Below are 115,343 nucleotides of genomic sequence, written 5' to 3'. Positions count from 1 at the left end.
GCATCCCGGTCCCGGCCAGGCTCGGTTACCGCTCCGACGACCCCTACGCGGTCCACATCACGTTCCACATCAACTCCGGGTCTCCCGTCAACTGGACGTTCGCCCGCGAACTCCTGGTCGAAGGGGTGTTCCGGCCGTGCGGGCACGGGGACGTGCGGGTGTGGCCGGCCAAGGCCGACGGCCGCAGTGTCGTGCTGATGGCGCTGAGCTCGCCCGACGGCGACGCCCTGCTGGAGGCTCCGACGCCGCAGGTGTCCGCCTGGCTGGAAGGCACGCTGCGGGCGGTGCCCCCGGGGACCGAGGGCGAGTCGCTGGGGATCGACGACGCCCTCGACCAGTTGCTCGCCCGGTGAGGGCCGTATCGGAGGCCGTCCGGGAGTATTCAGAAGAGTTTGCCCGGGTTGAGGATGCCGAGCGGGTCGAAGACCTGCTTGACCGCCCGCTGCATCTCCACTCCGACCGGGCCGATCTCCCGCGCCAGCCACTCCTTCTTCAGGACGCCCACGCCGTGCTCGCCGGTGATGGTGCCGCCGAGTTCGAGACCGAGGGCCATGATCTCGTCGAAGGACTCGCGGGCCCGCCGGGACTCGTCGGGGTCCTGGGCGTCGAAGCAGACGGTGGGATGCGTGTTCCCGTCGCCGGCGTGGGCGCACACCCCGATGGTCAGCCCGAACTTCTCGGCGATCCGCTCGACCCCGGCCAGCATCTCCCCGAGCCTGGAGCGGGGCACGCAGACGTCGTCGATCATCGTCGTGCCCTTGACCGCCTCCAGCGCGGTCAGCGAGAGCCGCCGGGCCTGCAGCAGGAGTTCGGACTCGGCGGCGTCCTCGGCGGGGACCACCTGGGTGGCTCCGGCGGCCTCGCACAGGGCGCCGACGGCGGCGAGGTCGCGGCTCGGGTCCGGGGTGTCGAAGGCGGCCAGCAGCAGCGCCTCGGTGGTCTCCGGCAGGCCCATGCGGGCGAGATCGTTGACCGCCTTGACGGTCGTACGGTCCATCAGTTCGAGGAGGGAGGGCCCGTGACCGCTCTCCATGATCCGACACACGGCGTCGCAGGCGGCGGCCGCGGAGCCGAACTCGGCGGCGAGCACCAGCTGTTGCGGCGGCTTGGGCTTCAGCGCGAGCACGGCCCGTACGACGATGCCGAGCGAGCCCTCGGAGCCGACGAAGAGACGGGTGAGGTCGTAGCCGGCCACGCCCTTGGCCGTGCGGCGGCCGGTGGACATCAGACGGCCGTCGGCGAGGACGACGTCCAGGCCGAGGACGTACTCGGCGGTCACGCCGTACTTCACACAGCACAGCCCGCCCGAGGCCGTGCCGATGTTGCCGCCGATCGTGCACATCTCCCAGCTGGAGGGGTCCGGCGGGTAGTACAGGCCGTGTTCCTCGACCGCGTGGGAGAGGGTGGCGTTGATGACGCCGGGCTCGACGACGGCGATGCGGTCGACGGGGCTGATCTCCAGGATGCGGTCCATCTTGGTGAGGGACAGCACGATGCACCCGTCGGTGGCGTTGGCGCCGCCGGACAGACCGGTGCGGGCGCCCTGCGGGACGACCGGCACGCGCAGCTCGGAGGCGGTGCGCATGACGTGCTGGACCTGCTCGACCGTGCGCGGCAGCACGACCACGGCTGGGGCGCCGGCCGGGCAGAAGCTCGCCATGTCGTTGGCGTAGGAGGCGGTGACGTCGCGGTCGGTCAGGACCGCCTCGGCCGGCAGGCCGGCCAGGAGCCGGTCGGTGAGGCTATCGGTGTGTGCTGCGCCCTCGTCGCGGGGCGCTTCGATGCGGCTCATGATCACAGCGTCGCACTCGGGGCCATCGGTGTGAACCCCGTCGCGCCACCCTTGGGGCGCCCCGACGTGCTCGTCGCGCTGACGCACAGTGAACAGTATGGAAAACCGACAGTATGGCCACTCCGCCCCCGGTATGTCCCTGGTGGCCGAGTCGCCCGAGCCGCGCCGCCCCCGGCGCTGGCTGCGCTGGACGCTGGTCACGGCAGTGGCGGGCGGCACCGCGGCGGGTGCGGCACTGATTCTGCTGCCGGCGGAACAACGGCACCGGGCCCTGCCTCCGGCTCCCGCTCCGGCACCGGCGGCGGCGCCGCGCACAAAGGCGCTGACGACGGTCACCGCCGGGGTGCCGGCCACGCTGACCGACCTGGCGGGGCTCGTCGGCCGGCAGGAGAAGACGGTGCGGGCGCAGCCGCAGAACGCGCGGGCCTGGGCGGTGCTGGGGACCGCTTATGTGGAGCAGGGGCGGCTGGGCGCCGACGCGGCGGCCTATCCGAAGGCCGAGCGGGCGCTGCGGGCCGCGCTGGAGGTGCGGGGTCTGCGTGACGCGGACAAGGCGGCGGCGCTGGGCGGGATGGCCGCGCTGGCGAACGCGCGGCGGGACTTTCCGCAGGCCAAGGAGTACGGCGAGCAGCTGCTGCGGCTGACGCCGAAGCAGTGGACGGCGTATCCGCCGCTGATCGACGCCTACACGGGGCTCGGCGACTACACGAACGCGCGCTCCACGCTGGACAAGCTGATGGGGCTGAAGACCGACGCGGCCGCCCGGCCCGCGGTGATGGCGCGGGCCTCGGCCGTGTACCGGGACCGGGGCTGGCGCGAGGACGCGGTGGCCCAGCTGACGGACGCGGCGTCGGCCGCCGGCACCCCCGCGGAGCAGGCCGCCTATCTGACCGGTCTTGGGCAGCTGGCCTGGGAGCGGGGTGACCTGTCGGACGCGCTGCGGCACTTCGAGGCCGCCCGGCGACTCGACCCCGGGCAGCGTGCGGCGCTGGCCGGGCAGGGGCGGACGCTGGCCGCGATGGGCCGTACCTCGCAGGCGCTGAGCGCGTACCAGGCGGCGCTCGCCGGGCAGCCGGACCCCCGCTACGCGCTGGAGCTGGGCGAGTTGTACGAGTCGCTGGGGCTGAACAAGGACGCCGAGCGGCAGTACGACCTGCTGCGCGACCGGGCGCGGGTGGCGGTGGCGGGCGGGGTGGACGAGGACCTGCTGCTCGGGCAGTACGAGGCGGACCACGGTGACCCGCAGGAGGCGGTGCTGCAGCTGGAGGAGGAGTGGCGGCGCCAGCCCGGGATCGAGGTGGCCGACGCCCTCGGCTGGGCGCTGCACCGGTCCGGCGACGACCAGGAGGCGCTGACCTACGCCAAGACCGCGACGGACAAGACGAAGGGCGGCGGAGTACGCAGCGCGCTGTACGCGTTCCACCGGGGCATGATCGAGCACGAGCTGGACCAGGACTCGTCGGCGCGGCGGCATCTCAAGGAGGCGCTGCAGATCAATCCGTACTTCTCGCCGTTGCACACCGCGACCGCGCGCACGACGCTGAACGAGTTGGGGGAGCCGCCGGACGAGGACGTGCCCGAGTAGGGCCGAGGGGCCCGTGCGGTGGGTTCGCACCGCACGGGCCCCGTCGTCGAAACGTCATGGGGGGGCCGGGGGCCTTACAGGTTGCCCCGCTTCTCCTGCTCCCGCTCGATCGCCTCGAACAGCGCCTTGAAGTTGCCCTTGCCGAAGCCCATCGAGCCGTGGCGCTCGATGATCTCGAAGAACACGGTCGGGCGGTCCTGGACCGGCTTGGTGAAGATCTGCAGCAGGTAGCCGTCCTCGTCGCGGTCGGCGAGGATCTTCAGCTCGCGCAGGGTGTCGACCGGCACGCGGGTGTCGCCGACCCACTCGCCGAGGGTGTCGTAGTAGGAGTCCGGGGTGTCGAGGAACTGGACGCCGGCCGCGCGCATGGTGCGGACGGTCTGCACGATGTCGTTGGTGTTCAGCGCGATGTGCTGGACGCCGGCGCCGCCGTAGAACTCCAGGTACTCGTCGATCTGGGACTTCTTCTTGGCGATCGCGGGCTCGTTGATCGGGAACTTGACCTTGAGGGTGCCGTCCGCGACGACCTTCGACATCAGCGCGCTGTACTCGGTGGCGATGTCGTCGCCCACGAACTCCTTCATGTTCGTGAAGCCCATGACCTTGTTGTAGAAGCCGACCCACTCGTTCATCCGGCCGAGTTCGACGTTGCCGACGCAGTGGTCGATCGCCTGGAAGGTGCGCTGGGCGGGCGGCTCGACGATCGGGTCGGCGGCGGCGTAGCCGGGCAGGTAGGGGCCGTCGTAGCCGGAACGGTCGACCAGGGTGTGGCGGGTCTCGCCGTAGGTCGCGATCACGGCGAGGACGGCGGTGCCGTGCTCGTCCTTCAGTTCGTACGGCTCCTCGACGGAGCGGGCGCCGTGCTCGACGGCGTAGGCGTGGGCGGCGCGCGCGTCCGGGACCTCGATGGCCAGGTCGATGACGCCGTCGCCGTGCTCGGCCACGTGCCGGGACAGGAACTCGCCCCAGGGGGTGCTCGGCTTGACGACCGAGGTGAACACGAACCGGGCGGAGCCGTTCTCCAGCACGTAACTCGCGGTCTCGCGGCTGCCGTTCTCCGGTCCGGAGTATGCGACCAGCTTCATGCCGAAGGCGGTGGAGTAGTAGTGCGCCGCCTGCTTGGCGTTGCCCACGGCGAAGACGACCGCGTCCATTCCCTTGACCGGGAAGGGGTCGGCCTGCCGGGCGGTCTCGTCGGGAGTGTGGTGTGTGGTCTGCGTCATAGCCGAAGGGTGGCCCCGGTCTGCAAGGTGCGCAATAGTTCGGGTATTCACTGGGCAATCCGTTCAGCCGTACGGCGGTTTCGACGGCCTTTCTGTACAGGATGACCACCCCCGGGAGCGGCCGTGGCGATCGATCGACTGGACGGGCGGATCATCGTGCTGCTCGCACGTGAGCCGCGTATCGGGGTGCTGGAGATGTCCCGGCGGCTGGGGGTCGCGCGGGGGACGGTCCAGGCGCGGCTGGACCGCCTTCAGTCGAACGGCGTCATCCGCGGGTTCGGGCCGCAGGTGGACCCGGCGGCCCTGGGCTACCCGGTCACCGCGTTCGCCACCCTGCAGATCCGGCAGGGGCAGGGCCCCGACGTCCGGGCGCACCTGGCGACCGTGCCGGAGGTGCTGGAGCTGCTGACCACCACCGGAAGCGGGGACATGCTGTGCCGGCTGGTGGCCCGTTCCAACGCCGATCTCCAGCGGGTGATCGACCGGGTGGTCGGCTTCGAGGGCATCGTCCGGGCGTCCACGGCGATCGTCATGGAGAACCCCGTTCCGCTGCGGATCATCCCGCTGGTGGAACAGGCCTCCGGGGACACCGAGGACGTCCAGAGAAGTTGATGCAAAGAGAGTGTTGCAAAGGAGCCTTTGCATAGCTATCTTTGTGCGCATGACGGAGCACGAAGCGACGGAGCACGAGGGACGGCGGCACCGGCGGCTCGACCCCCGCTCACTGCGGGGGCTCGCCCATCCGCTGCGCATGCAGCTGCTGGACGCCCTGCGTCACCACGGTCCGGCGACGGCCAGCCAACTGGCCGCACGGATGGGCGAGTCCAGCGGCGCGACCAGCTACCACCTGCGCCAGCTCGCCGCCCACGGCTTCGTCGAGGACGCCCCGGAGCACGGCAAGGGCCGGGAGCGGTGGTGGAGGGCGGTGGACCAGGGACTCGTCTTCGACGCCGAGGACTTCAAGGGCGCCGGCCCCGAGGTGCGGGGCATGGCCGAGATGTACCTCCACGAGGTGGCGAACACCCACGCCCGCGAGCTGTCCGCCTGGCTCAGCACCCGGGACCGCTGGTCCGAGGAGTGGTCCCGCGCCGCCGACATGAGCAACGCGACGTTCCGGCTCACCCCCGAACTGGCCGCCGAGCTGGTCGAGAAGATGCACGGCCTGATCGACGACTACCGGGGCCGCTCCCCGGAATCGGACAGCCCTGGAGCCGAGCAAGTACGCATTCACACGCACCTGTTCCCCGTCGAGACGGACTGAAAGGGCACGCCATGCACATCCAGACCCAGCTCGCCCGGCAGCACGCCGCCGGCCTCCGCGCCGAGGCCGACGCCCACCGGCTCGCCTCCGAGGTCAAGCCCTCCGCCTGGCTGCGCACCCGGCTCGGCTGGACCCTCGTCGAGGTCGGCCTGCGCCTGGCCGCCGCACCCCGGCCGGCCGGGGCCCCCGCCGTCGCCTAGCGGCCGGCACCTGCCCTCCGGCCCCCCGCCACCTGCGGTTGCAGGCCCTTCCCGGTCCCGGCAAGCTGATCGCCGAGAGCGGCGCGATCAGGAGATTGGCCAGCTCATGAGTGACGAACTCGAGGCAGGCATCGTCATGACCATGCGCACCACCGCCATCGAACACCCCACCCGGCGTCTCGTCGTGGCACTCCCCCGCCCCTACGACGAGGCCCGTGAGCAGTACGAGACCCTCGTCCCGGAGTTCGATCTCGCCCGCAACCTCCAAGCGACCTCCTGGCAGGACGTGATCGAACTGGCGAAGAGCAATGCCCCGCACGGCTTCATGCGCTACCACCGCATCGACGTCACCGCCGCCATGACCGCGTCGCCGTCCCGCTGGAAGGCCACCCAGTACCTGATGGGCAACCACATCATCGCCGAGCGCATGTTCCGTCACGATCCCTCGGTCATGCTCCACGCTCCCCTGCGGACCCTGCTCTACGCGGACCCCGACGGCGACACCAAACTGGCCGTCGACGAGCCCGGCCTGCTGTTCGCCAGCTACGGAAACCCCGACATCGCCGACGTCGGCCGCGAACTCGACGGCCTCCTCGGCCGGCTCATCACCCTGCTCGGCGGTGACACCCCACCGCAACTGGCGCCGCCGACCGGTCAGGAGCGGCACCAGAGCTGATCGTCTAGCAGCTCGGTACCGACCCCTTCCCCTTCTCCAGCGCCACCAGGGAGTCCACCGCGCTCTTCAGCGTGGTGACCGGGATCAGCCGCAGCCCCTCGGGCAGCTCGGACCTGGCATCGGCGCACTCGGCCTTCGGTACCAGGAAGACGCTCGCGCCGTCCCGCCGCGCGGCCTGCGTCTTCAGGGCCACCCCGCCGACCGCGCCGACCCTGCCGTCGGCGTCGATCGTGCCCGTACCGGCGATGGTGCGGCCGCCCGTGAGGTCGCCGCCGCTGCCGTCGCCGTCCAGCTTGTCGATGATCCCCAGGGTGAACAGCAGCCCCGCGCTGGGCCCGCCCACGTCCGCGAGCTTCAGCGTGACCTTGACGTGGTCCGGCTTCAGGTCCAGGTACTTCAGTGCCGCCTGGGTCGCCGCGTCCTGGGACTGCTGCATCTGCTGGGCGTTGTGCTTCTCGATCTCCTTGACGTCGTTGCCCGTCGGGTAGACCGAGTCGTGCGGCATGACCGCCCGGTCGGTGCGGAACCAGTTGCCCAGCACGTCCCCGAGGCGCACGTTCGTGTCCGGTCCTGTCGCCTCGATGGTCGTCATCCGCAGCTGCCCGCCCGGCGTGCGGGTCGGCGCCCCGGAGACGGTGATCACCGGGGTGCCCTTGTTCTCACCGAGCACGTTCGCGGTCATCCCCGGCTGCGCCACCGCGAACGGCAGCGGCGCGAACACCGCCGTGGCGAGCAGAGCCACGACGGGCAGGGCGCAGGCGGCGACGGCCTGGGGACGCGTGAGACGTGAGAGCACAGGATCACACTAACGCGCGGCCCGTGTGCCTCCTGTGTCGCCGACGTACAGGTCCCGTCGCTCCCGGGTGAACCGGCGCAGCGCGTCCGGGAGCGGCTCGACGCCGATGCCGGGGCCCGTCGGGACCGGGAGGTGGCCGTCCTGAAGGACGAACGGCTCGGTGATGTCCTGCGCGAAGTAGCGGGAGGAGGCCGAGGTGTCGCCAGGGAGGGTGAAGCCGGGCAGGGCGGCGAGGGCCAGGTTGGGGGCGCGGCCGATGCCCGTCTCCAGCATGCCGCCGCACCACACCGGAACCCCGTGGGCGTGGGCCACGTCGTGGACGCGGCGCGCCTCCAGGTAGCCGCCGACCCGGGCGGGCTTGACGTTGACCACCCGGCAGGCGTCCATGGCGATCGCGGAGGCGGTGTCACGGGCGTGGTGCAGTGACTCGTCCAGGCAGACCGGGGTCGCGATGCGCCGCTGGAGCTGGGCGTGGGCGTGGAGGTTGTTCTCCTCCAGCGGCTCCTCGATCAGCAGCAGCCCGAACTCGTCCAGGCGCCGCAGGTGCTCGGCGTCCGCGAGGGTGTAGGCGGTGTTGGCGTCGACCTGGAGGGGCAGAGCCGCGCCGAACCGCTCACGGACCGCGCGGACCGGTTCCACGTCCCAGCCGGGCTCGATCTTCAGCTTGATCCGGACGTACCCCTCGGCGAGGTAGCGCTCGACGTCGTCCAGCAGCTCGGGCACGGAGTTCTTGATCCCCACGGAGACCCCGGCGGGCACCCGGTCCCGCACCGCGCCGAGATACACGGCGAGCGGCATGCCGTGGGCCCGCAGCTCGGCGTCCAGGACCGCCGTCTCCAGCGCCGCCTTGGCCAGCTCGTGCCCCTTGATCTTCGCCATGGCGGGGGCCAGCGCGGCCGTGGTGAGGTGCGGGAGGGCGGCCACACGGGGCAGCAGGAAGTCGCGCAGCACGATCTCGGCGCCGGCCACGAACTCCGAGCAGTACAGCGGCTCGGGGTCGGCGGCGAACTCCGACCAGCCCTCGGCCTCGTCGGTGACGACGTGCAGCAGGAAGGTGTCCTTCGTCGTCATCGTGCCGAAGGACGTACGGAACGGGGTGACCAGCGGGATCGCGACGTGCACGATCTCGACGCGCTCCAGCTTCACGCGGCGGCTCCTTCTCCGGGGAGGGACAGGGTGTACCAGCCGTCGCGGGACATGCCGGTCGCCCGGAAGCCCTCCGCGAAGGCCCGCACGAACACGTCGCGCACGGCGTGCCGCCAGCGCAGGGCGAGCGCCGGGTCGGCGGCGCGCAGCGCGACGATGTCGCCGGGGACCCGGCAGAAGAGGTGTGTGTCGCTGCGGCGGGCGAGCGGGGCGCCGTCGGGGGCGGTGTGTGTCACGAGCCCACGGACGGCCTGGTCCGGAGTGTCGTACGACGCCGCCGGAGCCGTCAGGTCCCAGGTCACCGTCAGCCGGTCGCTCTCGTCGCCCTCGTTCAGGCCGTCCGTCATGGGGCCGTAGAAGTCGACCAGGTACTCCGTGCCCATGGCGCCCAGCCTGACCAGGTTGAAGCGGGCGTTGCGGCCGACCAGCGGGTCGAAGGTCCAGCGCATGGTGCGGGCGCCGAGGCCGGCCGCCCAGTCGCGCTGGCCCAGCTTCACCGCGTGCCCGAGGCCCCGGTCGGCGGCGGCCACCAGGGAGTACGTGCTGTGCTCCGCCCCGAGCACGGCGACGGCGGCCCCGGCGAGCCGCTCGCCGTCGTACGCGGCGTGCACGGCGCCGCCGGCGTGCACCAGGCTGTGCAGCACCTCGGCCGGGTAGGGCGGGGCGGTACGGGGGGTCTGCCAGACGTCACTGAAGTAGTCGGCGACGGCCGCGAGCCCGGCCACGTCGTGGACGGTGCGGACGGTGACTCCTGAGGTCATGACTCCTGCTGTCATGAGGACGAGTCTCGGAGCCGACGACCGCCGGCGTGTTGTGCGAGCGGCCAATGGATGCGTACGTTCGTTTCAGCATCAGCCAAGCACCCCCCTCCCCTCAGCCAAGCACCCACCCCGAGGACTCTCATGGACGCCTGCACCCTCGGTGACCTGCTGGACGTCGTCGGCGGCCCCGCCCTGCGCCTGCACACCGCCCCCGCCGGGCCCGGCGTGCCGGTCACCGAGGCGGTGCTGTACGACGGCCGCACCCCGCTCCCCCGGCTGCCGGGCGCGCTGCTGCTGGCGGTCGGGGTGCCGGCCGCGGAGGCCGGAGCGCTGCTGCGGGCGGCGGCCGAGGCGGAGCTGACCGGGGTCGTGGTGCGGGGCGCCGACGGGCCGGTCGGCGAGGCGGCCGGCGAGGCGGAGAAGCACGGCGTGGCACTGCTGTCGGTCGCCGAGGACGCCGCCTGGCACCATGTGCACCTGCTGCTGGCCTCGGCCATCGGCGCCCGGCCCGCCGCCGCCTCCGACACCGGCCTCGGGGACCTGTTCGCGCTGGCCGACGCGATCGCCGCGGGGGTCGGCGGGGCCACCGCCATCGAGGACCCCCGGCAGCGGATCCTCGCCTACTCGACCGTCCCCGGGCAGCCGGTGGACGAGGACCGGCGGCAGGGCATCCTGGGCCTCCAGGTGCCGGACAGCGCGGAGAACACCGAGCAGTACCGGCGGCTGTTCGCCGCCGACCGGCCGCTGCGGCTGCCCGCGCTGACCGGCGCGGACCTGGCCCGCCTGGCGGTGCCGGTGCGGGCCGGCGGGGAGACCCTCGGCTCGGTCTGGGTGATCGACGACGGCTCGCTCACCCCGGACGCCGAGGACACCCTCGCCCAGGGCGCCGCCACGGCCGCCCTGCTCCTGCTGCGGGCCCGCGCCGCGCGCGAGCTGGCCCGGCACCGCGGCACCGACCTGCTGCGCCGCCTGCTGGAGGGCACCGCGGACGCGGCGACGGCCGCCGTGCGCCTGGGCGTCGAGGGCCCGGCCCGGGTGGCCGCCTTCGTCCTGGACTCGGCCGCGAGCGTCCCGGACGCCGAGCGCACCGCGCTGCGCCTGCTGGACGTCGTACGCCTGCAGTGCGAGGCCCGCTACGGGCGGCACGCGTGCGTGCTGGTCGACGGGGTCGTGTACGCGGTGCTGCCGGGGCCCGACAAGCGGCACAAGTGGCTGGCCGAGGACATCGTGCGGCGGGCCGGGCAGACGCTGCGGGTGCCGGTGCGGGCGGCGCTGGGAGAGGTGGCGGCGGACGCGGGCGGCCTCACGGACTCCCGGGCGGACGCGGACCTGGTGCTGCGGGTGCTGGACGCCGGCCGGCCGGTCGCCACGGTGGACGAGGTACGCCCGCGGGTGACGCTGCTGCGGCTGGCCGAAGTGATGGGCGAGCGGCGCGAGTTGGGCGCGGGCGCCTGGCGGCGGGTGCTGGCGTACGACGCCGGGCACGGCACGGAGTACGCCCGCACGCTGGTCTGCTGGTTCGACGCGGGCTGCGACATGGCGGGCGCGGCGCGGCTCCTCGCCGTGCACCCCAACACCTGCCGCTACCGCCTCAGACAGCTCCAGCAGCACGCCGGGGTCGACCTGGACGACCCCGACGAGCGGCTGGTGCTGTGGCTTCAGCTCAGGACGCTGGCGGGGCTCCGAGCAGCCACGTCCTGAGCCGCCGCGCGCACTGCTCCAGGTGCGCGACGGGGACGAACTCCCCCGGCGTGTGGGCGAGCGAGGGGTCGCCGGGGCCGTAGTTGAGGGCGGGCAGCCCGAGCGCGGCGAACCGGGCCACGTCCGTCCAGCCCAGCTTGGGCCGGGGCTCGGCACCGAGCGCGGCGACGAGTTCGCCGACCCTCTCCAGATGGGGCAGGGCGCCCTCGACGACCTCGGTGACGCGCACCTCGTACCCGGGGAAGAGCCCGCGCACGTACGCCTCCGCGTCCTTGGCCGAACGATGGGGTGCGAAACGGTAGTTGACGGTCACGACACACTCGTCGGGCACGACGTTGCCGGCCACCCCGGCCCGTACGGCCACCGCGCTGAGCCCCTCCCGGAACTCCAGCCCGTCCACGAGGACCCGCTCGGCCGTGTGGTCGTCCAGCCGTTGCAGCACCCGGGCGGCCTTGTGCGCGGCGTTCACGCCCTGCCAGGCACGGGCGGTGTGGGCGCGGGCTCCCTCGACCACGATGTCGGCGGTGAGGATGCCCTGGCAGCCGGCCTCGACACCGGCGTCGGAGGGCTCCATCAGGATCGCCAGATCGGCCTCTTCGAGAAGTCCGGGCCGGGTGGCGGCGATCCGCGCCAGACCGTTCCGCTCCCCCTCGACCTCCTCGCACTCGTAGAAGACGTAACTGAGGTCGCGGACGGGCTCGGTGACGGTGGCCGCGAGCCGCAGGGCCACCGCGACCCCGCCCTTCATGTCGCAGGCGCCGAGCCCGTGGATCCGGCCGTCGACGAGCCGGGAGGGCAGGTTCCCGGCGGCCGGGACGGTGTCCAGATGACCGGCGATGACAGCCCGCTGCGGGCGGCCGAGGTCGGTGCGGGCAACGACCGAATTGCCGATGCGCTCGACGCCGAGATGTCCGTACGCACGCAGCGCCTCCTCCACGGCGTCCGCGATGCGCGCCTCGTCCCCGCTCTCGGAGGGGAGGTCGACCAGGGCGCGGGTGAGGTCGCCGAGGTCGGCGGTCAGATCGAGGGCGGTCATGCGAGGTCCTCGGGCAGCCCGGACATCCCGTGGTTCTGGAGCTGCTGCTGGTTGAGCTTGGAGTGCCGGACGCCGTACAGGCCGTAGACGACGAGCCCGACCGCCATCCAGGCCCCGAAGGCGATCCAGGTGTCGGCGCCCAGGCTGAACAGCATGTAGCCGCAGAAGCCGACGCCGAGCAGCGGGACGACCGGGGAGAAGGGGACGCGGAAGGAGCGGGCGCGCCCGGGGTCGCGCCGGCGGAGGATGACGACCGCCAGGTTGACCAGCATGAAGGCGAAGAGGGTGCCGATGCTGGTGGCGTCGGCGAGGCTGCCGAGCGGGACGAGGGCGGCGAGCACCGCGATGAAGCCGGAGACGATCACGGTGTTGGCGCGCGGCACGCCGGTGCGCGGGTGCACCTTGGCGAACAGCGGCGGCACAAGACCGTCCCGGGCCATGGCGAACAGGATGCGGATCTGCCCGTACTGCACGGTCAGTACGACGCTGGTGGTGGCGACGACGGCGCCGATGGACAGCAGGATCGGCCACAGGTTCCCGCCGCCGACGGCCTGAACGAGCACCTCGCTGAGCGTCGCTTCCGTCCCCTCGAACTTCCTCCACGGCATCGCGCCGAGCGCGGCCACGGCGACGACGACGTACAGGGCGGTGACGAGCACGAGGGAGAGGATGATCGCGCGGGGCAGGTCGCGCTGCGGGTTCCGCGCCTCCTCACCCGCCGTGGAGGCGGCGTCGAAACCGATGTACGAGAAGAAGAGCGAGGCCGCGCCGGCGCTCATGCCCGCGGCGCCGAGCGGGAAGAGGGGCTGGAAGTTCCCGGCGCGGAAGGCGGTGAAGGCGACCGCGCAGAACAGGACGAGGGCCGCGATCTTGACGCCGACCATGACGGTGTTGGCGACGGCGCTCTCCTTCGCGCCCCGCAACAGCACGACCATGGCGAGGACGACGATGAGGGCGGCCGGAATGTTGAGGGTCCCTCCGGCCCCGGGCGGCGCGCTGAGCGAGTCGGGCAGTGTGACGCCGAAGGTCAGATCGAGCAGCTCGTTGACGTACTGCCCCCACCCCACGGCCACGGCGGCCACGGACACCCCGTACTCCAGGATCAGACACCATCCGCACACCCAGGCCACCAGCTCGCCGAGGGTGGCGTAGGCGTAGCTGTACGACGACCCGGATCCGGGGATCATGCCGGCCAGTTCCGCGTAGGAAAGGGCCGAGAAGAGCGCGGTGACTCCGGCGAGGACGAAGGAGACGACGATGGCCGGACCGGCCTCGGGGACGGCCTCGCCGAGGACGACGAAGATGCCGGTGCCGAGGGTGGCGCCCACGCTGAGCAGCGTGAGCTGGGCGACGCCCATGGTCCGCTTCAGCGGGCTGCCCGCGGCCTCGCCGACGAGCGTGCCCACGGCTTGCCGCCGGGTGAGCCGATGGGCGCGGCCCGCCTGTTGTCCGACCTGTGGCCGGCTGCCGACTCTCTCCACCGTCCGGCTCCCTCCGCGTTGGGGCATCTCTGGCCCTTGATGATGCGAAGAGGAGACGGTCAGAGGGTGAGGGGATCGGCCAAAGAGAGGGAATGACCGTTGGCGAGACGGCTAAAAAGGGTGGTGGGGCGGGCGGGGTGGGTGGGATACGGCTCGATGAGCGCAGGTCACCCAGCAGTTCCCCGTGCCCCTTTCGCACCCCTTTCGGTGGGCCTGCGGGCGGCGTCAGCGCAGTGCTTCGGCGACCTCCCTGGCCGCATCCACCACCCTGGGTCCCACCCTCTCCGGGACGGATTCCGCGAGCATGACGACGCCGACGCTGCCCTCGACGCCCGTCACGCCGACGAGGGGTGCCGCGGCGCCGCTCGCCCCCGCCTCCAGTTCGCCGTGGGTGAGCGTGTACCCGGGGTCGGCCGGCCGTGACTGCCGTGCGGCGAGGATCGCCCGGCCGGCGGCGCCGCGGTCCAGCGGATGGCGGAAACCGGCCCGGTAGGCCACGTGATAGTCGGTCCAGGTCGGCTCGACCACGGCGACGGCCAGCGCCTCGGTGCCGTCCACGAGTGTCAGGTGCGCCGTCGCACCGATGTCCTCGGCCAGGGAGCGCAGGGCGGGCAGCGCGGCCTCCCGTACCAGCGGATGCACCTGACGCCCGAGGCGCAGTACCCCGAGCCCGACCCTGGCCCGACCGCCCAGGTCACGTCGTACGAGCGCGTGCTGCTCCAGCGTGGCGAGCAACCGGTACACGACGGTCCGGTTCACGCCGAGTTTGTGGGAAAGCTCGGTGACGGTCAGCCCGTGGTCCGTGTCGGCCAGCAGTTTGAGGACGCGCAGTCCCCGGTCGAGCGTCTGGGAGGTCTCCGCGGTCACGACGCCCACTCCTTTTGCGGTGAGGTCGACGGCCCCCGAGCGACATATGCGTCACCGAGTCCCGTCGGCGACGCGCTTCAGAGGCCGCCGATCGGCAGGACGGCCCGGCGGCTCCGGACCAATGTCGCTTCACGGCTGCGCTCCGCGGCGGCGCTGCCACGGGGCGTGTGCGTAGCCGGACAGTAGCGAAGCCGGTTCGCTGAGCGGAAGTCTCCGTCCAGAATCCGGGCAAGACCAGATCCGGCCTGCCTGCATTCGTCCGGATACGCACATGCCCCATGAACATGCACCCCATGAACATGGGGGGTCCCCGGCCACAAAACCCACACCTCACGCGCGAAGACGGGCCCTACGACACGGAGCCGGGGCGTCCCCGCGAATCGAGGTCCGGGGCGGAGCCCCGTGTCGGCCGCCTCTCGGCCTACCGAGTCGGGTGGGTGGGTGGGCAATAAACGCTCAAACCCAGCAGAGCGTCACCGCATGCGCGTCGCCCACTCCTGCATCTTCGCGATCCGCTGCCTCAGCTGCCCCGCCGTCGCCTCCGCGCTGGGCGGCCCCCCGCACACCCGCCGCAGCTCGGTGTGGATCACCCCGTGCGGCTTGCCGCTCTGGTGGACGTACGCGCTGACCATGGTGTTGAGCTGCTTGCGCAGCTCCATCATCTCCTTGTGGCTGACCACCGGCCGCCGCTCGGCGGGCAGCTCCAGCAGGTCCGCCTCGGCGTCCGGCTTCTTGCGGCTGTGCGCGATCTGCCGCGCCTGCCGCTTCTGCAGCAGCATCTGCACCTGATCGGGCTCCAGCAGCCCCGGGATGCCGAGGTAGTCCTGCTCCTCCTCGCTCCCCGGGTGCGCCTGCATGCCGAACTCGGCGCCGTCGTACAGCACCCGGTCGAAGACGGCCTCGGACTCCAGCGCCTCGAAGGAGAACTGCTCCTGTTCGCCGGTGTCCTCGTCCTCCTGCTTGTTCGCCTCGTCCATCTCCTTCTCGGACTCGGCGTACGGATCCTCCTCGCCCTCCTTCTTCGGCTTGTCGAGGGCGTGGTCCCGTTCCTTCTCCATCTCGTTGGCGAAGGTCAGCAGGTCGGGGACGGTCGGCAGGAACACGGACGCGGTCTCGCCGCGCCGCCGGGACCGCACGAAACGTCCGACGGCCTGGGCGAAGAACAACGGAGTCGAAATGGTCGTCGCATACACACCCACGGCGAGCCGGGGCACGTCGACACCCTCGGACACCATCCTCACCGCGACCATCCAGCGGTCATTGCTCTCGCTGAACTCGTCGATCCGCTTCGAGGCGCCCGCGTCGTCGGACAGCACGAGCGTGGCCTTCGTCCCGGTGATCTCCCGGATCAGCTTGGCGTACGCGCGCGCCGAGTCCTGATCGGAGGCGATGACGAGCGCGCCGGCGTCCGGGATGGCCTTCCTGACCTCGGTCAGCCGCTGGTCGGCGGCGCGCAGCACGCTGGGCATCCACTCGCCGCGCGGGTCGAGGGCGGTGCGCCAGGCCTGGCTGATCGCATCCTTGGTCATCGGCTCGCCGAGCCTCGCGGCGACCTCGTCACCGGCCTTGGTGCGCCAGCGCATGTTGCCGCTGTAGGACAGGAAGATCACCGGCCTGACGACATGGTCGGCCAGCGCGTTGCCGTACCCGTAGGTGTAGTCGGCGGCGGACCGCCGGATGCCGGCGTTGTCCTCCTCGTACGTCACGAACGGGATGGGGTTGGTGTCGGAGCGGAACGGCGTACCGGTCAGCGCGAGCCGGCGGGTCGCGGGCTCGAAGGCCTCCAGGCACGCCTCGCCCCAGGACTTGGAGTCACCGGCGTGGTGGATCTCGTCGAGGATGACGAGGGTCTTGCGCTGCTCGACGCGGTTGCGGTGCAGCATGGGGCGCACGCCGACACCGGCGTACGTGACGGCGACCCCGTCGTAGTCCTTGCCGAGCGGTCCCGCGCTGTACTCGGGGTCGAGCTTGATCCCTATCCGGGCCGCCGCCTCCGCCCACTGCTTCTTCAGGTGCTCGGTCGGCGCGACCACGGTGACCTGCTGCACGACGTGGTGGTGCAGCAGCCAGGAGGCGAGGGTCAGCGCGAAGGTCGTCTTGCCGGCGCCGGGCGTGGCGACGGCCAGGAAGTCACGTGGCTGCTCCTGGACGTACCTCTCCATCGCCCCCTGCTGCCAGGCACGCAGCTTGCTGGCGGTACCCCAGGGGGCCCTGCCGGGGAAGGCGGGCGAGAGGTGGTGGGACTGCGTCGAGGAAGCGGCGGTGGTAGTCACGGTCTCCGTACAGAAGGGGGTCGGGCGGCTCGGCTACGTATGACAACCGGGCCACCCTACCGGCGCGCCTCCCTCGTCAACGGCCGAACGCGACCGGGTCGCCCGTGGGTGGGACCCACCTCACATCGCTTCATGCAGGGCTCTCAGTCGCCGGGCGATCGTGCCCACGTCCTCCAGCCCGCCCGCCGCGACCTCGATGACGAGTTTGTACGCCTCGTCCTGGTCGACGCCGACCATCTCCGTGCCGTTGAAGTCGAGGAAGACGACCGTGGACATCCACGCCATGCGCTTGTTGCCGTCCACCAAGGGGTGGTTGAGGGCAAGCGACTGCAACAGCGCGGCGGCCTTCTCGAACAGGTCCGTGTACGCCTCGACACCGAACATCTGGGACTGCGGGCGATGGACCGCGGAGCTGAGCAGCCCCAGGTCGCGGACTGCGACCTCCTGCCCCCCGCATGCCAGCTCCGCCAGGTCCAGGACCTCCTGGACCGTCAGGTACTTCATCTACTCCCCCAGCCTCCGGAGCAGGTCGGCGTGAGCCGCCGCGTACTTCGCCCCGAGGCGACGCACCGTGGCCCGGTCGGCCTCCTGTTCCAGATACCGGTCGATCGCAGCCAGCACTATGGCGTGCATACTGCGCCCCTCCTCCTCGGCCCGCTGCCTCAGTGCCTCCTGCTGGTCGTCACGCAGACGAAGGTTCATAGCCATACCGGAATGGTACCAATCATGGGGCCAAATTGGTACCAAGTCAGCCCTTCAGCGCCCTCACCCGCCTCGTCACCCACGCCCCCACCAGCGCCACCGCGGCCATCGGCAGGAAGATCGCGGCGAAGGCGGCGGGATGGGTGCCCTCGGCTGTCGTGGCCGTCGCGCTGCCGCCGCCCAGCGCCGCGAAGGCCGCGCCGGCCGCCGACAGGAGGATCACGTTGGACAGGCCGTCGGAGATCTGGAGGGCGGCGGAGTTGGCGCCGGCCTCCTGTGGGGCGGAGAGGCGCAGCAGGAGCACGCTGGTGGAGGAGATCACCAGCCCCATGCCGAAGCAGCCGAAGCCCCAGGCGACGGCGACGGTCCAGACGGGCACGGAGGGTACGAGCACGCTGGGCGCGGTGACGATCGCGGCGGTCACCAGCACCATCCCCACCGTCATCAGGCGCTCCCGGTACTGCTCCGCCCGCGGCCGCGACTGCACCCACGACCCCAGCGCCCAGGTGCCGCCGCCCGCCGCCAGCGAGAACCCGGCGAGCGTCGGCGACAGCCCGCGCTGGGTGACCAGCATCAGCGGGATGAAGGACTCGGCGGCGATGAAGGACCCCGCGGACAGTCCGCGCAGCAGCACGACGGAGGGCAGGCCGCGGACGGCCCGGTAGGTGCCGCGCGGGAGCAGGCCGAGGGCGGACGGTACGAGGAGGGCGGCGCCCGCGAGGCCGGGGAGCAGGGAGAGCGGGCGCAGGTCCTGGGCGGCGTACTGGAGGAGCCCGGCGCCGAGGGAGACGGCGAGGGCGAGCCGGATCCGGCGCCGGTCGAAGGAGCCGGTGGCTTCGGTCCCGGCCACGGGCCCTCCCGCCCGCCGCCGTATCTGGGGCAGCGCGAGCGCCAGCGGGAACACCACCAGCACCGGGATGCCGAGGAAGACCCAGCGCCAGCCCAGGTGCTCGGTCACGGCACCGGAGGCGAGGGGACCGACGATGGACGGTACGACCCAGCCGGCGGCGAAGGCGGCCATGATCGCGGGCCGCAGCCGCTCGGGATAGGCACGCCCGACGACGACGTACAGCGCGACGATCACCAGCCCGCCGCCGAGGCCCTGCACCGCCCGCCCCAGGATGAACACCCACATGACCTGCGCGGTCCCGGCGATCACGAGCCCTCCGGCGAAGGCACAGATACCCGTGGTCAGCGCCCCGAGCGGCCCCTTCCGGTCCGACCACTGCCCGGCGGACACCATCCCGAACAGGCTCGTCGTGAAGTACCCGGAGAAGGCGAACGCGTACAGCGCGACCCCGTCCAGCTCCCGCGCCGCGACCGGCATGGCCGTGCCGACGGCGGTCGCCTCGAAGGCGATGAGCAGCACGACGGACACGATCCCGACACTGAGCGCCCGGTACGACCGGCCCAGCACGCCGCCTTGCGACTCGGCGGCATCGCCCGCGACAACAGTGTCAGAGGATTCGAGCGCGGTCATGGTCGTCAGCGTAAGGCGCACCACGCCGTTTGGCCCCTGTCGGTGGTCCCGCCGCCTCTGCGACCTTGGTCGTACGTCCGACGCTTCATGAACGCGGTGTGGCAGTCCCGTTGCGGCGCGGGAGCTTCCCTTGAGCCCCGCTCCCACCGCCCCGTACGTTCATTCCACGAACACGGCCGTGTGCCCGAGTGGCCCAGGGACGCGCCTGCAAAGCGTGGTACGCGGGTTCAATTCCCGCCACGGCCTCCCGTGCGAGGGGCGGCATCCGTCGAGGGTGCCGCCCCTCGGTGCGTGCGCAGGGCGGCGTGCGCAGGGCGCGGGGCTCAGAGGACGCCGCCGGCCTCGTCCTGGAACAGGTCCGTCCAGTAGTGCCAGTGGGTGTCCGGGGCGAGGGCCGTGGGGTCGATCGAGGTCAGGGTCCGGATCATGGCGGCGGCCAGCTGGTCGTAGGCGTCCGCCGTCAGTTCGTGGCCGAGGTGTTCGTCGATCGTGCGCTCGTGGTGCAGCAGCCACAGGGTGAAGGCGAGCGTGGAGACGTCGGTGTTGAGGGGGTGGAGCGTGGCCTCGGGCTCGCTGAAGGTGAGGATCGCGCCGGTTCTGCCGTCGATCACCAGGCTGTTGTCCTCGATCAGGTAGCCGAGGCGGATCAGGTGGTCGGAGTGGGCGGGGAGGACGTCCAGGGGGTAGTCCTCGCGCTCGACCGTGAAGTACTCGGTGAGGGTGGGCAGCGGGACGTCGGTGTCGGCGTGGAAGAGGACCGCCTCCTCCGGCAGACCGGTCTCGCGCAGGAAGCGGCGGGTCGGCTCGTGGGTGAGCGTGGCCGGGAAGTCGACCTCCTCGAAGCGGGACACCCGGCCGTGGCCGAACTCCTGGTCCAGGAGGCGGGCGGGGAGGTCCAGGGTGAGACCGGAGGCCGTGCCGGGGCCGGCGACGAGGGCGAGCGGGCGGATCAGTGCCGCCGCCTTCCAGTACGGCGGGACCCGGCCGTCCGTGCCCTCCTCGAAGAGGGTGAGGAGGCGGCGGGAGGCCTCGGTCACCGTCTTGGGGCCGTACCGGCCCGCGAGGGAGGCGAACCGGCCGCGCAGGCCCGCCAGTTCCTCGGTGACGGCGGCGAAGCGCAGGAGGGTGTCCAGGGACGGGGCGAAGGGGCGGGGGTCGGACGGGCCGAAGAGGTACGCCGTGGTGATCTCGCCCGTGTCGCCGTCGAGCAGGATCGACTCGCGCTCCATGCCCGCGGGGTTGAGGAGCTCACCGATCACCAGGCGGTTGCGCAGCTCCTCCGCCCGGTGGAAGGGGCCGTCCGTGGCGTCGCCGAGGGTGCGCAGGCCGTGCGTGCGCAGCAGGGAGAACGTCAACAGGTCGGTGTCCGTGGGCAGTCCGGGGCCGGTGAGCAGTCCGCGCGTCGGCGCGTGCGTGACGAACCGGTCCAGCTCCGCCTCGGTCAGTGTGATCACCGGAAACCCGGCGTCGGTCGTGCTCATCGCTCCCCCGCGAACCTTGTCGATCGTTGCGTCCCTGGGCAGGGCGTGCCCGGCCGCCCACAGGCCTCCCGCCGAAAACGGCCGCCCTCACTGACCGGAACACTACGCCGCACCACTGACAACGCCCTCCACATGAAAGGACGCCGGGCAGGGTGGCCGCGTTCACTCCGGCGGGGCTCGACTTCGCGTGGATCGCGGGATCAGGTGAAGTAGATGCCGCCCAGCACCACGGCCAGCGCCGCCACCGCGAACAGCAGGATCCACAGGAACAACTTGCCCACGCTGGGCGGGGGTTCGTAGCGGGGTTCCTCGGGCGGAGTGGTCACTGGGGAGTCACCACCGCGGCCTGGGGGCGGATGGGGAGGCGGTTGACCGGGCGGCCGGTGGCCGCGCGGACCGCGGAGGCGATCGCCGCCGGGGAGGTCACCACGGGCACCGCGCTGACCGACTTGGCGCCGAAGGGGGCGACCACGTCCCGCTCCTCGACCAGCTTCACGATGCGGATGTCGGGTGCGTCCAGCGCGGTCGGCAGGGCGTACCCGGTCAGGTCGGGGTGCCGGATCAGGCCCCGGGGCGTACGCAGGTTCTCCGTGAGCGCGATGCCCACGCCCTGGGTGACGCCCGCCTCGACACGGGCCGTCAGCTGGCGCGGGTTGAGGACGCGGCCGACGTCCTGGGCGACCGCCAGCTCGACCACCCGGACCGAGCCCAGCTCGATGTCGACGTCCACCACCGCGCGGATCGCGCAGAAGGCGAGGCTCACGAAGGCGTCGCCCTGGCCGGCGCCGTCGAGGGGTTCCGTCGGATGGGGGCGGCACTGGGCCGTGGCCCACAGCTCCTTGCCCTCCATCGCCTCCGTGACGGTCGTCGACAGCACTCCGTCGTACGAGGTGATCTTGCCGTCCGTGATCTGCAGCAGCTCGGTGGACATGCCGAACTTGTGCGCCAGGGGCTGGAGCAGCTGCGTGCGGACCATCTTCGCGGCCCGCTCCACCGCCCCGCCGGACACCCAGGTGTGCCGCCCGCGGCAGCCCGCGCCGGCCGACGGCTGGTCGGTGTCGACCGGTGCCACGTGCACCTCGTCGACGCCCAGCGTGTCCTGGACGATCTGGCGGGCGAGGGTGGTGAAGCCCTGGCCGGTCTCCACCGCCGCGCACAACACCGTCGCGACCCCGTCGTGGACCTTGACGGTCGCCGTGGACACCTCGTCCGCGCCCTCGGCGCCGAGCATGTGCACCATGCCCAGGCCGTAGCCGACGCCCCGGCGCACCGCGTCCGGCTCGCCCGCGCCCTCGGGGCCGCCGGGCAGCAGCCAGTCGTCCTCGGGGGTGTCCTTGGGCAGGTCGGGCAGCGGGAAGTCCCGTACCGCCTGGAGGAGTTCGGCCACCGGCGCCGGGCAGGTGACCGTCTGGCCGATCGGGAGCACGTCCCCGGTCGCGAGCGCGTTGCGCAGCCGCAGCTCCGCCGGGTCCAGGCCCAGCTTCTTCGCGAGCTTGTCCATCTGCGCCTCGTAGGCGGCGCACACCTGCATGGCGCCCTCGCCGCGCACATGGCCGGAGGGCGGGTTGTTGGTGCGGACCGCCCAGCCCTCGATGAAGGCGTTCGGGACGACGTACGGGCCGCACGCGAAGGACACGGCGGCGGCCAGCGCGTCCGCGGAGGTGTCGGCGTAGGCGCCGCCGTCCAGCAGGATCTGCGCCTCGACCTTCACCAGCTTGCCCTCGGCGTCCGCGTGGTGGCGGTAGCGCAGCAGGGTGGGGTGGCGGTGGGCGTGGCCGAGGAAGGACTCCTCGCGGGTCGCGGTGAGCTTGACCGGGCAGCCGGTCCTGAGCGCGAGCAGGCCGAGCGGGAGCTGGAAGCCCTGGTCCTCGCGGTCGGCGGTGGCGCCGGGCACCCCGGTGACGACGATCTTGACGCGCTCGGGCGGCAGGCCGTAGCAGGCGGCGGCCGTGTTGCGGTCGGTGTGCGGGTCGGTGGAGGCCAGGTACAGCTCCACGCCGCCGTCGGGGCGCGGCACCGCGAGGCCGGCCTCGGCGCCGATGGGAGCCGGGTCCTGGCGGCCGATGCGGTACTGGCCCTCCACGACGACCTCGCCGAGCGCGTCCGGGTCGCCGTGGCGCAGCGGGATGTGCCGGATCAGGTTGCCGTCGGGGTGCAGCGGCTCCGCCTCGAATGACTGCTCGGGGTCGGTCACCGGGTCGAGCACCTCGTACTCGACGATGACGGCGGCGGCGGCCATCCGCGCGGTGTCCGGGTGGTCGGCGGCGACGGCGGCGATGGGCTCGCCGTGGTGGCGTACGACCTCGGAGGCGAACACCGGCCGGTCGGGGGTGCCCCGGCCGTGGCGGGGGGTGCCGGGCACGTCCTCGTGGGTGATGACGGCCCGTACGCCCGGCATCTCGCGCGCGTGGGTGGTGTCGATGGACACGATGCGCGCGTGCGCGTGCGGGGAGCGCAGGACGGCCGCCCACAGCAGGCCCTCGGCCCACAGATCGGCGGCGTACGGGAAGGTGCCCTCGGTCTTGGCGCGGGCGTCGGCGTGCGGCAGCGAGGCGCCGAGGCCGTGCGGCAACGGCTCGGCCTCGGGGGCCGCTTCCGCAGGGGTGGTCGCGGTGGCGGCTTCGTTGCTCACGCCTGGCCTCCGTCCTGGCCGTAGTGCTGGTCGAGCGGTCCCGGGTGCTGGTCGTGCGGTCCGGGGGGCCGGTCGTGCGGTTCTTGTGTGCCGAAGGCACCGGAGCCGCCGAACACTCCCGGGGCCTCGAACGCCGACGGGTTGACGCCGCCGGCCCCGGGGCCCGCCTGGCGCGGGATGCGTGCCCCGTCGGCGTCCGTACCGTCGTCGGGGGCGGCGGTGTGCGCCTCGCGTTCGGCGACGACCTCCTTGACGGCGTCCACGACACCCCGGTAGCCGGAGCAGCGGCACAGGTTGCCGCACAGGGCCTGCCGCGTCTCCAGCTCGGTGGGCGCGGGGTTGCCCTCCAGCAGGTCGTGCAGGGTCATCGCCATGCCGGGCACGCAGAAACCGCACTGCACGGCGCCGCACCGGGCGAGCGCCCGCTGGACGTCGGAGGGCTGTCCGTCGGCGGCCAGGCCCTCGACGGTGCGGACCTCGCTGCCGGACGCGGTGACCGCCGGGACCAGGCAGGAGGCCACGAGCCGCCCGTCCACCTGCACGTTGCACGCCCCGCACTCGCCTTGTGAGCAGCCGTCCTTGGCACCCGCGAGCCCGAGCCGTTCCCGCAGGACGTACAGCAGGGACTCGCCGATCCAGGCGTCGGTGACGGGGCGGTCGCCGCCGTTGACCCGCAGGACGTAGGAGGCGAGGGGGTGGTCGTCGTTGGGCTGGAGGGGGGCGGCGTCCGCCTCGGCCGAGGCGTCGGCGGGGGCCGCTCCGTCCAAGGAGGCGGTGTCCGTGGCGGGCCCGTCGGCGGCGAGTGCCTCGGCGGCCGGGGGCTCGTGCGCGGCCCGGTCGGCCGCCGTGCCGTCCGGTGCGTCGGGGGTCTCGTGCGCGCTGGTGTCCGCGGGGCCGTGCGTGTCCGCCGGGGCCGCCGGTCCCGTGGCGGCGCTCGTGCCGCTCGCGTCGACGGGCGCGGAGGCGTCGGCCGTGCCGGACACCCCGGCCTGACCGGACGGGACTGCCGCGCCGTCCGCGTCGACCGGGCCCGTCGGGCCCGTCGTGCCTGCCGGGTCGGACGTGGCGGGCGCGGCGGCCGTGACCGGCGTTTGCGCGGCCTTCGGCGCGTGCCGGGTCTCCGCGGTCGCGGCGTGGGCTGCCGGGCCGCCCACGGGGCCCTCAGGGGCCTCACCGGGGCCGTGGCCGGCCGGCGTCACGCCCCCGGTGTCGTCGGCCTCGTAGCCGGGGTGGACGGAAGTGCCGTGGGGCGGGGGCGCGGTGACGTGGTCCGCCGGGCCTTCCGCGTAAGTCCCCTCGGCCCGCTCGGGGGTGAACCCTTCGGGCGCGTGGGGTCCGGGGCCCGCCGGTGCCGGCGCGTGTCCCGTCAGGCTCGCCTCCGCGGGCGCGCCCTGCTGCGGTGCCGGCTCCTGCTGCCCCCACGGCCGGCCGGCGGCCTCGCTCGCCCAGGGCGCGGGCGCGCCGCCGGGGAGGGTGGCCGGCGGGGTGCCGCCCCACTGCTCGACCAGCGAGGACGTGGTGAACTCGCCCGACTCGTCCGGAAGATCGCCGCCGGCGACGGGGATGGACCACTGTCCGGTGACGTCGTGCCCGGGCGCGGGCGGGGCGGCGGGCTCCTCGTAGGTCCACTGCTGGGTGGCGCCGGGGTTGTACGTGAACCGGTCGTCCGCCGCCTGCTGCTGGGGCACGGCGTTCGCGTCGGGCCACTGCCGGCCGTCGGCGGGCACGCCCCAGGCGCCGGCGGCGGCCGGGTCGGTCGCCGTTATCGGCGGCGGCACGTAGCCGTGACCAGGTGCGGCCAGCGGGCTGTCGCCGGCCAGGAGGGCGTCGATGCCGCCCTCGGGGAGCTTCACGAAGGCGGTGGCGCCGTCGTCGTAATCGCCCTGGGGCAGCGGGTCCCAGCGGCCGCCGCCCTGGGGCGCGCCCTCCGCGTGCTGGTCGTCGGTCACGACAGTGCCCTCCCCAGTGCTCGTCGGGCCAGCGCGGCGACGGTGCGCCGCAGGTGCAGTACGGCGGGCGGAAGCGGGGCCACGGTGCCGTCCGCTTCCGGGGCCGGGTCGGGGATGCAGGCCGCGGAGACGTACTCCCCGAAGGCGGTGAGGGCCTCGGGGACGAGCGCGCGGTCGTTGTCCCAGTCGATGAGCTGCGCGACCCACTCCTCGGCCTCCAGGGGCCTGAGCGGCATCGGCGCTATGGCACCGACGGCGCACCGCACTCCGCGCCGGGCGGGGTCGAGGACGAGCGCCACGGAGGCCAGCGCGCGGCCGGGGCCGGTGCGCCCGGTCGCCTTCAGGAAGACCTGCGGGGCGTGCAGCAGCGGCACGCGCACGTAGCCGATGAGTTCGCCGCCGCGCAGCATCTCCACACCGGCCAGCAGGTGCGACACCGGGATCTCCCGGCTCGCGCCGCCGGGGCCCGCGATGATCAGCGTCGCCTCCAGGGCGGCCAGCACCGGCAGCGCGTCCCCGGTCGGGGAGGCCGAGGCGATGTTGCCGCCCAGGGTGCCGGCGTTGCGGATGTGCGGCGGGCCGGCGGCGCGCGCGGCGGCGGCGAGCGCCGGGATCAGGGCGGCGAAGTCGGGGCGGCCCATGCGCGCGTGCGTGAGGCCGGCGCCGAGAAGCGCGTGGCCGTCCAGGTACTGCCAGCCGCGGATCTCGCTGATCCGCCCGAGACCCACCAGGGCGGCGGGCCTGAGCTGGCCGGAGTTGACGGCGGCCATGAGGTCGGTGCCGCCGGCCACGGGGACGGCGGTCGGCGTGGCGGCGAGGGCCGCCACGGCCTCGTCCAGTGTCGTGGGCAGCGTGACGGCCTGCGCCGCCTGCGGTGCGTGCGTGGTCAAACCGGCTGCCCCTTCCCGCTGCCCCACCTGGTCCCACCTGTGTGGCCGTACGGTACGTGCTCACAGGGCGGACGTGGCAACTCTGGCACATCTTCGCGAGACCCGAACGCGGGGGTCCACTAGGAGACATTCGCCCACCTCATCCGGCATATGGCCCGCTTTCGGCAGGCATCACCATTGCGGCCCGATTGACACTCTTCGGTGACCCTTGAGTTCTTTTTCCATTACCTGTTCGGAGGCGCGCCGTCGACGGGGCGGCCCGGCACGCCGGGCCGGCGCTGCCACGGCCGGGGCCCGGCGGGTGGCCGAAAGGCGACCCCGAGGGCGTCAAGTCGCCCGTAGTGGGCGGCCATACGGTGTTCGAAGTCCGTGAAGTCCCGTTCCCGCGGGGCGGGCAGAGGACTCCAGGCGACCTCGGCGAACGCGGCGAGCCGGGGGAAGGCCTGGTAGTCCACGCGCGCGGAGTCCTCCATCACCTCGGTCCACACGTTGGCCTGGGTGCCGAGCACGTGCCGGGCTTCCTCGTCGGTGAGTTGGGGCGGCACGGGCTCGAACCGGTAGACGTCCTCCAGGGTGCGCACGTAGCCGATCGGCACCGGCTCGTCCTCGCCGGGAGCCTGCCGGTGGTCCAGATACACGTGCTGCTCCGGGCACATGACGACGTCGTGTCCGGCGCGCGCGGCGGCGACACCGCCGGCGTAGCCGCGCCACGAGGACACCGCGGCGCCTTCGGCGAGGCCGAATTCCGTCGCCTCACCTCCGGCCCGGCTCCCGCCCTGAAGAATCTCGTCCCAGCCGATGAGCCGGCGTCCGCGCGCGGCGAGCCAGGTGCCGAAATGGCGGACGAACCAGGACTGCAGTTCGTCCTCGTCCGCGAGTCCGAGTTCCTTGACGCGCGCCTGTGCCGCGGGCGATGCGCGCCACTGATCCTTGGGGCATTCGTCGCCTCCGATGTGCACGAACCGGGAGGGGAAGAGTTCCAGCACCTCCTCGAACACCCCCTCGTAGAAGCGCAGGGTGGTGTCGGTGGGGGCCAGTACGTTGGGAGAGATTCCCCAGTTGTCCCAGACGGTGAGGGCGGTGGTGTCGATGACGTCGGTGTTGCCGAGTTCCGGATACGCGGCGATCGCGGCCTGCGAGTGTCCCGGCACGTCGATTTCGGGGACGACGGTGATATGCCGCTCGGCGGCGTAGGCGACGATCTCCCTGATGTCGTCCTGGGTGTAGTGACCCCCGTGCGGCTTCTCCTCCCACAGCGGTGACGCCCGGTGCCCGAATTTCGTCCGTGCCCGCCAGGAGGCGACCTCGGTGAGGCGCGGGTGGCGTTCGATCTCGATCCGCCATCCCTGGTCGTCCGTCAGATGGAGGTGCAGGACGTTGAGTTTGTGCGCGGCCATCAGGTCCAGGTAGCGCAGGACGCCTTCCTTGGGCATGAAGTGCCGGGCCACGTCGAGCATCAGGCCACGCCAGGCGAAGCGGGGGGAGTCCTCGACGGTGACCTGCGGAAGGTCCCAGTCGCGCCCCGGCCGCAGCGGCGCCCGGCGGAACGCGTCGGGGCCGAGCAGTTGACGGAAGGTCTGGGCTCCCCAGAACACACCGGCCGCGCTGCCGCCCTGAATGCGCATCGGCCCTTCGTCGTTGACCAGGCGGTAACCCTCCGCCGGCAGATCCGTTTCGATGCTCAGCACGATGCGGTTGTCGCGGTCGCGGCCTTCGCGCGCCTCCGGAAAAGGCAGACCGGTCGCCGCACCGACCGTCGCCCGCAGCCAGCGCCCGACGCCTTCCGTACCGGGCCGCGCCTCCAGGGCCGTATCGGCGTCCAAGCTCGTGCACCCGTCAGCGTTCCGCGAACAGTGCGCCGGGGCCGGAATCACATCCACCATGTCGGTCCTTTACCGCCCGAAGGAGCTCAGCAGGGACGTTCGGATGGCATCACGAGCGGGTAAAGCGGCCACCGGACGCGTGATCAGCAGGGTGACCCGGAAGCGGAAACGAAAACAAGACCCGGTGTTGCGACTGACGCGATGACTGTTCCGGTCCCGCAACACGGCAAAGGCCCCGGGGAAGCGCCTCGACGCGCTCCCGGGGGCCCGGCGATATTCAGGTGGACGCGAAAGACGTCACGGCGTTACTTCTTGTCGCCGCCCTTGCCGCCCTTGTCGTCGCCGCCGCTGCCCATGGACTCGTAGATCTCCTTGCACATGGGGCACACGGGGTACTTCTTCGGGTCACGGCCCGGCACCCACACCTTGCCGCAGAGCGCCACGACGGGGGTCCCGTCGAGGGCGCTCGCCATGATCTTGTCCTTCTGGACGTAGTGGGCGAAGCGCTCGTGGTCGCCGTCACCGTGGGACACCTGCGGCGTCGGCTCTACGAGGGTCCCCGTACCAGTCCCGCGCTCGGGCTCGAGAGTGCTCATATCAGCAAGGGTACTGAAGCTCACCGGTATCAGTTGAGCGACGGGTCGTCCGGGTACGTGGCCACCATCGCGAGCTCGTTGCGCTGACGGCGCAGGACCTCGCGCCAGAGTCTCTCCGGGGCCGGGGAGGAGACGTCACCGGGTTCGGACTCGACGACGTACCAGGCGCCCTCGACCAGCTCGTCCTCCAGCTGCCCCGGGCCCCAGCCGGCATATCCGGCGAAGATGCGCAGGGAGCCGAGGGCCGAGGCGAGCAGCTCGGGCGGGGCCTCCAGGTCGACCAGACCGATCGCGCCGTGCACCCGCCGCCAGCCGAGCGGGGTGCTGTCCCCGCTCGCGCCGCCGGGGATGACCGCCACGCCGAGCGCCGAGTCCAGCGAGACGGGGCCGCCCTGGAAGACGACACCGGGTTCACCCGCGAGGTCGGCCCAGCCCTCCAGGATGTCCCCCACGTCCACCGGGGTGGGGCGGTTGAGGACGACACCGAGCGAGCCCTCCTCGTCGTGGTCGAGAAGGAGCACCACCGCACGGTCGAAGTTCGGGTCCGCCAGGGCGGGGGTAGCCACGAGCAGCCGCCCTGTGAGCGAGGACACCTCGGTCATGGCAGACATGATCCCGCATCTTGCCTTCACGTGGGGAGCCAATGCGGATGGCGGAGTGAATGCGGCTCCGAATCGGACGTTGTCGCCCGTCAGCGCCTCGTTCGAGGGTGGCGGTGGGAGACGGGCGGAAGTAAAGGCGGTCTCGAGGTGCCGCCCGGCGGCGGTGACCCCATGTGCCCGCGATGAAACCGTTCGTGTTGTGACACACCTATGACGCGACTGGGCGCTACTTGGGCTTACAGAAGGGGGGTGATCGGCGATTACCCTGTCTCTCCGGCCCCCGCGCAAAGTCATCGGCCGACCCCTGCCCGACTCATCGGAACGCGAGATACATGACCGTCAACGACGATGTCCTGCTTGTCCACGGCGGAACCCCGCTGGAGGGCGAGATCCGTGTCCGTGGTGCGAAGAACCTCGTACCCAAGGCCATGGTCGCCGCCCTGCTGGGAAGTGCGCCGAGCCGACTGCGCAACGTTCCGGACATCCGTGACGTGCGCGTCGTACGCGGCCTGCTGCAGCTGCACGGGGTGACGGTCCGTCCGGGTGAGGAGCCCGGCGAGCTGGTGCTCGACCCGACCTACGTGGAGAGCGCGAACGTCGCTGACATCGATGCCCACGCGGGTTCCAGCCGTATCCCGATCCTCTTCTGCGGCCCGCTGCTGCACCGTCTCGGCCACGCCTTCATCCCGGGCCTCGGCGGCTGCGACATCGGCGGCCGGCCCATCGACTTCCACTTCGACGTGCTGCGGCAGTTCGGCGCGACCATCGAGAAGCGTGCGGACGGCCAGTACCTGGAGGCGCCCAAGGGCCTGCGCGGTACGAAGATCCGGCTGCCGTACCCGTCCGTCGGCGCGACCGAGCAGGTGCTGCTGACGGCCGTGATGGCCGACGGTGTCACGGAGTTGTCCAACGCGGCCGTCGAGCCGGAGATCGAGGACCTCATCTGCGTTCTGCAGAAGATGGGCGCGATCATCGCGATGGACACGGACCGCACGATCCGCATCACCGGTGTGGACAAGCTGGGCGGCTACACCCACCGCGCCCTGCCGGACCGCCTGGAGGCCGCGTCCTGGGCGTCGGCCGCCCTCGCGACCAGCGGCAACATCTACGTCCGCGGCGCCCAGCAGCGCTCGATGATGACGTTCCTGAACACCTACCGGAAGGTGGGCGGTGCCTTCGAGATCGACGACGAGGGCATCCGCTTCTGGCACCCGGGCGGCCAGCTGAAGTCCATCGCGCTGGAGACGGACGTGCACCCCGGCTTCCAGACCGACTGGCAGCAGCCGCTGGTGGTGGCCCTCACGCAGGCCACGGGCCTGTCCATCATCCACGAGACGGTGTACGAGTCCCGGCTCGGCTTCACCTCCGCGCTCAACCAGATGGGTGCGCACATCCAGCTCTACCGCGAGTGCCTGGGCGGCTCCGACTGCCGCTTCGGCCAGCGCAACTTCCTGCACTCCGCGGTCGTCTCAGGACCCACCAAGCTCCAGGGCGCCGACCTGGTCATCCCCGACCTGCGCGGCGGCTTCTCGTACCTGATCGCGGCCCTCGCGGCCGAGGGCACCTCCCGTGTCCACGGCATCGAACTGATCAATCGCGGCTACGAGAACTTCATGGAGAAGCTCGTGGAACTGGGCGCCAAGGTCGAGCTGCCGGGCAAGGCACTGGGCTAGGCATTCACGAACGCCGAATGGGCGGCCCCCCGGTGAAAGGGGGGCCGCCCATTCGGCATCCTCGGCCGGAGCGCCCCCGAAGGGGCGCGGGGCCGCATCGATATGCGGCTCCGCCGCGTGGGCGCGACCAGCCACAACGGACCAGCAGTCACCCACGGCGCCCCAGCACGACGGCGCTCCGGCGAACGGCGCTACAAGCGGAGCGCTTACTTGCCCTTGGCCGCTTCCTTGAGCTTCGAGCCCGCGGAGACCTTCACGCTGTAGCCGGCCGGGATGTTGATGGGCTCACCGGTCTGCGGGTTGCGCGCGGTACGAGCGGCACGGTGGGTGCGCTCGAAGGTCAGGAAGCCGGGGATGGTGACCTTCTCGTCGCCCTTGGAGACGATGTCGCCGACAACCTCGGCGAACGCGGCCAGAACGGCGTCGGCGTCCTTGCGAGTCACCTCGGCGCGGTCGGCCAGCGCGGCCACCAGCTCACTGCGGTTCATGTTCTTACTCCCGTGTTCTTCTTGCCATTGAGGCGTGAGGTGAGTATCGATGCCGATGCGCTCGCGCCCAGAGACGCATCCTGCCCCTACCTGCGGCGGGAAAGCCAATCCGGCACCCGTAGGAGTCGTGAGAACACCCTAGGGAGTCACACGAAAAGCGCCTGCTCGGCCGTCACCCTAGAGGGCGCCCGATGGTGGGGGGTTTCGCGACGCGCCGGTACAAGGGCTGCCGTATCGATCCTCACAGCCTTAGCACCTTACGGCACGACCGCCTACGACGCCGCTCCGGCCGCCTTCGCCGCCTCGCGCACCGCGCCCGCCACCGCTCCCGCGACCTTCTCGTTGAAGACGCTCGGGATGATGTAGTTCGGGTTCAGCTCGTCCTCGGTCACCACGTCGGCCAGGGCCTGCGCTGCGGCGAGCATCATCTCGGTGTTGACGGTGTGGGACTGGGCGTCCAGCAGGCCGCGGAAGACACCCGGGAAGACCAGCACGTTGTTGATCTGGTTCGGGAAGTCGGAGCGGCCGGTGGCCACAACTGCCGCGCTCTGACGGGCGATTGCGGGGTCGACCTCGGGGTCGGGGTTCGCGAGCGCGAACACGACCGCGCCGTCCGCCATGGCGGCCACGTCGTCGCCGTCGAGCACGTTCGGGGCGGAGACGCCGATGAAGACGTCGGCGCCGCGGACGGCCTCCTTGAGGGTGCCGGTGAGGCCCTCGGGGTTGGTGTTGTCGGCGATCCAGCGCAGCGGGGAGTCGGCCGGGGCGTCCACCAGGTCCTCGCGGCCGGCGTGCACGACGCCCTGGATGTCGGCGACGACGGCGTTCTTCACGCCGGCGGCGATCAGCAGCTTGAGGATGGCCGTACCGGCCGCTCCGGCGCCGGACATGACGACGCGGATGTTCTGGATGGCCTTGCCCGTGACGCGAAGCGCGTTGGTGAGGGCGGCGAGGACGACGATCGCGGTGCCGTGCTGGTCGTCGTGGAAGACGGGGATGTCGAGGGCCTCGCGCAGGCGCGCCTCGATCTCGAAGCAGCGGGGCGCGGAGATGTCCTCGAGGTTGATGCCGGCGAACCCGGGGGCGATCGCCTTGACGATCTCGACGATGGCGTCGGTGTCCTGGGTGTCCAGGCACAGCGGCCAGGCGTCGATGCCCGCGAAGCGCTTGAAGAGGGCCGCCTTGCCCTCCATGACGGGCAGCGCGGCCTTGGGGCCGATGTTGCCGAGGCCGAGCACGGCGGAGCCGTCCGTCACGACCGCAACGGAGTTGCGCTTGATGGTGAGGCGGCGGGCGTCCTCGGGGTTCTCGGCGATCGCCATGCACACGCGGGCCACGCCGGGCGTGTAGACCATGGAGAGGTCGTCACGGTTGCGGATGGGGTGCTTGGACTGCATCTCGATCTTGCCGCCGAGGTGCATGAGGAACGTTCGGTCGGAGACCTTGCCGAGGGTGACGCCCTCGATCTCACGCAGCTGCTGCACGATCTCGTCGGCGTGCGCGGTCGAGGTGGCCGCGATGGTGACGTCGATGCGGAGCTTCTCGTGCCCGGACGCGGTGACGTCGAGGCCGGTCACCGAGCCTCCGGAGGACTCCACGGCGGTGGTGAGCTGCGAGACGGCGGTTCCGCTCGCGGGCACCTCCAGCCGGATGGTCATCGAGTAGGAGACGCTGGGCGCCGTTGCCATGGCCGACTTCCTCTGCTTTCACCGTGTCGCGAGTTGTGCGTCCGATCGTCGCACCTACCCCTGAGTACGTGGTAGCCGCCCCGGATTGCGGACGTTGTGTTCACAAGAGACGTGCGCTTTTCGGAAAACTATTTCCACCATACGAGAAACGGCCTGCCGAGGAAAGGGCCCGTCCGGGCAAAGAAGGAGGCCCACGTCACATCGTGACGTGGGCCTCCCACACGTTCATGACACCGACCCGCCATGCTCGCCTCGCGGCAAGTGGTCCCTCGAGGGGACGAAGGTTGGGCCCGGGGGCTTGGATCGAGCCGGTGTCACACCCAGGCTAACAAACAGATGCCGATCACCATTCCCCCCGCGGGGAGTTCACAGGAATCAGTCCCGCAGGAGGTCCGGCACCCCGGCCGCGTCCGGCACGTCCCGTTCCCCGGACACGACCGTGAGCTGCTGGGTCGCCCGGGTCAGCGCCACGTACAGCACGCGCAGCCCGGCCGGGGACTCGTCGGCGATCTCCGCCGGGGACACCACCACCGTCGCGTCGTACTCCAGGCCCTTGGCCTCCAGGCTGCCGAGCGCGACCACCCGGTCGCCGAGCCCGGCCAGCCAGCGCCGGGCCTCCTCGCGCCGGTTCATGGCGACGACCACGCCGACCGTGCCGTCCACCAGGCCCAGCAGCCGCTCGGCCTCGGCCCGGACGGTCTTCTCCGGCGAGTCCCCGACGACGGCGAAGCGCGGCTCGACCCCGGTGGACCGTACGGCGGAGGGCGCCTCGGATCCGGGCATGGCGAGGGCGAGGACCTTGGCGGCCAGCTCGGCGATCTCGGACGGGTTGCGGTAGTTCACCGTGAGCTGGAAGCGGCGCCGCGGGCGGGTGCCGAGGGCCTCGTCGCGGGCCTCGGCCGCCTCGTCCGGGTCGGACCAGGAGGACTGCGCCGGGTCACCGACGACCGTCCAGGTCGCGTGCCGGCCACGACGGCCGACCATCCGCCACTGCATCGGCGTGAGGTCCTGCGCCTCGTCCACGATGACGTGCGCGTACTCGGTGCGCTCCTGCGCGAGCCGCTCGGCCCGCTCCCACTGGCTCTCCTCGCGGACCGGCATCAGCTCCTCCAGGCCGGTGAGCTGGTCCAGCGGGTCCAGGTCGCGCTTCTTCCTCGGGCGGGCCGGGGCACCGAGGACCGCCTGGAGCTCGTCCAGCATGGCGACGTCGTGCACGGAGTACCCGTCCCGCCTCAGCGAGCGGGCGACCCTGCGGACCTCACCAGGGTTGAGGATGCGGCGGGCCCAGCGGCCGAGCCGTCTCTCGTCGGCCATGGCGTCGAGGACGCCCTTCGGGGTCAGTTCCGGCCACCAGGCGTCGAGGAAGACGAGGAAGGAGTCCTCGCTCGCGACGTCCTCGTCGAAGGAGGAACGCAGCTCGGCGGCCAGCTCCGGGTCGCTGTGCCGGCCGGCCGCCCCGGACTTCGCCCACAGGGCGTCCAGCAGCAGCTTGCGGGCGCGCGGGCGCAGCAGGTTGACGGGCGCGGTGCCGCCGAGGGCGGTACGGCGGATTCGCTCCAGTTCGTCGGCCTCCAGCTCCAGCCGACGGCCGAAGGCGACCACGCGCAGCCGGGTGGGCGGGCCCGCGGGCGCCCCGGGCGCGGCGGCGGACTCGTCGGGCTCGGCGGACTCGTCGTCCAGGGCGAGCTGCCCGTCGGGCCCGGCGCTGCCCCGCCCCAGCTCCAGCGCGCCCCGGGCGGCCTTCCGCAGGACCTTCAGCATCCGGTACGAGCCCTTGGCGCGGGCCACGGCCGGTGAGTCGTACAGCGTGGCCTCGGAACCGTCGACGAGCGATCCGATCGCGCGGATGGCGACCTGGCCCTCCTCGCCGAGCGAGGGCAGCACGCCCTCGGTGTAGGCCACCAGCAGCGGGGTCGGCGAGACGATCAGGATGCCGCCCGCGTAGCGTCTGCGGTCCTGGTAGAGCAGGTAGGCCGCGCGGTGCAGCGCGACCGCGGTCTTGCCGGTGCCGGGGCCGCCCTCCACGTAGGTGACGGAGGCGGCGGGGGCTCGGATGACCAGGTCCTGCTCGGCCTGGATGGAGGAGACGATGTCCCGCATGGTGTGGCTGCGGGCCTGCCCGAGCGCGGCCATCAGGGCGCCGTCGCCGATGACGGGCAGCTCATGGCCGTCGAGGGAGGCCGTCAGCTCGGGGCGCATCAGGTCGTCCTCGACGCCGAGGACCCGGCGGCCCTTGGAGCGGATGACCCGGCGTCGTACGACCCGGCCCGGGTCGACCGGGGTGGAGCGGTAGAACGGCGCGGCGGCCGGCGCCCGCCAGTCGATGACCAGCGGGGAGTAGTCCTGGTCGAGCACGCCGATCCGGCCGATGTGCAGGGTCTCGGCGATGTCGGCGGTGTTGTCGGAGCGGACCGCGCCCTCGGCGGGCTCGACGGCGGTGTACGCGCCGTCGGGTCCCTTCTTGCCGTCCTTGCCCTCGAGCAGGTCGATCCGGCCGAAGAGGAAGTCCTCGAACTCGTTGTTGAGCCGGTTCAGGTGGATGCCGGCCCGGAAGACCTGCGCGTCCCGCTCGGCCAGCGCGCCGGGGGTGCCGACCTGGCCGCGCTTGGCCGCGTCGTTCATCAGGAACTCGGCCTCGTGGATCTTCTCCTCGAGGCGCCGGTACACCCGGTCCAGGTGTTCCTGTTCGACGCTGATCTCCCGGTCACGGACGGAATCGTGTGCGCCGTGTACCGAGCCGACCGCGGACTGCTGAACCTGAGCGGCCACCGGGCCCCCTTCTGACGTGCTGGGCAGCCGTCAACCGTACGCGAAGGGGACCCGGCAAAGCTACGGCGCCTACGCGTCCACCTGGACGAGCTTCTTCCCGTCGAAGGTCATGACCTCGAAGTGGTCGATCTCGTTCGGCTTGAGAGCGGCGCCGCCGCCGATGTACAGCGGGGACTTCGCCTCCTCGTGCTTCGCGTCCGGGATGCCGTAGCCCCACTCCCCGACGGACCAGGAGCTCAGCGTCTGGCGTTCGCCGTCCTTGCCGACGGCGATCAGCGAGCACTTGAGCGGCCCCTTGACCCCCTTGAGCTGGAGGACCGCGTCGGTGCCCCACTTCTTCTCGGCCATGGCGATCGTCGCCGAGACGCCGGTCGTGGAGTCCGAGGCCGAGACCTTGTCGGCGAGGGAGTCGAAGTGGGTCTCGGCGGTGGCCGCCAGCGGGGTGGTCTTGCGGCCCGAGTCCCCGTCGCCGTTCACGGCCATGACGGTCAGCGGGCCGCCGATGATCAGCGCGGCCGCGGCCGCGACCAGGTAGAAGCCCCGGCGCCGCTTCTGTGCCCGGCGCTCGGCGACCTCGTCGACCAGCTTCTCCGCCAGGCGCGGGCTGGGCTGCGCGGACAGCGACTCGCCGATCGCGGGCGTGCTGCCGGAGCCCGGCAGGTCCGCGAGGGCGGCCAGCATGGGTTCCATCCCGGCCAGCTCGTCCAGTTGCTGGGCGCACCACTCGCAGCCGGCGAGATGCGCTTCGAAAGCGGTTGCCTCGGCGTCGTCGAGAATCCCGAGAGCGTAGGCGCCGACGGTCTCGTGCTCGTTCGGCACCGGATCTCCCTGCATGGGCCCAGACATACCCGTACCACCCGTGCCGAATCCCTGACTGCCCCCGTACACACTCATCACGCCGTCACCCCCCGCTCCTCCAGTGCCAGCTTCATCGACCGCAGGGCGTAGAACACCCGGGAACGGACGGTGCCGCTGGGTATGCCCAGCGTCTCGGCCGCCTCGTTGACGGTACGCCCCTTGAAGTAGGTCTCGACGAGGACTTCCCGGTGGGCCGGGGTCAGGTCGTCGAGCGCATCGGACAGCGTCATCAGCCACAGCGCCTTGTCGATCTCGTCCTCCGCGGGGATGACCTCCAGCGGCGACGGATCGACCTCCTGCGGCCGGGCCTGCCGGCTGCGGTGGCCGTCGATGACGATGCGGCGTGCGACCGTCACCAGCCAGGGGCGTACCGAACCGGTCGCCCGGTTGAGCTGACCGGCGTTCTTCCAGGCACGGATGAGGGTTTCCTGCACGACGTCCTCGGCACGCTGTCGATCTCCGGCGACCAGCCTGAGCACGTACGCGAGCAACGGCCCCGCGTGCTCCCGGTACAGGGCACGCATCAGCTCCTCATCCGGTTCCGAGGGCTGTGAGGACATGCGATGTCGGGCCCTCGGTCCACGTTCATTGGCCACGGCCGCATCCTTGCGCACGCCCACCTCCGGTGTCCGGGGGTTCCCCCAGTCGGTCGCTCGCCCACCCGTACGGACGGGGGCGGGGCGGTGTTCAACGCGCGACGCCGGATTTCCCGGGGTGGCGTGACGAGCGGGACATGAGCGCACATTCCCACCGCGCTACCTCCACATTTCCGGCACGCCGACGCGGTCGGCGGGACCGGATCCCCCGGGCCGCGGCGAACCCGGTGTTGCGCACATCACGTCCGGCTCCCGGGCGGGCGCCGACGCGTCGGCCCGTCAGGCGCGCGCGAGGGCCGCCCGCCGCCGGTGCCGGGCCACGCGCTCGCGGTTCCCGCAGATCTCGCTGGAGCACCAGCGCCGCCGGCGCCCCCGCGAGGTGTCCACGTACACGATGGGGCAGTTGTCCCCCTCGCACTCGCGGACGGCCGCCCGCGCGACGGGATCGGTGAGCAGCTCCACGGCGTCCCGGGCGACGACGGCGAGCAGCGCCGCACACGCCGGCGCCCCCGCCAACTCGCGGACCAGCATGCCGTCTTCACCCCGCACCGCGCACGGGACCGGAGGCGCGTTGCGGGCGGTCTCGTTGACGCGGCCGAGCGCGCGATCGTACGACAGCATGTCCCCCGCGACGGCCCCGCGCACCAACTTCCCGATGTGACCGCGCAGTTCCCGGAACCCCGACAGCCAGGTGGCGTCGGCGTGATCCAGCGGGGTGCGGGGTGGCACGAGAGAGGCACCGGCGATCCAGGCGCACAACGGGCCGACGGCGTCGAGCCGTTCGACCGGGTGCGCGGTCGCGAGGAGGTCCAGGCAGATCCGCCCGGCGTCGAACCGCAGCTCGTACGGGTCCGTGACCGTACCCAGCACCATGTGCCTTCCACCGCCTAGGGTCACCAGGGTGGGCGTCCGTTCTCCCTCTCCCACAGTGCCCGCCGGGCAGCGTCACCGGAACCCCTCGTACCGGCCTGGACGCACGCGTATGAGGGCGCGCGCCTCGGCCATGTCCGGCGCCGGGCCGCTCCGGTTGGCTGAAGGCATGACGAGCACGATGGACAGGACGAACAGCAGCGGCGTCGTACTGAGCGCGGCCACCGTCGCCATGGGCCTGATCGCCGGGGTCTTCTACATCTTCGCCTGCGCGGTGATGCCGGCGCTCGCCCGCGGCGACGACCGGACGTACGTCGAGGTCATGCGGAACATCAACGACGTGATCCAGAACCCGGTGTTCTTCCTGAGCTTCATGGGGGCACTGGTGCTGACGGCGGTGTCGGCGTGGCAGCTCCGCCAAACGCCCGGCGCCCGCTGGGTCCTGGCGGCCCTGGTGGCGTACGCCCTCGTCTTCCTCGTCACCATGGCGTTCAACGTCCCGCTGAACGACGCGCTGGCGGCGAAGGGCGACCCGGCGAGCCTGCGGGCGCGCTTCGAGGGGCCGTGGGTGGCGTGGAACGTGGTCCGGGCCGTGGGCTCGACGGTGGCGACCGCCCTGCTGACCCGGGCCCTGCTGCTGCACGGCCGCGTCAGCCGCTCCTCGTGACCGGGCGGGCGAGTCCAGGAATCCCATGGTCAGGGCAGCAGGTCGCGTGTCCGGAGACCGACGGCACCGGACCCGGCGGCAGCGGGCCGGGCGGCAGCCCCGTCGACGCCTCACACGTCCGCGTACTTCGCGTCCGCCGCCGGGTCCAGTGCCAGCCGGTAGCCGCGTTTGACCACCGTCTGGATCAGCTTCGGCGACCCCAGAGCCGTACGCAGGCGGGCCATCGCGGTCTCCACCGCATGCTCGTCCTGCCCGGCGCCCGGCAACGCCCGCAGCAGTTCCGACCGCGCCACCACCCAGCCCGGCCGCCGCGACAGTGCGCGCAGCAACGACATCCCCGCCGGCGGCACCGGCCTCAGGTCTCCGTCCACCAGGACCGCGTGCCCCCGGATCTCCACCCGGTGACCGGCGACCGGCAACGCCCGTGCCCGTCCCGGCAGTTCCTGGCACAGCAGCTGGACGAGCGGGCCGAGACGGAAGCGTTCCGGTTGGACCGTGTCCACGCCCCGGGCCTGGAGGGGGAGTGCGGTGACGGGGCCCACGCAGGCGGGCAGGACGTCGTGACCGAACGCGGTGAGCAGTTCGGGGAGCAGGCCGCGTTCCTCGGCACGGGACAGCAGGGAGACCGCGGCGGGCGCGCTGGTGAAGGTGATCGCGTCGAGGCCCTGGGAGACGGCCGCGTCGAGCAGGCGGTCCACAGGTCCGATGTCCTCCGGCGGCATCCACCGGTAGACGGGCACCAGGACGACCTCCGCTCCCCCGGCCCGCAGCGCCTCCACGAAACCGGGCAGCGGTTCCCCGTGCAGCTGCACGGCGACCCGGCGGCCTTCCACGCCCTGCTCCAGCAGCCGGTCGAGCACCTCGGCCATGGACTCGCCGGCCGGCGCCCACTTCTCGGTCAGGCCGGCGGCCCGGACGGCCCCCTTGACCTTGGGGCCGCGGGCCAGCAGCTCCACCCCGCGCAGCCGTTCCAGCAGCTGCTCGCCGAGCCCCCATCCGTCGGCGGCCTCGACCCAGCCCCGGAATCCGATGGCGGTCGTGGCCACGACCACGTCGGGCGCCTGGTCGATGATCCCCTCGGTGGCGGCGAGCAGTTCACTGTCGTCGGCGAGCGGCACGATGCGCAGGGCGGGCGCGTGCAGGACGGCGGCGCCGCGCCGTTGGAGCAGGGCGCCCAGCTCGTCGGCGCGGCGCGCTGCGGTGACGCCCACGGTGAAGCCCGCGAGGGGGCTGGGTTCCCGCTGTTCCCGCCGTCCGACCTGCTGCTGTTCGTCGTCCTGCTGTTCGTCGCCCATGGTTCTCCTAGCTGACCCGCATGTCGAACGAGCCTGTCAACGGCGCGTGACAGGCTCGGTTCGCCATGATGTCGCAGGTGTTACGTCACACCTCGGCGTAGCTGAGCTGCGGCTTCTCCTCCGCTTCGGCCGTGGCCCGCGGCGCTGCGGCCGGGCGGCGGAGGTATACGACCCGGGTGACCACGATGCAGGCGCCGTAGAAGGCGAGGAACACGAGGAAGGCGCCGGTGCCGGTGCCGTAGGAGAGGTAGGACTGGCGGAAGGCGAGGTTGATGCCGACGCCGCCGAGCGCGCCGACGGCGCCGATGAGCCCCATGGAGGCCCCGGAGAGGCGGCGCCCGTACGCCGCGGCCGCCTCCCCCGTGAGCCCCCGGGCGAGGGCCTTGGCCTGGAAGATCCCCGGAATCATCTTGTACGTCGACCCGTTCCCGAGCCCGCTCAGCATGAACAGCACGACGAAGACGGGCACGAACAGCGCCAGTGACTTCTGCATGCCGGCGACGACGAGGACGGCGGTGGCGGCGGCCATGCCGGCGTAGGTCCACAGGGTGATGCGGGCACCGCCGAACCGGTCGGCGAGCCGACCGCCGACCGGCCGGACGAGGGAGCCGAGCAGGGGGCCGACGAAGGTGATGCCGGCGGCCTGGAGCGGGGTGCGCCCGAACTGGTTGGTGAGCACCTGCCCGAAGGCGAAGCTGTACCCGATGAAGGACCCGAAGGTGCCGATGTAGAGGAAGGCCATGATCCAGGTGTGGCCGTCCTTCGCGGCGTCCTTGGCCGCGCCGGTGTCGTTCTTCACCGTGGCGAGGTTGTCCATGAACAGGGCGGCGAGGACGGCGGCCACGACGATCAGCGGGATGTAGATCCCGAGCAGGACACGCGGTCCGCCGTTCGCCCCGATGACGGCGAGGGCGACGAGCTGGATGACCGGCACGCCGATGTTCCCGCCGCCGGCGTTCATGCCGAGGGCCCACCCCTTCTTCCGCAGCGGGAAGAAGGCGTTGATGTTGGTCATGGAGGAGGCGAAGTTGCCGCCGCCGATGCCGGCGAGCAGGCCGACGAGGAGGAAGGTGGAGAAGGACGTCCCCGGCTCCATCACCACGAAGGCGGCGATCGTCGGCAGGAGCAGCAGGGCGGCCGAGACGATCGTCCAGTTGCGGCCGCCGAAGACGGCCACGGCGAAGGTGTAGGGGATGCGGACGGCGGCCCCGACCAGCGTCACCATGGACGTGAGCAGGAACTTGTCGGCGGGGGTCAGCCCGTACTCCGGGCCCATGAAGAGCACCAGCACGGACCACAGGGTCCAGACGGAGAACCCGATGTGCTCGGTGAGGACGGAGAACAGCAGGTTCCGGCGGGCGACCTTCTCCCCCGTCTCGTTCCAGAAGGTCTCGTCCTCCGGATCCCAGTGCTCGATCCAGCGGCCTCCCCTGCTCTGTGCGGGGGCTGTACTCGGGGCTGTCATGGCGCCTCCACAAGGCTCCGGGTGCTCGGTTCGTCGACGAGGGACTGAGCCCGAAGGTAGGGAGGGCGCGTTTCTGACCTGTGGCTGTGGGTGACCGGAAGGGAACGTTGCTCTCACGTGACGGGAGGGCGGCCGGTGAGGGGCTCGGACGGGGCGGTCATCACCTCCAGGTCGGGCGCCGGGATCCAGCGGTCCGCGGGCTGCCGCAGCCAGCCTTCGGCGAGGGCGATCTCGGCGGCCGCCCGCCGCAGCGCGTCCAGAGCGGGATGGACCAGCCCCTTGCGCCACACCAGCGAGACGGGCGAGAGCGGGACGGGATCGACGAGGGGCCGCACCACCGTGCGGGGCAGGGCCGGGAAGTCCACCACGGCCAGGACCGGGTTCCGTGTCTTGGCCATGATCCGCTCGAACTCCTCGTCCCCGACCGCCAGCGGAAGGGGCGGGGCCAGCCGGATGCCGTGCCCCTCGAAGAGGCGCAGGGCCAGGTCGGTCCATTCCGGGGTGCGCGGATTCCCGGCCCCGGCGTACACCGTCTCGCCGGCCAGCGCGGCCGGCGGCACCTCCGGCAGGGCGGCCAGGTGATGCTCCTCGGGCAGGACGACGGCCATCGGCTCGTAGCGCACGGGCTGCTGGTCGAGGCCGGAGCGCAGCGCCGGGTCCAGGCCGGCGTAGCGCCCGAAGGAGGCGTCCAGCCGGCCGGCGAGCAGTTCGGCCGCCGCCCCGGTGAGGCCGCTCTCGTAGCGGGCCATCAGCTCGCAGTCGGGCGCGAGGTCCCGGGCCCGGTGCAGGACCCGGCGGCCGGTGACCAGGCCCGGGGAGTTGAGATCGACCAGCAGCGGCCGGGCCTGCCGGAAGGCGGCGAGCAGGTCGTCGTGGGCGGCGAGGACCCGGCGGGCGTGCGGGAGCAGACGTTCGCCGTCCGGGGTCAGCGTCACCTGCCGGGTGGACCGCACGAACAGCTCGCTGCCGAGCTCCCGTTCCAGCCGCCGCACGTCCCGGCTGAGCGCCTGCTGGGCGACGTACAGGCGCCCCGCGGCCCGGGTGAAGTGCAGTTCCTCGGCTACGGCGACGAAGGCCCGCAGGAGGCGGGGTTCTATGGCGTCGGAGGCGGGCATGGCGGCGAACTTACAACACGGGTGCGTGAATCGGTGCGCAGCAGGTGTTGGACGCGTTGATCCACTCGGGGCGACCGTGGAGCCCATGCCGTCCCGATCCACCACGGAAGACGCCCGGACAACCGCCGGGAACCCCCGACTCACCGGATACCGCCGCCTGTTCTCCCGCCCCGGCACCCTCGCCTTCACCGCCGGCAACCTCGTCGCCCGCCTGCCCGTGGGCATGTTCGGCGTGAGCGCGGTGGTGATGATCGCCGGGTCCCGGGGCTCCTACGCCCTCGCCGGTGCCGTCACCGCCACCGGACTCGTGGCGACCGGGGTGGCCGGGCCGTGGATCGCGCGGCTCGTCGACCGGCACGGGCAGGCCCGGGTGGCCGTGCCGGCCACGTTCACGGCCGTGCTCGGCAGTCTCGTCCTGTTGCTGTGCGTGCGCTTCGGCGCCCCGGACTGGACCCTGTTCGCCGCGTACGTGTCCACCGCCGCGACCCCCAACATCGGCGGCCTGTCCCGCGCCCGCTGGTCCCACCTGCTGCGGGACGACCCCGGCGCGCTGCACACCGCGAACTCCTTCGAGCAGGCCGCCGACGAACTGTGCTTCATGCTCGGCCCGGTGCTGGCGTCCTTCCTGACCGGCACCTTCTTCCCGGAGGCGGGCACGCTCGCCGGGGCCGTACTGCTGCTGACCGGCATGCTGCTGTTCACCGCCCAGCGGGCGACCGAGCCGCCGCCCCGGGCCCGTTCGAAGGCGCCGTCACCGCTGCGCAGCCCCGGCATCCCGCCTCTGCTGGCCTGCTTCACGGCCACCGGCGCGGTCTTCGGCTCGATGGAGGTCGTCACGATCGCCTACGCCGACGCTCAGGGCCATCGCGCGGCGGCCGGAGTGGTCCTCGCGCTCCAGGCGGCGGGCTCGTGCGCGACGGGCCTGCTGTTCGGGGCCCGGAGACCGGCGGGCCTCGGTTTCTCCCGGTGCCTCGCGGCGATGGCCGTGCTGATGACCCTGCCGTGGCTGGCGGCCGCCACCGCCGGTTCGCTGCCGGTGCTGGCGGGGGCGCTGCTGGTGGCGGGCATGGCCACCGCTCCGACGATGGTGACGGCGATGACCCTGGTCCAGTCGCGCACCCCGGCCGACCGTCTCAACGAGGGCATGAGCCTGGTGGTGACCGCGCTGCTGACGGGGATCGCGTGCGGCTCGGCGGGCGGCGGCTGGGCGGTGGAGCACCTCTCTCCCAGCACCGCGTACGCCGTTCCGGCGGGAGCGGCAGCCCTCGCACTGCTCATCCACACCGGTCGGCGGTGGGTGAAAGCCGACGGCACGGCAGCTCCCTAGGGGCGCGGGGCTCTGTTCGGACCCGCACCCGGAACCCCACCCGCACCCCCACGGCACCGCCCGAATGACAACGGCCCCGTCGCTGACGCGACGGGGCCGTTGCCCACATGGGGCTGACCCCCGAAGGGGCCTGGTGGAGATGGCGGGAATCGAACCCGCGTCCAACGGTGCGGAATCAGGGCTTCTCCGTGTGCAGTTCGCTACGAGTTTCTCGGCCCCGGAGATCACGCGAACAAGTCTCCGACGGGCTCAGTCACTGTTGGATTTCCCTCTTCACCCCGTGACCGGGATCAAGGTTTAGTTCCCTAGCTGATGCCAGGATCCGGGTCGGGAACAGCCCCGGGCTGACACTTCGCAAGTCGCTACTTAGGCAGCGAGGGCGAAGGAATCGCGCTTGGTGTTGGCGATTATTTTTTGCGACATATGGTTTACGAGATCATTGCCGCTTCCTCGACACGCTTCCCCTGCTTCGACAGCCGCTGTCGAAACCGATCATCCCCATGTTGATTTTTCAAACCCTCCGGAGAGGGTGTGCGCACCCGCTGTGGGGTGCAGGTGCCATCGTACGGGAACAACGCGTGACAGTGCCAGCGCATTCCCGGCGGCGGCCCCGGTCAGACACCCCGCTGCCGCCGCTTCGCCGCCGCGATCGCGCGGTCCGACTCCCGCCGGTCCTGCTGCTCCCGCAGGGTCTGCCGCTTGTCGTACTCCTTCTTGCCTCGCGCGAGGGCGATCTCGGCCTTCGCCCGGCCGTCCTTGAAGTAGATCGCCAGGGGCACGATGGTGTGACCCGTCTCCTGGGACTTGGACTCCAGCTTGTCGATCTCCTCGCGGTGCAGGAGCAGCTTGCGCTTGCGGCGCACGGAGTGGTTGGTCCAGGTGCCCTGGTGGTACTCGGGGATGTGGGCGTTGTGCAGCCACGCCTCGCCCCGGTCGATGTGGACGAAGCCGTCGGTCAGCGAGGTCCGTCCCTCGCGCAGCGACTTGACCTCGGTGCCGGTCAGCACGATCCCGGCCTCGTAGGTGTCGACGATCGCGTAGTCGTGCCGGGCCTTCTTGTTCTGGGCGACGATCTTGCGCTTGCCGCCCTTCTCGCCGTCCCTGGCCTTCGCGGCTCCCCCGCCCTGCTTGGGCTGGGACTCCTTCGGTACGTACATTCCCTTGCTCATAGTGACGACATTTTCTCACCACACATGGGGTGCGAGGGAAGCGTATTTACGGGGTCCACGACGGTTCGATGGGCTAGGCCGGGTCGCCGAGGCCCGTCAGCACCGTCTCCGCCCGCTCCAGCGCGTCCGCGCCCGCGTCCAGGTCCGGCACGATGCCCCTGCCGTCGACCTTGTGACCGGAGGGGGTGCGGTAGTGGCCCACGGTCAGCTCGGCCACCGAGCCGTCGGGCAGTGCGGTCGGCATCTGGACGGAGCCCTTGCCGAAGGTGCGGGAGCCGATCACCACCGCGCGGCCCCGGTCCTGGAGGGCGCCGGTGAGCATCTCGGCCGCGCTCATGGTGCCGCCGTCGACCAGGGCGACGAGCGGGCGGGCGGTGTCACCGCCGGGGGTGGCGTGCAGGACGCGCTGGGCGCCGTCGACGTCGTAGGTGGCGACCAGGCCGCCGTCGAGGAAGGCGGAGGCGGCGTCCACCGCCTCGGTGACCAGGCCGCCGGAGTTGCCGCGCAGGTCGAGCACGATCCCGGAGTCCGCCGGTGCCTGGCGTACGGCGGCGCGTACGGCCTCGCCGGAGCCCTTGGTGAAGGCGGCGACCCGGATGACGACGACCCCGTCGGCCAGCTTGCGCACGGTCACGGAGTCGGTGGACAGGCGGGCGCGGTGCAGGGTCCGCGTCCACGCGCGCGTGCCGCGCTGGAGGCCGAGCGTGACCGCCGTACCGGCGGCCGCGTCGTCGGCGTCGCCGCGCAGTAAGGAGACCACCTCGGTGACCGGCCGGCCGTCGACCTTCTTCCCGTCGACGCTGCGCAGCCGGTCGCCCTCGTGGATCCCGGCCTCGGCCGCGGGCGAGCCGGTCTGCACCCGGGTCACCTCGATCCGGCCGTCGCGTTCACGCCGCGCCCACAGGCCCACGCCGGTGTACTCGCCGTCCAGAGCCTCCTGGAACTCCTGGTACTCGCCCTCGGAGTAGACGGCGCCCCAGCGGTCCCCGCTGCGGCTGACGGCGCGCGCGGCGGCCTCCATCGGCGACTCGCCGTCGGCCATGGCCTCGGCGGCGGCCCTGCGGACGTCCTCGTGCGGGGCGGCCGCGGGCGACGGCCCGGCGCTGCTGCGACGGCCGGACGCACCGGGCTGACCCGACTGGTCCGCATGTCCGGTGTCGGGGAAGGAACCGGTGGCGGCACCGGCGGCCAACAGGCCGGCGAACACCAATGTCAGGGCGGCCCCGCGGCGTTTGCGGCGGGGCTGACAGAACAGGTCACGGCCTGACATGGCGGTGAGTCTAGGACAATGCGAAGGGCCGTACGGCCGGATGCCCGTACGACCCTCTTGGCATGGGTCACACCTTCAGGTACTTGCGCAGTGCGAAGAACGCTGCCAGCGCAGGCATCAGAACACTGGTCGCGAGAATCAGCGGCAGCTTGGTGAACACCGCGTCCCAGCCCACGAAGTTGATGAGCGTGAGCTTGGTGGACAGGCCCATGCCGTGGTCGATGGTGAAGTACCGGCCGACGACGAGGAAGACACAGGCCAGACCGCCGCCGATGAGTCCGGCGACCGCGGCCTCCATGATGAAGGGCGCCTGGATGTAGAAGCCCGAGGCACCGACCAGGCGCATGATCCCGGTCTCACGCCGTCGGCTGAACGCCGAGACACGCACGGTGTTGACGATCAGCAGCAGCGCGACGAGCAGCATCAGCGCCATCACACCGAGTGCCGCCCGGTTCATCAGATTGAGCAGCTGGAAGAGGTTGTCCAGGATGCCCTTCTGGTCCTGCACCGACTGCACACCGTCACGGCCGTTGAACGCGGTCGCGATGACCTGGTACTTCTGCGGGTCCTTGAGCTTGATGCGGTACGACTCCTGCATCTGCTCCGGCGAGAGGGAGCTGGCCAGCGGGGAGTTGCCGAACTGCTGCTTGTAGTGCTTGAACGCCTCGTTCTGGGTCTCGTGGGTGACCTTCTCGACGATGGGCATCTTCTCGAGGTCGGCCTCGATCTGCTTCTTCTGGTCCTTGGTGACCGCGCCCTTGGCGCAGTTCACGTCGGACTGCGCATCACTCTTGTTGCACAGGAAGATCGAGACGTTGACCTTGTCGTACCAGTAGCCCTTCATGGTGCTCACCTGGTCGCTCATCAGCAGCGAACCGCCGAACAGGGCCAGGGACAGGGCGACGGAGACGATGACGGCGAAGGTCATCGTCAGATTGCGGCGGAGACCGACACCGATCTCCGACAGGACGAACTGGGCGCGCATGGCGTCGGGTTAAGCCTTTCCGTGGACGGTCGTCGGGCAGCGGCTACGGCGGTCAGTGCTGGTAGCCGTAGACACCGCGGGCCTGGTCGCGGACGAGGCGGCCCTTCTCCAGCTCGATGACGCGCTTGCGCATCTGGTCCACGATGTTCTGGTCGTGCGTCGCCATGATGACGGTGGTGCCCGTCCGGTTGATCCGGTCGAGCAGCTTCATGATGCCGACGGAGGTCTGCGGGTCGAGGTTGCCGGTGGGCTCGTCCGCGATCAGCAGCTTGGGCCGGTTGACGAAGGCCCGCGCGATGGCCACGCGCTGCTGCTCACCGCCGGACAGCTCGCCCGGCATCCGGTCCTCCTTGCCGCCGAGCCCGACGAGGTCGAGCACCTGCGGCACGGACTTGCGGATCTCGCCGCGCGACTTGCCGATCACCTCCTGCGCGAAGGCCACGTTCTCCGCGACCGTCTTGTTCGGCAGGAGCCGGAAGTCCTGGAAGACCGTCCCCAGCTGGCGGCGCATCTGCGGCACCTTCCAGTTGGAGAGGCGTGCGAGGTCCTTGCCCAGAACGTGCACCTGGCCGTGACTGCACCGCTCCTCGCGGAGGACGAGTCGCAGGAAGGTGGACTTTCCGGAGCCGGAGGACCCCACGAGGAAGACGAACTCACCCTTCTCCACCTCCAGGGTGACTTCCCTGAGGGCGGGACGGGTCTGCTTGGGGTAGACCTTGGAGACATTGTCGAATCGGATCACGGATGCACCACGGGTCGCCGGGGGTAGGTGAGCGTGACCATACGCGAACCGGGTGCGCAAGTGCAGTCACCGGTTGCGGTTGCGCCATACTTGTGCGTTTTTGCACCGGGAAGTGTCCGTACCGCGAAGGGCGCGGGGAACCGTGCGGGGGACCATGCGGGCAACCGCGACGCACCCGCGGCCGCGATACGGCGGAAACCACCCCTTTGTAGACGCCCCGCGCAACCTCTGAAGGAACCTGGCACAGTGGAGGGGGGAACGTTCTCGTTCCCGGAAGCGTTCTATGGGTGATGGCCGGTGCAAGGAGGGCGAGCGCATGACGTACGACCGGTTGGTGTGCGCGAACTGCGCGGCGCCCGTGAGCGAGGGCCGGTGCCCGGTGTGCCGCGCCAACCGCGCGCGGCTGCAGCAGGAGGGCTTCTTCGCGGGGATGAACCCGATGGCCCTGATCGCCCTGCTCGCGGTGCTGATCGCCGCGGTGGTGCTCTTGGCCCACCAGACCGCGTAGGCGGACACGACAGACGCCGAAAGGGCCCGGAGCGTCAAGCTCCGGGCCCTTTCGCATGTACCTCGCGTGCGGAACGCGAGCGTACGGCTACGCTCAGGCAGCCGCGCCGCCGCGACCGTTGACCAGACGCGGCAGGACACGGAAGCCGATGCCGCCGGCGATCATGGTCGCGGCGCCGATGAGCAGGAACGCGGTCTGACCGGCACCGGTCTCGGCGAGCTGCTTGTCACCGCCCTGGGCAGAGGTGTCCGAGCCCGTGTCGGTGAGGGCCGAGGAGCCCTCCTCCTGGGAGGCGTTGTTGTTGCCGCCACCGTTGGGCGTGGTGTTGCCGTTGCCGCCGTCGGTGCCGGAACCGCTGTTGCCACCGTCGCCGTTGCCACCGTCGCCGCCGATGGAGCCGTTGCCACCGTCGCCGCCGCCGATGGAAGCGTCGCCGCCGTTACCGCCGTTGCCGCCGTTGCCGCCGCCGTTGGAAGCGTCGCCGCCGTTGCCACCGTTGCCGTTGCCGCCACCGTTGGAAGCATCGCCGCCGTTGCCACCGTTGCCGCCACCGATGGAAGCGTCGCCACCGTTGCCGTTGCCGCCACCGTTGGAAGCGGCGCCACCGATGGAAGCGGCACCGCCGTTGCCGTTGCCGCCACTGTTGGAAGCGGCGCCACCGTTGGAAGCGGCGCCACCGTTGGAAGCAGCGCCACCATTGGAAGCAGCGCCACCGTTGGAAGCAGCGCCACCGTTGGAAGCAGCGCCACCGTTGGAAGCGGCGCCACCGTTGGAAGCGTCGCCACCGCCGAGCACGCCGCCGAGGGAGGCGGTGCCAGCGTCACTGCCGCCGACAGCACCACCGATGGAGGAGTTCCCACCGTTGGAGTTGCCTCCATTGGAGTTGCCTCCATTGGAGTTGCCTCCGTTGGAGTTGCCGCCGTCGGAGTTCCCGCCCTCGGTGGTCACGCTCACGCCGATCGGGCCGGCCTGGACGCCGAGGTCCAGGGCGGACGCCGCACCTGCGGCCGTCAGAGAGGCGCCGGCAGCGATCACGGCACCGGCCGCTATCCGCGCGACGCGGATCCGCGTCTTCTTGGTCATATGGTTGCTACCCCCAGTAGCCGTTTTGTCAATGAGGCCGCGCTCGGGGGCCGTGATCGACGGAGGCGGTCGGGGAGTCCGGAAGTGGCGTCCGCGTCGGTGCCGGCATCCGAATCACCCCCGATTCCTCCGGTTCACATGCACCCCAGAGATACGCATGCCACGCTGCAGCCTTCCCATTTTTCAAAGCAACGTCAAGGCCGTTGCGCGCACGTTGTCCGGTGGGGTGGCGTTTGCCGGGAAATGGAGCCCGTGAGTGTGACGTAAAACCCAGACAAATGACAACTGCCGCCACTCGGGCGGCAGTTGTCATATCGACAAAGTCACTTCTCCCGCTGCTTGCGCCAGCGAATACCGGCCTCGAGGAACCCGTCGATCTCGCCGTTGAACACGGCCTCGGGGTTGCCGACCTCGAACTCGGTGCGCAGGTCCTTGACCATCTGGTACGGGTGCAGCACGTACGAACGCATCTGGTTGCCCCAGGAGTTGCCGCCGTCGCCCTTGAGGGCGTCCATCTTGGCCTGCTCCTCCTGGCGGCGCCGCTCCAGCAGCTTGGCCTGGAGCACGTTCATGGCACTGGCCCGGTTCTGGATCTGCGAGCGCTCGTTCTGGCAGGAGACCACGATGCCGGTGGGCAGGTGCGTGATGCGCACGGCGGAGTCGGTGGTGTTGACGCCCTGGCCGCCGGGCCCGGAGGACCGGTAGACGTCGACCCTCAGCTCGGACTCGTCGATCTCGACGTGGTCGGACTTCTCGACGACCGGGAGTACCTCGACGCCCGCGAAGGACGTCTGGCGCCGGCCCTGGTTGTCGAAGGGCGAGATGCGCACCAGCCGGTGGGTGCCCTGCTCGACGGAGAGCGTGCCGTAGGCGTACGGGACCTCGATGGCGAAGGTGGTCGACTTGATGCCGGCCTCTTCCGCGTACGACGTCTCGTAGATCTCGGTCTTGTAGCCGTGCTGCTCGGCCCAGCGCAGATACATGCGCTGGAGCTTCTCGGCGAAGTCGGCGGCGTCGACGCCACCGGCCTCGGCGCGGATGTTCACCAGCGCCTCACGGGAGTCGTACTCACCGCTGAGGAGCGTGCGGACCTCCATCTCGTCCAGCGCCTTCTTCACGGAGGTCAGCTCGGACTCGGCCTCGGCGCGGGTGTCCGGGTCGTCTTCCTCCTCGGCCATCTCGAAGAGGATGGCGAGATCGTCGATCCGGCCGCGCAGCGCCTCCGCCTTCCTGACCTCGGCCTGGAGGTGGGAGAGCTTGCTGGTGATCTTCTGCGCCTCGTCCGGGTTGTCCCAGAGGGACGGCGCGGCCGCCTGCTCCTCGAGCACGGCGATGTCTGCCCTCAGCTTGTCGAGGTCCAGGACGGCCTCGATCGACTCCATGGTCGAGGAGAGGGACTTCAGCTCTTCGGATACATCGACGACTGCCACGCCTCCAGCGTAACGGCTCCGCCGAGCGGCGAGGCCCGGGGTGAGGAGCGGAGCCGAACGGTGGGCCGGTGCCGGTGCGGGCCCGCCACCGGGGCTGCCGCCCCCGGACCCCCGCGCCGGCCCTGAACGAGCCTCGTCCTCGCCCCCCAGAGAGGGTGCCCCCGGACGGGCTGGTCCGCGCGGAGCCCCGGGGGTCAGGGAGCCGAGGTGCTGTGGGTGTCCCGGGGCGGCTGCTCGTCGTCCGAGGTGGCCGCCCACGCACCGATGCCGACGGCCGCGGCCAGGACCACGCCGGCGACACTGAAGGTGATCTTCCGGCGTCGGGCGGCCGCGCGGTGCCGGGCGGAGCCGGGGCGCGGTGCGCCCGGGGTCCGGGGCGCCCGGGCCGTGCCCCGCGCCCCGCCGGCGAGCTCGTCCGGCCCGGGGACCCGCATCGACGTGTGCGTGTCCCGGTTGGAGTCGGGCTTGGCCCCCGGCACCAGGGAGACGGCGCCCCGGCGCCGCACGGGCTCCGCGTCCTCGACCGGCGCGGGTGCCTCCTGCGGCCCCTCCTCCGCGGTCTCGGACTCGGGTTCGTCCACGTCCAGCGGCGGCATCCCCGCGAGCACCGGCAGCTGCTCCCGCAGCCGCGCCGCCAGCTCCGAGGCCCGCAGCCGGGAGGCCGGGGCCTTCGCCAGGCACTGCACGAGAAGCTGCCACAGCTCCTCGGGGATGCCGGGCAGCGGTACGACGCTCTCGGTGACGTGCCGGCGCAGCACCGCTCCGGGGTGGCCCCCGCCGAACGGGGTGAAGCCCGCGAGCAGCTCGTACAGGACCGTCGCCAGCGCGTAGATGTCCACGGCGGCCCGGGGCGGCAGGCCCTCGACGATCTCCGGGGCGAGGTAGTCCGGCGTACCGATGATCTTCGTGGCCCGGGTCCGCTTGGGCGAGTCGATCAGCTTGGCGACACCGAAGTCGGTGAGCAGCGCGGGATGCGCGCCGCCGGGTCCGAGCGGGCCCTGCATGTCCAGCAGGACGTTCTCGGGCTTGACGTCGCGGTGGACGACCCCGGCCGCGTGCGCGGCCGCGAGCCCGTCTGCGACGTCAGCGACGATCGCGACGGCGGCCTCGGGCGCGAGCCGACGCTCGCGCTCCAGCCGGGTGCGCAGGTCCGTGCCCCGGACGAGGTCCATGACCAGCGCGAGGTCGTTGCCGTCGACCACCAGGTCGCGCACGGTGACGATGTGCGGGTGCTCCAGGCCGAGCAGCGCGGTGCGCTCCTGCACGAAGCGCCCCACGAGCTCCTGGTCGGACGCCAGGTCCTCGCGCAGCAGCTTGATCGCGACGGGGCCGTCCGGCCCCTCGCCCAGCCACACCGTGCCGGCGCTGCCCCGCCCCAGGATCTGGTTCGCGGTGTACCGGCTGCCGATCTTCCGTGCCAAGACTGCTCCTACAGACGCGTGTTGTCGCCAAAACTACGCGCTGGACGAGCCGACCTTCACCACGGAGGCAGAAATCACCCGCCGGGTGTCGACAAATCCCCAACCCTGCGATCAGTTGGCGTTGCCGGAGGAGCTTCCCAGCTCCTTCAGCCAGCTGCTGATCTGCCCGGCCCAATCGCTCAACTGGTGCCAGTAGCCCTTGCCCTGGCCGACCCAGGTGTGCAGCGGGGTCAGGTCCCAGACCAGCCAGCTCGCGACGACCAGGATGACGATCGTGAACAGGCAGCCCTTGAGGCAGCCGAGTCCGGGGATCTTCATCGGGTTGGCGCCGCGCTGCCGCGGCGGCCGGGGCTCGCGGACGGGCCGCTGCGGCTCCGGCGCGTACCGCTGCGGCGCCGGGGCGTACTGCTGGGGCGCCTGGCTGTACCCGCCGGGGGCGCGCTGCTGCGGTCGCTGCGGGCGTGCCTGCGGTGCCTGGCGCGGCTGCTGCTGCGGCCGGGCGACCTGCCGCTGAGGGCGGCGGCGCAGCGGGTCCTCGTCCGGGGCGAGGTACTGGACCTGCGTCTGCTCGTTGCGGTCGCGGGCGGCGCGCAGCTGGTTCTGCCAGGGGTGCGGCTGATCGGGTCCGCCCGGCTGCCCCTGGGGCATCGGCGGCATGGCCGCGGTGGGGTCGGCGGCGCCGGTGCTCGGCAGTACGGCGGTGGGGTCGGCGGCGCCCGCGGGTCCGCCGGTGTGCGGCAGGACGCTGGTCGCGCCGTTCGGGTCGTACGCCCCCTGCGCCGCGTTGGCCGGCAGGACCTGCGTGGGGTCGGCGGAGCCGGGCACGCCCGGGACGGCGGCCGGGGCCGGGTCGGGCGCGAGCAGGGCGCCGACGCCCTCGGCCGCGGCGATCTGGGCGGCGTTCGCGTGCACGCCGACGCCGTCGGCGACGACCCGCAGGCCGCGCGCGAGGTTCTCGGCGCTGGGCCGCTCGTCGGGGTTCTTGCGCAGGCAGCGCTCTATGACCTGCCACAGCGGGCCCGGGACGGTGGAGGGGCGGCGCGGCTCGGCGTTGAGGTGCTGCTGGAGCACTTCGAGGGCGGTGCCGCCGGAGAACGGCGGGCGGCCGGTGACCAGCTCGTACAGCAGGATGCCGGCGCCGTAGATGTCGACGGCGGAGGTCTGCGGGCGGCCCTCGGCGGACTCCGGCGCGACGTACGCGGGGGTGCCGACGAACTCGTGGGTGCGGGTCAGGCCCGGGGAGTCGGCGAGGCGGGCGATGCCGAAGTCGGTCAGCATCGGGTGCATCCGGCCCTCGTCCTCGCTCAGCAGCACGTTGGCGGGCTTCAGGTCGCGGTGGACGACGCCGTCGGCGTGGCTCGCGGCGAGGGCGTCGGCGATCTGGGCCGTCGTCAGCGCGGCGGCGACGGGCGTGAGGGGGCCGTTCTCGCGCAGGTAGCGGTGCAGGTCGGGACCGTCGACGAGGTCCATGACGAGGGCGAGCAGATCGCCCTCGACGACCAGGTCGCGGACCCGGACGATGTTGGGGTGCGTGAGCCGGAGCAGGACGGAGCGCTCGCGCAGGAACCGCATGACGATGTCCGGGTCGCCGGCCAGCTCCTCCTTGAGGACCTTGATGGCGACCGTCTCGCCCGGCTGGCCCGGCACGGCCGCCTCGGCGCCGGCGGTCTCGCGCTGGCTCGCACGCCAGACGGTGCCCGTGGCGCCGCGTCCGAGCGGCTCCTCGAGCAGGTACTTGCTGCCGACTGGCCGCACGTCACGCGCTCCCTGCTGGTTGCTTGCCGGTGTTCCGGTTACCGACCCACTGTAGTGCCGTCCACGAGGGCACCACATGAACGATCTCGTACAACTTCGAAGGTAAGACGCTCGCCTCGGTCTCCCGGTTGCCAGGCCGCGGACGTGACCGATCTCAACTGATCGCATGACCGATATCAACTGATCAACGGCGCACTCCCGGGCAGGCACTTTTGGGGGCAGAGCTGACCAATCAAGATCACTTGGTACCGGGCCGCGGGCGCGTTGTCGGTGACAGGTGCGAGGATGCCTGCAGTACTGGCCGACGTGCTCGTGTGGGGTGGGGAGTCCGCGCCCGGGCAGAAGGGACCGCTGACGGCGATGCAGATCCGGCTGACCGTCGTAGACCCGCTGGGCCCGGCCCCGCAGCGGGGCCGCCCCGCGAGCCGGGACGTGCTGGTCACGGCACCGGCGGGCACGGACCTGGCCGCGGTGGCCTCCGCACTGGCCACGGCGGTCACCGGAGACGGCGGCGCGGGCCGGGAGGCCTCGGGCGCGCCGGTGGTCCTGTACGCGGGCACGGAGCGGCTCGACGCCCGCCGCCGCACCCTCGGCGAGCCCCCGCTGGTCGACGGCGCCGTGCTGTCCCTGGGCGCCCCCGCGGCCCCCGAGCCCCATCCCGAGCTGGACGACGCCCCGACCCAGCTGCACGTGGTCGCGGGCCCGGACGCGGGCGGGGTCCACCTCCTGCACGGCGGCCGGATCACGGTCGGCCGCTCCGTCGACGCCGACGTCCCGCTGGACGACCCGGACGTCTCCCGTCTGCACTGCGCGGTCACGGTCGCCGCCGACGGCGGCATCTCCGTCACCGACCTCGGCTCCACCAACGGCACCACCCTGGACGGCGCCCGCGTGACCGACCGGCCCCGGCGCTTCCCCGCCGGGGCCCTGCTGCGGCTCGGCGAATCCGCCCTGCGGGTCACCCCGTCCGGTGGCCCCGCGGCCCGGGTGCGCACGGTCCCGGACGGGGAGGGGTGCGTACGGCTGCCGCTCGGCGGCGGGGCCGAGGAATCCGATGCCCTCGGCGCGTCCGCCGGATACGCGGCACCGGGCGCGGGGACCTCACCGGGTACGGCCGGTACGGCGCACGCCGCCGGGCACGCACGCGTGGAGCCCTCGTCGGCCACCGGTCCGTCCGGGCCCACCCGGCACGCCTACGGCACGGCGAACTGGACCGGCTCCGGCACGGGAGCCCAGGAGTACCGGTACGAGGAAGCGGAGGCCGCGGTCCCCGGTCAGGCCGGGGCTCCGAGCATCGAGAGCCGGGGCGCGGACGCGCCGGGTCCGGCAGCGGGTACGGCTTCCGCCGGCAGGCCCATGAGCCGCCCCGGGAGCCACGGGCCGAGCGGTGAACCCGGGCCGGACGGGACGACCCGTTCCACCCCGTCCCCCGACGGCCACACGCGCGCGGACCGCTTCGAGACGGGCGCCCCGAACGGCGCTCTCCGCTCACCCGGCGCACCCGCCCCGTCCTCCGGCAGCGGAGACACGCACGCGGGCCGCCACGGCATCGGCGGCCCCGACGGCCCGACCGAGAGCGGGTACGGCGGTACGGCGGCCTACGACCCGGTGCCGGACGGCTACGACACGCAAGGGGACGGGGGCGCGCGTTCCGGGGGGCGCAAGAGCACTCCGGTCCGGGGAACCGACGTACCCCAGGGCGCCCGGCGCCGGGGCGGGCTCGGTGCGTGGGCGCGCCGACTGGCCGGCGGACGCGGGGAGCCGGAGACGTCCCGTGAGGAGTACGGCGCCGGAGCCGCCGACCGGGCCGGCATCCCGGCCGATGCCGTCCCGCGCCGGCCCGACACCTGGCCCGACCCCGCCGCGCTGCTGCTGACCGCGCTGGGCCCCGGGCCCCGGCTGTGGGAGCGGGGCCCCGGGCACCCGGAGGCGCTGTCGGTGCGGCTCGGGACGGCCGACCGGGCCACGCCGGACGGCTCGGGACTGCTGCCCGCGGTCCCGGTGACCACCGCGCTGCGCGAGGCGGGTGCGCTGGGCCTGGCCGGCCCACGCCCCCGGCTGTCCGGGCTGGCCCGCGCGGTGCTGGCCCAGCTCGCCGCGCTGCACTCCCCCGACCTGCTGGAGATCGTGCTGATCAGCGCGGACCGCTCCCGTCCGCTGGAGGAGCGCACGGCCGAGTGGTCCTGGCTGGGCTGGCTGCCGCACGTCCGTCCGGGCCACGGCCAGGACTGCCGCCTCCTGCTGGCCTACGACCGCGAACAGGCGGCGGCCCGCACGGAGGAACTCCTGCGCCGGGTGGAGGACCACGCCGCGACGGGACGAAGCACGGCCCGGCCGGCGACGGCGACGACGGGTCCGGCCCCCGCCGGGTCGGTCCCGGCGCCTCAGGACTTCGCCCAGGATCCGTCCCGCCCCGCGGGACAGTTCCCCGACGCGGACGGCCCGGCCGGCCGGACACCGGACGCAGCGGCGCACGCCGCCACGGCGCCCGCTGCCCCGGCCGGCACCGGCCGCACCTCCCCGCACGGCACCCCCGCCCGTCGCCCCTCCTGGGCCCGCGAGGGCGCCGGAGCGGACGGCGTCGGCGGGTTCCCGGGGCCGTACACGGTGGTCGTCGTGGACGGTGATCCCGGTGGGGCGGCGCTCCGGGAGGCCGTGGCACGGCTGGCCGTGGCAGGACCGCGGGCCGGGATCCACGTGGTGTGCCTCGCCGAGACCCCGGCCACCTCCCCCTCCTCCCCGGTCGCGGAGACGTACGAGGCGGCCTGCGCGGTGGCCCCCGTCTTCCGGTACTGCGGGGCCGTGGCGCTGCTCGGCGGTGACGTCGCGAGCGTGCTGCATCTGCTGCGCGTGGCGCCCGGCGGGCCCGTCGGCCCGGGTGCGCTCGCCGCCGTGGACGCCGTCTCCCCCGCCTGGGCGGAGCGGTTCGCGCGGGCGCTCGCGCCGCTGCGCCCCGACAGCCCCGCCGGTGAGCGGCACGCGCGGGTGGCCGTGCCGTTGCCGCAGTCGGCCCGGCTGCTGGACGAGCTGGGGCTGGCGCGGGCCACCCCGGCGTCGCTGATGGCCCGCTGGGCGGACGCGGCGGACGACGCCGAGTCCCTGGGCGGCCGGGCGCGGGCGGTGCTCGGTGCCGGGCCGCGCGGTCCGCTCACCGCCGACCTGGTGGCCGACGGGCCGCATCTGCTGATCGAGGGGCCCCCGGGCAGTGGCCGTACCGAGCTGCTGCGGGCCGTGGTCGCCTCGCTGGCCGCCGCCGAGCGGCCCGACCGGCTGGGCATGGTGCTGATAGACGGCCGGGACGGCATCGGCACGGGCGCCGGCCGCGGTGAGGGGCTGCGGGTCTGCACGGATATACCCCATGTGACGACCTACCTCATCGCCAACGACCCCGTGCGTATGCGGGAGTTCGCGCAGTCGCTGAGCGCCGAGCTGAAGCGGCGGGCCGAGCTGGTGGGCATGGGCGACTTCGTCCAGTGGCACTCGGGGCACGAGGTCTCGGGCCGGATCGTCGCGCAGCGCACGCCGGGCGGACGGGCGGCCGTGCCCGGGTCCGGCACCGGGGCCGGCGACATAGACGCGCCGCCCAGCTCCACGCTGCGGCTGCGGCCCGGCGCCGCGGCCCGGCGGCGGACCGAGGCGGCGCCGCCGCTGCCCCGGCTCGTGGTGGTCGTGGACGACCTGGACGCGCTGGTCTCCCCCGCGCTGGGTTCACCGGGCCGGCCTGCCGCCGGCTCGGTGATGCGGGCGGTGGAGGCGGTGGCCCGGGAGGGCGAGCGGCTGGGCGTGCACCTGGTGGCGGCGGCCTCGGCGGGCGGTCGTACGGCGGAGACGGAGCCGGCCCGGCGGGCCGTGCTCCGGGTGACGCTGGACGCGCCGTCCTCCGGCCCTGGGGGCACCTCCCCGTTCGAGCGAAGCCGAGAACGTGGGGGCGAACCGGCGCCGGGGCGGGGCAGCCTGACGTACGCGGACGGGCGGAGCATCGGCTTCCAGGGCGGCCGGGTGACGGGCCGTATCCCGCGCACGGCGACCCAGCGGCCGACGGTGCTCCCGCTGGAGTGGGAACGGATGGGCGACCCGCCGGCCCGCCGCCCGGTGCGCGAGCTGGGCAACGGCCCCACCGACCTGGCCTTGTTGGCGAGCGCGGTGGAGCGGGCGGCCCGGGAGGTCTCGGCGGCGGAGGTGCCCTCACTGCTCTAGTCGTGGCCGGCACGCATACGTCCCTGATCACGAGCCGGTCACGATCAGCCGCCGGACGGCACGGGCGCTCTTGCCGCCCGTGTGCGGCCCGGCGTAGACCGGACGGCACGGACAAGTCTTCACGTTCATACGGACAGTCTCCTGACGTTCAACGGAGAACGACGAACGGGGAAGTGATGCGCAATCAGAGCAGCACCATCCGGACAGGCAGGGCGGTCGGCACGCTCGCCGCGCTGCTCGCGGGAGCCCTCGCGCTCACCGCGTGCTCGGGCAGCGACAACAAGAAGGACAGCGGCGGCAAGAGCAGCGCGAGCGCCGGCGGCTCCTCCGTCACCCTGCCGAAGCTGAACGGCGCGAACCTGGAGGTCGCCGCCGTCTGGACCGGCACCGAACAGGCGAACTTCAAGAAGGTCCTCGCGGAGTTCGAGAAGCGCACCGGCGCGAAGGTGACGTTCGTGCCCGCGCAGGACCCGATCATCAACTTCCTCGGTTCGAAGATCGCGGGCGGTCAGCCGCCGGACGTGGCGCTGCTGCCGCAGCCGGGCGCGATCAAGCAGGCCGTGGAGAAGAAGTGGGCCAAGCCGCTGGGCCCGGAGGCGCTGGGGGAGCTCCAGAAGAACTACTCTCAGGGCTGGCAGGACATCGGCAAGGTCGACGGCAAGCAGTACGGCGTCTACTACAAGGCCGCCAACAAGTCGCTGATCTGGTACAACGCCAAGGCGTTCGAGAACGCGGGCGCCAAGGAGCCGAAGACCTGGCCGGGGCTGCTGACCACCGCGCAGGCGGTGTACGACTCCGGTGTCACCCCGTTCTCGGTGGGCGGTGCCGACGGCTGGACGCTGACGGACTGGTTCGAGAACGTCTATCTGTCCCAGGCCGGGCCTCAGAAGTACGACCAGCTCGCCCAGCACAAGATCAAGTGGACCGATCCGTCGGTCAAGCAGGCCCTGACCACGCTCGCCCAGATCTGGGGCAAGAAGGACTACGTGGCGGGCGGCGCGGACGGCGCTCTGCAGACCGAGTTCCCGGCGTCGGTCACGCAGACCTTCACCGGAGGCGACCAGCCCAAGGCGGCGATGGTCTACGAGGGCGACTTCGTGCAGGTCAACATCGGCGACACCAAGGCGAAGGTGGGAACGGACGCGAAGGTGTTCCCGTTCCCGGCGGTCGGCTCCAGCGCGCCGGTGGTCTCCGGCGGCGACGCGGCGGTGATCCTCAAGGACTCCAAGGCGGCGCAGGCGCTGGTCACCTTCCTGGCCTCCCCGGACGCGGCGACGATCCAGGCCAAGCTGGGCGGCTACCTCTCGCCGAACAAGAACGTCCCGGTGTCGGCGTACCCGAAGGAGGTGCAGCAGACCATCGCCAAGGCGCTGATCGCGTCCGGCGACGACTTCCGCTTCGACATGTCCGACCAGGCCCCGCAGGCCTTCGGCGGCACGCCCGGCAAGGGTGAGTGGAAGGACCTCCAGGACTTCCTGAAGAACCCGAAGGACGTCGCCGGCACCCAGGCGCAGCTGGAGAAGGACGCGGCGGCCGCGTACGGGAACGGGAGCTGATCCGGCCATGGCGTCGGCAGCGGCGGCGGGGTCCCCGAAGGGCCCCGCCGCGCCGAAGAGCCGCAGGAGCGTGACCGGCACCCGCAGGACGGTGGCAGCGCTGTTCCTGCTGCCGGCGCTGGTCCTGCTCGGCGCGCTCGTGGTCTACCCGATCGGGTACTCGGTCGTCCGCAGCTTCTACAACGCCTCCGGCGACGGCTTCGCCGGGGTCGACAACTACAAGGCGCTGTTCACGGACGACGGCATCCGCACGGCACTGAAGAACAACATCATCTGGGTCGTGTTCGCGCCGACGGTCTCCACCGCGCTCGGCCTGGTCTTCGCGGTGCTGACCGAACGGGTGCGCTGGGGAACGGCGTTCAAGCTGGTCGTCTTCATGCCGATGGCGATCTCGATGCTGGCGGCCGGGATCATCTTCCGGCTGGTGTACGACCAGGACCCGGACAAGGGTGTCGCCAACGCGGTGTGGGTGGGCGTGCACGACACGTTCGCCCAGTCCTCGGCGTTCCCGAAGGCGCATCCGGGCCGTGAGTCGCCGCTGCGGCCGGACCAGGGCGGGTTCATCACCACGGCCCCGGTGCACGCCGGTTCGGCGGTCTCCCTCCCGCTGGTCGGTGTCGCTCCCGACCAGATGCCGCACAGCGCGAAGAGGGCCGTGGCGGCCAGGGCCGAGCCGGGGAAGATCACCGGCACCACCTGGCAGGACTTCACGCGCGGCAAGGGTGTCGGAAAGCTGGGCTCCCCCGACCCGTCCGAGCTGGGCTACGCCGGGATGCGGATCGAGGCGGTGAAGGACGGCAAGGTCGTTGCCTCCGCCAAGGCCGCCCCTGACGGCACCTTCACACTGCCGGCCGCGGCCGACGGGGCCCGGCTGCGGCTTCCCGCGAGCAACTTCAAGGAGCCGTACAACGGCGTCGACTGGCTCGGCCCGGCGCTGGTCACACCGGCCATCATCGGGTCGTACGTGTGGATGTGGGCGGGCTTCGCGATGGTGCTGATCGCGGCCGGGCTCGCGGGCGTGCCCCGGGAGCTGCTGGAGGCCGCGCGGGTGGACGGGGCCAACGAGTGGCAGGTGTTCCGCAAGATCACCGTGCCCCTGCTGGCACCGGTCCTCGCGGTCGTCACCGTCACGCTGATGATCAACGTGCTGAAGGTGTTCGACCTCGTCTACATCATCGCCCCCGGCTCCTCCCAGGACGACGCCAACGTGCTGGCCCTGGAGCTGTACCGCAAGGGCTTCGCCGAGAGCCAGCCGGGCATCGCGAGCGCCATCGCGGTGTTCCTGCTGCTGCTGGTGATCCCGGTGATGCTGTTCAACATCCGTCGGCTGAGGCGGGAGGGCAGGCGATGAAGATGCGTGCGCCTCGGGGCGGCCGGGGGTCCGGGGGTCGCCCCCCGGGAAAGCACAGCAACGTCCGTCGGCTGAGGCGGGAGGGCAGGCGATGACCGCGACCAGCGGCGGCGTCGGGAAGGCGGCATCCGCCGACATGACAGTGAAGGGACGGCAGTCCCTCGGTTCGAGGATCGCCGAGAAGCTCAACGGCGGACTGGTCCGCGTCTTCCTCATCGTGGTGGGCCTGTTCTGGCTGGTGCCGACCATAGGTCTGCTCATCTCCTCCCTGCGCTCACCGGAGGCCATGAGCGCGAGCGGCTGGTGGAAGGTGTTCACCCAGCCGTCCCAGCTGACCTTCGACAGCTACCAGAAGCTGCTGGAGAACAGCGACATCACCAACTCCCTGGTGAACACGGTGCTGATCACGGTTCCGGCGACGATCCTGGTCGTGGTGATCGGCTCGCTCGCGGGCTACGCGTTCGCGTGGATGGAGTTCCCGGGCCGGGACTGGTGGTTCCTCGGCGTGGTCAGCCTGCTGGTCGTCCCCGTGCAGGTGGCGCTGATCCCGATCGCCGAACTGTTCGGCGACATCGGCCTGTTCGGGACGATCTTCGGGGTGATCCTGTTCCACGTCGGCTTCGGTCTGCCGTTCGCGGTGTTCCTGCTGCGGAACTTCTTCGCGGAGATCCCGCGGGAACTGCTGGAGGCGGCCCGCCTCGACGGCGCCGGTGAACTGCGCCTGTTCGCACGGGTGGTGATGCCGCTCGGCGGGCCGGCGATCGCGAGCCTCGGCATCTTCCAGTTCCTGTGGGTGTGGAACGACATGCTGGTCGCGCTGGTCTTCACCAAGTCCGGTTCGCAGCCGATCACGGTCGCTCTGCAGACGCAGGTACGGCAGTTCGGCAACAACATCGACGTGCTCGCGCCCGGCGCGTTCATCTCGATGGTGATCCCGCTGGTCGTGTTCTTCGCGTTCCAGCGGCAGTTCGTGTCCGGGGTCATGGCGGGCGCGGTCAAGTAGCGGCCAAGTAGCCATAAAAACGGGCACTTTTCGAGGGGCGGGTCTTCACGGGCCCGCCCCTCGTCGTTCACCCGATGTCCCCCACATGCCGTACGAGCCGTAACCAAGTCACTCCGTCGGCCGTTCCCGGGCACAACGCCCGCATCGACCGACCCATGGATGTGTCTTGCCCAGGTTCAGTGTCATCGTCCCCGTGTACAAGGTCCAGGCGTACTTGTCCGAGTGCCTGGACTCGGTGCTCTCGCAGTCGTATCCCGATCTCGAACTGATCGCCGTGGACGACTGCTCCCCGGACGCGTGCGGGGAGTTGATCGACGAGTACGCGGCCCGCGACGCGCGCGTGAAGGCCGTCCACCTGACCGAGAACCAGGGGCTCGGCCGCGCCCGCAACGCGGGCATGGCCCTGGCGACGGGCGACTACCTGGTCTTCCTGGACAGCGACGACACCCTCACCCCGGACTCGCTCCTCGCGATCGCCGACCGGCTCAAGGAGACCGGCGAGCCGGACCTGCTGGTCTACGACTACGCGCGCACCTACTGGACGGGCCGGGTGGAGCGCAACAAGGTCGCGGCGCACTTGTCCGAGGAGGGTCCCGCGCCCTTCCGGCTCGAGGACCGCCCGGGTCTGCTCAGGGTGATCATGGTGGCCTGGAACAAGGCGTACCGGCGGGAGTTCGTCGAGAAGAACGGCTTCAGCTTCCCGCCCGGCTACTACGAGGACACCCCCTGGACCTACCCGGCCCTGATGGCGGCCGAGTCGATCGCGACCCTCGACCGGGTGTGCGTGCACTACCGGCAGCGCCGGCAGGGCAACATCCTCGGCACGGTCAGCCGCGAGCACTTCGACATCTTCGACCAGTACGACCGGGTGTTCGCGTTCCTCGACGAGCGGCCGGAGCTGGACCGGTGGCGGCCGATTCTGTTCCGGCGCATGATGGACCACTTCTCCACGGTGTTCACCAGGCGGGACCGGCTGCCGCGGGGCAGCCGCGCCGAGTTCCTGCGCAGGGCCCGCGCCCACTGCCGCCGGCACCACGCCGCGGGCGGCCCCGCCTCCCTGCGCTCCCGGCTGCGCCAGGGCCTGGTCCGCTTCGGCCTGCACCGCACCTACCGCCTCCTCCAGCTGACGACGGCCGCCTGCCGCCGCACCCACAAGGCCTGCCGAGGGCTCGCACGGGCCCTCAGGGCGGCCGCCCTCCAGGCCCACTACCGCATCCAGCTGCGGCTGCCCGTGCGCGCCGACCGGGCCGTCTTCGCCGCCTACTGGAACCGGGGGCACGCCTGCAACCCCGGCGCCCTGGAGGAGGCGTTCCGCACCTACGCCCCGCACATCCGCACCGCCTGGATCGCCCGCCCCGAGGACCAGCACACGATCCCGCAGGGCACGCGCCGGCTGCGCCCCGGCACCTTCGCCTACTGGACGGCGCTGGCCCGCTCCCAGTACCTGGTCAACAACGTCAACTTCGACCGCCGGCTGAGGAAGCGCCCCGGCCAGGTCTTCGTCCAGACCCAGCACGGCACCCCGCTCAAGCACATGGGCCTCGATCTCCAGGAACACCCGGCGGCCGCGGGCGACATGGACTTCGAGGAGCTGCTGCGGGGCGTCGACAAGTGGGACTACGTCCTGTCGGCCAACCGCCACACCACCCTGACCTGGGAGCGGGTCTACCCCGGCCGCTACACCACGCTGGAGTACGGCTATCCGCGCAACGACGTCTTCCAGCGGGCGACGTCGGCCGACGTGGCGCGCATCCGTTCCTCGCTCGGCATCCCCGAGGGCACGATCGCGCTGCTGTACGCGCCCACCCACCGCGACCACCAGCGCACCCAGCGCCCCGTCCTCGACCTGGAGCGGGTCGCGGACCGGCTGGGCCCGCGCTTCATGATCCTGGCCCGTGCCCACTACGGGCACGCCGGTCCGTTCGCGGACGGCCCCCGGATCATCGACGTCAGCGACCACCCGAGCGTGGAGTCCCTGTGCCTGGCCTCGGACGCGCTGCTCACCGACTACTCGTCGATCATGTTCGACTACGCCAACCTGGACCGGCCGATCGTCGTGCACACCGAGGACCGCGAGGCGTACGAGGCGGTCCGGGGCACCTACTTCGACGTGCGGACCTGTCCGCCGGGCGCGGTCTCGCGCACCGAGGACGAGCTGATCGACATCTTCGTCACCGGCCACTGGCGCGGCTCCCGCTCCACCCAGCTGCGGGCGGCGTTCCGGGAGCGGTTCTGCCCGTACGACGACGGGCTCGCCGCCAAGCGCGTCGTACGCCATGTCGTGCTGGGCAAGACCGCCGGGCTGCCGCCGTTCGTTCCGCTCGCCGAGCGTCACCCGGTGCCGTCCACGACGTCGGGGCGCACCCCACTGGCCACCATCCCGCAACCTTCCGGCCCCCGTCCCGTCACCGAGAGCCGCTGAACACCGTTGGTCCTTCCGGGAGTTCCCATGCCCCTCAGTTCGACGCGGCCCACTCCGAGCAGGCCGTCCACCTGGCGTCCCGCCGGACGGCCCAGCCGCGTCCGCAAGACGACAGAAAGAAGAGAATGCCCCGCTTCAGCATCATCGTTCCCACCCACGGGGTCCCGGGCCGGCTGTCCCAGGCGCTGGACTCGGTCCTCGGTCAGTCCTTCGGCGACCTGCAGCTGATCCCGGTCTGCGACGCCCCCGACGCCCCGGCGGCAGCGGTCGCCGCCGGACACGCCGAGCGGGACTCGCGGGTGACACCGGTCGACTCACCGCCGTCCGCCGGTCTGAGCGGGGCGCGCAACGCCGGGATGCGGGCGGCGACCGGCGCGTACGTGCTGTTCCTGGACGGCGACGACCTGCTGCTGCCGGGCGCGCTGGCGGCGCTGGACAAGCGGCTGGCCGAGACCGCCGGCGTGGACGTGCTCTACGTCGAGCACGAGCGGACCCCCTGGTGGGAGGGTGAGCCGGGCAACCCTGCGGCCCCGCTGCTGGCGAAGGCGCCCAAGGGGGCCTTCGCCCCCGGAGACGCGCCCGAGGTGACGGGCGTGCGGCTGCCCGCCTGGAGCGCGGTCTACCGCCGCACCTTCCTCACCGAGCATGAACTCGCCTTCCCCGACAGCCCTTTCACCGACCTCGGCTGGGGCGGCCTGACCACGGTCGCCGCCGGGCGGATCGCGGTGCTGCGCGAGCCCGTCGTACGGCACCGGCTGCGCCGGCAGGGCAGCCGGCTCAATCTGCCCGGTCCGCACCAGCACGCCGTGCTGGACCAGGTGGAGCTGGTGCTGACCCGGGCGGCCGAGGCGGGACTGCCGGCCGAACGGACCGGGGCGCTGTTCGAGCAGCTGTTCTCCGCCGTGCTGAGGACGGCGTCACGGCCGGACCGGATGCCCTCCGGGCGCCGGGCGTTCTTCCGCCGGGCCGCCCGGCTCTACCAAAAGCACCGGCCCGCGGGCTACACGCCCCCGGCCGGCAGCCTGGGCATGCAGCACCGGCTGCTGGCGGCCGGCGCGTACACGGCGTTCCGCGCGCTGCGCGGCGCCAACCAGGCGGCGGCCGGCACCCTGGAGCGCCTCCCGCGCCCGCACATGCTGCGCACACGGCTGCGCTACGCCCGCGACCTGCGCCGCCCCCTCGACCCGAACCTCGCCGTCTTCTGCGCCTACTGGGGCCGCGGCTACGCCTGCAACCCGGCCGCGATCCACGCCAAGGCCCGCCAACTCGCCCCGCACATCCGCTCGGTGTTCCTGGTGGAGGCCGACCAGGTCCACGCGATGCCGAAGGACGTCGAGTACGCGGTGATCGGCTCGCGCCGGTACTGGGAGGTGCTGGCCCGCGCCACCTACCTGGTCAACAACGCCAACTTCGCCGAGGGGGTGGTCAAACGCGCCGGCAGCGTGCACCTGCAGACCCAGCACGGCACCCCGCTGAAGACGATGGGCGTGGACCAGTCGACGTACCCGGTGGTGGCCGCGCAGTCGGGCAGCTTCACCAGGCTGCTGGGGCGGGTGGACCGGTGGGACTTCAACCTCTCGTCCAACCCTCACTCGACCCAGATGTGGGAGCGCGCCTTCCCCGGCTCGTACGAGCATCTGGAGTACGGCTATCCGCGCAACGACGTCTACTACACGGCGACCGCCGACGACGTCGCCCGCGTCCGGCGCCGGCTGGGCGTGCCCGAGGGCAGGACGGCCGTGCTGTACGCCCCCACCCACCGCGACCACCACACCGGCTTCGAGACGGGCCTGGACCTGGAGGCGTTCTGCGCGGCGGCGGGCGAGGACGTGGTCGTCCTGCTGCGCGCCCACTACTTCTACGACCGGGCGCGCCTCGACGGCTCCGGCCGGATCAGCCGTGTCATCGACGTGTCCGGGCACCGTTCCGCGGAGGACGTGTGCCTGGCGGCGGACGCGCTGGTCACGGACTACTCCTCGATCATGTTCGACTACGCCAACCTGGACCGGCCGATCGTCGTGTACGCCGACGACTGGGAGGTCTACCGGCAGACGCGGGGCGTCTACTTCGACCTGATGGCCGAGCCGCCGGGACCGGTCGCCCGCACCCCCGGGGAACTGGCCCGCGTCTTCCGGGAGCACGAGCACACGAGCGACGCGTCGCGGGCGCTGCGGGCCGCGTTCCGGGAGCGGTTCTGCCGGTTCGACGACGGGCAGGCCGCCGAGCGTGTCGTACGACGGGTGCTGCTCGGCGAGCCGCCGGAGGCGATCCCGCCTGTGATCCCGCTCGCTGAGCGCCTCCCCGCCCCCGCCGCCGCGACCCTCGTGAGGAGCTGACCCGCCGTGCCCCGCTTCAGTGTCATCGTCCCCTGTTTCAAGGTGCAGGGCTTCCTGCGCGAGTGCCTGGACTCGGTGCTGCTCCAGTCCTTCGGCGACTTCGAGCTGATCGCCGTGGACGACTGCTCGCCGGACGGCTGCGGCGCGATCCTCGACGAGTACGCGGCCCGCGACCCGCGCGTGAAGGTGCTGCACCTGCCGGAGAACGTCGGCCTCGGCCGTGCCCGCAACGCCGGGATGCCGCACGCGAGGGGCGACTACCTGTTCTTCCTGGACAGCGACGACACCCTCACCCCGGGCGCGCTGCGCGCCGTCGCCGACCGGCTGGAACAGGCCGCCGATCCGGACGTGCTGGTCTTCGACTACGCGCGCACGTACTGGTGGGGCGGCACCCGGCGCAATGTGCTGGCGCACGTGCTCGGACAGGCCCCGGACACCTTCACTGCCGCCGGCCGGCCGGAGATCCTGGACCTGCTGATGGTGGTGTGGAACAAGGTCTACCGGCGCGACTTCGTCGAGGAGCACCGCTTCGCGTTCCCGCCCGGGTACTACGAGGACACCCCCTGGACGTTCCCGGTCATGCTCAGCGCCGGGCGGATCACGGCCCTGGACCGGATCTGTGTGAACTACCGGCAGCGCCGGCAGGGCAACATCCTGTCCACCACGAGCCGCAAGCACTTCGACATCCACGACCAGTACGAGCGGGTCTTCGCCTTCGTGGACGGGCATGAGGAGCTGGCGTCCTGGCGGCCGTACCTGCACCGCAAGATGGGCGAGCACTGCCTGGACATCCTGGCCAAGCCGGACCGGCTGCCGCCCGCGGACAAGGCCGAGTTCTTCCGGCGTACGGCGGAGCTGTTCGCCAGGCTCCGGCCGGAGGGCGCCGTCGTGGACGGGGAGGCCACCCTGCTGGAGGGCGGCTACGCCGGGTACCGGCTGAAGCGTCAGGCGGAGCGGGCCGGACGCGAGGCGGGGCGGCGGGCGGTCCAGGTCCGCGGCAGCGTGGGCGCGCGGGCCCGGAGCGGCTGGGCGCGGCTCCATGCGCGCCGCCCGCTGGACGAGCACCTGGTGGTGTACTCGGCGTCCTCGCACCGGGGGGCGCTCGGTGATCCGGCGGCCGTCCACCGCAAGGCGCAGGAGATCGCTCCGCAGTTGCGCGGGGTGTGGGTGGTGCGGGACGAGGAGACGGCGGCGGGGCTGCCGGCCGGTGTCGAGCACGTCCTCGTGGACTCCCGGCGCTACCTGGAGGTCACCGCGCGCGCGAAGTTCTTCGTCAACGACGTCAACTGGCCCGGCTCGCTGGCCAAGCGGCCCGGCAGCGTGCACATCCACACCCACCAGGGCACGCCGCTGAAGTACATGGGCGCCGACCTGCTGGACAAGCCCGGTGCCCGGCTCGGTTTCGACGTGCCGCAGATGCTGCGCCGGGCCGACCGCTGGGACTACAGCCTGGTCGCCAACCCCCATTCCGAGCTGGTGTGGGAGCGGGCCTACCCGTGCCACTTCACCTCGGTGCGCACCGGAAGCCCCCGCAACGACGTGCTGGTGCGGGCGGGCGCGGAGGCCGGCCGTGACTTCCGGCGGCGGCACGGCGTCCCCGCGGACCACACGGTGGTGCTGTACGCGCCGACCCGCCGGGACTACCGGCGCGGCGGTCACGTGGACCGCGTCGACCTGGCCCGGTTCGCGGCCGATCTGGGCGAGGGGCACACCCTCGTGGTGCGGCTGCATCCGACGCTCGCGAACGGTCCCGCGCGCGGGCTGGGCCTGGCGGAGCTGGCCCGGCGCGGGATCGTGGTCGACGCGACGGACGAGCCGCACGTGGCGGAGGTGCTGCTGGCCGCCGACGCGCTGGTCACCGACTACTCGGCCCTGATGTTCGACTACGCCAACCTGGACCGGCCGATCGTGGTCCACGCCGACGACTGGGAGGTGTACACCGCGAGCCGGGGCACCTACCTGGACATCACGGCCGAGGCACCGGGCCATGTGTCGCGTTCCTACCGGGAGCTGGCCCGGCTGTTCACGTCGGGCTCGTGGCAGGACGCGGAGTCCGCGCGGCTGCGCGGGGAGTTCCGGGCGCGGTTCTGCGCGTACGAGGACGGGCTGGCCGCCGAGCGTGTCGTGCGGACGCTGCTGCTGGGCGAGCCGATGCCCGGCGCCGCGCCGGTTCGGCCGGTGCGGATTCCCGGTCCGGCCGTCAGCAGTGACCTGCCGGCCCCGACGACGCGGGGCTCGGCGGGTCACCGCTGAGCGGGGAGTGCGGGCCGGCCACGGGGGTCGTTCGACGGCCTCAGGGTCACTCGACGACGAGGTCGACCTCGATGTTGCCGCGGGTGGCGTTGGAGTACGGGCAGACCTGGTGGGCGGTCTCGACCAGCTTGCGGCCGGTCGCCTCGTCCACAGTGTCGGGCAGCTCGACGCGCAGCGTCACCTTCAGGCCGAAGCCCTCGCCCTGCTTGCCGATGCCGACCTCGGCGGTCACAGCGGCCTCGCTGACGTCCACCTTCGCCTGCCGGCCCACGAGGCCGAGGGCGCTGCCGAAGCAGGCGGCGTATCCGGCGGCGAAGAGCTGCTCGGGGTTGGTGCCCTCGCCGTTGCCGCCCAGCTCCACCGGGGGCGCCAGCTTGAGGTCGATCTTGCCGTCGTTGGAGACGGCACGGCCCTCACGGCCGTGGGTGGCGGTGGCGACGGCGGTGTAGAGCGCGTCCATGGAAACCATCCCTCTCGGAAGTCAGTCCGTGTTCCGGCGGCCCCTTCCGGGTCGCCCTCACGACCACAAGTAGAGCACACAATTCAGTTGCCCACAACTAAACTGTCCGCAAGAGCTATCCTGGAGACATGACCGCCTCGCCTCCCTCACAAGCCGCCTCGGACGCCGCCGGCGACACGGCTCCGGCCACCGGCACGGACACCGCGACCGCCGCGGCCCCCGCCCCCGATCCGGACTGGCTCCGCCTGGACAACCAGATCTGCTTCTCCCTGAACGCCGCGTCCCGCGCCTTCAACAGCGTCTACCGCGTGATCCTCAAGGATCTCGGGCTCACCTACCCGCAGTACCTGGTGATGCTCGTGCTGTGGGAGCAGGGCGATGTGCCGGTCAAGCAGCTCGGCGAGCGGCTGCGCCTCGACTCCGGCACGCTGTCTCCGCTGGTCAAGCGACTGGAGACGGCCGGTCTGGTGCGCCGGGAGCGCAGCGTGCGGGACGAGCGGTCGGTGTGGGTGCGGCTCACCGACGAGGGCGCGGCGCTGCGCGAGCGGGCCCTTCGGGTGCCGCCCCGCATCGCGGCGGCGACCGGGTTCGCCCTGGAGGAGATCGTCGAGCTGCACGAGCGCCTCGACCGGCTCACCCGCTCGCTGGACGCGGCGGCACTGGAGGAGACGCCGGGCTGCGCGTGACGGCGGGCCGGCGGACGTAGAGCCGTACCGCCACGCCCGCGCGCACGGACTCCTCGGCGGGCACGAACTCCTCGGCGAGGAGAGCGAGTTTGGCCTTTTCGACGGGGCTCCTGGGGGTCCAGCGACCGGCGAGCAGGGCCGGGTCGGCCAGGACCCACACCCGGTCCAGCCGGGCCATCCGGCCGCGCAGGGTGGCCGCGTCCGCCTCCCGCCCGTACAGCGTCCCCGACTCGGGCGCCGGCACCGCGAGCCCCACGTCCCGTACACCCCGGAACGCGCCCGGGTAGGCGAGTGCCGCGTTCCGCGTCTGGGCGGGCAGGAACAGCACCGGATCCCCGGGCCGCAGCGCCCGTTCGGCGGTCCGGGAGACGGCGGCGAGGTCGTCGGGACGGTGGGCGGGGGCGCGGTCGTAGCGGAGGAGGGGGAACTGGTGGACGACGGCCAGGAGGACGGCCACGACACCGGTCAGGGTGAGGAGCGGGGACGGCGGCAGGCCGGGCCGCAGGCGCCCCAGGACCCCGGCCACCCGGTCGGCACCCGCCGCCACGAGCAACGGCGCTCCGCCCAGCGCGTACAGCACGTACCGGTCGACGTACAGCGGTGACACCTGGGACGCGAGCATCAGCGCGACCGGCGGCACCACCGCCAACGGCAGCGCCACCCCCGCGCAGCTCACCTCTCCGCGCCGCCCCACCGACCCCGCGAGTGCGAGCACGGCCAGTCCCAGGCACGCCCAGCACACCTCGTCCGTCGGCCCGAGAAACGTCCGCAGCAATCCCTGCGCCGTCTCCATCGTGGGCCGCCGCAGCCACGCCACCTGGGCCGACTGGGCGTGGGAGACGAACGCCATCGGCAGCAGCGCCAGCCCCACCACGGCCGCCGCGCACCCCCAGCCCCGCCACGCCCGCACTCCCGCCCGCGCGAACACCAGCGACACCGCGTGGGCGAGCAGCAGCAGGACCGCGAACTCGTGCAGCCAGCAGGTGAGTCCGAGGGCGACGCCGTACGCCCACCAGGAGCCGCCCTGCACGGCGCGGACGAACAGCAGCGTCGCCCCCGTGGCACCGGCCGCGACCAGGGCGTAGGAGCGGCCCTCCTGCGCGTAGTGGCCGGCCATCGGCGAGACGGCGTACAGCAGCCCGGCCCACAGTCCGACGCGGGGCCGCGCGAGCCGGGCGCCGAGGGCGGCGACCAGGCCCGCGGTCGCGGCGGCCGCGCACACCGACGGGAGCCGGAGGACGACCTCGTCGGGGTGGACGGCGAGGACGGCGTGCATGAGGAGGTAGTACAGGCCGTGCACCGCGTCCACGCCGTGCAGCAGCTGCCAGATCTGCGGCACCGACCGGCGCGCGACCTGGAAGGTGACGGCCTCGTCGCGCCACATCCCGCCGCGGTCGAGCCCCCAGAGACCGAACCCGAGCATCACCAGCGCGGGCACGCACACGGCCACGGCCCGCGGGGCGAGCCCCCGCAACCGTCCCGGTGCCCCGGTCGTTGCACCGGTCGGTACGACAGCTGTTGCGCCGGCCGCCGGACGCGGCCGCGCTTTCCCGAGAGGCCCGACGTTCACCACGGCCCGATCTTTTGCGATGAGACAACCTTTTCCGCCTATTGACGGCGTATCGGCATGGATACACCATCCGCGCGGATTAGGCTCCCACGCGATGAACCGTCTCCGTGTCACCCCCGGCCCGGTCCTCGCCCTCACCGCCGCCTGGCTCGCCACCCGTCTCCTGATGCTGTGGCTGCTCGTCCACAGCGGAACGCGCCTGCTCGGCGGGGGTTCCGTGACGCGTGAGGTGTGGCGTCTCTACTTCCACTGGTACGGCGTCCTGTCGCACGGCGGCTTCCCGCCGCGCGAAACCACGTGGCAGTACCCGCCTGGCGCGGGCCCCGTACTGCTGGCGCCGGGACTGGTACCGGGGTTGACGTACTTCGAGGCGTTCGTCGCACTGACGCTCGCCACGGACGTTCTGATCATGGCGGCGCTGGTCGCCGCGGGCACCCGGCCCGAACGGAGCCTGCGCGGGGCGGCCCTGTGGACGGGCGGTCTGCCGCTGCTGCTGCACCTGCCGCTCGCGCGCTACGACGTGCAGGTCACCGCGTTCGCCGTCATCTCTCTGTTGACACTGAGGCGGCACCCGCGCGCGGGCGGTGCGTTCGCGGCGCTCGGCGCACTGGTGAAGGTGTGGCCGGCGCTGGTGCTGCTGGGGACGCCCCGGGGGCGGGAGACGCGGACGGCGTGGGCGTGGGCGGTGGCCGCCGGGGGCGTCGCCCTGGCACTCCTGGCGATGTCGTTCAACGATCCCCTCGCCTTTCTGCAGCAGCAGGACGGCCGGGGCGTCCAGATCGAGTCGCTCGGCGGCACGGCGCTCAACCTGGCGCGGCACGCCGGGTGGTCCGGCCGGTCCCACTACCAGTACGGCGCGGTCGAGCTGGTCGGCCCGCACGTGGAGACCGTCGCCGCCCTCTCCCTCGCGCTCACCGCGGGCGCGTTCGGGCTGCTGGTGCTGTGGAGGGTGCGGGCGCGGCACTGGAGCCCGGCCACGCCGTACGACGCCGCGCTCGCCGCGGTGCTGCTGTTCACCGTCACCAGCCGGGTCATCAGCCCCCAGTACATGGTCTGGCTGCTGGGCCTGGCCGCCGTGTGCCTGACCTCGCGGCACACCAGTCAGCGCCCGGTGGCCCTGCTGGTCCTCGCGGCGAGCGCGCTGAGCAGCCTGATCTTCCCGATGTACTACGGCGACGTGGTCGCCGGCACCTGGACCGGCTGTCTGCTGACGCTGAGCCGCAACGGGCTGCTGGCGGCGGCGGCCGTGCTGTCCTTCGTCCGGCTGTGGGGCGCGGCGCGGCCGCCGTCCGGCCGGACGGCGGCGACGACGACGCAACCGCGACCGGATTCAGACCGTCTTCCCGACCAAGAGCTAACCATCTCTTAACAGGGAATTACCGAGCATTCCTACGTTCCCCCTGTGGACCCCATGCATCCAGACCCACGAGATCCGCGTTCCGCGCCGCAGGCGGCCGTCGTCGTCATCGGCTACAACGACGCCGCCCATGTGGCCGACGCCGTCCGCTCGGCGCTCGGCCAAGGGGCCGCCGTCGGTGAGGTCGTCGCCGTGGACGACCGCTCCACGGACGGCAGCGGCGAACTGCTGGACCGGCTGGCCGCCGAGGACCCCCGGCTGCGGGTGGTGCGGCGGGACGCCAACAGCGGCGGCTGCGGCAGCCCGCGCAACACCGGGATCGACGCGGTCACGATGCCGTACGTGATGTTCCTGGACAGCGACGACGTGCTGCCGCCCGGCGCGGTGGACGCCCTGCTGCGGGCGGCCACGGAGGCGCGCGCCGAGGTCGCGAGCGGCCTGTGCGTGCGCCGGGAGCTGCCCTCGGGCCACGACCAGCCCTGGCAGGCGTCCCTCTACACGGCGCACACCGTGCTCGCGCGCCCCTCCCAGCGGCCCCGGCTGGTGCACGACACGCTGTGCGTCAACAAGCTGTACCGCACCGCCTTCCTGCGCGAGCACGGCATCCGGTTCCCGGAAGGCCGCTTCCTCTACGAGGACTTCGTCTTCACCGCGCGCGTGCTGGCCGCCGCGCCGCGCATCGCGCTCGTGCCGGACCGCGTGTACGTGTGGCACGTGCGCCGGTCGGCCGAGCAGCTGTCGCTCTCCCTGGACCGGGACCGCATCGACAACTGGAAGGCGCGCACGGAGGCGTGCGCGCTGGTGTACGACATCCTGCTGGGCGCCGGGCAGAAGGAGCTGGCGCGGGCGGCGCGGGCGAAGTTCCTCGACCACGAGGTGCGCATGTACGCGCGCGAGCTGGGCCTGCGCGACGCGGACTACCGGCGTGCCTGGTGGGCGCACACCCGTGCGTACCTCGCGCGCTACGACGCCGCCGACTGGGAGCTGAACCCGACGGCGCCCGGCCGGCTGATCGCCCGGGTCGTCGTGGAGTCCGCCGAGCCGGTCGACCTGCCCCGGCTGAGGGAACTCGCGGCCCGCCCGGCGCGCCTGCTCCCGCCCTACGCCCGTACCCCCGACGGCACGCCCGTCTGGTCCGCCGACCTCCCCCAGGTCGCCCTCGACCCCTTCCTGACCCGCCCCACCGGCGTCCTCCCCCTCGCACTCGACGCGGAACTGCGCCCACGCGCGCGTGACACCCGCCTGCTCCTGCGGCTGCACGACCTGTACGGACGGGTGGCCGAGGCCGGGCCCCAGGAGCTGGAGGTGGAGTGGCGGTCCCGGGAGAACGGCCGCGTGACCCACCACACGACGACGCGGTTCACGCCGTCCCGCGACATCTGGTCGGCCGAGGTGCCCGTCGACCTGGCCGCGCTCGGCGCGGGCACCTGGGACCTGCGCCTGACCGTGCGCTTCGCGGACGGCGAGCAACGGGACGTCACCGCCCACGCGCGCGGGGACGTGGGCCGGCTGCGCCGGCGGGCCGTCCCGGACGCCCGGCACGGTCTGCTGCTGGTCCAGCCGTACGCCACCCACTCCGGCGCGCTCGCGCTGCGCGTGGCGACCGGGATACGCGGAGCCGTGAGCGTCGTCCGCGGCCGGCTCCGCCGCCTGCTTCACTGAGAGGCGCAGGACCCTGCGAGCCACCACGACACAGACCGACCGACAAGGGGACGCCCGTCCATGACCTGGCTGATCACCGGCGGCGCCGGATACATCGGCGCGCACGTCGTCCGCGCGATGACGGAGGCGGGCGAGCGGACCGTCGTCTACGACGACCTGTCCACGGGCGTCGCCGAGCGGGTGCCGCAGGAGGTACCGCTGGTGGTGGGCTCCACCCTGGACGGCGAGAAGGTGGCGCGTACGCTCGCCGGGCACGAGGTGACCGGGGTCGTGCACCTGGCGGCGAAGAAGCAGGTGGGCGAGTCCGTGGACCGTCCGCTGCACTACTACCGGGAGAACGTGGAAGGGCTGCGTGTCCTCCTGGAGGCGGTGACGGCGGCCGACGTCCCCTCCTTCGTCTTCTCCTCCTCCGCCGCGGTGTACGGCATGCCGGACGTGGACCTGGTCACGGAGGAGACCCCCTGCCTCCCCCTCTCCCCCTACGGCGAGACCAAGCTGGCCGGCGAGTGGCTGGTCCGCGCGACGGGCCGGGCGACGGGCCTCGCCACGGCCTCCCTCCGCTACTTCAACGTGGCCGGCGCGGCCACCCCCGCCCTCGCGGACACGGGCGTCTTCAACCTCGTCCCCATGGTCTTCGAGAAGCTCACCGAGGGCGCGGCCCCGCGCATCTTCGGCGACGACTACCCGACCCCCGACGGCACCTGCGTGCGCGACTACATCCATGTGGTCGACCTGGCCGAGGCCCACGTCGCGGTGGCCCGCGCCCTCAGCTCCGCCCCCGGCCACGACCTGACCCTCAACATCGGCCGCGGGGAGGGCGTCTCCGTCCGCGAGATGATCGACCGGATCAACGCGGCCACCGGCTACGGCCGCCCCGCCACGGTCACCCCGCGCCGCCCCGGCGACCCCGCCCGCGTCGTCGCCTCCGCCGAGCGCATCACCACGGAACTGGGCTGGCAGGCCAAGTACGACGTCCAGGACATGATCACCTCGGCCTGGGAGGGCTGGGTACGCCTGCATCCGGAGGCGGCACGGTCGTAAGCCGTCCGGACGGCCGGACGGGCCGCCGGCTGTCTCCGGCCGCGGGTCCGTCGCGGCCGGTCGCGCGGTTCCCCGCGCGCCTCGGGGCGGCACGGGGCGGCACGGGGCCGTCATTCGCATCGCACCCGCGCGCACGCACGTGCACCACGCACGTGCACCAGGCGCGGGCGGCCGTGCCGCGGGGCCTCAGAGGGCCCTCAGTGCGCCCGCCGTCGCGCGGGCCAGGTTGTCCAGGTAGTCCTTGGGGAGCTTCGGGGAGCGGATGACCACCGAGCGCCAGTACAGGGGGCCGGAGATCAGGTCGAGGGCCAGGTCGGCGTCGACGCCGGCGCGCACCTCGCCCCGTTGTTCGGCCGCCGCCACGATCTTGCTGGCGACGCCCTCCTGGCCGTCCCGGAGGGCCTTCTGCAGGGCTTCCGCGATGTCGGGATTGCGGGCCGCCTCGGCTTGGAGGTCCGGGATGATCTGGGACGCGACGGGGTGGCGCAGGGCGCGGGAGGTGACCGCGTACAGCAGCCGCAGGTCTCCCTCCAGGGAGCCGGTGTCGGGGACGGGCAGGCCCAGGACGGCCATCGCCGAGACCACGTCGAGGACCAGGTGGAGCTTGGAGCGCCAGCGCCGGTACACCGCCGTCTTGCCGACGCCGGCCCGCCGTGCGATCCCCTCGATGGACATCCGGGCGTAGCCGACGGACGCCAGCTCCTCGAAGACGGCCCCGCGGATGGCCTCGGTCACGTCCTCCCGGAGCACCGCGGCCCCGGCGGGGGCGCGTCGGCGCACGGGCTTCGGGGCCTCGTCGGCGTTGGTCGTCATGTGCACCAGCATAGGGCGTTACGACGAAACGGTTGCGTTCCGGCGTCCGATGGGCCTAGTCTCCCGTTGCGACGATACGGTCCCGTCCCGACGTAAGAGAACGTGAAGAGAAGCGTAAGGAAACGCCGGGCGACGGACGGGGACCGCACGGATCCGGCGAAAGTCGGACAACGCACCACCCCCCTCCCTCGAGCGAAAGCAGCGGATGTGAGCCAGGTCCTCGACACACCGCCCCCGACCCAGGTCCCGGCCGACGACGACCTCGCGGCACTGGCCGCCCGACACGGCCTCTCGGTCAGCGGCGCCCGCCCCTCCCTGCGGGAGTACGTGAGCCAGCTGTGGGCGCGCCGCCACTTCATCACCGCCTTCGCCACGGCCAAGCTCACCGCCCAGTACAGCCAGGCGAAGCTCGGCCAGGTCTGGCAGGTCATGAACCCGCTCCTGAACGCGGCGGTCTACTACTTCATCTTCGGCGTGCTCCTGGGCACCAGCAAGGGCGTGCCGGACTACGTCCCCTTCCTGGTCACGGGCGTGTTCATCTGGACGTTCACGCAGAGTTCGATCATGGCGGGCACCCGCGCGATCTCGGGCAACCTCGGCCTGGTGCGCGCCCTGCACTTCCCGCGCGCCGCGCTGCCGATCTCCTTCTGCCTCCAGCAGCTCCAGCAGCTGCTGTTCTCGATGACCGCGCTGGTCGTGATCATCCTGTCCTTCGGCATCCCGATCACGCCGCGCTGGCTGCTCGCGATCCCCGCGCTGATCCTGCAGTCCGTCTTCAACGCGGGCGTGTCGATGATCATGGCCCGGTGGGGTGCCAAGACCCCGGACATCGCCCAGCTGATGCCGTTCGTGCTGCGCACCTGGATGTACGTGTCCGGCGTGATGTGGAGCATCAGCAAGCTCACCAAGAAGGACAACCTGCCGCACATCGTCACGGTCCTGCTGGAGACCAACCCGGCCGCCGTCTACATCGACCTCATGCGGTACGCGCTGATCCACAGCTTCCAGGGCAAGCAGCTGCCCCCGCACGTGTGGGCAACGGCCACCGGCTGGGCGCTGCTGGCCGGCATCGGCGGCTTCATCTACTTCTGGAAGGCTGAGGAGACGTACGGCCGTGGCTGAGCGAACCGCAGAGAACATCCCCACCGTCGTCGCCGACCGCGTCGACATCGTCTACCGGGTCAACGGCACCGGCGCGGGCCGCGGCACCGCCACCGCCGCGCTCAACCGCATGCTGCGCCGCAAGCAGGCCGAACAGGCGGCCGGCGTGCGCAAGGTGCACGCGGTGAAGAAGGTGTCGTTCGTCGCCTACAAGGGCGAGGCGATCGGCCTCATCGGCACCAACGGCTCCGGCAAGTCGACCCTGCTCAAGGCGGTCGCCGGCCTGCTGCCCGTGGAGAACGGCCACATCTACACCGACGGCCAGCCCTCCCTGCTGGGCGTCAACGCGGCCCTGATGAACGACCTCACCGGCGAGCGCAACGTCTACCTCGGCGGCCTCGCCATGGGCATGTCCCGGGAGCAGGTCAAGGAGCGCTACCAGGACATCGTCGACTTCTCCGGGATCAACGAGAAGGGCGACTTCATCACCCTGCCGATGCGGACGTACTCCTCCGGCATGGCCGCCCGGCTGCGCTTCTCCATCGCCGCCGCCAAGGACCACGACGTCCTGCTCATCGACGAGGCCCTGGCCACCGGCGACCGCTCCTTCCAGAAGCGCTCCGAGGACCGCATCCGCGAACTGCGCCGGCACGCGGGCACGGTGTTCCTGGTCAGCCACAACAACAAGTCGATCCGCGACACCTGCGAGCGGGTGCTGTGGCTGGAGCGCGGCGAACTGCGCATGGACGGGGCCACCGAGGACGTCCTGGCGGAGTACGAGGCCTTCACCGGCGACAAGAGCGACAAGGCGAAGAAGCCGGCACCCAAGAAGGCGGTACCGGCGCAGAAGCCGGACGCGACCCCGGCTCCCGTCGCTTCCTGAACCCGGCTCTTACCTCTAGCGTGGTTATCCCTTTCATCCACCTAGTGACAGTATGTTAAGAAAGATGCCCTGCGACGACGAGCCGAAGGAGTCCCCCAGCGATGCCCCAACTCAGCGTCATCGTCTACGGACCGAACGCCCAGGGGCATCTCACGGAAGTGCTGGCCTCCCTGGAGGCCCGCACGGTCCCGGACACCGAGGTGATCGTCGCCGCGGTGGGCGACTGGGCGCGGGAGACCGCCGAGGCCCACGCACCCGAGACGATCGTGGTGCCCCTGCCCGACGGCACCGGTGACGCGGCGGCCCGGGCGGCGGGCGCCGCGCGGGCGTCCGGCCGCTGGCTGCACTTCGTGCACGCCAAGGACGGTCTGCCCGCCGGATCGTCCCGGCTGATCGCCGAACGGACCGCGGAACTGGACACCGCGCACACCGCGGACGGCACGGACGCCGCCGACAGCACCGACAGCACCGTCGACGTGCTCCTCCTCGACCACGTCACCACCACCTGGCGCACCGCCGCCACCCCCTCCCGCGACGGCCGGCTCCTCGCCGGTGCCGGCCGTGCCGACCGCGCCCTGGACGACGCGGCCGACCTGCTGCGCCTCACCCCGCTGCTCGGCACCCGCGTCCTGCGTGCCGCGTTCTGGCGGGCGCACGAGGAGCGCCTCACCACCGACGACGAGCCGTACGCCGCCCACGCGGCGCTGTTGCTCGCCGGCCGCGTCGCCTGCCTGAACCAGGCCGCGTACGAGAACCGCGTGCTGCGCCCCGAGAGCCTGCCGCCCCTCGTCGCCACGGACCGCTTCGCGCTGATCGACCGCTACGAGTCGCTGCTCCCGCTCGCCCGGGACCGCCGCGCCCCCCGTGCGGTGCTCTACGACCTGATGGTCCGTGACCTGGTGCGCACCTTCGCCCGCGAGGACCTGCCCGACGCCGTGGCCCGCGAGTTCTTCCGCCGCGCCTCCCTGGCCGCGGTCCGCTGGCGCCCCGAGGGCCACCGGCGTCCGGCCGGCCTGGAAGGCGTCCGGCACGCGCTGCTCGAAGAGGGCGCTTACACCAAGTACCGCGCCTTCCAGGCCGCCAACCGCACCCGCCGCGCCGCCAGAAAGGCCGTACGGTCCCGCAAGCGGCAGGTCGGCGCGAAGGTCCGCGACCACCAGTACCGGCGCGCGCTGAGCGGCCCGGTCGACCCGAACCTGGCCGTGTTCACGGCCTATTGGGACCGTGGGGTCTCCTGCAACCCGGCCGCGATCGCCGCGAAAGCCGCCGAACTCGCCCCGCACATCCGCCGGGTGTGGGTGGTCGGCAAGGACAACGCGGCCCTTCTGCCGCCCGGCACCGACCACGTGATCCCCGGCACCCGCCGCTACTGGGAGACCCTGGCCACCGCCAAGTACCTCGTCAACAACGTCAACTTCCCCAACGCGGTGGTCAAACGCCCCGACGCGATCCACGTCCAGACCCACCACGGCACCCCGCTCAAGCGCATGGGCCTGGACCAGATGGACCACCCGGCCGCCGCCAAGGGCATGGACTTCGCCGCGCTGCTGGCCCGCATCGACAAGTGGGACTACAGCATCAGCGCCAACAGCCACTCCACCCGCATGTGGGAGCGCGCCTACCCGGCCCGCTACACCTCCCTGGACCACGGCTATCCGCGCAACGACGTCTTCTACAGCGCCACCGCCGCCGACGTCCGCGCCGCCCGCGAACGTCTCGGCATCGCACCGGGCCGCACGGCCGTCCTGTACGCCCCCACGCACCGTGACTACGAGGCCGGCTTCACCCCCCGCCTCGACCTCGCCGCCCTCGCCGACCGCCTCGGCGAGGACACCGTCCTGCTGGTCCGCGCCCACTACTTCTACGGCGGCACCGCCTCCCCGCTGACCGGTCTGCGCCGCTCGGGCCGGATCATCGACGTCTCCTCCTACGACCCCGTCGAGGAGCTGTGCCTGGCCGCCGACGCGCTGGTCACGGACTACTCGTCGATCATGTTCGACTACGCCAACCTCGACCGGCCGATCGTGATCCACGCCGACGACTGGGAGACGTACCGCACCACCCGGGGCGTCTACTTCGACCTGATGGCCGAGGCCCCGGGCAAGGTCGCCCGCACCCAGGAGGAGCTGGCCGAGATCTTCCTCTCCGGCGCCTGGCGCGATGAGGGCGCGGCGAAGGCACGGGCCGCGTTCCGGCGCAGGTTCTGCGAGTACGACGACGGGCGCGCCGCCGAACGGGTCGTCCGGCGGGTGTTCCTCGGCGAGAGCGAGGACACGCTGCCACCGGTGCTCCCGATCGAGGACCGTACCCCCGCCCCGACCCCCGAGGAGGCCACCGCATGACGACCCCCGACGTGACGGTCACGGTCATCGTCTACAACGACGCGGCCCGGCTGCCCCGCGCGGTCGCCTCCCTGCGCGCGCAGACCCACGCCGACATCGAGATCATCATCAGCGACGACCACTCCACCGACGACACGCCCGCGGTGGCACGGGAGTTGGCCGCCCAGGACCATCGCATCCGCTATCTCCGTCTCCCGGAGAACAGCGGCGGCTGCAGCGCGCCGCGCAACCGGGCCGTGGAGGTCGCCCGGGCTCCGTACCTGATGTTCCTGGACAGCGATGACGAACTCCCGCCGAAGGCCGTGGAGTTGCTTCTGGCGGCCCATCGCGAGCGTGAGGTGGACTTCACCATGGGCGCGGTCCGCCGGGTCCGGGTGGACAACGGGCGCCGCACGACCTGGATGCCGCACCTGGTGGCCGAGCGCCGCACCGTGCAGGGCATCGACTCCGACCCGCGGCTGCTGTTCGAGCACCTGTCGACGAGCAAGATGTACGCGAAGGCGTTCCTCGACCGGCACCAACTCCGGTTCCCCGAGGGCATCCACTACGAGGACCAGCTGTTCTCGGCGCAGGCGTACTGCCTGGCAAAGGCGTTCACGATCATTCCGGACCCGGTGTACGTCTGGTACATCGAGCCGTTCGCGGCGGCGGCGTCGGCGTCCATCTCGAACCAGCGCCACAAGATCTCCAACGTGCGGGACCGGGTGCACGTGCAGCGCCTGATCGACGACTTCCTCGTGAGCAGCGGGCACGGGGCCCTGCGGGAGGACAAGGACTACAAGTTCCTCAAGCACGACTTCCGGATGTACGCGGGAGACCTGCCCTACCGGGACGAGGAGTGGCTGGAGTCCTTCGCCCAGGTCATGAACCCGTACCTGGACACCCTCGCGGAGAGCGCGTACGCCCGCCTTCCGCGCCCCGAGCGGGTGGTCCTGCAGCTGCTGCGCGACGGCCGCCTCGACGATGTGCGGCTCGCGGCGCGGGGGTTGAGCCACGGAGTGGCGCCGAGGCAGGTCACCGCCGACGGTACGGGGGCGGTGTACTGGGGCGGCACCGTGCCCGCCTCGGCCCGGGCGCGGCGCGAACTGGACGTCAGTGACCTGGAGCTGGACACCCGGCCGTTCCCCAGCGCGCACTTCCGGCACGAGATCACCGAGGTGGTCCCCGGCGAGGGTGCCTCGGTGACCCTCGCGATCCGCACGTACGATCCCGGTCTGCAGCTCCCGATGGGCCCCCAGCGCGCGGCCCTGGTCCTGGCCCCCGGGCGGCGTCGGCTGACGGTCCCGTTCCGCCTGGACCCGGTCCGCCCCGGTGTCTTCGAGGGCCGTGTCCATCTGGACCCGGCCACGGCCCGGCTCCCCCTGCACGGCTTCGCGGGCATCCGCCATCCGGTGCTCCGCCTGGAACAACAGGGCCTGGCCCACGCGGGCATCCTCCTCGCCCCCCTCGCCTTCCCCGCCACCACGACCCGGATCGCCTACCGGTCCGGCGCGGCCCCCCACGACGTCACCATCGAGCCCGAGGGCCGCGACCCCGGCCGCGTGCAGCTCCGCTGGCGTCCTGCGGGCGTGACGGCACGGGTGATCCGCCCGGTGGTCCGGAAGGTGGCCCGGCCGAAGATCCGGAGCGCCGTGCGGCTGGCGGCGAGTGTTCTGAAGTAGGGGGCGCCCTGGCACCGTCGCCCTGCCGGGCCCTCGCGCGGCTGCGGCTCCGAGGCGGCTGATCGCGCAGTTCCCCGCGCCCCCGGGAAACTGCGGCGCGGTCGGCCGTCATGGAGCCGGTCGCCATAGCGCCGTTACGCTGCGGGCCGTCGCACGACTGCGGCTCCGAGGCGGCTGATCGCGCAGTTCCCCGCGCCCCTGGGGAGCTGCGGCGCGGTCGGCCGTCATGGGTCGTCGCCATGGCGCCGTTACGCTGCGGGCCCTCGCGCGTCTGCGGCTCCGAGGCGGCTGATCGCGCTTCCCCGCGCCCCTGGGGAGCTGCGGCGCCGGTGAGCGATACCCATCCCCGGCCGGCTGCAGTACCGCTCAGTCTCGTACCTCGTACAGGACCTGGCCGCTCGGGCCGTCGGCCACCCTGTGCAGCCATGGCTCGGCCGAGCCGCCCACGACCCAGCGCACGCCGTATTCACGCACTATCGCCCGCCGCCCCGAAGAGGACGTCCCCGCCGCGAAGTACTGCCGCACCGCCGCGTCCCGCCTCGACGCGTCCGGCAGGAACACGTCGGGGTATCCGGGGGCCACGGTGTACGGCCCGTACGCGGGGATCTGCCGGGACGGGAAGGTGCGGGCCATGACCACGTCGCCGTACTTCACCCAGGGTGTGATCCAGTGATAACCCACCCACGGCGTCCGGTACTTCGCCGCGACCGCGCCGGGCAGCGCGTCCCGCCCGACCGCGTACCCGAGTGTTCCCGCCTGGGTCCACGCGCCCACGACCAGCGCGGCGCCGAGGGCACAGGCCCACCCGGCCCGGACCGCCCGCCTTCCCGCCGACACGACCTCGAGCGCGGCCGCGAGCTGGGCCGGGATCAGTACCGCCGGCAGGGCGCGGCCCCACGAGTAGTGGCCGGTCAGGCCGCCCGCGGCGAACACGAGCGCGCCGAGGAGGAAGAAGAGGACCAAAGGGTCCCGGCGGTCCCGCCGCCCGCGCAGGCCCAGGGCGACGACGCCCAGCAGGACCAGGCCGAAGCGGCCGAGCAGGTGGTCGTAGAGGGGGCGGTGGATCGCCTCCAGGTCCGCGCCCGCGGAGAGCAGCGCGAAGAAGTCGTAGTACGGCCAGAGCCACAGCAGCACGACGCCGAGGGCGAGCGCGGCGCCGAGGCGGAGCAGCGCCCGCCGGCCCGGCCGTGCCGCGATCACCATGGCGAGCGCGCCGAGGGACGCGACCACTCCCGTGAACTGGTGGCACAGGAGGATCAGGGCCCACAGGCAGCCCAGGCCCAGCCATGTGCCCCAGCCGCTCTCCTCACCGCGCAGTGCCCCGGTGAGCCACGCCCAGAAGTGGAAGGAGAGGCCGAGCGCGACCACGCTGGGGTACGACACCGTCAGCGCGAGGGAGTTGAGGCCGAGGAAGCCGCTCCAGTTGAACAGGACCGGACCCCACAGGAAGACCAGGCACAGGAGGGCCAGCGCGGGCGCGGCGCGATGGGTGCTGAGCGTGCGCACGTACCGCCACACGCCGGTGGCCAGCAGCCCGAGCCCGACGAGCGCGCCGAGACGCAGGACGACGAAGACCGACAGCCCCGTGAGCTTGGCGACGGCGCCGAGGAGCAGCATCCACGGCGAGTAGTAGGGGCTCGGGGTGTCCGCGTCGACCAGCGGGTTCCCGGGATGCAGCAGGCTGTGCCGCAGCCGCTGCACGGTCGCCGCGTGCATGCCGAGGTCGCCCGCCCAGGGCAGACGGACGACGACCAGGAGCATCAGGACCAGCACGAGCACGGCGGCGGCCTGGGGCAGGGCCCGGCCGGCGCTCGTCGTGCTAGGCGGCGCGGCGCGCATCCTGCTGGAACACATAGGTGCGGTAGACGAGGAAACGGAAGGCGGAGGCCAGCACGATCGACAATGCCTTCACGACATTCGATTCGAACGCACTGTGCAGTCCGAGCCCGCGATAACCGATCCAGAACAAGCCGCTTTCCATCACCACGCCAAGACCGCTGAAGACGAAGAACAGCACGATCTGCCGGCGGGTGCGCGAGTCCCGGTCCCGATAGGCGAAGAAGCGGAAGCCCAGGTAATTCGTCGCCATCGCGACACAGCTGGCCAGGACCGTCGCGGTCATGGCCTGCCAGGCCAGGGCGTGCAGCAGCAGGTTGAACACCAGGAAATTGACGAGGACACCGCTGCCGCCGACGATCCCGAATTTCGCGATCTCCAGCATGACCCGTGAGACGGACCGGGCCGGAGCCGGAGCCGGTGCCGGGGCCGATGCGGGCGCGGGTTCTGCCGGGCGAGTCTCGGTGAGGTTCACTGTCACAGCGCAGACCCTATCCGAAGTGCACCGATCAGCAGGAAACGGTAAATTCGCCGAACGTTTTTGCCTAAAGGTCGGCAAGAAGACAAAAAGAAAGGCCCCGGACCTGACCGGCCCGGGGCGCCTTCCGTGTCGTACGGCTACGACGGTGTACTGCTACGCCGTCGTAGGGCTACGACGCTGTACCGCTACGAATGCGTGCGCAGCAGCGTCCGCATCGTCCGCATCGCCACCGACAGGTTGGCGAGGTCGAAGGAGTCCGAACCGCGGATCTCCTCCAGGGTGGTGCGCGCCCGGCTCAGGAGCGCCGCGTTCTTCCGCTCCCACGCCTCGAAGCGCTGCTCGGGCGTCGAGCTGCCGTTGCCGACGGCGAGGACGTCCGCGGTGAGCGCCGCGTGGGCCGCGAAGAGGTCCTCACGGATGGAGGCGCGCGCCATGGACTGCCAGCGGTCGGCGCGGGGCAGCTCGATGATCCGGTCCATGAGCTGGGTGACGCCGAGGCGGTCGGCGAGGTCGTAGTAGACCTCGGCGACGTCCAGCGGCTCCTTGCTCATGCGGTCGGCCACCGAGACGATGTCCAGCGCCGGGAACGCCGAGGAGAACCCGGCCACGCGGGTGGCCAGCTCGTCCGGGACACCGACGGCGGTCAGCTCGTCGTAGATGTGCTGCCACCACTCCAGGTCCGCGCCGCGCACCAGCTTCGGCAGCTGCTGCCAGACCTGCTCGACCCGCTCGGCGAAGAACTCGACCGTCTCGGCGAGCTCCAGCGGCTGCGGCCGGTTGTTGAGCAGCCAGCGCGTGCCTCGCTCGACCAGACGGCGCGAGTGCAGCCGGATCCGGGTCTGGACGTCCGCGTCGACCTTGTTGTCCAGCTCCTCGACCGCGTCCCACACCGGCGCCGAGCGGAAGATCACGCGGGCCGCGGTCTGGGCGCGGACGATCTCCTCCAGCGAGGCACCGGTCTCCTCGCGCAGGCGGTGCAGGTACGTCGTACCGCCCGTGTTGACCGTGTCGTTGACCAGCACGGTCGTGGTGATCTCACGGCGCAGCGGGTGGCTGTCGACCGCGTCCGCGAACCGCTCGCGCAGCGCCGTCGGGAAGTACGCGTGCAGCAGGCTGCGCAGGTACGGGTCGTCCGGCAGCGAGGTGGCCAGCAGCTCCTCGGCGACCGTGATCTTCGTGTACGCCAGCAGGACCGCCGTCTCCGGGCTGGTCAGACCGGCTCCGGAGCCGAGGCGCTCGCGGATCTGGCGGTCGGTCGGCAGGAACTCCAGCGCCCGGTCCAGGTGACCCTCGCGGACCATGTGGCGGATGAACCGCTGCTGCGCGTGCAGCATGTCCTTGGACTGGAAGAGGGCGTTGGCGAGCGCCACGTTCTGCGCGTAGTTGTTGCGCAGCACCAGCGCGCCGACCTCGTCGGTCATCTCGGCGAGCAGCTTGTTGCGCTGCTTGACGGTCATGTCGCCGTCCGCGACCAGGCCGTTCAGCAGGATCTTGATGTTCACCTCGTGGTCGGAGGTGTCCACGCCGGCGCTGTTGTCGATCGCGTCGGTGTTGATCTTCCCGCCCTGTGCGGCGAACTCGATCCGGCCGAGCTGGGTCATACCCAGGTTGCCGCCCTCGCCGACGACCTTGACCCGCAGGTCCCTGCCGTCGACCCGGATGGCGTCGTTGGCCTTGTCGCCGACGTCGGCGTTCGACTCCGCCGACGACTTCACATAGGTGCCGATGCCGCCGTTCCACAGCAGGTCCACCGGGGCCTTGAGGATCGTCTTCATCAGGTCGGCCGGGGTCATCTTGGAGATCTTCTCCTCGATGCCCAGCGCCTCGCGGATGTGCGCGTTGAGCGTGATCGCCTTGGCGCTGCGCGGGAAGACCCCGCCGCCCGCCGACAGCAGCTCGGTGTTGTAGTCGGCCCAGCTGGAGCGGGGCAGCTCGAACAGGCGGCGGCGCTCGGCGTAGGAGGTGGCCGCGTCCGGGGTGGGGTCGATGAAGATGTGCCGGTGGTCGAAGGCGGCGACCACGCGGATGTGCTCGGAGAGCAGCATGCCGTTGCCGAACACGTCACCGGACATGTCACCGATGCCGACGACCGTGAAGTCCTCGCTCTGCGTGTCCACGCCCAGCTCACGGAAGTGCCGCTTCACGGACTCCCAGGCGCCGCGCGCGGTGATGCCCATGCCCTTGTGGTCGTAGCCCGCGCTGCCGCCGGAGGCGAAGGCGTCGCCCAGCCAGAAGTTGTACGACTCGGCGACCCCGTTGGCGATGTCGGAGAACGTCGCCGTGCCCTTGTCGGCCGCGACCACCAGGTAGGTGTCGTCCTCGTCGTGCCGCACCACGTCCTTCGGCGGCACGACCTCGCCGGCCACCATGTTGTCGGTGATGTCGAGCAGCGCCGAGATGAACGTCTTGTAGCTGGCGACGCCCTCGGCCAGCCACGCGTCCCGGTCCACGCTCGGGTCGGGCAGCTGCTTGGCGACGAAGCCGCCCTTGGCGCCGACCGGCACGATGACGGTGTTCTTGACCATCTGCGCCTTGACCAGGCCGAGGATCTCGGTACGGAAGTCCTCACGCCGGTCGGACCAGCGCAGACCGCCGCGCGCGACCTTGCCGAAGCGCAGGTGCACGCCCTCGACCCGCGGCGAGTACACCCAGATCTCGTACGCCGGTCGCGGCGCGGGCAGGTCCGGGATGGCCTGCGGGTCGAACTTCATGGAGACGTAGGAGTGCGGCTCGAGGTCGCGCGTCCGCTGGAAGAAGTTCGTGCGCAGGGTCGCCTTGATGACGGTCAGGAAGGAGCGCAGGATGCGGTCCTCGTCCAGGCTCGCCACCTGGTCCAGCGCCGCGTCCAGCTCCTCCAGCAGCGCGTCGGTGAGTTCCACGCCGGCCTGCTGCCGCTCCGGCGCCATCCGCGCCTCGAAGAGCGAGACGAGCAGCCGGGTGGTGTGGACGTTGTTGCGGAGGGTGTCCTCCATGTAGTCCTGGCTGAAGGTGGAACCGGCCTGGCGCAGGTACTTGGCGTACGCGCGCAGCACCATCGCCTCCCGCCAGGTCAGCCCGGCGCTCAGCACGAGGGCGTTGAAGCCGTCGTTCTCCGCCTTGCCGGTCCAGGTCGCGGCGAACGCCTCCTGGAACCGCTCACGGCCGCCCTCGCCGAGGTACTCGCCGCCGCCGGCCGGCGACTTGGGCATGCGCAGGCCGAAGTCGTAGATCCAGGCGGTGGTGCGGTCCACGCAGCGCAGCTCGTACGGCCGCTCGTCCACGACCTCGACGCCGAGCCGGTTGAGCACCGGCAGCACCGCGGACAGGGAGACCGCCGCGCCCTTGCGGTAGATCTTGAAGCGGCGCTCCTCCGGGGAGGCGCCCACCGGCTCGTACAGGCTCAGCGCGAAGTCGTTGCCCGCCTCGTCGGTGAGCCGCTCCAGGTGGACCAGGTCGGCGACCGCCGCGCGCGGGGTGTGGTCGGCCTTGTAGCCCTCGGGGAAGGAGTTGCCGCCGTTGTAGCGGCGCAGCAGCTCGGCGGCGCGCTCCTCGCCGCACTCGGCGTTGAGCGCCTCGGCGAACCCGTCGGCCCAGGAGCGGGCGGCCTCGACCAGGCGCGCCTCGATGCGCTCCCGGTCGGCATCCGAGAGCTGCGGCAGCACGGTGCCGGGCTGGACACGGACGACGAAGTGCAGCCGGGACAGGATCGACTCGGTGTTCCAGGCGGTGAAGTCGACGCTGATGCCGCCGAGCTCCTCCTTCAGGATGTCGATGATCCGCAGCCGGACACCGGTGGTGTAGCGGTCGCGCGGCAGGTAGACGAGGGCCGAGTAGTAGCGGCCGTACTCGTCCTGGCGCAGGTAGAGCCGCAGCCGGCGCCGCTCCTGCAGGTACAGCACGCTCGTCGCGATGGCCTGCAGCTCGGCGGGCGGGGTCTGGAACAGCTCGTCGCGCGGGTAGGTCTCCAGGATCTGGAGCAGGTCGCGGCCGTCGTGGCTGTGGGGCGAGAACCCGGCGCGGACCAGGACCTCGTCCACCTTGCGGCGGATGACCGGGACCCGGCGGACCGACTCGGTGTAGGCCGCGGAGGAGAACAGACCGAGGAAGCGGCGCTCGCCGACGACGTTGCCGTCCGCGTCGAACTTCTTGACGCCGATGTAGTCCAGGTACGACGGCCGGTGCACGGTGGCCCGGCTGTTCGCCTTGGTCAGCACCAGCTGCTTGTGCTCGCGGGCCTTGGCGCGGGCGTCGGCCGGCAGCCGCTCGAAGGAGGGGCTGACGGGGTGCTGGTCGTCCTCGGCGTGCTGCGGGTCGGAGCGCAGTATGCCGAGGCCGGTGCCGGGGACGGCGGCCAGGGTGTCGTCGCCGCGCAGCTCGTACTCGCGGTAGCCGAGGAAGGTGAAGTGGTCGGCGGAGAGCCAGCGCAGCAGTTCGCGGGCCTCCTCGACGTCCGGCCCGGGGAGGTCGGCCGGCCGGGGCTCCTCGCCCAGGCCGTCGGCGAGACGGGTCGCCGCGTCCCGCATCTTCTCCCAGTCCTCGACGGCCTCACGGACGTCGGACAGCACGCGCAGCAGATCGGCGGTGATCTGCTTCAGGTCGGCGCGGTCCGTCTCCCGGTCGGTCTCGACGTGGATCCAGGACTCGATGTGCGCGTCGTGCGGGAGGTCGCCGTTGGGCGCGGTCGGCAGCACCTCGATGAGCTTGCCGGTGACGTCCCGCCGGACGACGATCTGCGGGTGGATGACGACGTGGATGCCGCGTCCCTGCCGGGTCAGCTCGTTGGTGACCGAGTCGACGAGGAAGGGCATGTCGTCGGTGACGACCTCCACGACCGTGTGGCTGCAGGTCCAGCCGTTCTCCTCGACCGTCGGGGTGTGCACCCGGACGTTCGCGGTGCCCTGCGGGCGGTTCTCGGCGAGCCGGTAGTGCGAGACCGCGGCGCCGAAGACATCGACCGGGTCCCGGTCGGCAAGGTCCTCCGGGGCGGTGTGCAGGTAGTAGCGCTGGAGGAACGCGAGTACGGATTCGCTGTCCGGAGCGCCGGTGCCCTCGCTCGTCGTCCCGGTCGGTAGGTGCCCCCCGACCGGGCTGTTCTCAGCTACCCGCGCGGCCCGTTCGAGCAGCTCGGCCTTGGCTTCGTCCAGCTTGGTCTGCATTGTCCTCTGGCTCCTGTCGCGCGCCGTTGCGTGACGTAGAAGGAAAAACGGTGCTTTCCCCTCCGGCTCGACGCCACGGCCCGGAATGTCCGGACCGATCAGACGCTATGCCGCGAGGTGAGATGAGCGGGGGGAATTCGGCCATTGTCGGCACAACCGTCGAGTCCGGCGCTGCTGTCGGCATCGCCGTCTTCCGGGCCGCCGTCGGCGTCCTGAGGGCTTCCGCGCCCCCGACCCGCCCGCGAGGACCAGCGACCGCCGCCCGGTCACGGAGGTGCTCCGTGCAACCCGGGCGCAGGGCAGGAGCGAAAGCGCCCCCGCGAGATATCGCGCTGATCACGCCACAAGGCTATCGCTCCTCACCCGGGGCACGTCATGAGCCGTATGTGTACAAAACCGAGCGGTGAAGTTTGACGTTCTGCACAGGGGCACCATCGGGACGGGTGACGTACTCGGCCCTTCAGCCGGCACGCAAGTGGCACGGAACCGGTCACCGAACGGTTCGGCGCAAAGGCGCGGATCGGCTGTCCGGTGCCGGATCGGGTGCGTTCGCCGTGCCGGATCCGGCGGGCATCGGTCGCGCTCGGGCGAGCGGGGCCGCACCCTGAAAGCGACGGGCACTTCTGGCGAGCCCGCCCGTGCAGGAGGAGCCGACATGCCCGCGAAAATCCTCATCATCACCGGCGACGCAGCGGAGTCCCTGGAAGTCCTCTACCCCTACCAGCGCCTGCGCGAGGAAGGCTACGACGTCGACATCGCGGCCCCCACCCGCAAGACGCTCCGCTTCGTCGTCCACGACTTCGAGCCCGGCTACGACACCTACACCGAGAAGCCCGGCTACACCTGGCCCGCCGACCTGGCCTTCTCCGAGGTCGACCCCGGCCAGTACGCGGCCATCGTCGTCCCCGGCGGCCGCGCCCCCGAGTACCTGCGCAACGATCCCGAACTACGCAAGATCCTCAAGGCCTTCTTCGACGCGGACAAGCCGGTCGCCCAGATCTGCCACGGCCCCCTGCTCACCGCCGCGATCGACAGCCTGCGCGGCCGCCGGGTCACGGCGTACCCAGCGCTGGAACTGGACATGCAGTCCGCCGGAGCCCACTTCGAGGACACCGAGACGGTGGTCGACGGCACTCTCGTCTCGGCGCGCGCCTGGCCGGACCATCCGGGGTGGATGCGAGAGTTCCTCAAGGTGCTCCGCGCCAAGGCGCCGGTGAGCTGACCTCCGCCCGCGGGCGGACCGCCTGGCGTGGCCGCGGCTGCCGCGGCTACGCCACCAGCCGCTGCGCCTCCGCCACGGCCTCGGCCAGCGTGTCCACCACCGGCACCCCGACCTCCTCCAGGCTGGCCCGGCTGTGCGACCCCCCGGTGTACAGCACGGCCCGCGCCCCCACGTGTCCGGCGGCCACCGCGTCGTCGGCCGCGTCGCCGATCACCACGGTCCGCGCGGGCTCCACCCCGCCGGACACCAGGGCGAGCGCGTCCAGATGCCGCACCATGTGCTGGGCCTTGCTGCCTCCGGACGGACCCGTCCGCCCGTCGACGCGTATGAAGTGCGCCTCGATCCCGAAGCCGCGCACCAACGGCACCAGGTCCTCGTGCCCGTACATGCTCAGCAGCGACTGGCTGTGCCCCGCCGACCGCCACCCCGCGAGCAGCTCGGCCGCTCCCTCGGTCAGCCCGCACCGCACCCGGTGCTCGGTGTAGTGCTGGTGGAAGACCCCGTCCATCAGCTCCCACTCGGCGTCGGTGGGCAGCCGTCCCATCAGCCGCTCGTAGAACTTCGGCACCGGCACGCAGTACAGCGCCCGGTACTGCTCCAGCGTGATCGGCGCCAGCCCCAGCTGGGCGAAGGCGGCGTTCGTCGCCCCGATGATCGCGTCATTGTCGTGGAACAGCGTCCCGTTCCAGTCCCAGACAATGTGCGCGCCTGCGTACGTCCCCATGCCGAAAACCGTACCCGCCGCCACTGACAATCCCGACAGCCGACGCAGTCGCCGCAGGTCAGCCCCGGTCCAGAAGGTTCGGGATCTCCTGCGTGGCGTACCACAAGAGCTCATGGTCGTCGGCACCGTCCACGACGAACTGCGCGTCGTCGTCCCCTCCGTCGGCCGCCGCCAGCGCCCCCGCCGCCGCGGTCACGTCCTGCTCCGCGTCATCGGCGTCGACGTGCACCGCGGCCGCCTTCGCCAGCGGCACCGTGACGGTCACCGTGATCTCGCCCAGCACGGTCGGGTCGAGCCCCCGGCCCGGGTCCACACGCGTCGCGCCGTCGGCCACGTCCACCGCGACCACGACCCGGCGCCGCACCGCGTCCGAGTCGGCCGCCAGCAGCCGCAGCGAGGCCTGCGCGGCCCGGCCGAGCGCGGCGTACTCGAGTTCCTCGATGTCGTCGGAGAGGTACCACTCACGCAGCGCGGGCGTGACGCCGTAAGCGACGAAGGGGCCGCTCCCCAGCTCGCCCGTCTTGTGCGCCTCGGCGAGACCGGGGAGGGTCAGGGGGACGTAGACGCGCATGGCTGGCCGCTCTTTCCTGGGCACCGACGGGCCTTCAGGATACGTGCGGTTGTCCCCTTTCGAGTCCCCGCCCGCGCCCTCGGAAGCGTCCACCTCACGCCTCGCACCTCACCCGGTCCGGCAGCTCAACCACAAGGATCTCGCGGCCCCTCACCACACGAATAAGTGAACGTGCCCGGCCCCCGACCCGTGGTCCGGCCTTCCTTGCCGCGCCGGACCCGGCCCCCGTACAAGATCCCCACCAGCTAGTTACCGCCCGGTACCGACCGGGCCGGCCGAACGGGGCCCCCATGAACAAGGTCATGAGCCGCACGTCCCAGCCGCGAACCAGCCCGCGCCACCGCCCACCGACCCGCCGCGACTCCCGCCGCCCCGGCGGCGCACCGCCCCGCACACCGATCAGGAGCGGCGAGGGGAGCGAGGAGAGAGGGATCAGCCCGAAGAGGTGGAGCAGCGGGGAGACGAAGGCGAGGCCGGAGGGCACGGCACCGTCACCGTCACCCGGGAGCGCACGTACGCCTGCCACAGCGTCCGCCGCGGCCGTAGCGAGCCGTCGCCCCACCGACCTCTTCGCCGACCGCCTGCTGGCCGTTCTGAGCGGTCAGCGCCCGGTCCACTGGATGCTCCGCCACACCGCGGGCCGCGCCTACGACGACCTCGCGCACCTCGTCGAACACAGCCCCCTGCGAACCCGCGGCACCCGCCCGGTCGTCCACGACATCGGCTACTACGTCCCCCGCACCGGCGCCCTCGAGGTCTTCGCCCGCATCGCCGCCGGCCGCCGGCTCCGCGCCATGGCCTTCCGCCTGGAACAGGGCCAGGACCTGCGCTGGCGCTGCACAGCGGTGGACCTCGGCATCCCCCTCCCACCACGCGGCCCCGAGGACTGACACCCCGCCTGCCCGCGGCCGCACCGAGCCGCATCCGCACCGAACGGCATCCGCACCAAGCCGAAGGGCCGGGCCCCCGAAGGAAGCCCGGCCCCGAAGACCGGCTGAAGCGCCGTCAGGTCACTTCTTGCGGCGACGACCGCCCTGCTTGGCCTGCTTGCGTCGCTCGGCGCGGGTCAGGCCGTCCGCCTCGGAGCGCACCGGCTCGTCGTCCTCGAGGTCGCGCTCCACGATGCCGCCCTCACCGTCCACCGACGGCGCGGAGAAGTGCATGTCCCGGCGCTGCGGGACGTCCAGTCCCTTGGCCCGGATCTCCGGGCGCGCACCGGCCTGGGCCGGCACCGTGTCCTGGACACCCTCGGCGGCCGGCTCGGCGGCCTCGACCGGGACTTCCTCGACCTGCTGCTCGACCTGGACCTCCAGGTTGAACAGGTAGCCGACGGACTCCTCCTTGATGCCCTCCATCATCGCGGTGAACATGTCGAAGCCCTCGCGCTGGTACTCGACCAGCGGGTCCTTCTGCGCCATCGCGCGCAGGCCGATGCCCTCCTGGAGGTAGTCCATCTCGTAAAGGTGCTCGCGCCACTTGCGGTCCAGGACCGACAGCACGACCCGCCGCTCCAGCTCTCGCATGATCTCGGAGCCGAGCTGCGTCTCGCGGGCCTGGTACTGCTCGAGGATGTCGTCCTTGATGGACTCGGAGATGTACTCGGCGGTCAGACCGGCACGGTCACCGGCCGCCTCCTCCAGCTCGTCGACGGAGACCTCCACCGGGTACAGCTGGCGGAAGGCGCCCCACAGCCGGTCCAGGTCCCAGTCCTCGGGGAAGCCGTCGGCGGTCTCGGCGGCGATGTACGCGTCGATCGTGTCGTCCATGAAGTGCTGCACCTGCTCGTGCAGGTCCTCGCCCTCCAGGACGCGGCGGCGCTCGCCGTAGATGACCTCGCGCTGCCGGTTGAGGACCTCGTCGTACTTCAGGACGTTCTTGCGGGTCTCGAAGTTCTGCTGCTCGACCTGCGACTGCGCGGACGCGATCGCGCGCGTGACCATCTTGTTCTCGATCGGCACGTCGTCGGGCACGTTGGCCATGGACATCACGCGCTCTACCATCTGCGCCTTGAACAGGCGCATCAGGTCGTCGCCCAGCGACAGGTAGAAACGGGACTCGCCCGGGTCGCCCTGACGGCCGGAACGACCACGCAGCTGGTTGTCGATACGCCGGGACTCGTGCCGCTCGGTGCCCAGCACGTAGAGGCCGCCGCTCAGCTCGACCTCGTCCTTCTCCGCCTTGACCGCCTGCTCGGCCCTGCCCAGGGCGTCGGGCAGCGCCGCGGCCCACTCCTCGATGTGCTCCTCGGGGTCGAGGCCGCGCTGGCGCAGCTCCGCCTCGGCGAGGTCCTCGGGGTTGCCGCCGAGCTTGATGTCGGTACCACGGCCGGCCATGTTCGTGGCGACCGTGACGGCACCCTTGCGGCCGGCCTGGGCGACGATCTGCGCCTCGCGCTCGTGGTGCTTGGCGTTGAGCACCTCGTGCTGGATGCCGCGCTTGCTGAGCTGCTGCGAGAGGTACTCGGACTTCTCGACCGAGGTGGTGCCGACCAGGATCGGCTGGCCCTTCTCGTGCTTCTCGGCGATGTCGTCGACGACGGCCTCGAACTTGGCGACCTCGGTGCGGTAGATCAGGTCCGACTGGTCCTTGCGGATCATCGGCTTGTTGGTCGGGATCGGGACCACGCCGAGCTTGTAGATCTGGTGGAACTCGGCGGCCTCGGTCATCGCCGTACCGGTCATGCCGGAGAGCTTCTTGTAGAGGCGGAAGAAGTTCTGGAGGGTGATCGTGGCGAGCGTCTGGTTCTCGTCCTTGATGTCCACCCCTTCCTTCGCCTCGATCGCCTGGTGCATGCCCTCGTTGTAGCGGCGGCCGGCGAGGATACGGCCGGTGTGCTCGTCGACGATCATGACCTCGCCGTCGATGACGACGTAGTCCTTGTCCTTCTTGAAGAGCTCCTTGGCCTTGATGGCGTTGTTCAGGTAGCCCACCAGCGGCGTGTTCACCGACTCGTAGAGGTTGTCGATGCCCAGCCAGTCCTCGACCTTGGAGACACCGTTCTCGTGGATGGCGACCGTGCGCTTCTTCTCGTCGACGTCGTAGTCGCCGGTCTCCTCGATGCCCTTGAGGGGGTTGCCCGCCTCGCCCTTCTTCAGGCGCGTGACCAGCTTGGCGAAGTCGCCGTACCACTTGGTGGCCTGGTCGGCCGGGCCGGAGATGATCAGCGGCGTACGGGCCTCGTCGACCAGGATGGAGTCGACCTCGTCGACGATGGCGAAGTTGTGGCCGCGCTGGACGAGCTCGTCCTTGGACCACGCCATGTTGTCGCGGAGGTAGTCGAAGCCGAACTCGTTGTTCGTGCCGTACGTGATGTCGCACTCGTACTGCTCGCGGCGCTGGGCCGGCGTCATGTTGGCCAGGATGCAGCCGACGCTCAGGCCCAGGAACTTGTGGACGCGCCCCATCATCTCGGAGTCGCGCTCGGCCAGGTAGTCGTTGACCGTGATGAGGTGGACGCCGTCCCCGGAGAGAGCGTTCAGATACGCGGGCAGCGTGCCGACGAGGGTCTTGCCCTCTCCGGTCTTCATCTCGGCCACGTAGCCGAGGTGGAGGGCGGCGCCGCCCATCATCTGGACGTCGTAGTGCCGCTGGCCGAGGACGCGCTTGGCGGCCTCGCGGACGGTGGCGAACGCCTCGGGGAGCAGGTCGTCGAGGGACTCGCCGTCGGCGTAACGCTGCTTGTACTCATCGGTGAGGGCCCGCAGCTCGGCGTCGGAGAGGTCGACGAAGTCCTCTTCGATGGAGTTGACCTGGTCCGCGATGCGGTGCAGCTTGCGCAGGATCTTGCCTTCGCCTGCACGCATGATCTTCGAGAGGACGGACACGGGGGCTGGTCTCCTTGCCGGTCGGGCCTGGGACGGTCGGTTTTCCATTGGACGTACTGAGCAACGGCCATCGTATGCGAGGACCCGGCCGTGCCGGGAGGCCTGGCGGTTCGACGGCTCCTTCACCCTGGACAACGGGCGGCGACCGAGGATAGTGCCGCGTCACCGCGAGGATTTGCGCGAATTGTGACGACGCGCTCACTCATGGCGAAAACCTATGGCGAGGCGCGGGTCGTCGGAGAAGAATCGGCCGATGGAACCCGTCACCCTGACCACCGACCGTCTCGTGTTGCGCACCGTGGGGCCGGCCGACACCGACGCGGTGTACGCGGCCGCCCAGGATTCCGAGATCCAGCGCTGGACCGTGGTCCCCTCGCCCTATCTGCCCGAGCACGCCCGCGGCTTCACGGAGGAGATGGTGCCCGACGGCTGGTCGCAGAGTTCGATGTTCACGTTCGGGGTCTTCCTGACCGGCGGGGAGCTGGCCGGCATGCTCGGCCTCACGATGCGCGGGCTCGGCGCGGCGGAGGTCGGCTTCTGGGCGACCAAGGAACATCGCGGCCGCGGCTACATCACGGAGGCCACGCTCACCGCCTGCCGGTGGATCTTCACCGAGCTGGGCGTCGACCGCGTCGAGTGGCGCGCCGAGGTCGGCAATCTCGCCTCGCGCGCGGTGGCCGAGCGCGCGGGCTTCACCGTGGAGGGCACGCTGCGCTCCGGGCTCAACAACAAGGGGGTGCGGCGGGACTGCTGGGTCGGCTCCCTGCTCCCTTCGGACCTGGGCCTGCCGTCCGCGGCCCCGTACCTGCCCGCCCGCCCCTGACCGGCCGAACCCGCCCACGCGCTCGTGAGCGGCGTGCCGGCCCGCGCGCCGTTGCCCCGCCGTGAGGCGAAAGCGCAGCTCACGGGGGATTGTCAGTGGCACCACCTATCGTCCGAGGCATGACGACCCTTCCGCGCCCCGCCACCTCCCTCACCGCGGACGACGCCCGCCGTATCGCCCTGCGGGCCCAGGGCTTCCTCGGCGCGCCCGACCGGCGGGCCGGTGTCCGCGGGGTGCTCCGCCACCTCGGCGCGGTCCAGCTCGACACGATCTCGGTGCTCGCCCGCTCCCACGAACTGGTCCCGTACGCGCGCCTGGGCGCGGTCGGCCGCAGGACCGCGGAGTCGGCCTACTGGAAGGCCTCGTCCCCCGGCGCGCCTGTGGCCCGGCCTCACGCCTTCGAGTACTGGTCGCACGCCGCGTGCATCCTCCCGGTCGAGGAGTGGCCGCACTTCGCCTTCCGCCGCCGCGCCTACCGTGCCCGCCCGCACTGGAACCACGAGCTGCCCGACGGCACCTACGACCAGGTCATCAAGCAGCTGCGCGCGGAAGGGCCGCTGACGGCCACGGAGCTCGGCGGCGCGAAGAAGACCGACGACTGGTGGGACTGGTCCGGCACCAAGGTCGCCGTGGAGCGCGCGCTGATGTACGGCGAGGTGGTGTGCGTCGAGCGCCGCGGCTGGAAGCGGGTGTACGACCTCGCCGAGCGCGCGATCCCGGGCCCGCTGCTGCACGACGAGCTGGACGACACCGAGTGCGTGCGCCGCCTGGTCCGGCTGGCCGGCGAGGCCCTCGGCGTCGGCACGCGCGCGGACATCGCCGACTACCACCGCCTCAAGGGCGAACAGGTGGATGCCGTGATCGCCGACTCGGGTCTGGTGCCGGTTGAGGTCGAGGGCTGGAACCGGCCCGCCTGGGCGGACCCGGCCGCCCTCGCGACACCGCCGCGCGGCCGGCACCGCACCACGCTGCTGTCCCCGTTCGACTCACTGGTGTGGGAGCGGGCGCGCACGGAGCGGATCTTCGGCTTCACCCACCGCCTGGATGCCTATGTCCCCAAGCAGAAGCGGGTGTACGGCTATTTCGCGATGCCGGTGCTGGCCGGCGGCCGGCTGATCGGCCGTGTCGACCCTGCCCGTGAGGGTCACACCCTGGTCGCCAAGCAGGTCACTCTGGACGGTCGGAAGGCCGTCCCGGCGGTCGCCCAGGCCCTGATCGAGGCGGCGACCTGGGTGAACTGCACGGACGTCCGGGTGGAGCGCGTGGACGCCCCCGAACTCCGCGAGCCCCTCGCCCGGGAACTCGCCCGCGCCCTCGCCTAGGCACGGGCGGCAGGCACTAGCGGATCTCGAGGATCTTCTCGCGCATCGCGTAGACGACCGCCTCCATCCTGGAGTGCAGCTGCAGCTTCTCCAGGATGTTGCGCACATGGTTCTTCACAGTGTTCTCGGAGATGAACAGTTCCTTGGCGATGTCCCGGTTGTTCATCCCCGTGGCGACGAGCTTGAGCACCTCGAGCTCGCGGTCGGTCAGCCGGGGCGCGGGCACCAGCCGGCGCTCGTCGGTGCGCTGGATCATCGACTTGAACTCGGTGAGGAGCTTGGACGCCATGGACGGGCTGATCTGCGACTGCCCGTCGGCCACCGCGCGAATGGCGGTGGCCACCTCGTCGGTGGAGATCTCCTTGAGCAGGTATCCGGTCGCGCCCGCCTTGATCGCGTCGTAGAGGTCGGCCTCCTCGTCGCTGATCGTCAGCATGATGATCTTCGCGCTGGGGGCGACCTCCTTGATGGAGGTGCAGGCCTCGATCCCACCGCGCTTGGGCATCCGCACGTCCATCAACACAATGTCGGGCAGCAGGTCGGCCGCCTTGTCGACGGCCTCGGCCCCGTCGCCCGCCTCGCCCACGACCTGAATGTCCTCCTCGGCCGCGAGCACGATCTCCAGACCCCGGCGGAAGAGGGCGTGGTCGTCCACGACCAGGACCCTGATCGGCTCCTTGCGTGGAGAGTCCGTGTCCGGGCCCATACCGATGACGCCGTCGTCGGCGTCCGGGACGCGCATCGGTCCGAAGGTGTCCGCCATCGTTCCTCCCCCTGAAGGCTGTGGCCTGTGGTCCTGTGCCATCGCCAACGCAAGGCAGCGGCCCACCGGTTGGGCCGGTGCGCCCATGATTTCATGCCCGGACGTCACCGCGGTGACGTGCGGGGCGCGATCTGGCCGCACACGGGTGCCCCTGGGGGCGCACACGCGCTCCAGGGGCACCTGCTCCGCTTCGATCGGGCAGCTCAGCCGCTCAGCGTGCCGCCCGCCACGGTCGCCTGCGCCTCGGCGACCATCAGTTCCGTGCTGAGGTGGATGACGCCGTAGTCATAGGCGTGGCGCCGATAGACGACGCTCGGCTCCTTGGTCTCGGAGTCGACGAACAGGTAGAAGTCGTGGCCGACCAGTTCCATCTCGTAGAGAGCCTGGTCAAGGCTCATCGGGGCAGCGACGTGGGTCTTCTCGCGGACGACCAGGGGGCCTTCGCCCTTGACCTCCAGCGAGCCGATCCTCTTCGTCGGCACTCCTTCCATGTCCTCGTCGTGGACGGGAAGGCCGTTGCCGTTGAGCGTCGCCACGCCCGGGACGCGGTCGGGCACCTCGGCCGCCGGGATCCGTCGTGCGCCGCGGCGCACCACACGCTTGTCGTGCTGCTTGCGCAGCCGGGCGCCCAGCTTCTCCGCGGCGATGTCGAGTGCCGCGTACGGGTCGCTGGCCGACGCCTCCGCCCGGATCACCGGACCGCGGGAGCGGAGCGTGATCTCCACTCGGTCACAGCGGTCGGCCTGTCGGGGGTTGGGCTCCTTGGACACCTCGACGTCGAGGCTGATCACCTTGCCGTCGAGCTTCTGGATCTTCTCCAGCTTCAGCTTCTCGGCCACGTGCTTGCGGAACCGCTCGGGCACCTCGGTCTTGCGGCCCTTGACGACGATGTCCACGCAGAACTCCGTTCCCGGATCACTCCGCTCCGTCGGCGGAGCGTCTCCCTTTTTGCACCAGGCTCCGGCGAACCCCGGAACCCCGGACTCGGTGACTCCACCTCCTCCTCCCCCATGGACAAGATCTCCACCCCACCGAAGCGGGTGATTGCGGAAAACCCGCAGCACGGCATTCGGATATGGGAGGTGTGGCCTGCGCCTTTCCTCTCAACCGAACATATCTCGCCCGGACGGATGTCGTCACCCTCTACCGCCGCGTACCTCCGTTCAAGTGAATTGACGCTCTCGCTACCTGCAACGATGCAGGCTCGCCTTCAGTTCCTGTTTATTCCGAAAGAAACGCTGGGAGCGGCGACCACGGCGGCATGGAGTGCCACTTCGTTGACGTTCGACGCCGCTTTTTCCGGTGCACCGTGCACCCAGTTCCCCCTCACCGATCGTGTTTCCGTCCGTTGTTCCCCCCTTCCTTCCCGAGTTGCGCTCGCGTACACGGTCTGCGCCCCTCCACTTCTCCCCTTTCTCCCGTCACGGTGGGAACCGACCGTCTCGCGCAGGGCCCGCGCCGCCTCCGCGAGGCTTGCGCCCGTCGTGATCAGGTCGTCGACGAGCACGACCCGTCCGCCGTCGAGCAGCCGTGTCCCACCTGCCGTCACCTCCAGCGCACCCGCGACGTTCTCCCTGCGCCGCCGCGCGTCCAGACCCGCCTGGTCCGCGACGGCCCGCCGCTGCCGCAGCACGGCTGCCACCCGGGCCGGTGTCCCGGTGCGCCGCAGCTCCCCGGCCGCGGCGAGCGCCATCCGCCGCACCGGATCGTGCCCACGCGCCCGCACGGCCCACCGCGCCGAGGGCACCGGCACGAGCACCACGGGCCCGAGCCCCTGCCGACCGGCTCCACCCGCCGCGAGACCCGCGCGCAGGGCCCCTGCCAGAGCCGAGCCCAGGGCTCCCGCGAGCGCCAGCGCGCCCCGCTCCTTGTGTGCGAGGAGAAGCGCGCGCACCTCCCCCGCGTACGGCGCCGCCGCGTGCACCACCGGCAGTCCCGGCGGCTCCGGCACCGGCCGCACCCGGCGCGGCACGGCTCCGCCCAGGGCTGCCCAGCACCGCGGGCAGAGCACCGTACGAGGTGCTCCACAGCCTCCGCACTCGGCCGGCAGCACCAGGTCGGTGAGGTCCTGCCACCACCCCCGCATGTCCACCACTGTGCCAACCCCCGGAAGGACCTGCCACCCCTGTGGACAGCGCCCTGTGGACAACGCGGGCAAGCGCCCGAAGCCCCTCACTCGCGCAGGTGAGGGGCGTACACAAACCCTGTACGGGCGCCGGAACAGCCCCACCCGGAACACAGCCGGATGGCATCCGAAACCCGGCTGGAAGCCGGCCGGAGCACCGCGGAACTCAGCCCGAGCAGCACCGGAAGACGGCCCGAGCACCGCCGGAAGACGGCCGAAAACCAGGCGTCCGCGCCCTCAGCCCGGATAGACCGGCGCCGTCCCGTCCTTGTCCACCTTCTGCCACTGCGCCCCGGTGGGCAGCCGCACGATCCCGTCCTCCGCCGAGTAGGCCACCAGCGGCGCCCGCTCGTCCTCCGAGGCGGCGATCGTCTCCACACCCGAGAGCGCCGCGGGCGCCGGACCGTCCAGCGTGGAGCCGTCGACCTGGACGTACCTCATCTGGTGCACGCCACCCTGCTCACGGCCGACCACGACCAGCCGGCTGTCGCCCGCCCAGGACATCGCGGTGACCAGCTCCATGTCCGGGGCGGCCGGACGCGGATCGACGACCGCCGGCGCGTCACCCGCGTCCCCCTCCGTGCCCTCCCGCTCGATCCGGCCGATCAGCAGCGAGTGCTTGCCGCCCTTCGCGACGACCAGCGCGACCCGCACCCCGTCGGCCGCGACCCGCACGTCCTCGATCCGGCCGGGCAGATCCGGCAGGGAGACCTCCACCGGCTTGTTCGGCTTGCCCGGCTTATCCGTCCTGTCTGCGTCCTGCTCCACGACGTACAGCCGCTGCCGGCGCGGGTCCCGGTCGGCCACCCACAGGTCGCCGCGCGTGTCCCAGCTCGGGTTGGTCAGCCGGTCGTCCTTCAGGTTCGCGCCCTGGCTGGTGATCACCGGATTCCCGAGCGCACCACCCGCGGTCAGCGACGTCATGAACAGCGACCTGCCGTCGGCGCTGACCCCGGCCACCGTGTGCTCGTCCCGCGAGACGGCCACCGACCGCAGTTCCTTGGCGCCCTGACCGAACACGCCCGGCACCGGAGTGCCGCTGGTCCCGGTGGATCCGGTCGGCAGCCGCAGCAGCCGGTGCTTGCCGTCCAGGTAGTACAGGTACTCGGGGCTCTGAGCCGAGGCGTGCCAGGCACCGGACTCGGCACGCTCCTCCGTCAGCTCGCACAGCCGGTGTCCGCCGGGCCCCCGCAGCTCGACGGACTCCAGGGTCGGCGTCAGGTTCCGCAGCGTGAACAGCAGCTGGGTGGCCATCTCCGTGCACCGGGCCTGGCCCACCCGGGAGGCCTTGTCGTTGAGCAGGACCGTGAGCTTGTTCTGGTCGTCGGGCGTCAGCCCCGACACGCCCTTCTGCAGAGCCGTACCGGTCGGGAAACTGGACCTGACCACCGGCTCGAGCCAGTCGGTGGGCCCGTTCAGCAGCGAGCGCACCAGCTGGGTCATCGAGTCGACCTTGCTGCGCACGAACACCGGATCGGCGACCGCCACCGGCTCCCCGGTCGCCCCGACCCTGGTGTGGGTGGCGAAGTAGTACTTGTCGACGGACGTGTAGTTGCGCTGGAAGTCCGACTTGCCCATGACGACGCCCTCGGGCGGCGCGTCGATGCGCCACTGCCCGTTCTTGGGGTCCCTCGTGAGATGCACCTTGGTGCGGTAGGAGCCGTCGGCGGGCGCGTAGGCCTGCTGTGCGTCCACCGTGGCGACCTTGTTGCCCGCCAGGACGTAGGTGCGGGACTCGGTCTGCTCCCGACCGTTCAGCGGGGCATCGGTCGGGATGCTCGGCCCGTCGGCGAGGACGGTGGTCGAGCGCTCCGGCCGCCAGGAGCGCGCGGCGTCCGTCGTGAGGTACTTGCGGGCCGTGTCGTACTGCGGGTCGTCGCTGGTCAGCGCCTCCAGGAAGCCCTGCATGATCTCGCTGGAGGAGGCGTTCTCGGCGGGCGGTACGGCGAAGACGCGTACGCCGGTGTCCTGCCGGGGCGTGGACTCGACGTTCCGCAGGTCCCCGCTGTCGGGCATCGTGGCGCACCCGGCCAGCAGTACGGCCCCGCAGGCGGCGTACGCCACCGCGCGCCACCGTCGGCGCCCGGCGCCCCCCTCGCGGTCAGCGCCCACGAAATGCCTCCCCTGGCTCGGTCGTCTCGTGCTGCCCGGGCGGATCCTGTCGTGCCTCGTGGGTGTCGGTCACCGGTCCGGCGGGCCTGCCGTCGAGGTGCTGGCCTCCGCCGGGCCGGGGCACCACGCGCGCGCCGTTGCCGTTGCCGGGCAGGGCGGTCGGGTCGACCACAGGGCTGGCGGCGGTCCGGCGCTGCGGGATCGAGGCGCCCGGTGCCAGCGACGGCATCGTGCCGCCGGGCTGCACCGGAACGGTCGCCCGCTTCTCCTCGGCCCCGCGGGGCCGGCCGGCGTCGTCGAGTCCGCGGCCTCGGCGCGAGTCCTTGGGCTCCAGCGGTATCGGCGAGCCCCGCAGCGGCTCGTCCGCGGTCCGCGGCAGCGTCAGCCGGAACTGCGAGCCCCCGCCCGGCTCGCCCCAGGCCTGCAGCCAGCCGCCGTGCAGCCTGGCGTCCTCCAGGGCGATCGACAGCCCGAGGCCCGTACCACCGGTGGTACGCGCGCGTGCCGGGTCGGCCCGCCAGAAGCGGCTGAAGACGCGGGTGGCCTCGCCGGGCTTGAGCCCGACGCCGTAGTCGCGCACCGCGATGGCGACCGCGCCACCCGCGGCGGCGAGTTTGACGACGACGTCCTTGCCGTCACCGTGCTCGACGGCGTTGACGACGAGGTTGCGCAGCACGCGCTCCACCCGCCGGGCATCGGCCTCGGCGACGACGGGCTGCTGGTCGCCGACGACCCGTATGCGGGTGCCCTTGCGCTCGGCGAGCGGCTCGGCCCCGCCGACCACCCGCCGCACGACCTCCCTGAGGTCTATCGGCTCGGCCTCCAGCGCGGCCGCGCCCGCGTCGAAGCGGCTGATCTCCAGCAGGTCCGCGAGCAGCGACTCGAACCGGTCCAGCTGGTCGGCGAGCAGTTCGGCGGACCGGGCGGTCACCGGGTCGAAGTCCTCGCGCGCCTCGTGGATGACGTCGGCGGCCATCCGGACGGTGGTCAGCGGCGTGCGCAGCTCGTGCGAGACATCGGAGACGAACCGCCGCTGCATCCGCGACAGGTCCTCCAGCTGCTGGATCTTCACCTGGAGGTTCTGCGCCATCTTGTTGAAGGCCTCGCCCAAGCGGGCGATGTCGTCCTCGCCGGTGACCTTCATGCGCTCCTGCAGCCGCCCTGCGGACAGCCGCTCCGCGATCCCGGCCGCCATCCGCACGGGCGTGACGACCTGCCGCACCACCAGCCAGGCGATGGCGCCGAGGAGTACGACGACGAAGAGTCCGGCGGTCGCGAGCGTGCCCTTGACCAGGCTCAGGGACTTCTCCTCCTGCGTGAGCGGGAAGAGGTAGTACAGCTCGTAGGGGTGACCGTTGGGGTCGTTGACCTGCTTGCCGATGACCAGCGCCGGCTGGGAGTCCTTGCCGTTGCTGTAGACGATCCGGGTGTAGCTCTGCGCGGCGGTCGTGCTGCTGTTGACCCGCTCGCGCAGGTCGGCGGGAACGCTGTCGGTCGGGCTGACGTACCCGGAACCGCGCGGGCTGCGCCCGCCGCCGGTGTCGTCACCCACGGGCAGCGTCACGACGTCGAAGGCGCCCGCGCCGCCGCTGGAGAGCGACTCCACGAGGTCGCTCATCCACTGGATGACGTTCTGCGACTGCTGTCCGTCGGTGGCGGGCACGCCGTCGGTGCCGCCGGTGCCCGTGGCACCGACGGCGGCTTCGTCGGCATTCTGCTTGGCCACCGCGAAACCGCCGGTGGCCTGGCTCTGGGAGGCCTTCACCTTCGCGTCCAGCAGGCCGTTGCGCACCTGCCCGATCACGACGAAGCCCAGCAGCAGGACGACACCCAGCGACATCACCAGGGTCGTTGCGACGACCCTCAGCTGGATGTTGCGCCGCCACAGTCGCATGACGGGCAGCAGCGGACGACGCACCCAGCGCATGAACAGGCGGACGACCGGGCTCCCCTGGACTCCGCCCTGCAACAGCCCGCCCTCGAGCAGGCGCCCCCAACGCGAACCCGTCGCCTTCCGGCCGACAGGCCGCCCCGGACGGTCCCCGGGCCGGCCGGGAGCCGAAGCGGCGCTGTCTGCGGACATGTCAGCTCGGTCCGGCCTTGTAACCGACACCACGGACGGTCACCACGATCTCCGGCCGCTCCGGGTCCTTCTCGACCTTGGAGCGCAGGCGCTGGACGTGCACGTTGACCAGCCGCGTGTCGGCCGCGTGCCGGTAGCCCCACACCTGCTCGAGCAGCACCTCGCGCGTGAACACCTGCCACGGCTTGCGCGCGAGCGCGACCAGCAGGTCGAACTCGAGCGGGGTCAGCGCGATCGACTGCCCGTCCCGCTTCACGGAGTGCCCGGCCACGTCGATCACCAGGTCACCGATGGTGAGCTGCTCCGGCGCCGGCTCCTCCGACCTCCGCAGTCGCGCCCGAATGCGGGCCACCAGCTCCTTGGGCTTGAACGGCTTCACTATGTAGTCGTCGGCGCCCGACTCCAGGCCCACGACGACGTCGACCGTGTCGCTCTTCGCCGTCAGCATCACGATCGGCACTCCGGACTCCGCCCGGATCAGACGGCAGACCTCGATGCCGTCCCTGCCGGGCAGCATCAGATCGAGCAGCACCAGATCAGGCTTGGTCTCACGGAACGCGGCCAGCGCCTTGTCGCCATCGGCTACGAAAGACGGCTCAAAACCTTCACCACGCAGCACGATGCCGAGCATCTCGGCCAGTGCGGTGTCGTCGTCGACGACAAGGACTCGTCCCTTCATAAACGACATCATCCCATTCTCATAACAGTGAAGGTGGCGCAGGTGAGCAGGGTCACCAGCCAGTGACGATAGTCGTATGGGGCTGTCACTGTCTGCCCTGATCCGCAGACGTTGATGTCATCACTGATGTCAGCCCGCGGACCGGCACCCATCCCGCGATCCTCGCCCACCACCCTCCCCAGCTCCCATCCCGTACGCCGTCGACCCACACACCGTGGAGCGGGCGTGGTTCAGGGCGTCAAGGTGGAGCGCGCCACTGTACGAACGACCTTGACGCCCTGGGCCGCGTCTGCTCGGCTCTGCCTGGGTCGATGGCGTACGGGATGGGAGCACCCCACGCACGCCAGTACGGGCCCGCAGCCGGGAGCGGCGCCCCCTCCATCCCGGTGTCGGCCGATCCCCCGCCGGAGGCATTGTTCTGACCGTGGCCGCACTCTGCGGTGATCAACTCATGGCCACCGGCCCTATCCACATGTGGGCGCGCGTCGGCACAGCGTGCGCGGAGCGGGCCGAAGGCAGGAGCGCAGCGCGCAGCGGGGCCGGGAGCGCGCCCGGCGGAGCGGAGCGCAGCCGGGGCTTGATGAGGTAGAGAAACCTGTAACAACTCCCTGCCCTATGGGCCAGTTCAGGATCACAAGATCCCTCTGAACTGGGGTTCTATCGACGTCCCAAGTTGGCATATGCGTCTTACCCACGCTTACTTGTCTCGTGTGAGACAGAGTGGCAGCATGGATGCATGTCCACCCGCCGAAATCGACAGCGCCCCAAGGCCGTGCAGCGACCACCCCGTACCGTCCAAGCCCTCGCAACGGACGCCTCCGCGAGCACCCCCGAAGACGCTCGGGCCAAGGCCGTACGGCAGCTGGTAGAGCCAGGCAAAGAGCGTGTCCGCCTCGCGTCCGAGTTGGAGCGGATGGACACCCATCTCCGCCCCTTGATCCTCGAAGCCATCCGCGCCGGGGTCCCCACCCGCCGCGTCGCTGAACTCACCGGGATCTCCCGCGCCACCGTGGCCCGTTGGGGCAAGAACACGGAGCACTGAAAGTTAGGCCGCACCCGTCGACACCGGGCGCGGCCTCGTCCGATTCGAAGGAGTCGAAGCCATGTCGAATCGATCTGCCCTCATCATGACAGAAGCACCCTGCCCGACCTGTTTCGGGAGCTGCGTCACCATCGATGATGGTTCCGTGACCGGGAAGCCTGGAAAGTCCCTGCCCTGCTCCTGCTCCACAGGGTCGCACCGCCCCGGCAAGGCACCCGAGGGAGCCCACTACACCGTGGGCCTGCGGCTCTCTCTCGACCCCGCCGACTGCGCCTGTGGGGGCACAGGATGGCTCGACGGGGGCTTCTACGTCTGGGAGGGAAGCGTTCACCTGGCGGCCGATGAACGGTGCCCCCTCCACGCCACCTGAGATGTAGCCGTTGGATGTCACGGCCCCTCGCCTCGCGCATCGTTGCAGGCAGCGGGGCCGTTTCCGTTGATCAGGCCGGGAGCATCCCATTCTCGTAACGAAGACAGAGCCGCAGGTGAGGCAGGTCACTGGCCAGTGACGATAGTCGTACGAGACCGTCACTGTCTGCCCCTGTTCCTCGCGACTGTCCGCCCCTGGTCATCGCGGCAGCCGCGCCACCCTGCACCGGCTGCCGCCACCCCGGTCCCGGGCGCCGTGCCTAGCCGGTCGTCACCTGAGGCGACCGACCGCACAGCTCCGCGAGTGCCTCGGCCGTCACCGGTGAGACGACTCCCTGCTCGGTGACGATCGCCGTCACCAGTTCGGGAGGTGTCACGTCGAACGCGGGGTTGTAGGCCTGGGTCCCCAGCGGTGCCACCGGGATCCCGCTCCCCGCTCCCGTCGCCGCGCCCTGGGGCGCTGTCACCTCGGTCACCTCGAAGCCAGGGCGCTGCTCTATCTCGATGGACGCACCGTCCGGTGTCTGCGGATCCACCGTCGTCACCGGCGCCACCACGATGAACGGCACATGGTGGTAGCGCGCGAGCACCGCGAGCGGATAGCTCCCCACCTTGTTCGCCACCGAACCGTCGGCCGCGATCCGGTCCGCGCCGATGAGCACCGCGTCGACCTCCCCGGCCGCGAACAGCGAACCGGCCGCGTTGTCGGTGAGCAAGGTGTACGCCATACCGCTGCGGGCCGCTTCGTACGCCGTCAGGCGAGCGCCCTGCAGCAGCGGACGCGTCTCGTCCACCCACAGGCGCCTGAGCTGTCCGGCCCGGTGAGCGGCCAGGGCCACCGCGAACGCCGTGCCCTCCCCGCCGGACACCAGCGCTCCGGTGTTGCAGTGGGTCAGGATCCGGTGCCCGCCGCCCGGCAGCAGCTCGTGCAGCAGGGCCAGCCCGTGGGCTCCCATCCGGGTGCTGGCCTCGGCGTCCTCCCGGTGCAGCGCCCGCGCCGCGTCCAGCGCCGCCGTCGCCGCCGCCTCCGTGTCACCGGTCCCGGCGAGCGCGGACCGGTACGCGGACAGGGCCCTGTGCACGCCGACGGAGAGGTTCACCGCGGTCGGCCGGGCACTCTCGAGCGCCTGCGCGGCCTCGTCCACGTCGAAGCCCCGCACGGCGGCGAGCGCGACGCCGTACGCGCCCGCGACGCCGAGCACCGGCGCACCGCGCACGGCGAGCGAACGGATCGCCTCCACCAACGCCGGCGCGTCCGTGCACACCAGCTCGACCTCCTCGGCCGGAAGCCTCGTCTGGTCGAGAAGGACCAGTACGGGACCTTCGGGTGGTTCCTCCCAGCGGAGAACTGGTATTCCGGTCGACCGCCTGCCCTCGTCGAGTTGCGCCTGCTGATCAGCCATGCGGTCAGTCTGCCCCGTATCCACCGGACAATTGAAGGTGCACAGCTCCTACCGCGGCCGGTCACGGTGTCACCACCCCATGGCACGATGTCTGCCAACCTGCCGCCGCGACCGCGGACGGGCACCGTGAAGGAGCTTCGATGACTGACACTCCGGGCTGGGCCTCGCCCGGATCCGACCCGTCGTCCGACGGACGGGAGCCCGGCGCCACCGGGTCCGCCGACCGTCCTGGCCCCACCGAGCCCGCCGCTCAGCCAGGCGCGCACCCGCAGGGCCCCGGCGCGAAATGGTCCGACCAGCAGCCACCGGCCGGCCAGTGGTCCGCGCCCACCGGAGCCCCGAACCCCGGCCAGACCCCACCGCCTCCGCCGCCCGGCCCGGGCTGGGGCGGCCAGCCGCCCGCCGGTCCTGGCGGCCCCGCCGGTCCCGGCGGATACGGAGGCCCCGGCGGGTACGGCGGTCCAGGCTGGGGTGGCCCCGGCGGCCCGGGTGGTTACGGAGCTCCCGGCGGTTACGGAGGCTGGGGCGGCTGGGGCGGCCCCCCGCCCGCGGCCAAGCCCGGTGTGATCCCGCTGCGCCCGCTCGGCATCGGCGAGATCCTCGACGGCGCCGTCTCCACCATGCGCGCCTACTGGCGCACGGTCCTCGGCATCTCGCTGACGGTCTCGGTCGTCACACAGCTCGGCGTGCTCCTGCTGCAGGGCCTCGTCCTCGACGACACCACGAACACCCTCAGCGACCCCAGCGCCTCGGCGAAAGAGATACTCCGGTCCTTCGGCACCCTCATGGCCGGCGCCGGCATCGTGGCCCTGGTCTCCGTGGTCGGCACCATCATCTCGACCGCCCTGCTGACGACCGTCACCAGCCGTGCCGTCATCGGCAAGCCGGTCAGCGCGGGCGAGGCCTGGCGCGACTCCCGCCCGCAGATCCCGAAGCTGTTCGGCCTGCTGCTCCTGCTGGGCCTCATCTCCGTCGGCGTCCTGACCGTCGGCGCGCTGCCGGGCATCATCTCCGCCATCGCCGGCGGCAACGACGGCATCACGATCACCTTGCTCGTCCTGGGCATCCTCGCCGCCATCGTGGTCGGGATCTGGCTGACGGTCCGCTTCTCTCTCGCCTCGCCGGCGCTGATGCTGGAGCGGCAGGGCGTGGTGAAGGCGATGAGCCGGTCCACCAAGCTGGTCCGCGGCTCCTGGTGGCGTGTCCTCGGCATTCAGCTGCTCGCCGGGATCATCACCAACGTCGCCGCCTCGATCATCGTGGTCCCCTTCACCTTCATCGCGGCCGCCGTGAGCGGCGAAGGCGCGACGGGCCTGTTCGCCACCACCCAGCACCCCGCCGGCTGGTCGTTCCTGATCATCACCGGCATCGGCTCGATCATCGGCTCGACGATCACGCTCCCGATCAACGCGGGCGTCACCGTGCTCCTCTACATCGACCAGCGCATCCGCCGCGAGGCCCTCGACCTCGAACTGGCCCGCGCCGCCGGTGTCCAGGGCCACGGCACCGCCACCCCCGGCGCCGTTCCGGGGAGCTGATGGGGTGAGTCCGACGGGGGGAGTTCTCACGGCGGCGCCGGCCCTGCCCGGCGCCGCCGACTCGGCCGGGGCACGCCTGCTGCGCGCAGCGGACACGGCCGTCATGGCACTCGGCGGCTCCGGGGACGAGCCGCCCGTGACCATCCCGCGTGATCCCGCTCGCGAGGCGGCACGCCGCGAGCTGTCCAAACGGATGTACCACGAGAACGACCCCAGCCTCTTCCAGCGTGCCCTGAACGCGTTCTGGGACTGGGTGGGCGATCTGTTCGGCTCGGCCGCCTCCGCCACCCCCGGCGGCACGATCGGCCTCGTCGTCGTGATCCTGTTCGTCGTCGCCGTCCTCGCGGCACTGTGGTGGCGTCTGGGCACTCCGCGACGCCAACCCACCTCCGCCGCGACCCTGTTCGACGAGCGCCCCCGCAGCGCGGCCGAACACCGCGCGGCCGGCGAGGCCCACGCCGCCCAGGGCCACTGGAACCAGGCCGTCCAGGAGCGCATGCGGGCCATCGTCCGCTCCCTGGAGGAACGGACCCTGCTCGACGACCGGCCCGGCCGCACCGCCGACGAAGCGGCCGCGGAGGCCGGCCGCGCCCTGCCCACGCACGCGGACCGACTACGCTCCGCCGCCCGGGAGTTCGACGACGTCACATACGGCGGGCGCAGCGCGAGCGAGCTGTCGTACCAGCGCATCGCCGAACTCGATCGCGACCTGGAACGCACCCGCCCGACGCTCGCCGCAAGCGCCGTCGGCACGGCCCGCAACACCCCCAAGGGGGCCGCCGAATGAGCACCCGGGCCGCCACGGCGCCGCCGACCACGTCGCTCTCGCCCAACACCCGTCAGGTGTGGACGCGCACGCGAGGCATCGTCCTCGCCCTCGCCCTCCTCCTGATCGCGGCCGTCGCGATCGCCGTCGTCCGCTCGCAGACCCGGCACGGCGACCTCGACCCACGCTCCGCCGACCCCTACGGCAGCCGCGCCGTCGCCGAACTCCTCGCCGAACGGGGGGTCTCCACGCGCGTCGTCACCTCGCTCGGGGCGGCACGTGCCGCCGCCGGACCGGACACCACCCTCCTGGTCGCCGTACCCGACCTGCTGACCCACCGTCAGCAGGACCAATTGCACGCCGCGACGGCGTCCTCCGGCGGGCGCACCGTGCTCGTCGCCGCCGGCACCTGGTCCATCGGGCGACTCGCTCCCGGCGTCGCCGCGTCCCCCGCCACCAGCATCGACTCCGCGCTCGACCCCGACTGCGCCCTCCCCGAGGCCGGGCGAGCCGGCCGCGCCGACACCGGCGGCATCCGCTACACCACCACCGCCCCGGGCGCCGACACCTGCTACCCCAGCAACCGGCTCGCCACCCTGGTGCGCGTCCCCGCGGCCTCCGGGGACGGCGACACCGTCGCCCTCGGCGCGCCCGACATCCTCCTCAACGACCGCCTCGACGAGCAGGGCAACGCCTCGCTCGCCCTCCAACTCCTCGGCTCCCGACCTCATTTGGTCTGGTACCTCCCCTCGCTCGCCGACTCCCCCGTCACCGACACCGGCGACCGCAAGAGCTTCCTCGACCTGCTCCCCTCGGGCTGGCTGTGGGGCACCCTTCAGCTGTTCATCGCCGCGGCCCTCGCCGCCTTCTGGCGGGGACGCCGGTTCGGCCCGCTCGTGGCCGAACGACTCCCCGTAGCGATCCGCGCCTCCGAAGCCGTCGAAGGCCGCGCCCGCCTCTACCGCAAGGCCAACGCCCGCGACCGCGCGGCCGCCGCCCTACGCTCCACCACCCGCACACGCCTCGCTCCCCTCGTCGGCGTCCCCGTCGCCCAGGCGCACGCCCCCGAAGCCCTGCTCCCCGCCCTCTCCGCCCACCTGCACGGTGACGGACAGGACCTGCACTCCCTCCTCTTCGGACCGCCGCCCGGCGACGACGCGGCCCTCATCGCACTCACCGACCAACTCGACGCCCTCGAAAGAGAGGTACGCCGTTCATGATGGACCCGACCACTGACAACGCCGGGATCCCTGGGGACGCGGGCGCCGCCCGAGCCTCGCTGGAGGCTCTGCGCGCCGAGATCGCCAAAGCCGTGGTCGGCCAGGACCCCGCAGTGACCGGCCTCGTCGTCGCCCTCCTGTGCCGCGGACACGTTCTCCTTGAAGGAGTCCCTGGAGTCGCCAAAACGTTGCTCGTCCGCACGCTCGCATCCGCGCTCGAACTCGACACCAAGCGTGTCCAGTTCACGCCCGACCTGATGCCGAGCGACGTCACCGGCTCCCTCGTCTACGACACCCGCACCGCCGAGTTCTCCTTCCAGCCCGGCCCGGTCTTCACCAACCTGCTCCTCGCGGACGAGATCAACCGCACCCCGCCGAAGACCCAGTCCTCCCTCCTGGAAGCCATGGAGGAACGTCAGGTCACGGTCGACGGCACCCCGCGCCCCCTGCCCGACCCCTTCCTGGTCGCGGCCACCCAGAACCCGGTCGAGTACGAGGGCACCTACCCCCTGCCCGAAGCCCAACTGGACCGCTTCCTCCTCAAACTGACGATCTCTCTGCCCTCCCGGCAGGACGAGATCGACGTCCTCACCCGCCACGCCTCGGGCTTCAACCCGCGCGACCTGCACGCCGCCGGCGTACGCCCCGTCGCCGGGCCCGCCGACCTGGAAGCCGCCCGCGCCGCCGTCGCCAAGACGGCCGTCTCTCCCGAGATCACGGCCTACGTGGTGGACATCTGCCGGGCCACCCGCGAGTCGCCCTCCCTCACCCTGGGCGTCTCCCCGCGCGGCGCCACCGCGCTCCTCGCCACCTCGCGCGCCTGGGCATGGCTGACGGGCCGTGACTACGTCATCCCCGACGACGTGAAGGCCCTCGCCCTGCCCACCCTGCGCCACCGTGTCCAGTTGCGCCCCGAGGCCGAGATGGAGGGCGTGACGGCCGACTCCGTCATCAACGCCATCCTCGCCCACGTTCCGGTCCCCCGCTGATGGCGCTCACCGGACGCGCCGCTCTCCTGGCGGCCCTCGGCTCCATCCCGGTCGGCATCCTGGAGCCCGGCTGGACGGGCATCCTCGCGGTCAACGGCCCGCTGGCCCTGGCCTGTGCCTGCGACTACGCGCTCGCGGCGCCTGTACGGCGCCTCGTCCTCACGCGCTCCGGCGACACCTCCGCACGCCTCGGCGAGACCGCTGACGTCACCCTCACCCTCACCAACCCCTCCCGGCGCCTCCTGAGGGCACGGGTGCGAGATGCCTGGCCGCCCAGCAGCTGGCAGCCCGGCACCGAGGTGGAAGGCTCCCGGCACCGCGTCGCGGTCCCGCCCGGCGAACGGCGGCGCGTCACCACCCGGCTGCGTCCCACGCGCCGGGGCGACCGGCAGGCCGACCGCGTGACCATCCGGTCCTACGGTCCCCTCGGCCTCTTCTCCCGCCAGGGCGCCCACAAAGTGCCCTGGACCGTACGAGTCCTGCCGCCGTTCACCAGCCGCAAGCACCTGCCGTCGAAACTCGCCCGACTGCGAGAACTCGACGGCCGCACCAGCGTGCTGACCCGCGGCGAAGGAACAGAGTTCGACAGCCTGCGCGAGTACGTCCCCGGGGACGACACCCGCTCGATCGACTGGCGTGCCACCGCCCGCCAGTCCACGGTCGCCGTCCGTACCTGGCGGCCCGAACGCGACCGTCACATCCTGCTGGTCCTGGACACCGGCCGCACCTCGGCCGGCCGGGTGGGTGACGTGCCACGCCTGGACGCCTCCCTGGACGCGGCCCTCCTCCTGGCGGCGCTCGCCTCCCGCGCAGGGGACCGCGTGGACCTGCTGGCCTACGACCGCCGGGTTCGCGCCCTGGTCCAGGGCCGCTCGGCCGGTGACGTCCTTCCGTCCCTGGTCAACGCGATGGCGACCTTGGAGCCGGAACTCGTCGAGACCGACGCCCGCGGCCTCACGGCCACGGCCCTCCGCACGGCCCGCCGAGGCTCACTGCTCGTCCTGTTCACCACCCTCGACGCGGCGCCAGTAGAACAGGGCTTGTTGCCTGTGCTCCCTCAACTCACCCAGCGCCACACCGTCCTCATCGCCTCCGTGGCCGACCCACACATCGCCCGCATGGCTCAGGCCAGGGGGAATGCGGACTCGGTGTACGAAGCCGCGGCTGCGGCTCATGCCCAGAACGAACGGCAGCGTACGGCGGATCAACTGCGCTGCCATGGAGTGACGGTGGTGGACGCGACGCCCGACGATCTGGCGCCGGCACTGGCGGACGCATATCTCGCTCTGAAAGCAGCGGGCCGGCTCTGAGGCCCTACCCCGCTCCCCTCTTCGGAGGGAAACGACCCCTGAACGCAGAAAACCCCCGCATCCGTGGATGCGGGGGTTTTCCCAAAATTTGTTCGGCGGCGTCCTACTCTCCCACAGGGTCCCCCCTGCAGTACCATCGGCGCTGTGAGGCTTAGCTTCCGGGTTCGGAATGTAACCGGGCGTTT

General features: G+C 71.9%; 90 protein-coding genes, 1 tRNA gene, 1 rRNA gene and 1 other RNA gene (1 of these 93 running past the window's edge). 38 read left to right on the top strand and 55 right to left on the bottom strand.

The annotated features are described in order from the left end of the window. Positions 1 to 353, top strand: partial view of an SsgA family sporulation/cell division regulator gene (locus ACWD5D_RS08660; RefSeq protein ID WP_451372065.1) — the 3' portion only. It extends 61 nt beyond the left edge of the window; only the last 353 of its 414 coding nucleotides appear in the window; its start codon lies off the left edge, out of view; it ends in the stop codon at positions 351 to 353. Positions 354 to 382: 29 nt separating this feature from the next. On the opposite strand, the gene ACWD5D_RS08655 is transcribed toward ACWD5D_RS08660, so the two are convergent. Next, a complete protein-coding gene (locus ACWD5D_RS08655; protein WP_451372303.1) occupies positions 383 to 1,798 on the bottom strand; it encodes an FAD-binding oxidoreductase in 1,416 nt (471 codons plus the stop codon). Positions 1,799 to 1,889: 91 nt separating this feature from the next. Here ACWD5D_RS08655 and ACWD5D_RS08650 point away from each other — a divergent pair, with 91 nt between their 5' ends. After that, positions 1,890 to 3,377 (top strand): tetratricopeptide repeat protein, encoded by a 1,488-nt coding sequence (locus ACWD5D_RS08650; protein ID WP_451372064.1) that lies wholly within the window; start codon positions 1,890 to 1,892, stop codon positions 3,375 to 3,377. A 74-nt stretch (positions 3,378 to 3,451) separates the two neighbouring features. On the opposite strand, the gene hppD is transcribed toward ACWD5D_RS08650, so the two are convergent. Further along, a complete protein-coding gene (gene hppD / locus ACWD5D_RS08645) occupies positions 3,452 to 4,600 on the bottom strand; it encodes a 4-hydroxyphenylpyruvate dioxygenase (RefSeq protein WP_451372063.1) in 1,149 nt (382 codons plus the stop codon). Positions 4,601 to 4,723: 123 nt separating this feature from the next. On the opposite strand from hppD, the gene ACWD5D_RS08640 reads away from it, so the two are divergent. The 4 genes from ACWD5D_RS08640 (at position 4,724) to ACWD5D_RS08625 (ending at position 6,737) form a co-directional block, all read left to right on the top strand. Next, complete coding sequence (locus ACWD5D_RS08640) at positions 4,724 to 5,212, top strand: Lrp/AsnC family transcriptional regulator (protein WP_451372062.1); 489 nt, start codon at positions 4,724 to 4,726, stop codon at positions 5,210 to 5,212. 49 nt (positions 5,213 to 5,261) lie between these two features. Beyond that, the gene (locus tag ACWD5D_RS08635; protein ID WP_451372061.1) at positions 5,262 to 5,861 is read left to right on the top strand and encodes an ArsR/SmtB family transcription factor; all 600 of its coding nucleotides are present in this window, start codon (positions 5,262 to 5,264) and stop codon (positions 5,859 to 5,861) included. 11 nt (positions 5,862 to 5,872) lie between these two features. Next, positions 5,873 to 6,061, top strand: coding sequence for a hypothetical protein (locus ACWD5D_RS08630; protein WP_451372060.1), 189 nt, complete (start codon positions 5,873 to 5,875; stop codon positions 6,059 to 6,061). A gap of 106 nt (positions 6,062 to 6,167) precedes the next feature. After that, positions 6,168 to 6,737 (top strand): DUF302 domain-containing protein, encoded by a 570-nt coding sequence (locus tag ACWD5D_RS08625; RefSeq protein WP_451372059.1) that lies wholly within the window; start codon positions 6,168 to 6,170, stop codon positions 6,735 to 6,737. A 4-nt stretch (positions 6,738 to 6,741) separates the two neighbouring features. Here ACWD5D_RS08625 and ACWD5D_RS08620 read toward each other — a convergent pair whose 3' ends face one another. From ACWD5D_RS08620 to ACWD5D_RS08610, 3 genes are read right to left on the bottom strand one after another with little or no spacing between them, the layout of a single operon-like run. Further along, entirely contained in the window at positions 6,742 to 7,533 is a 792-nt protein-coding gene (locus ACWD5D_RS08620; protein WP_451372058.1) for a S16 family serine protease, read from the bottom strand. Positions 7,534 to 7,542: 9 nt separating this feature from the next. Next, positions 7,543 to 8,679, bottom strand: a complete 1,137-nt coding sequence (gene menC / locus ACWD5D_RS08615; RefSeq protein WP_451372057.1) for an o-succinylbenzoate synthase — start codon at positions 8,677 to 8,679, stop codon at positions 7,543 to 7,545. Beyond that, positions 8,676 to 9,440 carry a chorismate synthase gene (locus ACWD5D_RS08610; RefSeq protein ID WP_451372056.1) on the bottom strand — a complete coding sequence of 255 codons (765 nt, stop codon included), beginning with the start codon at positions 9,438 to 9,440 and terminating at the stop codon, positions 8,676 to 8,678. Before ACWD5D_RS08610 ends, menC begins: the two co-directional genes overlap by 4 nt. A 141-nt stretch (positions 9,441 to 9,581) precedes the next feature. On the opposite strand from ACWD5D_RS08610, the gene ACWD5D_RS08605 reads away from it, so the two are divergent. Beyond that, complete coding sequence (locus tag ACWD5D_RS08605; protein ID WP_451372055.1) at positions 9,582 to 11,141, top strand: PucR family transcriptional regulator; 1,560 nt, start codon at positions 9,582 to 9,584, stop codon at positions 11,139 to 11,141. On the opposite strand, the gene dapE is transcribed toward ACWD5D_RS08605, so the two are convergent. The 7 genes from dapE to ACWD5D_RS08570 form a co-directional block, all read right to left on the bottom strand. Continuing rightward, positions 11,104 to 12,177, bottom strand: coding sequence for a succinyl-diaminopimelate desuccinylase (dapE, locus tag ACWD5D_RS08600; protein ID WP_451372054.1), 1,074 nt, complete (start codon positions 12,175 to 12,177; stop codon positions 11,104 to 11,106). The genes ACWD5D_RS08605 and dapE overlap by 38 nt on opposite strands. Then, on the bottom strand, positions 12,174 to 13,685 hold the full coding sequence (locus ACWD5D_RS08595; RefSeq protein ID WP_451372053.1) for an amino acid permease: 1,512 nt from the start codon (positions 13,683 to 13,685) through the stop codon (positions 12,174 to 12,176). Before ACWD5D_RS08595 ends, dapE begins: the two co-directional genes overlap by 4 nt. A gap of 198 nt (positions 13,686 to 13,883) precedes the next feature. Beyond that, complete coding sequence (locus ACWD5D_RS08590; protein WP_451372052.1) at positions 13,884 to 14,525, bottom strand: IclR family transcriptional regulator; 642 nt, start codon at positions 14,523 to 14,525, stop codon at positions 13,884 to 13,886. 473 nt (positions 14,526 to 14,998) lie between these two features. Continuing rightward, positions 14,999 to 16,798 (bottom strand): DEAD/DEAH box helicase, encoded by a 1,800-nt coding sequence (locus tag ACWD5D_RS08585; RefSeq protein WP_451372051.1) that lies wholly within the window; start codon positions 16,796 to 16,798, stop codon positions 14,999 to 15,001. Positions 16,799 to 16,918: 120 nt separating this feature from the next. Continuing rightward, positions 16,919 to 17,302, bottom strand: a complete 384-nt coding sequence (locus ACWD5D_RS08580) for a type II toxin-antitoxin system death-on-curing family toxin (protein WP_451372050.1) — start codon at positions 17,300 to 17,302, stop codon at positions 16,919 to 16,921. Beyond that, a complete protein-coding gene (locus ACWD5D_RS08575) occupies positions 17,303 to 17,500 on the bottom strand; it encodes an Arc family DNA-binding protein (RefSeq protein ID WP_451372302.1) in 198 nt (65 codons plus the stop codon). It lies immediately after the preceding gene. A 46-nt stretch (positions 17,501 to 17,546) separates the two neighbouring features. After that, entirely contained in the window at positions 17,547 to 18,980 is a 1,434-nt protein-coding gene (locus tag ACWD5D_RS08570; RefSeq protein WP_451372049.1) for an MFS transporter, read from the bottom strand. Positions 18,981 to 19,154: 174 nt separating this feature from the next. Between ACWD5D_RS08570 and ACWD5D_RS08565 the strand changes: the two genes are divergently transcribed. Further along, positions 19,155 to 19,226: transfer RNA gene (locus tag ACWD5D_RS08565), tRNA-Cys, on the top strand. Between the two features lie 77 nt (positions 19,227 to 19,303). Here ACWD5D_RS08565 and ACWD5D_RS08560 read toward each other — a convergent pair. From ACWD5D_RS08560 to ACWD5D_RS08525, 8 genes are all read right to left on the bottom strand, one after another. Then, a complete protein-coding gene (locus ACWD5D_RS08560; RefSeq protein ID WP_451372048.1) occupies positions 19,304 to 20,461 on the bottom strand; it encodes an SUKH-4 family immunity protein in 1,158 nt (385 codons plus the stop codon). A 200-nt stretch (positions 20,462 to 20,661) separates the two neighbouring features. Then, a complete protein-coding gene (locus ACWD5D_RS08555) occupies positions 20,662 to 20,787 on the bottom strand; it encodes a hypothetical protein (RefSeq protein WP_451372047.1) in 126 nt (41 codons plus the stop codon). Further along, the gene (locus ACWD5D_RS08550; protein ID WP_451372046.1) at positions 20,784 to 23,093 is read right to left on the bottom strand and encodes a xanthine dehydrogenase family protein molybdopterin-binding subunit; all 2,310 of its coding nucleotides are present in this window, start codon (positions 23,091 to 23,093) and stop codon (positions 20,784 to 20,786) included. Before ACWD5D_RS08550 ends, ACWD5D_RS08555 begins: the two co-directional genes overlap by 4 nt. Further along, positions 23,090 to 25,042: a 2Fe-2S iron-sulfur cluster-binding protein gene (locus ACWD5D_RS08545; RefSeq protein ID WP_451372045.1), complete on the bottom strand. Its 1,953-nt coding sequence runs from the start codon at positions 25,040 to 25,042 to the stop codon at positions 23,090 to 23,092. Before ACWD5D_RS08545 ends, ACWD5D_RS08550 begins: the two co-directional genes overlap by 4 nt. After that, a complete protein-coding gene (locus ACWD5D_RS08540) occupies positions 25,039 to 25,932 on the bottom strand; it encodes an FAD binding domain-containing protein (protein ID WP_451372044.1) in 894 nt (297 codons plus the stop codon). The genes ACWD5D_RS08545 and ACWD5D_RS08540 overlap by 4 nt, the downstream gene beginning before the upstream one ends. Before the next feature lie 224 nt (positions 25,933 to 26,156). Continuing rightward, positions 26,157 to 27,815, bottom strand: a complete 1,659-nt coding sequence (locus ACWD5D_RS08535) for a beta-N-acetylhexosaminidase (protein WP_451372043.1) — start codon at positions 27,813 to 27,815, stop codon at positions 26,157 to 26,159. A gap of 245 nt (positions 27,816 to 28,060) precedes the next feature. Continuing rightward, positions 28,061 to 28,351 carry a DUF3039 domain-containing protein gene (locus ACWD5D_RS08530; protein WP_404050737.1) on the bottom strand — a complete coding sequence of 97 codons (291 nt, stop codon included), beginning with the start codon at positions 28,349 to 28,351 and terminating at the stop codon, positions 28,061 to 28,063. Between the two features lie 29 nt (positions 28,352 to 28,380). Then, the gene (locus ACWD5D_RS08525) at positions 28,381 to 28,953 is read right to left on the bottom strand and encodes a YqgE/AlgH family protein (protein ID WP_451372301.1); all 573 of its coding nucleotides are present in this window, start codon (positions 28,951 to 28,953) and stop codon (positions 28,381 to 28,383) included. 332 nt (positions 28,954 to 29,285) lie between these two features. Between ACWD5D_RS08525 and murA the strand changes: the two genes are divergently transcribed. Then, positions 29,286 to 30,626: a UDP-N-acetylglucosamine 1-carboxyvinyltransferase gene (gene murA / locus ACWD5D_RS08520; RefSeq protein WP_451372042.1), complete on the top strand. Its 1,341-nt coding sequence runs from the start codon at positions 29,286 to 29,288 to the stop codon at positions 30,624 to 30,626. A gap of 206 nt (positions 30,627 to 30,832) precedes the next feature. Here the strand turns inward: murA and ACWD5D_RS08515 are convergent, their stop codons facing one another. The 6 genes from ACWD5D_RS08515 to ACWD5D_RS08490 all read right to left on the bottom strand — a co-directional run bounded on the left by ACWD5D_RS08515 (position 30,833) and on the right by ACWD5D_RS08490 (position 37,898). Further along, a complete protein-coding gene (locus ACWD5D_RS08515) occupies positions 30,833 to 31,114 on the bottom strand; it encodes an HU family DNA-binding protein (RefSeq protein WP_067001509.1) in 282 nt (93 codons plus the stop codon). Between the two features lie 272 nt (positions 31,115 to 31,386). Then, positions 31,387 to 32,802: a malic enzyme-like NAD(P)-binding protein gene (locus tag ACWD5D_RS08510; protein WP_451372041.1), complete on the bottom strand. Its 1,416-nt coding sequence runs from the start codon at positions 32,800 to 32,802 to the stop codon at positions 31,387 to 31,389. A 375-nt stretch (positions 32,803 to 33,177) separates the two neighbouring features. Next, positions 33,178 to 35,571, bottom strand: coding sequence for a HelD family protein (locus tag ACWD5D_RS08505; protein ID WP_451372040.1), 2,394 nt, complete (start codon positions 35,569 to 35,571; stop codon positions 33,178 to 33,180). Between the two features lie 69 nt (positions 35,572 to 35,640). Beyond that, entirely contained in the window at positions 35,641 to 36,465 is an 825-nt protein-coding gene (locus ACWD5D_RS08500; protein WP_451372039.1) for an anti-sigma factor family protein, read from the bottom strand. After that, on the bottom strand, positions 36,465 to 37,049 hold the full coding sequence (locus ACWD5D_RS08495; RefSeq protein ID WP_451372038.1) for a sigma-70 family RNA polymerase sigma factor: 585 nt from the start codon (positions 37,047 to 37,049) through the stop codon (positions 36,465 to 36,467). The genes ACWD5D_RS08500 and ACWD5D_RS08495 overlap by 1 nt, the downstream gene beginning before the upstream one ends. Before the next feature lie 255 nt (positions 37,050 to 37,304). Beyond that, positions 37,305 to 37,898, bottom strand: a complete 594-nt coding sequence (locus ACWD5D_RS08490; protein ID WP_451372037.1) for a CGNR zinc finger domain-containing protein — start codon at positions 37,896 to 37,898, stop codon at positions 37,305 to 37,307. A 166-nt stretch (positions 37,899 to 38,064) separates the two neighbouring features. Here ACWD5D_RS08490 and ACWD5D_RS08485 point away from each other — a divergent pair, with 166 nt between their 5' ends. Beyond that, positions 38,065 to 38,562: an anthrone oxygenase family protein gene (locus ACWD5D_RS08485; protein WP_451372036.1), complete on the top strand. Its 498-nt coding sequence runs from the start codon at positions 38,065 to 38,067 to the stop codon at positions 38,560 to 38,562. 110 nt (positions 38,563 to 38,672) lie between these two features. On the opposite strand, the gene ACWD5D_RS08480 is transcribed toward ACWD5D_RS08485, so the two are convergent. The 3 genes from ACWD5D_RS08480 to ACWD5D_RS08470 all read right to left on the bottom strand — a co-directional run bounded on the left by ACWD5D_RS08480 (position 38,673) and on the right by ACWD5D_RS08470 (position 42,437). Next, the gene (locus ACWD5D_RS08480; protein ID WP_451372035.1) at positions 38,673 to 39,857 is read right to left on the bottom strand and encodes a uroporphyrinogen-III synthase; all 1,185 of its coding nucleotides are present in this window, start codon (positions 39,855 to 39,857) and stop codon (positions 38,673 to 38,675) included. Positions 39,858 to 39,942: 85 nt separating this feature from the next. Beyond that, a complete protein-coding gene (locus ACWD5D_RS08475) occupies positions 39,943 to 41,322 on the bottom strand; it encodes a nitrate/nitrite transporter (protein ID WP_451372034.1) in 1,380 nt (459 codons plus the stop codon). Positions 41,323 to 41,435: 113 nt separating this feature from the next. Further along, entirely contained in the window at positions 41,436 to 42,437 is a 1,002-nt protein-coding gene (locus ACWD5D_RS08470; RefSeq protein WP_451372033.1) for a LysR family transcriptional regulator, read from the bottom strand. Between the two features lie 85 nt (positions 42,438 to 42,522). On the opposite strand from ACWD5D_RS08470, the gene ACWD5D_RS08465 reads away from it, so the two are divergent. Further along, a complete protein-coding gene (locus ACWD5D_RS08465; protein WP_451372032.1) occupies positions 42,523 to 43,764 on the top strand; it encodes an MFS transporter in 1,242 nt (413 codons plus the stop codon). Between the two features lie 131 nt (positions 43,765 to 43,895). Here the strand turns inward: ACWD5D_RS08465 and ssrA are convergent. The 5 genes from ssrA to ftsE all read right to left on the bottom strand — a co-directional run bounded on the left by ssrA (position 43,896) and on the right by ftsE (position 47,930). Continuing rightward, positions 43,896 to 44,264, bottom strand: a transfer-messenger RNA (tmRNA) gene (gene ssrA / locus ACWD5D_RS08460). A 114-nt stretch (positions 44,265 to 44,378) separates the two neighbouring features. Next, positions 44,379 to 44,921, bottom strand: coding sequence for an SsrA-binding protein SmpB (smpB, locus tag ACWD5D_RS08455; RefSeq protein ID WP_451372300.1), 543 nt, complete (start codon positions 44,919 to 44,921; stop codon positions 44,379 to 44,381). A gap of 85 nt (positions 44,922 to 45,006) precedes the next feature. After that, positions 45,007 to 46,203 carry a S41 family peptidase gene (locus ACWD5D_RS08450; protein WP_451372031.1) on the bottom strand — a complete coding sequence of 399 codons (1,197 nt, stop codon included), beginning with the start codon at positions 46,201 to 46,203 and terminating at the stop codon, positions 45,007 to 45,009. A 67-nt stretch (positions 46,204 to 46,270) separates the two neighbouring features. Next, positions 46,271 to 47,188: a permease-like cell division protein FtsX gene (gene ftsX / locus ACWD5D_RS08445; protein WP_451372030.1), complete on the bottom strand. Its 918-nt coding sequence runs from the start codon at positions 47,186 to 47,188 to the stop codon at positions 46,271 to 46,273. A 52-nt stretch (positions 47,189 to 47,240) separates the two neighbouring features. Beyond that, positions 47,241 to 47,930 carry a cell division ATP-binding protein FtsE gene (gene ftsE, locus ACWD5D_RS08440; RefSeq protein WP_451372029.1) on the bottom strand — a complete coding sequence of 230 codons (690 nt, stop codon included), beginning with the start codon at positions 47,928 to 47,930 and terminating at the stop codon, positions 47,241 to 47,243. Between the two features lie 316 nt (positions 47,931 to 48,246). On the opposite strand from ftsE, the gene ACWD5D_RS08435 reads away from it, so the two are divergent. Further along, complete coding sequence (locus ACWD5D_RS08435; protein ID WP_451372028.1) at positions 48,247 to 48,438, top strand: hypothetical protein; 192 nt, start codon at positions 48,247 to 48,249, stop codon at positions 48,436 to 48,438. Positions 48,439 to 48,531: 93 nt separating this feature from the next. On the opposite strand, the gene ACWD5D_RS08430 is transcribed toward ACWD5D_RS08435, so the two are convergent. From ACWD5D_RS08430 to ACWD5D_RS08415, 4 genes are all read right to left on the bottom strand, one after another. Next, positions 48,532 to 49,521 (bottom strand): hypothetical protein, encoded by a 990-nt coding sequence (locus ACWD5D_RS08430; RefSeq protein ID WP_451372027.1) that lies wholly within the window; start codon positions 49,519 to 49,521, stop codon positions 48,532 to 48,534. 323 nt (positions 49,522 to 49,844) lie between these two features. After that, the gene (gene prfB / locus ACWD5D_RS08425; RefSeq protein WP_451372026.1) at positions 49,845 to 50,951 is read right to left on the bottom strand and encodes a peptide chain release factor 2; all 1,107 of its coding nucleotides are present in this window, start codon (positions 50,949 to 50,951) and stop codon (positions 49,845 to 49,847) included. A 194-nt stretch (positions 50,952 to 51,145) separates the two neighbouring features. Continuing rightward, positions 51,146 to 52,372: a serine/threonine-protein kinase gene (locus tag ACWD5D_RS08420; protein WP_451372025.1), complete on the bottom strand. Its 1,227-nt coding sequence runs from the start codon at positions 52,370 to 52,372 to the stop codon at positions 51,146 to 51,148. A 111-nt stretch (positions 52,373 to 52,483) separates the two neighbouring features. Beyond that, a complete protein-coding gene (locus tag ACWD5D_RS08415) occupies positions 52,484 to 54,127 on the bottom strand; it encodes a serine/threonine-protein kinase (RefSeq protein ID WP_451372024.1) in 1,644 nt (547 codons plus the stop codon). Positions 54,128 to 54,487: 360 nt separating this feature from the next. Here ACWD5D_RS08415 and ACWD5D_RS08410 point away from each other — a divergent pair, with 360 nt between their 5' ends. The 7 genes from ACWD5D_RS08410 (at position 54,488) to ACWD5D_RS08380 (ending at position 69,245) form a co-directional block, all read left to right on the top strand. Beyond that, positions 54,488 to 58,324 (top strand): FtsK/SpoIIIE domain-containing protein, encoded by a 3,837-nt coding sequence (locus tag ACWD5D_RS08410; RefSeq protein WP_451372299.1) that lies wholly within the window; start codon positions 54,488 to 54,490, stop codon positions 58,322 to 58,324. Between the two features lie 176 nt (positions 58,325 to 58,500). Continuing rightward, entirely contained in the window at positions 58,501 to 59,880 is a 1,380-nt protein-coding gene (locus ACWD5D_RS08405; protein ID WP_451372023.1) for an ABC transporter substrate-binding protein, read from the top strand. Between the two features lie 7 nt (positions 59,881 to 59,887). Then, on the top strand, positions 59,888 to 61,231 hold the full coding sequence (locus ACWD5D_RS08400; protein WP_451372022.1) for a carbohydrate ABC transporter permease: 1,344 nt from the start codon (positions 59,888 to 59,890) through the stop codon (positions 61,229 to 61,231). Positions 61,232 to 61,322: 91 nt separating this feature from the next. Next, positions 61,323 to 62,234 (top strand): carbohydrate ABC transporter permease, encoded by a 912-nt coding sequence (locus ACWD5D_RS08395; protein ID WP_451372021.1) that lies wholly within the window; start codon positions 61,323 to 61,325, stop codon positions 62,232 to 62,234. Positions 62,235 to 62,400: 166 nt separating this feature from the next. Further along, positions 62,401 to 64,656, top strand: coding sequence for a bifunctional glycosyltransferase/CDP-glycerol:glycerophosphate glycerophosphotransferase (locus tag ACWD5D_RS08390; RefSeq protein WP_451372020.1), 2,256 nt, complete (start codon positions 62,401 to 62,403; stop codon positions 64,654 to 64,656). Positions 64,657 to 64,781: 125 nt separating this feature from the next. Further along, positions 64,782 to 66,992, top strand: coding sequence for a bifunctional glycosyltransferase/CDP-glycerol:glycerophosphate glycerophosphotransferase (locus ACWD5D_RS08385; protein ID WP_451372019.1), 2,211 nt, complete (start codon positions 64,782 to 64,784; stop codon positions 66,990 to 66,992). 6 nt (positions 66,993 to 66,998) lie between these two features. Then, a complete protein-coding gene (locus ACWD5D_RS08380) occupies positions 66,999 to 69,245 on the top strand; it encodes a bifunctional glycosyltransferase/CDP-glycerol:glycerophosphate glycerophosphotransferase (protein WP_451372018.1) in 2,247 nt (748 codons plus the stop codon). Between the two features lie 46 nt (positions 69,246 to 69,291). Here the strand turns inward: ACWD5D_RS08380 and ACWD5D_RS08375 are convergent, their stop codons facing one another. Then, positions 69,292 to 69,705 carry an organic hydroperoxide resistance protein gene (locus ACWD5D_RS08375; RefSeq protein WP_451372017.1) on the bottom strand — a complete coding sequence of 138 codons (414 nt, stop codon included), beginning with the start codon at positions 69,703 to 69,705 and terminating at the stop codon, positions 69,292 to 69,294. Positions 69,706 to 69,833: 128 nt separating this feature from the next. On the opposite strand from ACWD5D_RS08375, the gene ACWD5D_RS08370 reads away from it, so the two are divergent. Then, positions 69,834 to 70,391 carry a MarR family winged helix-turn-helix transcriptional regulator gene (locus ACWD5D_RS08370; RefSeq protein WP_451372016.1) on the top strand — a complete coding sequence of 186 codons (558 nt, stop codon included), beginning with the start codon at positions 69,834 to 69,836 and terminating at the stop codon, positions 70,389 to 70,391. Here the strand turns inward: ACWD5D_RS08370 and ACWD5D_RS08365 are convergent. Next, entirely contained in the window at positions 70,339 to 71,829 is a 1,491-nt protein-coding gene (locus ACWD5D_RS08365) for a glycosyltransferase family 39 protein (RefSeq protein WP_451372015.1), read from the bottom strand. The two genes, ACWD5D_RS08370 and ACWD5D_RS08365, sit on opposite strands and share 53 nt — an antisense overlap. Positions 71,830 to 72,055: 226 nt before the next feature. Between ACWD5D_RS08365 and ACWD5D_RS08360 the strand changes: the two genes are divergently transcribed. Genes ACWD5D_RS08360 through galE form a run of 3 tightly spaced genes read left to right on the top strand, consistent with a single transcriptional unit; the run spans position 72,056 to position 76,021 of the window. Then, complete coding sequence (locus ACWD5D_RS08360; protein ID WP_451372014.1) at positions 72,056 to 73,330, top strand: glycosyltransferase 87 family protein; 1,275 nt, start codon at positions 72,056 to 72,058, stop codon at positions 73,328 to 73,330. Positions 73,331 to 73,372: 42 nt separating this feature from the next. Further along, positions 73,373 to 74,980 carry a glycosyltransferase gene (locus tag ACWD5D_RS08355; RefSeq protein ID WP_451372013.1) on the top strand — a complete coding sequence of 536 codons (1,608 nt, stop codon included), beginning with the start codon at positions 73,373 to 73,375 and terminating at the stop codon, positions 74,978 to 74,980. A 60-nt stretch (positions 74,981 to 75,040) separates the two neighbouring features. Further along, complete coding sequence (gene galE, locus ACWD5D_RS08350) at positions 75,041 to 76,021, top strand: UDP-glucose 4-epimerase GalE (RefSeq protein WP_451372012.1); 981 nt, start codon at positions 75,041 to 75,043, stop codon at positions 76,019 to 76,021. 186 nt (positions 76,022 to 76,207) lie between these two features. On the opposite strand, the gene ACWD5D_RS08345 is transcribed toward galE, so the two are convergent. Next, positions 76,208 to 76,834: a TetR/AcrR family transcriptional regulator gene (locus ACWD5D_RS08345; RefSeq protein ID WP_451372011.1), complete on the bottom strand. Its 627-nt coding sequence runs from the start codon at positions 76,832 to 76,834 to the stop codon at positions 76,208 to 76,210. Between the two features lie 207 nt (positions 76,835 to 77,041). On the opposite strand from ACWD5D_RS08345, the gene ACWD5D_RS08340 reads away from it, so the two are divergent. The 4 genes from ACWD5D_RS08340 to ACWD5D_RS08325 all read left to right on the top strand — a co-directional run bounded on the left by ACWD5D_RS08340 (position 77,042) and on the right by ACWD5D_RS08325 (position 82,821). Continuing rightward, on the top strand, positions 77,042 to 77,956 hold the full coding sequence (locus tag ACWD5D_RS08340) for an ABC transporter permease (RefSeq protein WP_451372010.1): 915 nt from the start codon (positions 77,042 to 77,044) through the stop codon (positions 77,954 to 77,956). Further along, positions 77,949 to 78,818, top strand: coding sequence for an ABC transporter ATP-binding protein (locus ACWD5D_RS08335; protein ID WP_451372009.1), 870 nt, complete (start codon positions 77,949 to 77,951; stop codon positions 78,816 to 78,818). Before ACWD5D_RS08340 ends, ACWD5D_RS08335 begins: the two co-directional genes overlap by 8 nt. A gap of 101 nt (positions 78,819 to 78,919) precedes the next feature. Then, the gene (locus tag ACWD5D_RS08330) at positions 78,920 to 81,160 is read left to right on the top strand and encodes a CDP-glycerol glycerophosphotransferase family protein (protein WP_451372008.1); all 2,241 of its coding nucleotides are present in this window, start codon (positions 78,920 to 78,922) and stop codon (positions 81,158 to 81,160) included. After that, positions 81,157 to 82,821, top strand: coding sequence for a glycosyltransferase (locus tag ACWD5D_RS08325; RefSeq protein ID WP_451372007.1), 1,665 nt, complete (start codon positions 81,157 to 81,159; stop codon positions 82,819 to 82,821). The genes ACWD5D_RS08330 and ACWD5D_RS08325 overlap by 4 nt, the downstream gene beginning before the upstream one ends. A gap of 366 nt (positions 82,822 to 83,187) precedes the next feature. On the opposite strand, the gene ACWD5D_RS08320 is transcribed toward ACWD5D_RS08325, so the two are convergent. The 3 genes from ACWD5D_RS08320 to ACWD5D_RS08310 form a co-directional block, all read right to left on the bottom strand. Next, positions 83,188 to 84,660: a hypothetical protein gene (locus tag ACWD5D_RS08320; RefSeq protein ID WP_451372006.1), complete on the bottom strand. Its 1,473-nt coding sequence runs from the start codon at positions 84,658 to 84,660 to the stop codon at positions 83,188 to 83,190. Beyond that, positions 84,641 to 85,138, bottom strand: a complete 498-nt coding sequence (locus ACWD5D_RS08315) for a GtrA family protein (protein ID WP_451372005.1) — start codon at positions 85,136 to 85,138, stop codon at positions 84,641 to 84,643. The genes ACWD5D_RS08320 and ACWD5D_RS08315 overlap by 20 nt, the downstream gene beginning before the upstream one ends. Before the next feature lie 185 nt (positions 85,139 to 85,323). Continuing rightward, entirely contained in the window at positions 85,324 to 90,273 is a 4,950-nt protein-coding gene (locus ACWD5D_RS08310; protein WP_451372004.1) for an NAD-glutamate dehydrogenase, read from the bottom strand. Positions 90,274 to 90,928: 655 nt separating this feature from the next. Between ACWD5D_RS08310 and ACWD5D_RS08305 the strand changes: the two genes are divergently transcribed. Next, on the top strand, positions 90,929 to 91,495 hold the full coding sequence (locus ACWD5D_RS08305; protein WP_451372003.1) for a DJ-1/PfpI family protein: 567 nt from the start codon (positions 90,929 to 90,931) through the stop codon (positions 91,493 to 91,495). Between the two features lie 46 nt (positions 91,496 to 91,541). Here the strand turns inward: ACWD5D_RS08305 and ACWD5D_RS08300 are convergent, their stop codons facing one another. Both ACWD5D_RS08300 and ACWD5D_RS08295 read right to left on the bottom strand, forming a co-directional pair. Continuing rightward, entirely contained in the window at positions 91,542 to 92,219 is a 678-nt protein-coding gene (locus tag ACWD5D_RS08300) for an HAD family hydrolase (protein ID WP_451372002.1), read from the bottom strand. A 58-nt stretch (positions 92,220 to 92,277) separates the two neighbouring features. Then, a complete protein-coding gene (locus tag ACWD5D_RS08295) occupies positions 92,278 to 92,790 on the bottom strand; it encodes a DUF6912 family protein (protein ID WP_451372001.1) in 513 nt (170 codons plus the stop codon). 290 nt (positions 92,791 to 93,080) lie between these two features. On the opposite strand from ACWD5D_RS08295, the gene ACWD5D_RS08290 reads away from it, so the two are divergent. Continuing rightward, entirely contained in the window at positions 93,081 to 93,680 is a 600-nt protein-coding gene (locus ACWD5D_RS08290; RefSeq protein WP_451372000.1) for an Rv3235 family protein, read from the top strand. 120 nt (positions 93,681 to 93,800) lie between these two features. Here ACWD5D_RS08290 and secA read toward each other — a convergent pair whose 3' ends face one another. Further along, on the bottom strand, positions 93,801 to 96,614 hold the full coding sequence (gene secA / locus ACWD5D_RS08285; RefSeq protein ID WP_451371999.1) for a preprotein translocase subunit SecA: 2,814 nt from the start codon (positions 96,612 to 96,614) through the stop codon (positions 93,801 to 93,803). Between the two features lie 253 nt (positions 96,615 to 96,867). Here secA and ACWD5D_RS08280 point away from each other — a divergent pair, with 253 nt between their 5' ends. Together ACWD5D_RS08280 and ACWD5D_RS08275 are read left to right on the top strand one after the other, a co-directional pair. Continuing rightward, positions 96,868 to 97,437, top strand: coding sequence for a GNAT family N-acetyltransferase (locus tag ACWD5D_RS08280; protein WP_451371998.1), 570 nt, complete (start codon positions 96,868 to 96,870; stop codon positions 97,435 to 97,437). Between the two features lie 119 nt (positions 97,438 to 97,556). Continuing rightward, positions 97,557 to 98,759, top strand: a complete 1,203-nt coding sequence (locus tag ACWD5D_RS08275; RefSeq protein WP_451371997.1) for a winged helix-turn-helix domain-containing protein — start codon at positions 97,557 to 97,559, stop codon at positions 98,757 to 98,759. A 16-nt stretch (positions 98,760 to 98,775) separates the two neighbouring features. Here the strand turns inward: ACWD5D_RS08275 and ACWD5D_RS08270 are convergent, their stop codons facing one another. The 6 genes from ACWD5D_RS08270 to mtrA form a co-directional block, all read right to left on the bottom strand. After that, positions 98,776 to 99,522, bottom strand: a complete 747-nt coding sequence (locus tag ACWD5D_RS08270) for a response regulator (protein ID WP_451371996.1) — start codon at positions 99,520 to 99,522, stop codon at positions 98,776 to 98,778. Between the two features lie 203 nt (positions 99,523 to 99,725). After that, positions 99,726 to 100,418, bottom strand: a complete 693-nt coding sequence (gene hpf / locus ACWD5D_RS08265; protein WP_451371995.1) for a ribosome hibernation-promoting factor, HPF/YfiA family — start codon at positions 100,416 to 100,418, stop codon at positions 99,726 to 99,728. Between the two features lie 314 nt (positions 100,419 to 100,732). Beyond that, a complete protein-coding gene (locus ACWD5D_RS08260; protein ID WP_451371994.1) occupies positions 100,733 to 101,608 on the bottom strand; it encodes a ComF family protein in 876 nt (291 codons plus the stop codon). Between the two features lie 276 nt (positions 101,609 to 101,884). Then, complete coding sequence (locus ACWD5D_RS08255; RefSeq protein ID WP_451371993.1) at positions 101,885 to 103,759, bottom strand: LpqB family beta-propeller domain-containing protein; 1,875 nt, start codon at positions 103,757 to 103,759, stop codon at positions 101,885 to 101,887. Continuing rightward, positions 103,749 to 105,842, bottom strand: a complete 2,094-nt coding sequence (mtrB, locus tag ACWD5D_RS08250; protein ID WP_451371992.1) for an MtrAB system histidine kinase MtrB — start codon at positions 105,840 to 105,842, stop codon at positions 103,749 to 103,751. Before mtrB ends, ACWD5D_RS08255 begins: the two co-directional genes overlap by 11 nt. Before the next feature lies 1 nt (position 105,843). Continuing rightward, a complete protein-coding gene (gene mtrA / locus ACWD5D_RS08245; protein WP_191870552.1) occupies positions 105,844 to 106,533 on the bottom strand; it encodes a two-component system response regulator MtrA in 690 nt (229 codons plus the stop codon). Between the two features lie 724 nt (positions 106,534 to 107,257). On the opposite strand from mtrA, the gene ACWD5D_RS08240 reads away from it, so the two are divergent. Beyond that, entirely contained in the window at positions 107,258 to 107,563 is a 306-nt protein-coding gene (locus ACWD5D_RS08240) for a helix-turn-helix domain-containing protein (protein ID WP_451371991.1), read from the top strand. Positions 107,564 to 107,708: 145 nt separating this feature from the next. Beyond that, positions 107,709 to 107,933 (top strand): hypothetical protein, encoded by a 225-nt coding sequence (locus ACWD5D_RS08235; RefSeq protein ID WP_451371990.1) that lies wholly within the window; start codon positions 107,709 to 107,711, stop codon positions 107,931 to 107,933. A gap of 259 nt (positions 107,934 to 108,192) precedes the next feature. Here ACWD5D_RS08235 and mtnA read toward each other — a convergent pair whose 3' ends face one another. Further along, positions 108,193 to 109,335: an S-methyl-5-thioribose-1-phosphate isomerase gene (gene mtnA / locus ACWD5D_RS08230; RefSeq protein WP_451371989.1), complete on the bottom strand. Its 1,143-nt coding sequence runs from the start codon at positions 109,333 to 109,335 to the stop codon at positions 108,193 to 108,195. A 140-nt stretch (positions 109,336 to 109,475) separates the two neighbouring features. Here mtnA and ACWD5D_RS08225 point away from each other — a divergent pair, with 140 nt between their 5' ends. Genes ACWD5D_RS08225 through ACWD5D_RS08205 form a run of 5 tightly spaced genes read left to right on the top strand, consistent with a single transcriptional unit; the run spans position 109,476 to position 115,158 of the window. Continuing rightward, positions 109,476 to 110,873, top strand: coding sequence for a DUF7544 domain-containing protein (locus tag ACWD5D_RS08225; RefSeq protein WP_451371988.1), 1,398 nt, complete (start codon positions 109,476 to 109,478; stop codon positions 110,871 to 110,873). A 4-nt stretch (positions 110,874 to 110,877) separates the two neighbouring features. Further along, positions 110,878 to 111,660 carry a DUF4129 domain-containing protein gene (locus ACWD5D_RS08220; RefSeq protein WP_451371987.1) on the top strand — a complete coding sequence of 261 codons (783 nt, stop codon included), beginning with the start codon at positions 110,878 to 110,880 and terminating at the stop codon, positions 111,658 to 111,660. After that, on the top strand, positions 111,657 to 112,859 hold the full coding sequence (locus tag ACWD5D_RS08215; protein WP_451371986.1) for a DUF4350 domain-containing protein: 1,203 nt from the start codon (positions 111,657 to 111,659) through the stop codon (positions 112,857 to 112,859). The genes ACWD5D_RS08220 and ACWD5D_RS08215 overlap by 4 nt, the downstream gene beginning before the upstream one ends. Further along, the gene (locus tag ACWD5D_RS08210; RefSeq protein WP_451371985.1) at positions 112,859 to 113,848 is read left to right on the top strand and encodes an AAA family ATPase; all 990 of its coding nucleotides are present in this window, start codon (positions 112,859 to 112,861) and stop codon (positions 113,846 to 113,848) included. Before ACWD5D_RS08215 ends, ACWD5D_RS08210 begins: the two co-directional genes overlap by 1 nt. After that, positions 113,848 to 115,158 carry a DUF58 domain-containing protein gene (locus tag ACWD5D_RS08205; protein WP_451371984.1) on the top strand — a complete coding sequence of 437 codons (1,311 nt, stop codon included), beginning with the start codon at positions 113,848 to 113,850 and terminating at the stop codon, positions 115,156 to 115,158. The genes ACWD5D_RS08210 and ACWD5D_RS08205 overlap by 1 nt, the downstream gene beginning before the upstream one ends. A gap of 90 nt (positions 115,159 to 115,248) precedes the next feature. Here the strand turns inward: ACWD5D_RS08205 and rrf are convergent. After that, a 5S ribosomal RNA gene (gene rrf / locus ACWD5D_RS08200) occupies positions 115,249 to 115,343 on the bottom strand; the annotation flags it as partial.

This window comes from Streptomyces sp. NPDC002520 (assembly GCF_053595235.1).
The sequence above is the reverse complement of the archived record's forward strand: the minus strand, read 5'-3'. Positions and strand labels throughout refer to the sequence as shown.

Coding starts and splice junctions, on each gene's coding strand:
- ACWD5D_RS08650 (WP_451372064.1), top strand. CDS start 1,890: ATGGAAAACCGACAGTATGGCCACTCCGCCCCCGGTATGTCCCTGGTG.
- hppD (WP_451372063.1), bottom strand. CDS start 4,600: ATGACGCAGACCACACACCACACTCCCGACGAGACCGCCCGGCAGGCC.
- ACWD5D_RS08635 (WP_451372061.1), top strand. CDS start 5,262: ATGACGGAGCACGAAGCGACGGAGCACGAGGGACGGCGGCACCGGCGG.
- ACWD5D_RS08630 (WP_451372060.1), top strand. CDS start 5,873: ATGCACATCCAGACCCAGCTCGCCCGGCAGCACGCCGCCGGCCTCCGC.
- ACWD5D_RS08625 (WP_451372059.1), top strand. CDS start 6,168: ATGAGTGACGAACTCGAGGCAGGCATCGTCATGACCATGCGCACCACC.
- ACWD5D_RS08610 (WP_451372056.1), bottom strand. CDS start 9,440: ATGACCTCAGGAGTCACCGTCCGCACCGTCCACGACGTGGCCGGGCTC.
- ACWD5D_RS08605 (WP_451372055.1), top strand. CDS start 9,582: ATGGACGCCTGCACCCTCGGTGACCTGCTGGACGTCGTCGGCGGCCCC.
- dapE (WP_451372054.1), bottom strand. CDS start 12,177: ATGACCGCCCTCGATCTGACCGCCGACCTCGGCGACCTCACCCGCGCC.
- ACWD5D_RS08595 (WP_451372053.1), bottom strand. CDS start 13,685: ATGCCCCAACGCGGAGGGAGCCGGACGGTGGAGAGAGTCGGCAGCCGG.
- ACWD5D_RS08580 (WP_451372050.1), bottom strand. CDS start 17,302: ATGAAGTACCTGACGGTCCAGGAGGTCCTGGACCTGGCGGAGCTGGCA.
- ACWD5D_RS08575 (WP_451372302.1), bottom strand. CDS start 17,500: ATGAACCTTCGTCTGCGTGACGACCAGCAGGAGGCACTGAGGCAGCGG.
- ACWD5D_RS08570 (WP_451372049.1), bottom strand. CDS start 18,980: ATGACCGCGCTCGAATCCTCTGACACTGTTGTCGCGGGCGATGCCGCC.
- ACWD5D_RS08560 (WP_451372048.1), bottom strand. CDS start 20,461: ATGAGCACGACCGACGCCGGGTTTCCGGTGATCACACTGACCGAGGCG.
- ACWD5D_RS08535 (WP_451372043.1), bottom strand. CDS start 27,815: ATGGTGGATGTGATTCCGGCCCCGGCGCACTGTTCGCGGAACGCTGAC.
- ACWD5D_RS08530 (WP_404050737.1), bottom strand. CDS start 28,351: ATGAGCACTCTCGAGCCCGAGCGCGGGACTGGTACGGGGACCCTCGTA.
- ACWD5D_RS08525 (WP_451372301.1), bottom strand. CDS start 28,953: ATGACCGAGGTGTCCTCGCTCACAGGGCGGCTGCTCGTGGCTACCCCC.
- murA (WP_451372042.1), top strand. CDS start 29,286: ATGACCGTCAACGACGATGTCCTGCTTGTCCACGGCGGAACCCCGCTG.
- ACWD5D_RS08515 (WP_067001509.1), bottom strand. CDS start 31,114: ATGAACCGCAGTGAGCTGGTGGCCGCGCTGGCCGACCGCGCCGAGGTG.
- ACWD5D_RS08510 (WP_451372041.1), bottom strand. CDS start 32,802: ATGGCAACGGCGCCCAGCGTCTCCTACTCGATGACCATCCGGCTGGAG.
- ACWD5D_RS08500 (WP_451372039.1), bottom strand. CDS start 36,465: ATGAGTGTGTACGGGGGCAGTCAGGGATTCGGCACGGGTGGTACGGGT.
- ACWD5D_RS08490 (WP_451372037.1), bottom strand. CDS start 37,898: ATGGTGCTGGGTACGGTCACGGACCCGTACGAGCTGCGGTTCGACGCC.
- ACWD5D_RS08485 (WP_451372036.1), top strand. CDS start 38,065: ATGACGAGCACGATGGACAGGACGAACAGCAGCGGCGTCGTACTGAGC.
- ACWD5D_RS08480 (WP_451372035.1), bottom strand. CDS start 39,857: ATGGGCGACGAACAGCAGGACGACGAACAGCAGCAGGTCGGACGGCGG.
- ACWD5D_RS08475 (WP_451372034.1), bottom strand. CDS start 41,322: ATGACAGCCCCGAGTACAGCCCCCGCACAGAGCAGGGGAGGCCGCTGG.
- ACWD5D_RS08470 (WP_451372033.1), bottom strand. CDS start 42,437: ATGCCCGCCTCCGACGCCATAGAACCCCGCCTCCTGCGGGCCTTCGTC.
- ACWD5D_RS08465 (WP_451372032.1), top strand. CDS start 42,523: ATGCCGTCCCGATCCACCACGGAAGACGCCCGGACAACCGCCGGGAAC.
- smpB (WP_451372300.1), bottom strand. CDS start 44,921: ATGTACGTACCGAAGGAGTCCCAGCCCAAGCAGGGCGGGGGAGCCGCG.
- ACWD5D_RS08450 (WP_451372031.1), bottom strand. CDS start 46,203: ATGTCAGGCCGTGACCTGTTCTGTCAGCCCCGCCGCAAACGCCGCGGG.
- ftsX (WP_451372030.1), bottom strand. CDS start 47,188: ATGCGCGCCCAGTTCGTCCTGTCGGAGATCGGTGTCGGTCTCCGCCGC.
- ACWD5D_RS08435 (WP_451372028.1), top strand. CDS start 48,247: ATGACGTACGACCGGTTGGTGTGCGCGAACTGCGCGGCGCCCGTGAGC.
- ACWD5D_RS08430 (WP_451372027.1), bottom strand. CDS start 49,521: ATGACCAAGAAGACGCGGATCCGCGTCGCGCGGATAGCGGCCGGTGCC.
- ACWD5D_RS08410 (WP_451372299.1), top strand. CDS start 54,488: ATGCAGATCCGGCTGACCGTCGTAGACCCGCTGGGCCCGGCCCCGCAG.
- ACWD5D_RS08405 (WP_451372023.1), top strand. CDS start 58,501: ATGCGCAATCAGAGCAGCACCATCCGGACAGGCAGGGCGGTCGGCACG.
- ACWD5D_RS08400 (WP_451372022.1), top strand. CDS start 59,888: ATGGCGTCGGCAGCGGCGGCGGGGTCCCCGAAGGGCCCCGCCGCGCCG.
- ACWD5D_RS08395 (WP_451372021.1), top strand. CDS start 61,323: ATGACCGCGACCAGCGGCGGCGTCGGGAAGGCGGCATCCGCCGACATG.
- ACWD5D_RS08385 (WP_451372019.1), top strand. CDS start 64,782: ATGCCCCGCTTCAGCATCATCGTTCCCACCCACGGGGTCCCGGGCCGG.
- ACWD5D_RS08375 (WP_451372017.1), bottom strand. CDS start 69,705: ATGGACGCGCTCTACACCGCCGTCGCCACCGCCACCCACGGCCGTGAG.
- ACWD5D_RS08370 (WP_451372016.1), top strand. CDS start 69,834: ATGACCGCCTCGCCTCCCTCACAAGCCGCCTCGGACGCCGCCGGCGAC.
- ACWD5D_RS08360 (WP_451372014.1), top strand. CDS start 72,056: ATGAACCGTCTCCGTGTCACCCCCGGCCCGGTCCTCGCCCTCACCGCC.
- ACWD5D_RS08355 (WP_451372013.1), top strand. CDS start 73,373: ATGCATCCAGACCCACGAGATCCGCGTTCCGCGCCGCAGGCGGCCGTC.
- galE (WP_451372012.1), top strand. CDS start 75,041: ATGACCTGGCTGATCACCGGCGGCGCCGGATACATCGGCGCGCACGTC.
- ACWD5D_RS08345 (WP_451372011.1), bottom strand. CDS start 76,834: ATGACGACCAACGCCGACGAGGCCCCGAAGCCCGTGCGCCGACGCGCC.
- ACWD5D_RS08330 (WP_451372008.1), top strand. CDS start 78,920: ATGCCCCAACTCAGCGTCATCGTCTACGGACCGAACGCCCAGGGGCAT.
- ACWD5D_RS08325 (WP_451372007.1), top strand. CDS start 81,157: ATGACGACCCCCGACGTGACGGTCACGGTCATCGTCTACAACGACGCG.
- ACWD5D_RS08320 (WP_451372006.1), bottom strand. CDS start 84,660: ATGCGCGCCGCGCCGCCTAGCACGACGAGCGCCGGCCGGGCCCTGCCC.
- ACWD5D_RS08310 (WP_451372004.1), bottom strand. CDS start 90,273: ATGCAGACCAAGCTGGACGAAGCCAAGGCCGAGCTGCTCGAACGGGCC.
- ACWD5D_RS08305 (WP_451372003.1), top strand. CDS start 90,929: ATGCCCGCGAAAATCCTCATCATCACCGGCGACGCAGCGGAGTCCCTG.
- ACWD5D_RS08300 (WP_451372002.1), bottom strand. CDS start 92,219: ATGGGGACGTACGCAGGCGCGCACATTGTCTGGGACTGGAACGGGACG.
- ACWD5D_RS08295 (WP_451372001.1), bottom strand. CDS start 92,790: ATGCGCGTCTACGTCCCCCTGACCCTCCCCGGTCTCGCCGAGGCGCAC.
- ACWD5D_RS08290 (WP_451372000.1), top strand. CDS start 93,081: ATGAACAAGGTCATGAGCCGCACGTCCCAGCCGCGAACCAGCCCGCGC.
- ACWD5D_RS08280 (WP_451371998.1), top strand. CDS start 96,868: ATGGAACCCGTCACCCTGACCACCGACCGTCTCGTGTTGCGCACCGTG.
- ACWD5D_RS08275 (WP_451371997.1), top strand. CDS start 97,557: ATGACGACCCTTCCGCGCCCCGCCACCTCCCTCACCGCGGACGACGCC.
- ACWD5D_RS08270 (WP_451371996.1), bottom strand. CDS start 99,522: ATGGCGGACACCTTCGGACCGATGCGCGTCCCGGACGCCGACGACGGC.
- ACWD5D_RS08260 (WP_451371994.1), bottom strand. CDS start 101,608: ATGCGGGGGTGGTGGCAGGACCTCACCGACCTGGTGCTGCCGGCCGAG.
- mtrB (WP_451371992.1), bottom strand. CDS start 105,842: ATGTCCGCAGACAGCGCCGCTTCGGCTCCCGGCCGGCCCGGGGACCGT.
- mtrA (WP_191870552.1), bottom strand. CDS start 106,533: ATGATGTCGTTTATGAAGGGACGAGTCCTTGTCGTCGACGACGACACC.
- ACWD5D_RS08240 (WP_451371991.1), top strand. CDS start 107,258: ATGTCCACCCGCCGAAATCGACAGCGCCCCAAGGCCGTGCAGCGACCA.
- mtnA (WP_451371989.1), bottom strand. CDS start 109,335: ATGGCTGATCAGCAGGCGCAACTCGACGAGGGCAGGCGGTCGACCGGA.
- ACWD5D_RS08225 (WP_451371988.1), top strand. CDS start 109,476: ATGACTGACACTCCGGGCTGGGCCTCGCCCGGATCCGACCCGTCGTCC.
- ACWD5D_RS08215 (WP_451371986.1), top strand. CDS start 111,657: ATGAGCACCCGGGCCGCCACGGCGCCGCCGACCACGTCGCTCTCGCCC.
- ACWD5D_RS08210 (WP_451371985.1), top strand. CDS start 112,859: ATGGACCCGACCACTGACAACGCCGGGATCCCTGGGGACGCGGGCGCC.
- ACWD5D_RS08205 (WP_451371984.1), top strand. CDS start 113,848: ATGGCGCTCACCGGACGCGCCGCTCTCCTGGCGGCCCTCGGCTCCATC.